This window comes from Niastella populi, assembly GCF_002078015.1.
Taxonomy (GTDB): domain Bacteria; phylum Bacteroidota; class Bacteroidia; order Chitinophagales; family Chitinophagaceae; genus Niastella; species Niastella populi.
This window is the reverse complement of record NZ_LWBP01000188.1, coordinates 288,358-403,700: the sequence shown is the minus strand read 5'-3', so window position 1 is coordinate 403,700 and position 115,343 is coordinate 288,358. Positions and strand designations below refer to the sequence as shown.

The window sequence follows — 115,343 nt, the reverse complement described above, 5'->3', positions numbered from 1 at the left end:
ACTTCGGTAACCCATGAGCTGGCCAAAAACAAGCTCCTTGAAGAAACGATATTTCCGCCCCAGGCCAATAACGCGCCCGATTCTTTTTGGGTTGAGAACCGGCATGAGGAGTTAAGCACTACCGAAAAGAAATTATACCAAACCATCGATACCCTGTTGAAACTGCCGGCATTTCAACGCGCGGTAAAAACCGTGAACTTCCTGGCCACCGGTTACCTCGATGTAGGTAATTTTGAAATAGGCCCCTGGTACAACTGGGTGTTCTCCAACGTACTTGAAGGATGGCGTTTCCGCTGGGACCTGGGTACCAATCGTTACTTCAGCAAAAAACTGCACTTACATGGTTATTTAGCCTACGGTACAAACGACCAAAAGTTCAAATACGAGGCCGACGCCATGTACCTGTTCAATAAAAATCCGCGCTCGTATATTTTCGCTAAATACTCGAAGGATATCGATTACGGTCAAAACTATCTCGACGAAGTAAGCCAGGATAATATCTTCGCCCTGGCGGTGCGAAAAAACGGCGTTCCCATCAAATTCCTGAAAACCGAATTGATGCAGCTGGACCTTTTCAAAGAATGGCATTCCGGTTTTTCAGTAATGCTGAGCGGTGTACGCAAGGTGTATAACCCGTTGCTGAACCTGCCCGAAAAAGAGATCTTCCTCGACGGCAATGGCGCCACAACGCCGTTGAATACTTTTGAGGGTTCTGTTCAATTACGTTTCGCTTACCTCGAGAAATTCATTGAAGGATCGTTCTTACGCTACAGCATGGGCAGCCCCTACCCCATTACAACCATTAAGTATACCCGCGGCATAAAGGGTGTATTCGACAGCCATTATGAATACAGTAAATTAACCGGCAGCATTTCCGACTACATGAAAATATCTCCTTACGGAACGGTGTATTACAATGTATTTGGTGGTAAAACATTCGGCACCCTGCCGTTCATGTTACTCGATGTAGCCCCCGGTAATGAAATTTATTACTATAACAAGTATGCCTATAGCTTAATGAACCGCTGGCAATACCTGCACGATAAATTCGCGGGCTTCAATTTTGAACATAATATCGGTTCGGGCATATTCCGTTTTACGCCGTTCACCCGCCGGTTGAAGTTCCGCCAGTTCTATACTGTAAAAGGATTGTGGGGCAGCTTAAGTGAAGAAAACAAGGCGTTGAACATGCCTGCCGGATCTACCTACATATTCGAATCGCTCGACGGCAAAACCTACCTCGAAGTAGGTACCGGAGTAGATAACATCTTTAAAGTTTTACGATTTGATTTTGTGTGGCGGGTATTACCGCAACCATTGCCCAAAGCTGCATCTCAACGCTGGGGGGTGTTTGGAAGCTTCAGGTTACAGTTCTAGTGGTGAATGGTCAATAAAGAATAACTTTCTTACATATTTGGCCTTCGTTATGCATTGCAGACGAAGGCCTTTTTATTCGCTTGAACAATAAGCCGTATAATCTGAATCAATCCGCCTGCGCCAAAACTACGGCGAATAAAAAAAACAGGTGCCAGAGAACTGGCTCCTGGTAAAGTGTAATTTGCGATACTTCACAAAGAAAAAGAACTAAGATAATCAGCCAAAGGCCGGTTGAAATTCAGGGGTGATTTCAATACCCGATCAATAACCGACTATCACTATTAAAACAACCGAAGCCTATAGTTGAACCAAACAGTTAGAAAAATTTATGGGGTAAGTTGATCACAGTCAAGGGTAAAGCAAATTTGCTTAACAGATCAGGGGTTTTACAATAAAAAAGGGGCGATTAGAAAATCGCCCCGCAGGTCATGCCCTCAAAGCTATTGCATAGACCTTGTTTAACTAGGCCAAAAATATTATAAGGATCTTTAAATAAATAATTTTTTAGACGACCAGCGCTATTTTAACAAATAAGTGATCTCAAATTCCTGTTTTTCAATATTTATTTTGTGTAAACAAGACACTTTAAGTTAGGGTTTTTACTTAACTCTATCGATTGCAGCCACCATCCTGTACTTTCCTGCCTCGTATTCCGGCGGTGGAACAATAAAAAAGGGCAGATATCTTTTTCAGACATCTGCCCCGGTATTTTCAGCTCAGCAGCTAATTACTTCTCAACCGTTACTGTAACCGATGCGGCCAGTTTACCGCCATATGAACGATGAATACCATCGGCATACTGCATAGAGATCTTATGTTCGCCCGGCGTTAGGTTCAGCTCGGCTTCTTTTTGTGCATTACCAAAGTGCAGGTGTGCGGAATCTTTAGGCACTACTTCGCCCATTGGAAAAGACTCACCCGCATCGATAAGGATATGATGGTGGCCGGAAGCCTGCCTGATAATACCTGCAGAATCCAGTGCAATGCCCGATACCCCCATTTGTACTTTAAAAGGAGATTTAATTTTCTGGCCGTTCTTCAGGTTTACAAAAAACACTTTAGCGCCTTCAGGAATAGCAGGAATTGGCGTTACAGCCGTAGCAGAATCAACCATATGGTGATGATCAGCGGCATTTGAATCTGCGGCAACCGTTGCTGTGGTATCGTTATTTGTTCCTTCACCAGCGGCGCTGTCGTTACATGCCATTAAGCCCAAAAACAAGAAAGGAATAAGATCAATTTTACGCATAGCCTATTTTTGATGTGATTAAATGAAAAATGAATCCGCGCAAATGTAAAGGTATATGCCCGATAATGGCTTAAATCGCCGGCTAATTAACAATCAGGAAGTTAGTGAGGCGGGTTACCGGTTACCAGATACCGGGTACCGGTTGCAGCGTGCCCGATCAATTACGGCAGTTATAAAATAAAAGGCCCGGAAACTGGTAACTGAAGATAGCACTTCACCATTCCCGATTCACGCCTGAACGCTATCCAGTACCTCAAGTATGATCCTTGCCGCTTTCTTTATCTCTTTTTCAGCAATGGTAAGCGGTGGAGCAATGCGTAAACATCCGGGAGCGAACAGGAACCAGTCGGTAAGCAACCCGCGCCGTAGGCAGCCATCTATTACCTGTTTATTGATCTCAAAATTTTCAAACTCAATGGCCATCAGCAATCCGTTGGCCCGAATGGCCTTTATCAGCGGATGTTGCAGTAGTTCTTTGAATAGCGCGGTTTTGCCCGGTACCTTGTCTACGATGCCTTCTTTCAGCAGCACCTTAAAGGCGGCCAGTCCGGCAGCACAACAAACCGGATGCCCCCCAAAAGTGGTAATATGTCCCAGCACCGGGTTTTCGGTAAGTACCTGCATTATTTTTTGATCGGCTGCAAAAGCGCCGAGGGGCATTCCGCCGCCAAGGGCCTTGCCCAGCAAAACAATATCGGGCACTATATTGAACTGTTCGAACCCCCATAACGTGCCGGTTCGGCCAAACCCGGTTTGTATTTCATCGAGTATGAGTAAGGTTCCTGTTTCGGTACATTTATCCCTAAGGGCTTTCATCCATTGGGCAGAAGGCGCCACCACACCCCGCTCCGCCTGTACGGTTTCGGCAAACACACAGGCCGTGTGGGCATCGATCTCCTGCAGCGATTCCATTGAATCGTATTCGAGGTGCAGCACATCGGGTAACAGGGGGCGAAAGGCATTGCGCCAATATTCGTCGCCCATAATGCTCAGCGCCCCCTGGGTAGAACCGTGATAACTCTTGTTGAAGGCAACGATGCGGGTACGGTTGGTGAACCGTTTTGCCAGCTTCATGGCCCCTTCGGTAGCTTCCGCCCCGGAATTGGTGAAATACACCGAGTTCAGGCTGCCGGGCAACTGGTCGGTAAGCCATTTGGCATATTGCACCTGGGGCGTTTCAACCATTTCGCCATACACCAGCAGGTGCATGTAGTCGTCTACCTGTTTTTTTACGGCTTTTACCACTTTCGGGTGGCAGTGGCCAACATTGCATACGCTGATGCCGGCAATCAGATCGAGGTATTTTTTACCGGCGGCATCGCGCAAAATGCTCCCCTTTGCTTTCACAATGTCAAGCGCCAACGGGGCCGGGGAGGTTTGGGCCACATGCCGCAGAAATAATTCGCGTTTATTCATATTCCCGGCAAAGATAACCGGTTGCGGGGTACGGGGGGCCAGTTACCGGTTACCAGGTGCCGGGTACCGGGGTTTACATTCAGCACTCGCTGCTGTTGGGTTACAGGTTACAGATTGCAGGAAACAGAAAACTGGCTGGCGGTAACTGAAACTTATTCAGGATATTTGCTGCAGGAACTACAAACCACAAACTACAAACCACAAACTATAAAACATAAACTCTACAGCCATGCCAGTGATCTTACACGTTGAAGGGGTTTACCCCAAGTTTGGAAGTAATTGCTTTATTGCCCCCAATGCTACCATCGTTGGCGATGTGGTTATGGGTGATGACTGCAGCATTTGGTTCAATGCCGTGGTGCGGGGCGACGTGAACAGCATACGCATGGGAAATAAAGTAAATATCCAGGACGGGGCGGTTATCCATTGTACTTATAAACGAACCCAAACCATTATCGGCAATAATGTGTCTGTAGGGCATAATGCCATTATACATGGCTGTAATATCTCCGACAACGTACTGGTAGGCATGGGCGCCATTATCATGGACCGTGCGCAGATCGGCAGCAACTCCATCATTGCTGCCGGGGCCGTGGTATTGGAAGAAACCATCGTACCCCCGGGTACCATTTTTGCAGGCGTACCGGCTAAAAGGGTGAAAGACATCGCAGTTGAGCAAATAAATGGCGAAATTGACCGGATAGCCAACAATTACATAAAATACGCCGATTGGTTTCGTGATCAGGTAACCGAATAATTGGTTCTCCCTATTGCAATTATGGTATAATATTTCTAGATTTAAGGGCGTTTTATCCTTTGAAACCAGGTATATGAAATCTATTAGAATTTTGTTGTTTTCCGTGGCTTTGGCTACTTATATTTTAGGTGGAAGTTCATGCCAGAGAAAGGGCTGTCCGAGTAATGGTAAAAATGTGGGCGCCGAGCGAATTTTGAGTGGTGAGAAAGTACCCAAGGCCAGGAAGTTCAGATCATAATACAACAAAAGCGAGCCCCTGCTATTCCGGTTGAACTTCGGTTCTACCGTATTTATAATACCCAAACCGTACTTTATGAGCCTTACGCTACGCACAGATTTCGGCTGTACCGAGGCGATCATTGACGACGACTGTGGGCTGAAACGCTTTTACGAAGTGGCCAACATTCTCCTTGACGATCTCAAGATCCGTTTTACAAACAAACAGGATGACTTCGACACGCTTACGTGGAACTTCACGTATAAAGGTCATTTGCTAACCCTGTATTACAACATTTACACAGGTATCTCAATTTATCCACTCAAGTTCAAGGAAGCTCCGCGCAAAGACAATGATGCGGTGATAGAAGTGGCAAAGTTTCTGGAAACCAAACTACTGGTGAACCAGAGCAGACGGTACCTGGTGTAATATCGAATATTGAACGCCGAAGGTTGAATTTCGAAGTGAAAAACGAGCCGCAGCGCTATTTCGACATTCTACCCGCCTTCGCTCAGCTTCTGACGGGCACGCGTTGAACATTCGATATTCAATATTCTTCTCCCTCCAATATCCTCTTCCCTTTAATTTCCAATATCCAATATTGAAGGTTCAATAACGAAGTAAAGCTATGGTGCATTTCTACTTCGACATTCAACATTGGAAATTCAATATTCATTATTTCAATAATTCCGTTCGTCTATTGACTCAAGTATATTGTAGTAGCTGACGTACCGGTCTTCATGTATTATCCCGTTGGCTACGGCTTCTTTTACAGCGCAGCCCGGTTCATTAATATGCAAACAGTTATTGAACTGGCACGCGGTAATAAGCCGGGCCATTTCAGGATAATAATGCGATAGCTCCTGCCGGGTGATATCAACCAGCCCGAATTCGCGCATGCCCGGGGTATCAATTACCCTCCCGCCTGTCGACAGGGGCAGATCGAACATTTCGGCAAACGTGGTCGTATGCAATCCCTTGCCGCTCCACCCGCTTACATCCTGTGTTTTCAACTGCAGCTCAGGAAAGATGGTATTGATAAAAGAAGATTTGCCAACACCCGAATGCCCGCTCAGCAGGGTAGTTTTTCCTTCCAGCGCGTCTTTTACTTCCTGTACGCCTTCATTGGTTTTTACCGACATCAATATGGTACGGTAACCAATAGCTGCATACATCTCCTTCAGTTCGGCATACTTCTCCTGCTCTTTATTCCTGTACAGATCGGCCTTGTTGAAAACAACGATAGCAGGCACATGATATGCCTCGCAGGTGACCAGGAACCTGTCGATAAAACCCTGTGAGGTTTTGGGCTCCCTGAGCGTTGCAAACAATAATGACTGATCGAGATTGGCGGCAACGATATGGTGGTGCTTTTTATGTGCCGGCGACTGCCGGTTTATATAATTGTGCCGGGGAAGAATTTCCGTTATCATGGCCGTATTGGCCGATTCGCTTTCCACTTCAATGATCACCTCATCGCCTACCGCAATAGGATTGGTTGAGGTGATGTCATCTATCTTAAAAACACCTTTGATACGGGCGCTCATGGCCCTGCCCGTTTCAGTTTTAATATTGTACCAACTGCCGGTTGACCGGTAAACTATTGCTTTCATTCGGGCATAAAAGTACGGTATCCTTTGATACCAAGTGTGCCACACCTTGAAGGTGTGGCACACCTACGTTACGGGAACTTCTTAAATAATGTATACCGCAAAAATATTTCAAGCAGTAAAAGCACGGCGGCGGCAAATGCAAAGGGGAAGAACCGTTCGGTATAGCGTTTCAGTGAAGTAACTTCAATGCGCGATTTTTCAAGTTTGTCGATCTCTGCATAAATGCGTTTCAGGCTTTCATTGTCCCTTGCCCTGAAATACAGCCCACCGGTTTCCGTAGCGATCATCCGCAGCAGTTTCTCATCGATATTCACTTTTTGCTGCCGGGTGGTGACACCTCCGCCGGCATCGGGAACAGGCACCGGCGCATACCCTTCTGAACCTACGCCAATGGTATACACCCGCACACCATATGCTTTGGCCAGTTCTTTACCCGCCAGCGGGTCGATGCGGCCGCCCTGGTCTTCCCCATCGGTAAGCAAAATAATGACCTTCGATTTTGTTTTTACGTTCTTCAACCGGTCAACACTAACCCCCAGCCCATCGCCGATGGCGGTGCCATCTTCGAGCAGGCCGCGTTGAATATTGTAGATCTGGGTTTTTAATACAGCTTTATCGGTGGTCAGCGGCACCAGGGTAAAACTTTCGCCGGAGAATATGACCACCCCTATTCTATCGGTGGGGCGCATATCCACAAAGCCGGCCGCCATTTGTTTGGAGGCTTCGAGGCGGTCGGGCAAAAAGTCCTGCGCCAGCATACTGCCGCTCACGTCCATGCAAAGGATGATATCGATACCGCGGCCGTTCTTCAATTCCTCATCGTTGCGCGTTTGCGGGCGGGCCATTGCCATTATGATACTGCTTACAGCCAGCAACCGCAGTACAAAAGGCGCATGCCTGAAAGTGCTTTTCCAGGAACTGCTTTTGCGGTAAACCATCAGGGACGATACCTTCACGGCGCCCTGCTGCCGGTCGTATTTGTTCAGGTACCAGTATAGCATTGCCGGTACAAAAACAAACAATCCGAATACTTCAGGATATGCAAATGTTATATGTTCAAACCAATTGTACAGCAAGGGTCAGGAAATATTATTTAGTGTTTTGATAGCCGATTGTATAACGGCGAAATTATTTTCGTTATCGGTTGCATCTGGCTGGTAGCGCGCAAACTTAACAAAATCGGCCACCTGCAAAGCACGCACCAGCTGGTTGAAACTTTCCCTATCCATGGGCACCTGCCGCAATTGCGTTATCAGCTCTTCATTTGTTTTTTCCAGCGTGGCAATTTTCAGTTTTTTGAACATGAACACCCGCAGAATATCGTTCAACCTGCTGTAATATGTTTTTACTTCTCCATTCTGCAGCCCCTGTTTTCGCAGATCTTCCAACGCCTGCAGTGCTTCCTCGTAAGGGCTCAGCTGGGGTTGAACCGGTTGCGGCGCCTGCACCGGTTGCTTTGGTTTCCGTAACAGGTAAACAATTACGCCTGCAGCCAGTAAGGTTACCACGCCCAGGATCCACGGAATCAAGGCCATCCAGGCCGGTTTGGGCACTTCTACAATTTCTTTTATATCGCGGTAATCTTTCGACATATCCAGTTGTGCATAGCTTACTTCAACCGGTATGGAATCGGTTGCATAGTCTTTACCATCTACCTGTATGGTCATTGGCGGAATGATGACCGTACCCGAATCGAAACTGGTTATGGTCAGCTCCTGGTGATATTGTTTGCCATCGATATTGTCTGCGGTATCGACTTTTCCTTTTTCTATGAATTCAAAACTGGGAATGCTATCGAGGTTGAACCAGGTAACCGACCGGCCCATGGGAATGCGCACTTCAAAGGTTAGCTTAATGGGTTCGCCAATAAGGATCTCATCGCGGTTGACCGATGCTTTGGCCAGCACCTGGCCCTGCATATAAACCGGACTGGCTATTAAACAACCAATAAGGATAATATAAAGAATAGGGTTTTTCATAATTACCGGTTACGCCCGACAAAGAACTTCTGCAGCACTTTCACATAATCTTCGCCGGTGCGTAAATGCAGGAGGTCGCAGCCTGCCCGCGTAAAAATATTTTTACAATAATTTGTATGATTAAAAAAAGCGGCTTCATGTTGTTGCCGTACGAGATAGTCGCTGGTATCGATCCAGTTGCGGGCGCCGGTTTCCGCATCTTCCACTTCCATCAGGCCGGCATCGGGTAACTGCATATCCATTCTATCGTACACCTTCATGCCCACCACATCATGTTTTTTGCCGGCCACCTTCAACCCGTCCTCAAAATCATTGTCAAGGAAATCGCTTAACAGGAACACAATACTGTTCTGCTTAACGGTATTGTTCAATCGTTGCAATGCGGTGCCGAGCCTCGTGCCTTTGTGTTTCGGTTCAGCGGTAAGCAGTTCGCGTACAATGTACAGTCCATGATCGCGCCCTTTTTTTGGGGGTATGAATTTTTCAATTACATCGCTGAAGAAAAGTACCCCCACTTTATCATTGTTGCTGATAGCCGAAAATGCCAGCACGGCCGCCACTTCGGTGATCAGGTCTTTTTTCCGGGCCTGCGTGGTGCCGAATAAGGAACTGGCGCTTACATCAACCATCAGCATTACCGACAACTCGCGTTCTTCTTCAAATACTTTACTGAACGGATGGTTAAAGCGGGCCGATACGTTCCAGTCGATAAACCTGATATCGTCGCCGGCCTGGTATTCGCGCACTTCCTTGAACAACATGCCCCGCCCTTTAAAAGCGCTGTGATATTCACCCGTAAACAAGTGGCGGGTGATCTTTTTGCTTTTGATCTCCAGTTCGCGAACTTTTTTTATTATTTCAGCCGTCGTCAGCATAGTCAATGGGCAATTGGCAACAGGCAATGGGCAATTTACTATTTGTCTATTGACCAATGCTTATTGCCTGTTGGTTTAAGGAACTTGAATGACTCTCAAAATATCGTCTATAATATTCTCCACATTCACGTTTTCCGCTTCTGCCTCGTAAGTTAAGCCAAGCCGGTGACGTAATACGTCTTTTGAGATGCTGCGTACGTCTTCAGGAATCACAAAACCGCGTTTGTTCAGGAAGGCATGCGCTTTGGCGGCCAGGGCCAGGTTAATGCTGGCGCGGGGCGAACCGCCATAGGCGATCAACGGTTTTAATTTTTCCAGTTTGTATTTATCGGGAAAGCGCGTAGCAAATACAATATCGAGGATATAATTCTCTACTTTTTCGTCCATATAGATCTGGCGGGCCAGATCCTTTGCCTGCGTTATTTCCTGCATCGACACTACCTGGCTCACTTCAGGCGATTTGGCGCCCTGCACATTCTGTCGAATGATGATCTGTTCTTCCTCCTTGGTTGGGTAATCAACGATCACCTTCATAATAAACCGGTCCTGCTGCGCTTCGGGTAACGGATAGGTTCCCTCCTGCTCCAGCGGGTTCTGGGTGGCCAGTACCAGGAAGGGTTCATCCAGCTTATGGGTGGTGTCGCCGATGGTTACCTGGCGTTCCTGCATGGCCTCCAGCAGGGCGCTTTGCACTTTTGCCGGGGCGCGGTTGATTTCATCGGCCAGTACGAAATTGGCGAAAATAGGCCCCTTGCGTACTATAAACTCATTCTTCTGCTGATGATAGATCATGGTACCGATTACGTCGGCCGGTAACAGGTCGGGCGTAAATTGAATACGGCTGAATTTGGCTTTAACGGCCTGGGCCAGCGATTTAATGGTGAGGGTTTTAGCCAAACCGGGTACCCCTTCCAGCAGCACGTGCCCATTGCTCAGCAGGCCTATCAAAAGCCTGTCTAACATATGGTGCTGACCAATAATAACCCTGGCTGTTTCGTCGCGAAGCCGGTCGATAAAAGCGCTCTGATACTGTATTTTTTCATTGAGCTGCCGAATATCATCTGCTGTTAATAGCATAAACGGGGTTTAGAATGAAGATTGATAATCAGTTATGAAAATACGTCAATACTTTGCAAAGTGCTTGCCAACTTGTATAAACAACACTAAAATCAATAAAATAAACATGTTTGGCAGCATACAATAATTTGGCAATTTAATAGTTATGCGAAAATTACCAACTGTTTAACCCCGAAGCAACGGAAAGGGAATAAAATTTGCCTACTGTACAGCAATACTTATTAACCCGGCCCCTGCACAGGGGCTTAAATTTAAAATTGTTACGATGAAAAATTATGTAATTGCATTGTTATCGGTTGGTGGTTTCATCATTTATGGCTGTGATAAGGACGATGATGACAAGGATCAAACAAAAGAAAGGGTTCAGTTCATTACCAGCTCCAGCTGGAAGTATGATACCATAGGCATTGACAATACAGGTGATGGTAAACCCGATGCGCCCATACCTTCCCAATTTGCACCTCAAAAGTGCGAAACGGATAATACCATTACATTCCAAAGCGACAGTACAGGCGTACTCAATGAGGGCGCTGTTAAATGTGATGCCGGCGATCCTCAAAACATACCATTTACGTGGTGGTTCAAAGAAAATGGTACGGTACTGTACACTCCCGATCAGATTTTCGGCAGCGGCATCAGCGGCGATTTCAAAGTTGGCGAAATTACCACCAGCAGACTGCGGGTAATTAAAGATGTTAGTTTCCCGCTTGTTGGCAATGTTACCCTGGTGCTCGACCTTAAACACTAATTGTAAATAAATATTAAAAGCCTCCGCGGTTTCTCGCAGAGGCTTTTTTATTTTACTAACGTTGTGCTTTACCTGAAACACCGGTTTTACAATTAACATTTTTATATGCCGCCCGTACTAAAAAGCAGGCATTTTTATTTATACTTTTCAGCCCGGTAAAAGATAACAATCGCATCTTAAAAATCTGCAGTACCTGTTATCGACAATTCAACCCTACAGAATACAAATCAACCAATATGTACAGACCATTTAAACACCCGTTTCTGCTGTTACTTTTAGTTTCCGCCTCCTTTACCGCCTGCGAAAAAGACAAAGACGACCCCGAAAAAGAAAAGAGCCGTACAGAACTTTTAACTGAAAAAGTGTGGGTATATGTTGATCAGGGCCGGGACGATAACGGCGATGGTGTGCTTTCAAAAGAAGAAAGCGATTTAGAAGAATGCCAACTCGACGATTCCTTCAAATATAACACCGACGGCACCCTCACAGACCGCGATAATACAAACAGATGCAGCCTGGTCGATCCTGAAACGGAAATCTTTCAATGGGCATTCCAGAATAATGAAACCGAAATTGTGACTAATGGCAGACTCATCAAAATTAAAACACTGAACGAAACTACATTGGAAGGTTCTTCCGAAAGGCTCGACGGTTCAAGCAACACGAAGATCATTGCTATTTTCAAACACCCATAAATAATAAGGTGGGTCACCCTTTACAGGATGGCCCACCTTATTATTTTTCAGAAAGCCGGTTACGACAAATACTTCCCCACTATGGGCACTCTGCGCCCTACCCCAAATGCTTTACAGCTAACGCGAATGATAGGGCAGAACTGGTTTCGCTTATATTCATTGCTGTTCACCAGTTTCAGCACCCGGCGCACCAACGCTTCATCGATACCCATCCCGATCAGTTCTTTGGGACCTTTTCTTTTTTCAATGTATTGATACAACACTTTATCGAGGATTGCGTAATCGGGTAAACTGTCGCTGTCTTTCTGATCGGGCCGCAGCTCGGCAGATGGCGGTTTGGTAATAATGTTCTCGGGTATTATTTCCCCATTGCGGTTAAGATAATCGGCCAGCGCATACACCTGCATTTTATATACATCACCCAATACGCTTAAGCCGCCGGCCATATCGCCATATAAAGTACCGTAGCCGGTACTTAACTCGCTTTTATTGGAAGTATTGAGCAAAATATAACCGAACTTATTTGAAATGGCCATCAACAGATTGCCGCGGGTGCGGCTTTGCAGATTCTCTTCGGCCAAACTGAACGGCAGGTCGCCGAAGATGGGTTGCAGCGTTTGCAGAAATGAATCATATACGTTCTTGATAGGAACAATATCATACGGATTGCCGAGATTCCTGCTCAACAGCTCTGCATCGGCAACCGAATGCCCCGTTGAAAAATGCGAAGGCATCAGGATAGCCCGTACGTTCTCCCGGCCCAATGCGCGGGTGGCCAATGCCTGGGTAACGGCGCTGTCAATTCCGCCCGAACTACCCAGTATGGCTTTGGTAAAGCCCATTTTCCTGAAGTAATCCCTGATGCCAAGGATCAGCGCTTCTTTTATTTGCCCGATGTTTTCATCTGATGTGAGGTATTCAATGATCTTATCGGGATCTTCCAACTTGCCTACCCGCATATCCTTATCGAATTCGGGAACGGCCTTCAACGGTTTGCGCTTTGCCTTTTGTACTTCAATTTCATCGAGGTTCACGATGGCAAAATCTTCTTCAAAGTATTTCATCTCCTTCACGATCTGTCCGTTGGCATCCATAACCAGGCTGCCGCCGTCAAATACGATCTCGGTTTGCGAGCCAATGGCATTGCAATAGAACATGGGCAACCCGTATTTCAGTACATTGGCCCGAACGATCTCTTCGCGGTCCTGGTCGTGATCATAATCGAACGGCGAGGCCGAGATATTTACCATAAGATCGGGCTGCTGGTTAATGAGCACATCCATGGGGCATTGCCGGTACAGTGGATTATCGCCGAGGTTCCAGATATCTTCACAAACCGTTAACGCTATTTTTTTTCCTTTAAATTCCAGCACATTCCATTCGAACCCGGGTTCAAAATAACGATACTCATCAAACACATCATAATTTGGTAACAGGGTTTTGTGCGCTACGCCCACCACTTTTTTATCGTATAACAGCCAGGCTGCATTAAACAGGTCTTTCCCTTCTTTCAATGGGTTTCTTTGCGGACTGCCGATAATTACGCCAATGGTATCGGCCTGTTCTTTTATGATGTCGATCGCTTTGTAGCATTCATTGATAAAATCGTCGAACTCGAGAAAGTCGCGGGGCGGGTAACCACATATGCTCAATTCGGAAAATATGACCAGGTCGGCCTTCCGGCTTTTTGCATACTGAATGGCCCCCATTATTTTGCGGGTATTATCTTCGAAATTCCCTATATGATAATTCTGTTGCGCAATGGCAATTTTCATTTTATTCTTTTGGGTTTAATAAAAAACGATGCCCGTTTTTTCCTGTAAAGGCAAATTTAAGCGAAAAAGGCTGAAGGCACGCTGAACGCTTAACGCTAAAGGCTTAACGCCACAACCCGTGTATGCAGCCCGCCGGGAATACTTACCTTCGCGAAAAAGCAGCATAAAGACGGAAAACATGATTGGCAAAATACGATGCCTGTAGCCATAACGTTTATACCCCTGGTTTTCACGTATAGCTGTATTCTGTATTTGCCTTCAGCTTTTGGCCTTTGGCTTTTGGCTGTATTTGTATTCACGTTTTGCATTCGGCGTTCCGCGTAAAGCGTTCGGCGTTCGGCGTCTTACAGTTCCTGCAATTCAACCTTATCTTCGCGGCAGAACGCCCTGAAGCGAAAGGCAGTGCACACTTAAATGGCGCGTTCCGCGTTAAGCATAAAGCGTTAAAATAAATTTTCTGTAATGAAACAAACAGGACTGGTATTATTGATCGTAGCCGCATTATTTTCCTGTAAAGACAAAAACGTTCCCGACGTGTCGGACATTAAGGTAGAGCTTACCGTAAAACGGTTCGAACAGGATTTTTTTGCCATAGATACCAATCGTGTAATGGCCGCCCTTAACCAACTTGGGCAAAAGTATCCACTTTTTCTTGGCGACTATTTGTTCAATATTCTCGAACTGCCCGGTATAAGCGATACCAGTACCCGCGTGCAGGCACTGATCAAAAAATTTATTGGCGACTACAAAACGGTTAAAGATTCTGCCGACCAGGTATTCCGCAATTTCAAGCCCATAGAAAAGGACGTTAAAAAAGGGCTGCAGTTCGTGAAATATTATTTCCCCGCCTATAAGCCGCCTGTGCAACTGATCACCTTTATCGGGCCTATGGAAGGGTTCAGCGATGTCATTACCCGCGATGCGCTGGCGGTGGGTCTTCAATTACACATGGGTGAACAATATTCTTTGTACAGCAGCAGTATGGGCCAATCGGTTTTTCCGGCTTACATTTCACGGCGCTTCACACCCGATTATATAGCGGTTAACTGCATGAAGAATATCATCAATGACATTGCACCTGAAAAAGGCGGCAGCCTTGCCCTGGTTGAACAAATGGTTGAAAAGGGAAAACGTTTATATGTGCTTGATAAAATTCTGCCCTACACCCACGATACATTGAAGACCGGTTATACGGGTGCGCAGTTGAAGGGATGTTATGAGAACGAGGGAATGATCTGGAATTTCTTTCTTGCCAATAACCTGTTGTACAGCCGCGAGGCGGTTCATATTAAAAGCTATCTTGAAGAAGCGCCCAACACACCCGAACTGGGCGATCGTTCTCCCGGCGCTATCGGCATTTTCACAGGCTGGCAGATAGTGAAGAAATATATGTCGAAAAACCCTGAGCTTTCCCTGAATGAGCTGTTGAATACTGATCCGAAAAAAATATTTGAGGAGAGTAAATATAGGCCAGGGTAATACCCGGGGGTTATTTCTTCCCCAGCTTCTTCCTCAACAACTCCCTCACATCCTGCAGGGCGGTTATTGATTCAAAGGCATCTTTCGGTACCAGGAAAAACGAGCGGGCGTCGAAGTACAGGTGAAAAAAATAAGGGCTTTCCAAAAAGTAACTGAACCGGTTCCAGGGCCAGCCTTTGGAGCCTTTGCCGGTCTCCAGTATAACATTCTCCTCATCAAGATGCATGATGAAATGGTCCTGGAAGGTGAGCGACCGGCGGTAAATGCTACCCGGCAAAATGCGCCAGATAACCAGCATCAGCAGGAACCACAAAAAAGAAAATATCAAAAAAGAAACAGGCTGAATTTTCTTCAGGGCAAATAATATGGCCGAAGTAATCGCAAATACATTGATCAGGATCAGTAGTATCTTGATTTCGGGACGCATTAAAAAGTGATACCGTAAAGCCTGGATCACCTGCTTTTTATCATAACCAAATTGTACTGTCATTCAGTTTTCCCCCATTAAGGGCGTAAAAGTAAGGATTCCAAGCTAAGCGGAAGTTAAAAAACAGGGTTCAAATTAATGAACCCTGTCCAGCAGTGCACATGAAACAATCCCGCTTTCGCGGGAGCAAAAATTGTACTTCGTGGCTATACTTGAGGTTTAGTAATTACAGTTATAAATATCTTAGTGCAGAGGGCAAATTTTCTTCTGCAAACCTACTTCGGAAAAAGGGGGATAGCAATACCACTTTGTGGTGCTATTGAAACGGGGGAACATCAATCAACCAGCTGATTACCATTCCGTTAACAACAAAAAAGCATCATTTCAACACCACCGCAGGCACCAGGGTGATCGGGTATTTTTTGCGGACGGTTAATGCAGCAGCATAAAAAACCTGCGCGGTTTACCCAAATTCCGGTGGGTTATCGCGCAGGTACTATTTTATAAATTAATAATCAGCGAAGCATTCTTCCACACCGGGCCTTTCCATTTGCCGCTTCGGTAGTTGTTATATACCGGTTGCAGGAGGAAGCCAGCATGGCGGTAGTGATCGTTAGTAATACAAAGGTTTTCATTTTCATTTGTGCAACGGGCTGGGTTTTATATAAAGCCTAAACGGAGGTTTCGGTGAGATCGATATTTGAAAACATATAAAGAAATGCTAAAGGAAGGCGCAAGGGTAAAGAATAAAAGCAGCAGCCAAAAGCAGAAACCCGTAAAAAATGGCCGTATTTAAAGGGGAGAAGGAAACAGCCATTTTATAATGAATTGATTTGCAAATCAAATACTAAACCAATACGCTTCTTTTTGTGAGAATGTAATTTAATTAGTCGTGTCTGTAATTCAATTATCACAGGCTTGTAATGGAATTGAACACTGCGGTAATTGAATTGAGCAGAACCGCAAAGATCTTTACTTATGCCGGGTTGCTATTGCGTTTCAACGCCCCAATGGCTTTCAAAAAAAAATCCGCCCATAAAAATGAGCGGATTGAAGTTTATGAAAAATAACCGTCCAAAATTAGCTTGTTATGCGCCGGGCAACAACGGTTTCGGTAACCTGGCTGTTGCTGGCCGCTCCCGGTTGTGTGACAGGGGGAGCAGGATATTGGAACGGGTACTTGCGTTCGGGAATCTCATTAACATTAACTACAGCCCATACTATTACCACAATTGAGACACTTATAGCAGGTTCCGCTACGGATGGTAATATGTCCGCAGGTATTGCAGGCCGGCGCATCGCTTTGCATGCTTTTCGCAGCCGCATTGATGGCGTCTATGCCCACTTCTGCTTTTTTAACAGTGGCTTTTACCGGTTTCAATGATTCCGTTTCGGGCGTTTTTGCCTGTTTACCGGGTACCACACGCACATCACTTAATGGTGGCGTTTTTTTTTCGTATTCCAGTGAAGTGGGAATTTCGTCCCATTCATCGGTGCCCGTATTCATTACTTCGGGCCTGTCGAGTACATGTACCAGGTCGGTTCTGCCCAGGTACTCATAGGCGAGGGCACGGAAGATAAAGTCAACGATAGATGTGGTGCTTTTGATGTTCGGGTGATCTACCATACCTGCGGGCTCAAAACGGGTAAACACGAACTTTTCTACATACTCTTCCAAGGGAACGCCGTACTGCAAGCCGATAGAAACAGCTATGGCAAAACAGTTGAGCATACTGCGCATGGTAGCGCCTTCTTTGGCCATATCGATGAAGATCTCTCCCACTGTTTGATCGCCGTACTCACCGGTGCGTAAAAACAATGCCTGTCCGTTTATTTTGGCTTTCTGCGTAAAGCCACGGCGTTTTGCCGGTAATGTTCTGCGTTCTACAATACGCGCCAGTTCCCGTTTCAATTTGGTATCGGGAGATGCCTGTACACGTTTTTGAACTTCTCCCAGCAATTCGGCAATGGTTAGCTTACCAAGGTCGATAATGTTCGACTCCTTTGGTTCAGCGGCAGGTGCGCTTTCGCTTGTCTCTTCTTCCGTTTTCTTCTTCTTATCGCTTTTATTGCTCAGGGGCTGGCTGAGTTTGCTGCCATCGCGGTATAAAGCGCAGGCTTTTAATCCAAGTTTCCAGCTCATCATGTAGGCATCGGCAATTTCTTCTACCGTTGCTTCATTGGGCAGGTTAATGGTCTTTGAAATAGCACCACTTAAGAAAGGTTGCGCGGCAGCCATCATGCGAATATGGCCATGGGCATGAATGTAACGTTCTCCCTTTTTACCGCATTTGTTGGCACAGTCAAAAACGGGCAGATGATCGGCCTTTAAGAACGGAGCGCCTTCGATGGTCATTGTACCGCAGATATAATCATTGGCGGCTTCTATCTGTTCCTCGGTAAAGCCCAATGCTTCGAGCAGGCTCCATTCAAAATTAAAATATTGCTCAGGTTTGAATCCCAGTCGCTGCAGGCACTCTTCCCCGAGCGTGTAAACATTGAATACGAATCCGATTTCAAAGGCGGAAGCTACAGCTGCATCTAACTTCTTAATTTCTTCGGCAATAAATCCTTTCTCGCTTAACGTTTGGTGATTGATGTGGGGAGCGCCTGCAAAAGTGCCGGCACCCACAGCGTATTTTACTATCGATTCTATTTCGCGGCTATTATAACCCAGGTTCTTCAATGCGGTGGGAACCGATTGATTAATGATCTTGAAGTATCCGCCGCCGCTGAGTTTTTTAAATTTAACCAGCGCAAAATCGGGTTCTACCCCGGTGGTATCGCAATCCATTACCAGGCCAATGGTGCCCGTAGGCGCTATCACTGTAACCTGGGCATTGCGGTAACCGTATTTTTCGCCCAACTGTACCGCTTCGTCCCACGCTTTGGTTGCGGCTTTCAGCAGGTAGTCGGGACAATATCTTGCTTTTATACCCTGTGGCTTAATGTGCAGTGTTTCATATTCATCTGCATCATAAGCCGCCAGGCGGTGATTACGCATTACGCGCAGCATGTCGTCCCTGTTCTCTTCGAACCGGGCAAAGGGCCCTAAGATAGAAGCCAGCTCGGCAGACGTTTTATACGCAATTCCGGTCATGATAGCGGTAATGGCGCCGGCTATACCGCGGGCCTCTTCGCTATCGTACGGAATGCCCATTACCATTAACATAGAACCGAGGTTGGCATAACCCAAACCCAGGGTGCGGTAATCGTAGCTCAGCTGCGCCACTTCTTTTGAAGGGAACTGCGCCATCAGCACAGACACTTCGAGCACCACTGTCCACAAACGGCATACATATTCAAAACCTTCTACATCGAATGCATTGGTAGCCTCGTTGTAAAAACGGCGCAGGTTGGCCGAAGCCAGGTTACAGGCCGTGTTATCGAGGAACATGTATTCACTGCATGGGTTGGAAGCATTGATGCGGCCTCCCTTCGGACTGGTATGCCATTCATTGATGGTAGTATCATACTGGGTGCCGGGATCGGCGCAACGCCAGGCGGCGTATGAGATCTGGTTCCAAACCTCACGGGCCGGAATACGTTTCATTACTTTACCATCGGTTCTTGCTTTCAGTTCCCAATCTTCATTTCTATCGAGCTTTTCAAAAAATTCATTGGGTATGCGGATGGAGTTGTTTGAGTTTTGTCCGCTCACCGTTTTATACGCCTCGCCTTCATAATCGCTGGGATAACCGGCTGCGATGAGGGCGCCTACTTTCTTTTCTTCTTCTACTTTCCAGTTGATGAAGTCCATGATCTCGGGGTGATCGAGATCGAGACAAACCATTTTGGCTGCCCGGCGGGTAGTGCCACCGCTTTTGATAGCCCCAGCTGCGCGGTCGCCGATCTTCAAAAAGCTCATTAAACCGCTGGAAGTTCCGCCGCCGCTTAATTTTTCGCCTTCGCCGCGGATGGTAGAGAAGTTGGTTCCAACGCCACTGCCGTATTTAAATATGCGGGCCTCACGCATCCACAGATCCATGATTCCGCCGTCGTTAACCAGATCATCTTCAACACTTAAGATAAAACAGGCGTGTGGTTGCGGACGCTCGTATGCAGAAGTTGATCTCTTTAACTGGCCGTCTTCGGCATCAACATAGTAGTGCCCCTGGGGTTTTCCCTTGATGCCATAGCTTTCAAACAAACCGGTATTGAACCATTGGGGACTATTGGGTGTACATGATTGATTAAGTATGCAATGCACCAGTTCTTCGTAGAAGATGACAGCATCTTTTTCGGAAGCGAAATACCCGTATTTCTCACCCCATACGCGCCAGCAATTGGCAAGGCGGTGGGCAACCTGTTTTACGGAAGTTTCACGGCCCAGCGAGCCATCGGCCTGGGGAACGCCTGCCTTGCGGAAATACTTTTGAGCAAGAATATCGGTAGCGATCTGGCTCCAGTGTTTGGGAACCTCTACGTTATTCATTTCAAATACAACTTCCCCACTGGGATTGCGGATGATCGACGTTCGGTAGTCGTAATCGAACTGGTCAAAAACAGAAACTCCTTCCTTGGTAAAGCGGCGATTGAACTGCAGGCCTTTCGATTGCTTTTTGCTGGGCATAAGTTGCTTTGTTTAGAATGATTAATAACAGTAGGGCTGGGATAACGAAAATATCCAGTTGAGGCCAAATTTCCGACCCGGAAATATGCACAGGTGTGGAAAAGCCATGTTAAAAATACTAAGATGCAAGCTGGGTGTGCTTTACTCGATTTTTGCACAGAATACGGTGCGTTGTTGATTACTTTTATTAGGTTATTTTCAAAAAAAATGCTATCTATTAGGGCCTGGAATTATTGTGCCGTGCTTTTATATTAAACAACTGAAAGTGAGGATGGTTGGGCGTGGCCGGTTACCAGTTACCGGGTGCCGGTTCCCGGTTTCCGGGGAAAACAAATACAGTTGCCGGGTGCCGGTTTCCGGGTAGTAGGGAAAACCAATACAGGTTTCAGGAAGTCAGGATCACCCGGCGGGCCTCGCTTTAGGTCTGGCTCTTGCCATTTGTTATTAACTTGCTTAATGATGCGCCGGAAACTGGTAGCTGGTACCCATTTGTATTCCCCCGGTATCTGGAACCCGGTAACTGTTCATTTTAAATGCCCTGCTAACAAATACTGAATAACCCAAAATATAATGCTTTGACACACAATTAATGGTAAAAGTTTCCCTCCCCTATCGCCCCTTTGGAAAACTTTTTGCATTTTTGTAGTCACCAATAGCCCAGCATGACGAATCGCATTTATCAATCCCTACTGCAACATAAGGAGAAAGGACAGAAGTCATTTGCAGTACTGATTGACCCAGATAAAGTAACGGTAGAAAAAATAGATGAACTGACAGCATTGGCCGCTGAAGCGCGGGTCGATTACCTGCTGGTGGGTGGCAGCCTGGTTGTCACAAACCGGCTCGATGAGGTTGTACAACAGATCAAAAAGAATTGCGACATCCCGGTGATCCTTTTCCCGGGCAGTCCCTCCCAGATAACTCCATATGCAGATGCGTTGCTGTACCTGTCCCTGATCTCAGGGCGCAATGCCGAATTACTGATCGGCCAGCATGTTATTTCTGCCCCATTCGTAAAACAAAGCCGGCTCGAGATCATCTCAACCGGTTACATGGTCATTGACGGCGGCGCTCCTACTACGGTTTCCTACATCAGCAATGCCGCACCTGTTCCGGCCGATAAAAATGAAATCGCCATGTGCACCGCCATGGCCGGTGAAATGCTGGGCATGAAGCTCATCTTTATGGATGCAGGCAGTGGCGCCAAACGCCCCATTACCGAAGCCATGATAGAGAAGGTAGCCCAGATCATAGAAGTGCCATTGGTTATAGGTGGCGGTATTACCGACCCCGAAAAAGCCTATCGGAACTGCAAAGCCGGCGCCGATGTGATCGTCATAGGCAATGCCATTGAAAAAGACGCTTCACTGATCAGGGAAATGAGTGCGGCCATTCATTCGGTTCCAACCAAGGTCGTTTAAGGGTATTTACATAGCGGTAACAAATAATTCACAGAAAATCTCCCTTTGTTGCCAAACCCTTTTTCCCTGCTTTATGTTAATTTACAGAACCACCCTAATGTGGTTTTGTGCGTATGATTCGATTGATCTTTCTGTTATTTATCGGCATTGGCAGTACGGGCTGTTTCACCCGTTTTGTAACGACCGATAAGGAATTGAAGAAATTCTATAAAAACAAGCCACAGCCTGCCTATTTCACCATAAAGAACGACTCAATTACATTGTTTTGCGCCACTTCGGGCGCCGATACACTTCCCCCTCTTTTACTTATTCACGGCGCACCGGGTGCCTGGTATGGCAACCGCACTTTACTCGATGACTCCGTTCTTCAACAACATTACCACATCATATCGGTTGACCGCCCCGGATATAACAAATCGCGTTTTAAGAACAAACGCAGTGCAGTGCCCTCCATTACCACCCAGGCCATAGCCATACATGAAGCACTACAGCTGAACCGTTCGTTCAAAACCGGCGTTGTGCTTGGCAGTTCGTATGGCGCAGCCATTGCAGCAAAAATATCGGTGCTGTACCCGGGTAATTTCCATCACCTTGTTATGCTGGCGCCGGCTATTGACCCGCAGAAAGAAAAGTTCTGGTGGTTCAACCCCTGGATCCACCGCGGGCCATTGCGCTGGATGTTACCACGCTTTGTCAATCATGCAACCGATGAAAAATATGCCCATGTTGCCGAACTGACTAACTTGTTGCCCGACTGGAGCCGGATCAATATGCCGGTTACCGTGGTTCAGGGCGATGCCGATAAGATCGTTGACCCGGCCAATCTCGATTTTGCACGGGAACAGCTACAGGGCAAACAGGCCGAGTTCATCCTGCTGCCAGGCGCCGGCCATCGTGTAAGATGGCAGCGGCCCGATGTAGTGAAAGCCATCCTGTTGAAGCAGGCAGCCTATGCGAACATTCATTAGCATTAACTGTTAGATAACCAAATAACAGCGATCAAGCCGCTGGATACCGGTGATTTGAAGAATTAGCTAAAATTTTACACTAAAAATCCCCACTATTGTAAAAAAGTGTTTTTCTTTGCGGTGTCAAATTCATTGATTTAAAAGCATACCACTTTAAAATGCAAAAAAATCTCACCATAATACTCGCTGATGTAGTTGCGCAAAGCGCGATTACTATAGTGCGTGGGGTTTTTCCTGTACGGCTCCGTACAGTTTTTTTCTTCCAACCTATCCCCGTAAGGGTGCGACGTTGATACTCACGTTACCATACAGCATGCCCTGTAGTGACCGGAAACTCATTTATTTCAACAAGCCAGTTTCCCGGGCACAATGTTTTAAGCCGTTGCATTTTTCACATTTAGCCTTGTTTCAAAAATGGAAACCCAACATCAATTTCAGGTTATTGTAGCTAACGAATCACATCTCAGCTTTGCCCAGATCATATGCGATGAAATGGCCGCCAGCGCCAAAGCCCGTGGAACCGGTATAGCCAAACGCTCGCCCGAATACATTCAACAGAAGATGCGTGAAGGGAAAGCGGTGATCGCCTTTAACCAGGATGGCGTATGGGCCGGCTTTTGTTATATCGAAACATGGAGCCATGGCGAATATGTGGCCAACTCGGGGCTGATCGTATCGCCCAGCTTCCGTAAGGGCGGACTGGCAAAAGCAATTAAGAAGAAGATCTTCGAATTGAGCCGTCTTACATTTCCCGATTCAAAAATATTCGGTCTTACTACCGGCCTCGCCGTTATGAAAATTAACAGCGACCTGGGGTATGAACCTGTTACCTATTCTGAGCTTACGCAGGATGAAGCATTCTGGGCCGGTTGTAAAAGCTGTGTGAACTATGACATTCTCATGAGCAAGGAACGGAAGAACTGTTTGTGCACCGCCATGCTGTATGATCCCAAGGATCACTATGAGCCTGAAGAGACCAAAGAGTTCTTCGAAGAAAAGAAGAGCGTGTTCGAGCGCATGTTACGCATAAAACAATGGAAATTGCTGAAGCCTTTCTTTAAAGATGAGAAAGACCCGCAGAGCGGACCTAAAGAAAAAGACGCTTCTGGCGGCGCCGGCAAGATCAAATCTTTATTTCACTACTTTTTTAATTTCTAAAAACAATTTCTGCGAAGATGGCAAAGAAAGTTGTTCTCGGTTTCAGCGGTGGATTAGACACTACGTTCTGCGTTAAATACCTGGGCGAAGACCAGGGTTACGAAGTGCATAGCATTATTGTAAATACCGGTGGCTTCAGTGATGAAGAATTGAAGAAAATTGAAGAGCACGCTTATAACCTGGGTGTAAAAACACACACCACGGTAAATGCCATAAAAGGATATTACGATCGCATTATAAAATACCTCATTTACGGAAACGTATTAAAGAACAACACCTACCCGTTAAGCGTTAGCGCCGAGCGGTTGAGCCAGGCCCTGCACATTGCAGAACATGCACAAAAACTCAAAGCCGATGCGGTTGCCCACGGCAGCACCGGCGCCGGTAACGACCAGGTTCGTTTCGATATGGTGTTCCATATCCTCATTCCCGGCGTTGAGATCATTACACCCATCCGCGATCTTAAACTGAGCCGCGAAGCAGAAATTGAATACCTGAAAGGCAAAGGCGTGAACATGAACTTCGCCAAAGCTGTTTACTCTATCAATAAAGGATTATGGGGAACCAGCGTTGGCGGTAAAGAAACATTGTCGTCAAAAGGAATGCTGCCCGAAGATGCATGGCCAACACAGGTTACAAAAACAGGCAGCGAAGAAGTGAAGCTGCATTTTGAAAAAGGCGAACTGAGATCCGTTAACGATAAATCATTTGCTCACCCCAGCGAAGCCATTCAATACCTGCAAACCATTGCCGGTGCGTATGGCGTAGGAAGGGATATCCACGTAGGCGATACCATCATCGGCATAAAAGGCCGCGTAGGTTTTGAAGCCGCGGCCCCCATGGTGATCCTGAAAGCTCACCATGCACTGGAAAAGCACGTGCTTACCAAATGGCAGCTTAACTGGAAAGACCAGCTGGCCCAGTTCTATGGCAACTGGCTGCACGAAGGACAGATCATGGACCCCGTGATGCGCGATATTGAAGCTTACCTCGAGAACAGCCAGCAACATGTAACCGGCGATGTATTCGTTCACCTGCAACCCTATCGCTTCCAGATCATAGGTATTGAATCATCCTACGATCTTATGAGCAGTAAATTTGGCAAGTACGGCGAAATGAATACCGGCTTTACCGGCGAGGACGTTCGTGGCTTCAGTAAAATATTTGGCAACCAGACTTCTATCTGGAATTCGGTGACAAAGGATAATGAGAAAGGGAAATGAATAATTAAAAAGTAAAAATGAGAAATTAAAAAGTAAACGCCCAATAGCCGTGTGTTCACCTTCTCATTTTTCGTTCTTCATTTTTCATTTTTAATTTCTATTAATTATGAGTCAGAAAATAAAAGCAGGCATAATAGGTGGCGCCGGTTATACCGGTGGTGAGTTGCTCAGGTTGCTGATCAATCATCCTCAGGTGGAGATCGCCTTTGTAAACAGTAAAAGCAATACCGGCAACCCTGTTTACCAGGTTCATGCCGATCTTATAGGCGAAACAGACCTTCAATTCAACGATGACCTCTCTCCCTTGCAGGATGGCAGCATCGATGTATTGTTCCTGTGCGTAGGCCATGGCGATGCCCGCAAATTCCTGACAGAATATACAGTAAACGATAAAATAAAGATCATCGATCTATCGCAGGACTTCCGGTTAAGCGCGAAGTCGTCAATCGGCAACCGGCAATTCGTATACGGATTACCCGAGCTGAATAAGGCTGCGATCAGAACCGCACAAAATATTGCCAACCCCGGCTGTTTTGCAACCGGTATACAGTTAGGCTTACTGCCACTGGCAAAAGCCGGTTTGCTGCAATCGGTATATACAACCGGTATCACCGGTTCAACCGGGGCCGGACAAGGATTATCAACCACCTCGCATTTTTCGTGGCGCGCCAATAACATTCAGGCCTACAAAACTTTAACGCACCAGCATTTAAAAGAGATCACGCAGTCGATACAGCAATTGCAGTCTTCGTTCTCGCCTGTTACTGCCGATGGATCATCGGAAGCGCTGAGCTTTATTCCCTGGCGAGGCGATTTTACCCGGGGCATCTTTATCAGCTCACTGATCGATTGCGACTGGAAGATGGAACAGCTCACGGAACTGTTCACAGAGTTTTACAAGGATGCGCCGTTTACGGTGCTGAGCAGAAGCGAGATCTTTTTAAAGCAGGTGGTGAATACCAATAAATGTATCATTCAACTGGAAAAAGTAGGCACGAAGGTGGTTGTGCACAGCGCCATCGATAACCTTACCAAAGGCGCCAGCGGCCAGGCAGTGCAGAATATGAATTTGATCTTTGGGTTAGATGAAAGCGCGGGGTTGAAGCTGAAGGCGAATTATTTCTAGGCGGAAGGCCGAAGGCTTAAAGCATAAGGCGAATACAGATACAATAGGGGGATTTCATAGTTAAAACGATGCAATGAGGTCTTTAAAAACCTATTGTATGAGAGATTATAGGAAGTATGAGGTTTGGAAAAATGCTCATGATATGGTCTTATTTGTATATAAACAAGTAATCCCTTCTTTTCCCTCAACAGAGCAATATGATTTGGCGCGCCAGATGAAAAGAGCAGCCTATTCTATCTCCTTCAATATTGTTGAAGGTTGTGGTCGAAATTCCGATAGTGACTTTGCTCATTTTTTAGATATGTCTTTGGGATCGACACACGAGCTGGAGTATTGTTTCTTATTGGGAAAAGACCTGGGATATATTAAAGAAGAAGAATTTAGGAAAATATATAGAAAGATTAACGAGATAAAGGCCAAACTAATAAATCTCATTAAATCTGTTCGCAGATCGTAATATTTATTTTGAACAAAAGCTGCCTGCCAAAAGCAATACCCCCTAAGATTTTGTATTGCCTTAAGCCTTCAGCCTTTAGCATTAAGCACTTAATTATGAAGCTTTTTGATGTATATCCAATCAACAACATCGCCATCGTAAAGGCCAAAGGCTCTAACGTATGGGATGACAAAGGAGAACAATACCTTGACCTGTATGGTGGTCATGCGGTAATTTCTATTGGCCATACCCATCCGCATTATGTTGAACGAATTACCAACCAGTTAAACAAAGTAGGCTTCTATTCCAATTCGGTAAAAATGCCGTTGCAGGAAGAATTGGCCGAAAAACTGGGAACAATCAGCGGCAAACCCGACTATCAGTTATTCCTGATCAGCTCGGGGGCCGAAGCAAACGAGAACGCATTAAAGCTGGCCTCTTTCTATAATGGCCGCAAAAAAATAATTGCATTTAAGAAATCTTTCCACGGACGTACCTCTCTGGCTGTTGCTGCCACCGACAACCCCTCTATTGTAGCGCCGGTGAACCAGACATCGAATGTAATTTTTCTTCCCTTCAATGACGTAGCTGCGCTTGAAGCCTGCTTCGCCGAACAGGGATCAGAAATTTCATCGGTGATCATCGAAGGCATACAGGGCGTGGGCGGCATCAATGTAGCCAGCGAGTTGTTTTTACAAACCATCAGGCGGTTGTGCGATGCGCATGGCGCCGTTTACATTGCCGACAGCGTACAATGCGGTTACGGCAGAAGCGGCAAATTCTTCTCGCATGACTTTGCCGGCGTGAACGCAGACATTTATACCATGGCAAAAGGTATGGGAAATGGTTTCCCTGTTGCCGGTATCATCATCGCACCTCACTTACAGCCGAAACATGGCATGCTGGGCACCACGTTCGGTGGCAATCACCTTGCCTGCGCTGCCGCACTGGCCGTACTGGAAGTGATAGAAAAAGAGAACCTGGTTCAGAACGCCGCTGAAGTTGGACAATACCTGATGGATGAACTTAAGAAGATCCCCCAACTGCAAAATGTTCGCGGCCGGGGTTTGATGATCGGTTTCGATGTGCCCGAACAATACAAAGACCTTCGCAAAAACCTGCTGTGGAAACACAGGATCTTTACCGGCGAAGCGAAACCGAATGTGATCAGGCTGCTGCCTTCACTGGCCCTGCGCAAAAAAGATGCAGACCAGTTACTGGAGGCCATTAAAGAAGAAGTTCAGGTTGGCGCCGAAGCGTAAAAACGCTGAACGCCGAATGTTGAACGCTAAAAGCTAAAGGCGCATTCCGAACCGGCCGGCCTGCCTTCTTCATTCGAACCGCGCGAAGGTGCAGAAGACTGAAGGCGCAAAACAGAACGTAAAAGACAAAACGGAACATATACGAGCATGCTGAATGCAGAAGGAAACTCCTGAAATTTTTGAGTTAGCCTTTAGCGTTAAGCATTAAGCATTTTTTCATCATTAAAATTCCTTCCCGCTAAGGCATGAAAAATTTTACAAGTGTGCACGATGTGCCGCAGATAGATGCACTGGTAAAAAAAGCGCTGGCATACAAAGCCGATCGTTTTAAAGATAAAACATTGGGAGCAGGCAAACGTATAGGTTTGTTATTTCTGAACCCCAGTATGCGAACCCGCCTTAGCACCCAGATCGCCGCACAAAACCTGGGCATGGAGCCTATCGTGTTCAACGTAGGACAGGAAGGTTGGGCGCTTGAATTTGAAGATGAGGCCATCATGAGCGGCAGCACCGTTGAGCACGTAAAAGACGCTGCGCCCATTATGGGTAACTATTTCGATATTCTGGCCATTCGTACGTTCCCTTCGTTAAAGAACCGCGAAGACGACTACAGCGAGCTTTATATAAAACAGTTCATTAAATACGCCGGCATTCCGGTGGTTAGTCTCGAAAGCGCTACCCTGCATCCATTGCAGAGCTTAACAGATATTATTACGATAACAGAGTGCCTTAATAATACCACTCCTCCCGGCCGGGGGGAGGCCGGCGGCAAGCGGCCGAAGATCGTGCTTACCTGGGCGCCGCACGTAAAGCCGTTGCCGCAATGTGTGGCCAATAGTTTTTCACAATGGGTGAACGCCTGGGGAAAAGCTGACTTTGTTATAACGCATCCCGAGGACTATGAACTGGATGAACAGTTCACCAAAGGCGCTACGATCACGCACAACCAGGATGAAGCATTGAAAGATGCCGATTTCGTATATGTAAAAAACTGGAGCACATTCAAAGATTACGGCAAGATCTATAACAACGATCCCGAGTGGATGCTTACCAATAAGAAGCTGGCCACCACCAACAATGCCAAAGTAATGCATTGTTTGCCCGTAAGGCGCAATGTAGAGCTGAGCGATGAAATACTCGACGGGCCCAACAGCATTGTAACACAGGAAGCATCGAACCGGGTATGGGCAGCACAGGCCGTTCTCAGCGAAATACTAGCATCTCAAAAATAAACCAGCAAACAGTGTCAGCATTATATGTTGTTAAGATAGGCGGTAACATAATCGATGATGAAAAAAAATTATCGTCGTTCCTGAAAGATTTTGCAGCGGTAAATGGCCATAAGATCCTTATCCATGGCGGTGGTAAACTGGCCACCAAACTGGCTGAGCAAATGAACATTCCGCAACAGATGATCGATGGCCGCCGTATCACCGATGCCGAAACGCTAAAGATAGTGACCATGGTGTATGCCGGTTATATCAATAAAAATATTGTGGCCCAGTTACAGGCTAATAACTGTAATGCCATCGGTTTAAGCGGGGCCGACGGGAATGTGATCCTGGCGCATAAAAGAAATCACCCTACTATCGATTATGGTTTTGCCGGCGATGTAGACGCAATCAATACCAGCCTGCTGAAAAGTATTATCGATCAGCAGATAAGTGTAGTAATGGCGCCCATTACCCACGACCAGAAAGGACAATTGCTGAACACCAATGCCGATACCATTGCACAGGAAGTGGCCAATGCATTGAGCACCCTGTACAATGTGCAACTGATCTATTCATTCGAGAAAAGCGGTGTACTGCTCGATGCAGATGACGACAGCACAGTAATTCCATCCATTAACCCTGCCTGTTACCAGCAATTAAAATCAGAACAAAAAATATTCGCCGGCATGATCCCTAAGCTGGATAATGCGTTTGCCGCATTGAACAGCGGTGTAAAGAAAGTGATCATAGGTAAAGCCGAACAGTTAAGCGATCTCATCACCGGTAAGGCCGGAACAAGCATTGTACATGAGTAATAATAACTTACATACACTTCAGCAAAGCGCTATCGAATTGCTGAAGCAATTGATCAGCACCCCTTCATTCAGTAAGGAAGAAGATAAAACGGCTGATATCCTGAAAGCCTTTCTCGAAAAGCATGGCGTGCCGGTAAAGACCGTTAAACATAACGTATACGCCCGCAATGCACATTTCGACGACAGCAAGCCTACCATTTTGCTGAACTCGCACCACGATACGGTAAAACCCAATAAGAACTATACACTCGATCCCTTTACACCCGTTGAAAAAGACGGGAAATTATTCGGTCTCGGCAGCAATGACGCCGGTGGGCCGCTGGTGGCACTGATAGCCACATTCCTGTATTTCAATCAGCAGCCCGGTTTGAAATACAATGTTGTGCTGGCCGCCTCTGCCGAAGAAGAGATCAGCGGTAAAGACGGTATCGAGCTGGTGCTCCCCCACCTTGGCAATATAGATTGCGCCATTGTAGGAGAGCCTACGCAAATGCAAATGGCCGTAGCCGAGCGCGGACTGATGGTGCTCGACTGCACTGCGCAGGGCAAAGCCGGCCATGCCGCCCGCAATGAGGGCGAGAACAGTATATACAAAGCATTGAAGGACATAGAATGGTTTCAGGGGTACCACTTCCCTAAGGTGAGCGACCTGCTGGGGCCGGTAAAGATGAGTGTGACCGTTATTGAAACCGATAACAAAGCCCACAACGTGGTGCCTGCACAATGTAAGTTTGTGGTTGACACCCGGGTGAACGAGTTGTATACCTTTGAAGACATTCTTGAAACCATTCATAAACATGTACAGTGTGAGGTAGTGCCCCGCAGTACGCGCTTGCGTTCTACTTCCATTGCGCTTGACCACCCGTTGGTTCAGTCGGGCGTAGCTTTAGGCAGAACCTACTACGGCTCGCCCACTACTTCTGACAAAGCCTTAATGCCCTTCCAGGCATTGAAAATGGGCCCCGGCGATTCAGCAAGAAGTCATACGGCAGATGAGTATATTTATGTGGAGGAAGTTGTTGAAGGAATTGAGTTGTATGTGCAGTTACTTGAAAAAATTGTGAAATAACCAGCAAATAATTCAACCATGAAATTGTGGAGTAAAGAAACCACCAATACATCCCAACTGGTAGAAACCTTCACTGTTGGCAGAGACAAAGAATTCGACATTCTGCTTGCCCAATACGATGTGCAGGGTTCTATGGCGCATGTTCGCATGCTGGCTGAAGTGGGTTTGATGTCGAAAGACGAAGCCGATACCGCCATAAAAGGACTGGAAGAAATTGCCGCCGACATAGCACATGGCCGCTTTACAATTGAAGAAGGCATTGAAGACGTTCACTCCCAGGTTGAATTTACACTTACCCGGCGCATAGGTGATGCCGGAAAAAAAATACATAGCGGCCGCAGCCGCAACGACCAGGTTGCAGTTGATATAAAACTGTATCTGCGCGCAGAAGTGCTGGCCGTAAGAGATGAAGTAAAGCAAACCTTCGATCTGCTGATAGCGCAAAGCGAAAAATTCAAAGACATCCTGTTACCAGGGTACACCCATCTGCAAATCGCCATGCCATCTTCCTTCGGTTTATGGCTGGGTGCTTATGCCGAAAGCCTGACCGACGATATGGAGCTGCTGGCAGCAGCCTATCATGTTGCCAATAAGAATCCGTTGGGAAGCGGTGCGGGGTATGGTTCTTCTTTCCCTCTGAACAGGAAACGCACTACCGAATTATTAGGTTTCAAAACATTGAACTGGAATTCTGTTTATGCGCAAATGAGCCGTGGTAAAACAGAAAAGGTGATCGGAACCGCCCTGGCCGGTATTGCCGGTTCCATCGGCCGACTGGCCATGGATGCCTGCCTGTACATAAACCAGAATTTCGGGTTTATTTCTTTCCCTGTCGAATTAACTACCGGCAGCAGCATTATGCCTCATAAAAAGAATCCCGATGTATTTGAGCTGATCCGCGCCAAATGCAACCGTATTCAAGCTGTTCCTAACGAACTGTCGCTGCTGCTGGCGAACCTGCCATCAGGTTATCACCGCGATCTGCAACTGACAAAAGAAATTTTATTCCCTGCTATTGAAGAGTTGAAGGCATGTTTGCAAATGACCCGGTTAATGTTGCAGCACCTGTCGGTTACCGGCAATATACTCGATGATGAAAAATACAAATACCTGTTCAGCGTAGAAGCCGTGAATGAACTGGTGAACAAAGGCATTCCCTTCCGCGAAGCGTATAAACAGGTAGGCAACCAGATTGAAAAAGGAGAATTCTCATTCGATTATAAAAAGCAGCTCAACCACGTTCATGAAGGAAGCATCGGCAATTTGTGCAATGCGGAGATCACGGGTGTAATGAACAGGGTGTTGGAGAAATTTAGCTAGTGTAGACGAATTGCCGGTTACCGGTTTCTGGTTACCGGGCAGAAAACACAAGCAACCTGATTATTGGCAGGAATACAGAAATTTAGGGCCTGGCCACCGGAAACCGGTACCTGGTAACAGGTCACCTTTTCAAGCTCTCACTTGTCACCCGCGTAGGAGTATCTTTCCCCGCCACAATGGTAGTTGAACTAATGGCAATGGCCCTTATAATGGCCGCCATATTGTTCATATCCAGCGTTTCAATTTCGTCTTCCTGCGTATGATAATACTTCTCACTATCCATTTTCGAAGTGGAAATGGTATGCGCCGGTACTCCCAGTCGCGCCAACGTGGCGTTATCGCTTCTGTAAAACAACTGCTGTGTAGGATATGGATCGGGGTAGAACCTGAATGCGGTATTCGCCAGGTTTTTCTCCAGGATCTTACCCATATCAGATTTCTCATATCCCGTTATAAATGCGGAATTGGTGCCCCATTTACTTTCAGTGCCTATCATTTCAATATTGAACATGGCCATTACCTGGTCGGGGTTGTACTGTTGCGAAAAATAAGTGGAACCAAAACCACCGCTTTCTTCTGCAGTGAAGGCAGCAAAGATGAGCGTACGTTCATTGTCTTTCTTTTTGGCGAAATAATTAGCCAGCATGATGACCGCTGTTATACCCGCTGCATCGTCATTGGCGCCATTGTAGATACTGTCACCGGCCGCATTCGCACGGCCAATACCCAAATGATCGTAATGCCCGCTGAAGATCACATATTCTTCCTTCTTTGATTTACCCGGTAAAACACCCACCACATTTTTCAGCGGCATGGCATTTACGGTTTGTTTTACCTGTATGGAATATTCTCCCGCTTCTTCATTGGCCATTACCAGCACAATATTTCCTTTAGGGGTAAACTGCGAACGGCCGCCTCTTTTCAGCCTTTCAAACATCGCCCGGTGAATGGTATCGACCATTAACAGGTGATCGCCGCCGGTGCGTTGTAAACGGCTAACGATACTGCCAAGCGTATCTTTGGCCTGAACCACTTTCATTGTGTAACCCGAACCCTGGTTGATAGAAAGCTCTTCTTTCGCTGTAATAGCCGCAATGTTCCGCTCTTCCAGCGGTTTGCCGTTCAATGTACCACCGGCCTGTACGGGGTTGATGCGCAGCATGGCGAACTCCTGCAGGTATGATTTTCCGGCTACGGGTTGTAAACCGGCCTTTTTGAATTCGTCGGCAATAAATGCAGCGGCCTTGTCAATACCGGGCGTATAGATCTTACGGCCGCCCATATCATCGGCGCTCAATATGCGCTCGATGCGTTCAACTTCCTTTGCATTAATGATCTTATCGATATGCTGGCAATAAGCGGTTTGCTTTGCCAGCAATAAAAGGATAAAGTAGCGATGCATATTTATTTTTCGAGATTTCATAACAAATACAGGCCTGCTAATATTTGCTGAGCGCCGAAGGCCTAAGGCTGAACGCTCACTCGCGATTGTTCTGCTTACCAAACCCATGGGGTTAGTATTTTTGCATGCTAAACCCTTGTGAACTTCAACTATAATTAGGGGGCCAGAAATTTCGGGTTCATGCTTTCAGCCTTCAGCATTTAGCATTCAGCATTTAGCATTTATAAGCTCATCATTTCCTTGAACTTCACCGTTTGGCGGCGGCTCACTTCTATCTTTTCCCCGCCTTTCAGTTCCAGCAACAGACCGCCATTGAAATATGGTTCAATTTTATCTATCAGCCGCAGGTTCACTATATGCTTCCGGTTGGCCCTGAAAAAAGTTTTCTCATCGAGCCTTTCCTCCAGGGCGTTCAATGATTTCAATATAAGCGGTTTATTGGGACCGAAGTAAACCTTGGCATAGTTGCCAACGCTTTCAAACAACCGGATATCGCTCAGCTTTACAAACCAGCAGCGCTCGCCGTCTTTAACAAACACCTGGTCGTTCTCGCTTAAAATACTGCGGTTAAAATTTACAGGCACCATGGGCCCCTGCTCCCGCTCTTCCTGCAAATGCAGCTTCTGAATAGCATCGGCAAGGCGTTTGGGCTCTACGGGCTTCAACAGGTAATCGAGCGCGTTCACCTCAAATGCTTTCAACGCATACTCATCATAAGCTGTTGTGAAAATAACGTGCGGCGCTTTGTCAAGCTCCGACAACATATCGAAACCGGTTTTACCCGGCATTTGTATATCCAGAAAAATGAGATCGGGGTTTATATTCTCAATTTTTTCAACACCTTCGCCGGCATTGCTGGCTTCGGCCACCACTTCAATTTCAGGAAAGTCCATAAGCAGTTTGCGCAGCTCACTTCTGGCCAGCCGTTCGTCGTCGATAATAATGGCTTTGATCATAACTGGTTTTATTTTATTTCAACAGGGATCAGTATGCGGGCTTCCACCAGATCAGATCCCACTTGCTTTATTTCAAAGTTAGCTTTTTCACCAAACAATAACTGTAACCGGTTTTTGGTGCTGAACAACCCAAAACCATCGCCATCCTGCACATGCCCGTTCAGGTAACCGGTATTCAACACCACCAGCTCGTGGAAATTCTCTTTAAAATCGGAGATCACTCTTACCAGTCCGCCCCCGATTTGTTTGCCTATACCGTGTTTAATGGCGTTCTCTACCAGTGTTTGCAGCATCATGGGCGGCACCGGTTGATCGAGCGTATCTTCATCTATCTGGTATTCTATTTTCAGCCGGTCTTCAAAGCGGATATATTCCAGCGCCAGGTAATCTTTCACAATGCCCAGTTCTTTCTCAAAAGGCACCGTTTCTACTTTTTCGGCCTGCATACTGCTGCGCAGAATATTGCTGAGCTCGGTAATGGCATTACGGGCGCGATTGGGATTTTCATCGATCAGGGCGCGGATACTGTTAAGCGCATTAAAAATGAAATGCGGGTTGATATGCGCTTTTATGGTTTTTAATTCTAGTTCTTTTACCAGCGATTCAAGCCTGATCTTATCCAACTGCGCCTGCCGGGTTTTTACGATATAGTGGTACGCGAAATAGATCAGGTTCCACACAATGATGATAAAAAAATACCCCAGCGAAATGCGGATCATTTTATTCACAAAGGTCAGCTGCCGCTGTTTCTCCGACTCAAACTCAAGCCATTCTTCCAGCTTAGCCGTGGTGGTACCATAAATCAATGTGAATATGATAGAGATCAGAATAATGTAGATCACCTGTTCATTTACCGGCTTATCAACCAGCTTGTACTTCTGGATAAAAGCACGCATTATGTGCGTGATGATAAACCCCAGCGAGGCTTCCGAAACCAGCATCTGATAAAAAGAAGGCTGTATGCGGGTACGCAGGGTAAGGTAAAAAAATATGAACAACACTATATAGGCGCTCCAGCCTATGATCTGGCATAGCCAGTAATATGAAATTCTCTTCTTCATCATGCTTGTTGGAACTATAACAAATCTAGGCAATTAGACCGCTCGGGGTCAGTATTTAGGATATGTGGCCGTATAAATAGGTTACCGGCACTACAAAGTAGTGAAATTGTCAGTAATTCCACCCCTTTTTGCCCATGCCGGAATATTCCCGGTCGCGGCACGTTTTTTTGTTCTGTTAAAATCCAGCCTTTGTTAGGGCTCATGATTTAAAGATGTATTTTTGTCGCTAAAATTTCAATTAAATGGAGATCACGCCCGGCCCATTGTTGACGACCATCAATTCCCCAGCAGATCTTAAGCATTTGAGCAGAGAGCAGTTACACCAGGTTTGTAACGAATTACGGCAATATATCATCGATGTGGTGAGTGTTCATGGAGGTCATTTTGCCGCCAGTTTGGGTGTGGTTGAGCTTACAGTAGCATTGCATTATATCTACAATACCCCATACGATCAACTGGTATGGGATGTAGGTCACCAGGCATACGGCCATAAGATCATCACCGGCCGCCGCGAGGAATTTCATACCAATCGTAAATATCACGGTCTCAGTGGTTTTCCCAAACGCAGCGAAAGCGAATACGATACTTTTGGCGTAGGCCACTCCTCCACCTCTATTTCCGCCGCCCTCGGCATGGCCATGGCTGCGAAATATAAGGGGGAGAACCGCAAATCCGTTGCGGTTATTGGCGATGGCTCTTTAACCGCCGGCCTGGCCTTCGAAGGCATGAACCATGCCGGCGTGGCCGATTCCGACGTGCTGATCATTCTCAACGATAACTGCATGAGCATCGACCCCAATGTGGGCGCGCTGAAAGAATATTTAACCGATATCACTACTTCTCATACCTATAACCGCCTGAAAGACGATATCTGGAAGGCGCTGGGCAAATTGCCTATCGGTAAGAACTTTACCCGCGAAATGGCGAGCAAGCTCGAGCATAGTATAAAAGGCTTCGTGAACAAAAGCAGTAACCTGTTTGAAGCTTTAAAGCTGCGCTACTTCGGTCCTATAGACGGGCATAACATTACCAAACTGGTTGATACGTTACAGGATCTCAAAAACATTCCCGGGCCCAAGTTATTGCATGTGATCACCACCAAAGGAAAGGGCTACGCCCTGGCTGAAAAAGAACAAACCCTGTGGCATGCGCCCGGACTGTTCGATAAGATCACCGGTGAAATTTATAAAAAGAAATTCGACACGCCGCAGCCGCCCAAATACCAGGATGTTTTCGGACATACCATCATTGAACTGGCAGAAAAGAACGATAAGATCTTTGGCGTAACACCCGCCATGCCTTCCGGTTCTTCGCTCAAATTCATGATGGATAAAATGCCCGACCGCGCATTCGACGTGGGCATTTGCGAACAACATGCCGTAACGCTTAGCGCCGGCATGGCCACACAGGGCATGCGGGTGTTCTGTAATATTTACTCGTCATTTATGCAACGCGCCTACGACCAGGTAGTGCATGATGTAGCCATTCAAAAGCTGCCGGTAGTATTGGTGCTCGACCGCGCCGGTCTGGTTGGCGAAGATGGCCCTACTCACCACGGAGCATACGACATCGCTTATATGCGTTGCATTCCGAATATGGTTATCAGCGCACCAATGAACGAAAGCGAACTGCGAAACCTCATGTACACCGCCCAGCTCGATAGTATGGACTGGCCATTTGTTATCCGCTATCCGCGTGGACAAGGCGTAATGCCCGAATGGAAAACTCCTTTTGAGGAAATTCCTGTCGGCAAAGGCAGAAAGATCAAAGACGGGCAGGATGTGGCCATTCTTACCATTGGCCATCCCGGCAATTTTGCCACTACCGCCATTCGGGAATTAAAGATGGACGGCCTGAACCCCGCGCATTACGATATGCGCTTTGTTAAACCGCTCGACGAAGCCTTACTGCACGAAGTATTCAGCAGGTACGACAAAGTTGTTACGGTTGAAGACGGTACAGTTACAGGTGGTTTTGGCAGCGCCATCCTTGAGTTTATGGCAGAACACAACTACAAAGCCGAAGTGAAAATACTGGGCATTCCCGACCGTATTGTTGAACACGGCACCCCCAAAGAACTGTACAATGAATGCCATTATGATGCGCAGGCCATTGCAGAAACCGTTCGCTCAATGATGAAAGGAAAGATTACGGTGACTCAGTTGTTAGGATAGAAATATCGAAAGTTATTCATATGAGACCCTGGCGATAGTCGGGGTCTTTTATTTTGTAACCGGTTACCAGTTGCCGGTTGCAAGACGCCGAAAAAAATCAAACTGTCCGAAATTAAAGCCCCGGAATCTGGTACCCGGTAACTGGTACCTAGTAACTAATCTTTAACACCGTTCCGCTCATTTTCAGTATGGATTTCCGTTATGTCAGCGTCTCTGTACGCACAACCCTTTCACCATGAAACGCATCATTCTCACTACCATTGGCCTGCTGTTTTTTATACTGCTGGCAGGCGCGGGCTGGTATTATTCAAAGATCAAACGCAAAACACATCATACAGTAACCGATGATTCGAATAAAAAACTATTGACCCGGTTGTCCCTTCATGCAAAGCCCTTACTCTCTTATGCAAAAAAACATGGGTATAATACCAAAACCTGTTTACTGGCAGATATGAGCATTGAATCGGGTAAGAACCGGCTCTTTGTTTACGATTTGCAAAAGGATGTTGTTCTCGATGCCGGACTGGCAGCGCATGGCCGTTGTAACCAGGAATGGTTGAAAGGCCGGAAGTACGGCAATACCATCGGTTGTGGCTGTACCTCTTTGGGAAAGTATAAGATCGGAAACCATTACCAGGGCAGGTTCGGGCTGGCGTATAAGTTACATGGGCTCGATTCAACCAACAGCAATGCCTTTAAGCGGTTTGTGGTTTTGCATTCGCATAGTTGTGTGCCCAAAGGAGAAGTTGATCCGTTACCCATTTGTCAAAGCGATGGCTGTCCTACCGTATCGGCTGCATTTCTGAAAAAGCTGGCCGCTATGATCGATAGTTCCTCAAAGCCCATGTTGCTGTTTACTTTTGATCAAAACTAATGAACCGCTGCACCTGAAAACAAAACTGCCTTTACCACGAGGCAAAGGCAGTTAAATATTATAGCGTTCATGTGAAACACTCACCAAAGCCTGCATTCATTATCACATTATCACATTATCGAATTATCACATTATAATACCGATTCCGGTTGTCTGTCAGGATCGTCATCAGGATTGATCGGCGGCTGATTGGGATCAATATCCTGCTCCCAGTTCTCGTTCCATTCAACCAGGAAGTTGTTGCGGCCTTCACCAACCATAATGGTCATGTACTTCATTTGAATAAGCTCCAGCACCGAAAGGAATAAAAAGATGGCGTGTATACGGTCTTTACAAATGTCGAATACTTTTTCAAACGCCATTACCTTTTCTTTTTTCACCGTTTCCAATGCATAATGGCGGCTTTCTTCCATGGTATAGTTGTATTTCACAACTGTATGCACGGGCTTCACATTCCGCTGGTCAACGCGTTTCATTACCTTCTCAAATGTTTTCATCAATTTGAAAAGCGTAATGGTTTGAATTTCAGTTCCCTCTCCACTTTCTTCACCAATGGCGGCAATTTCTTTGGCGAGGTTGCCACGGCGCACCATCAGCATGCGAATGGCTTCCATTTCAGCCATCCTGGCCGATGCTTCCTTAAAGCGTTTGTACTCAAGGATCTTGTCAACCAGTTCCTGGCGGGGATCTATTTCATTGCCCTGCGCATCCAGCTCTTTACGGGGAAGCAACATGCGGGCCTTAATACGCATAAGCGTTGATACGAACAAAATGAACTCGCTCGAAAGCTCTATGTTCAACTGCTCCTGGCCATGAATATAGTCAAGGAAATCCTTGATGATATTACTGATAGGAATATTATAAATATCCAGTTCATCCCGTTCAATGAAGAACAGTAACAGGTCGAACGGACCTTCAAACTGCGGTAACTTGATCTGATACGATGGTTGACTCACTTGTTGCTGATTTTTTTCCTGCCCTGCCGGCGAAATCCCTGCCGGCAGCGGGAGCCAACAAACCTACGCCAAAAAAACAATCGGAGGAAATCAGAAGCCAGCGTTCCCCGATTTTGTATATAAGTTGTGAAAAGGAAGTTTCTTTTCAGTTACCAGGTTCCCGGTTACCTGGTTCCGGGATTGGGCTTCGCTATTTTCGGGTTATTGAACTCATCGCCAGCCCTTAAAAATCAAATATTTAGAATTTCCGCTGATAGCCAATGCCAATAAACTGCCTTACCTGCAACCGGGCCGCATTTTTGTCTTTTCCAAAGGTCTTCACATCGTCGTCATAAACCATGTCAACGCCGACATTAAAGGAAAAACCTTTGTACACATTCATGGATAGCAGGTTGGTCATGAACAGGTCGATGTTTTCGGGATTGTGTTTGTAGTTGGAGAACAGATCGAGCTTGGCCTTGTAGGTTAAATTTTTTATGATCTCGCGGTTTACGGTGGCTGTTAAATAAGCACCGATCTCATTACGTGAGGTTTTGCCGGTATCTACGCCATAAGCGCCTTTAGCCGATAATTCATCATCACGTACAATTACCCAGCGCGTAGTGATGGGTGAAAGGAACAGCGAAAATGTTGTACTGGGTTTCCAGTCCATACCCGCCGCAACGATCACATAGGCCGGCGCCATAAATGTCGACTGTTTTATTTTGGTGGTATCATTAGGATAAGTATACCCGTCTGTGAATTGTGAGCGGAAGTTAAACAGCCCGGTCAGGAACATATGATCAAAGAGCTGGCAACCGTACTTTGACAATACATCTATGCGGTCGTTGGTTTTACGGGTGCCCAGTGAAGTGGAGTTAATATACCCGATTTCCAGGTCTATGTTATTGTCCCAGGAATGAATGCCTTTTTTATAAAATGCAAATGCGTTCAGCAACCCATTCGAATTAAAGGAGAACTGATCGCCGCCGGCCGCCCAGTTGGAGAGCGAGGTTTGCCCTACAGTGGCATTGAACATACCGCCTGTTTTCCAGGTTTTGACTGTAGTATCGCTTGCCTCCTTTTTGATCGCTTTTGCTAATTCGCCCCTTAGTTCCTGTACGGTTTTATCCTGCGCCAGGCAGGTAAACGTTATCATTAAAAAAGTTAGCGCCAGTGTAACTTTTAGCATACGGTATTAATATAGAATTAAAAAAAGGCATTTTGAATGTGATTCAAAATGCCTTGCAAATATAAAAACACGTGATCTATTTCCTATAGACTATTTCTTTAACGAATCGCGAATTTCCCGTAACAAAACGATTTCCTCGGGAGTAACCGGAGCTGCCGCCTCTTGTTTTTTCTTGAAGCGGTTAATACCTTTTACTATCAGGAACAGAATAAAGGCAATAAGCAAAAATTTAATAACAGCTGATAAGAACGATCCGATTTTTACCGTCCCCATTATTACCAACTTGTCTAAGTCCTGCAGGTTAGCCGCTTCCAAAGCCGGTTTCAATAATAGTGGCGTAATAACATCATCAACAAGTGAACTAACGATACTGCTGAAAGCCGCGCCTATGATAACACCCATTGCCAGGTCAACTACGTTTCCCTTGAGGGCAAACGTCCTGAATTCTTTCGTCATTCCCATAATAAATAGTTTTAGTTGTTAATGATATTTACTTCTAATATATCAATTTTTCGAATATCCGCTTTCGCTTTAATATACACAGGCCGTTCATTTCTTTATACCGGGGTACTGCATATTCAGTTTTTCAAGGGCTTTAAGCAGGGTATTCGCAATCACATATTCTTTATACCAGTTCTGATCGGCGGGAACAATTGTCCAGGGCACATCATTGCATTGTTCAAAACAATCTTCATAAACAGCCTGGTAATCATCCCATAGTTTGGCTTCTTCAAAATCCTTCTCATTGTATTTCCACTGTTTGGTGGGGTTATGAATGCGCTCCTGCAACCGTTGTTCCTGCTCTTCGGGCGATATATGAAGGTAGAATTTCAATATTACGGTGCTGTTATGTTCCTGCAGCAACTGTTCAAAATCATTGATGGCCCTGATGCGCTTTTTGGCTGTTTTATCATCTATCCATTTATGCACCCGGGTTACCAGAACATCTTCATAATGGCTACGGTTAAAAATTTGAATGATGCCTTTTGGGGGCGCCACCGCGTGTATACGCCATAAAAAATCGTGACTGAGCTCCAGTTCGGTTGGCACTTTGAACGATTGCACGCGAACGCCCTGCGGGTTCAGCGTTCCGAATACTTTTCTTATAAGGCCATCTTTACCACTGGCATCCATGCCCTGCAATATTACCAGCACTGAATGTTTCGATTCGGCAAACAACAGGTTCTGCAGCTCATTTAGTTTTTCGAGTATGCCTTCCGTTGTTGCCTTGGTTTGCTCTTTATCCCAGTCCTTTGGCGCCCTGGTACTGATATCCTTCAGTTTTATATTAGCCATTGAAATATGTTTGTTTCAAATTATTACATTTCAAATGGAATACCTGATTTTTGAACAAATATTTACATGTCGTACAGGGGGGCGTTCATCAACATAGTCGTTTTTATTGCGCTTTGTATCATTTGGGGCAGCTCATTTATTCTGATAAAAGAAGGCCTGGCACATTTAAGTGCATACCAGGTGGCCACCATCCGTATCTTAAGCGCCGGCCTTGTATTACTGCCTGTGGCTGTACACCAATGGAAAAATATTCCGCTCAATAAACTGGGATATGTTTTTCTTTCCGGGTTACTGGGCAGCTTCTTTCCCGCTTACCTGTTTTGCCTGGCAGAAATGAAGATCGACAGTTCTCTTGCAGGATTTCTCAATTCACTCACACCTGTGTTTACGATCTTCACCGGTTTGTTATTTTTCGGCCAGGTATTTCAGCTACATAAACTGGTTGGGGTTATGATCGCCATGGTCGGAATGCTGGTATTGTTATTCGCAAAAGGCAGTGTGAATTTGCAGTTCCTTTCCTATGCATCATTTGCGCTGGTGGCTACTGTTTTATATGGGCTGAACATTAACCTGGTTGGCCGGCATTTACAACAAACCTCTTCGCTGGCGGTGGTTGCGGTAAGTTTTGCCCTGCTGCTGGTGCCCTGCTTCATCATTCTTTGGGCAACGGGTTATTTTTCCCTGCCGCTCACTCAAAAAGAACTTCTTTGGTCGGGCGGCGCCTCGTCATTGCTGGGCATTATGGGAACTGCCGTAGCCACTATACTTTTTTATGTGCTGATAAAAAGGGCCGGCGGGTTATTTGCCTCCATGGTCACTTACGGCATTCCGTTTATTGCTTTATCGTGGGGATTGCTGGCAGGAGAAACGATCAATGGGTGGCAGGTAGCTGGTTTGATGATTATACTTACTGGCGTGTATATTACTACGAGAAAGAAGCAGAAGTAAGAGGTAATATTTGAGATTTAGAGATTTAGAGATTTAGCTGAAACCAGATAAATCCCAAAATCTCTAAATCTTACAATCAGAAATTTCTTAAACGGTCATGATCTCTTTTTCTTTCGCCGCCAGGTGTTTATCAACCAACGCAATAAAGCGGTCGGTTGTTTCCTGAATATTCTTTTCGGCGTCTTTACAAACATCTTCGCTCAACCCGTTCTTTTGCAGTTTCTTTACCTGCTCCATGGCATCGCGGCGGATGTTGCGGATAGCCACTTTTGAATGTTCGCCTTCACCCTGCGATCTTTTCACCAGTTCTCTACGCCTTTCTTCGGTCAAAGGCGGCATAAATAACCTGATCATGTTGCCGTCATTCTGCGGGTTGATGCCGATGTTGGCGGCAATGATGGCCCTTTCAATGGGCTGAAGCATATTTTTTTCCCAGGGCTGAATACTGAGGGTGCGCGCATCGGCTACCGAAATATTACCAACCTGGCTAATAGGTGTTGGCGTTCCGTAATAATCAACTACAATGCCGTCGACCAGGTTTGGATTGGCTTTACCGGCACGTACTTTCACTAATTCTGTTTCCAGGTGGTTAATGGCTTTTTCCATGCCCTCCTGGGCTAATTCCTTAATAATATTTAATTCATCTGACATAGGAAGAAATATTAAATGCCTGCAAACCTACTTAAATTTTTCTAAAGGGGTTGCGGGATGCATGCCGGAGGTTGGAAGGTTCATGATTGAAAAAGCCTCTTCCGGCAGTTTACGGCCAGCCTGTAAGCCTGAAACGTAGCCTGGCACGGACGCTAAAGATGTTGCAGGGTTCAGAACAGCAGGTATTCCCCGGTAACAGGTACCCGGGAACCGGCAACTAGTTTTTATGTTCCAAAATAGTATCGGTCGTGAGTGGAACGATCTTGGAAGTTTTCAACTCCCCTTCCGGAGCTTCCAGTGTTTTGGCAACAAACAGGCGTGCCCGCGGACGGGTATAATACAAGGCTGCGATACCCGAAAAGAAAACGGTTAAGATGGCCAGAATGATCCAGGTGCAACCCAGGTTACGGCCTGCATAGGCAGCCAGTATGAACAGTAAGTTTATCGATACCAGCAGCAGGGTTATATTCCGGTGCGAAAGGCCTCTGTCGAGCAACAGGTGATGAATGTGATTTCTGTCGGGACTAAAAGGCGAACGGCGGTGGAAGGTACGGATCGCAAACACGCGTAAGGTATCCATCAAAGGTATTACCAGAATGGCAACACTGATGGCCGGTGAAGCAATAACAGGAACAGCGATATCGGTTTGATTGGCCACATTGATGAATTTCACAACGAGTATAGCGTTCACCAATCCTATAAGTAACGACCCCGTATCGCCCATGAATATTTTTGCCGGTTGAAAGTTGAAGATCAAAAAAGCCATTAAGCTGCCCGCCAGGGAGAAGGCCAGTACAGAGTAAGCCAGCATGTTAACCTGTAAGAAATATAAACCAAACAAGGCTGAAGCCATCAAACCAAGTGTGCCCGCAAGGCCATCGATACCATCGATCAGGTTAAACGAGTTGATGATAACGATAACGGTAAGATAGGTCAATAACAGGCTGAACATTTCAGGCAACTCATGTATGCCCATAAAGCCATACATGCTTTTTATCTGAATGTTCCCTTTATATATTACCAGAAATGCCGCCAGTACCTGGCCAATGAATTTCTTTATGGGAGATATAACCAGAATGTCATCTTTCAACCCAAGGAAGAAGATAACAAAGGCTGCAGCAAAATAGAATTGAAAATCGGTAGCCGATTGATATGGGATGGCTATAAGACATGCCAGCATAAACCCCGCGAAGATCCCAAGTCCACCTAAGGACGGAATTGGGCTCTGATGCACTTTTCTCTCGTCAGGAATGTCAAACAATTTTTTCTGCTCTGCTACGGTAATAATTACCGGAATAGCTAAAAAGGTGATCGCAAATGAAATAGCTATAGAAAATAATACATCAAACATCAGCCTGATTTTGTAAGTCCTGGAATATGATACGTGCTACCAATCGGGCCGGTTGGGCTCATAAACACAAAGCAACGCAAATTACAGTACATTTTCGTAATTCCAACTATTAATAACACTTACTTTGGATACAGAATAATCCTTATACCAACGGGCTTTGATATAAAAATATTGGGAAAGTTTAATTTGATTTATTGATTCAAATCACATTTCCTGTAGTTTTGCAACCAAATTTTAATCTTGCTATGCCAGCATTAAAGGACATCGCTACTCAAATTCGCAGGGATATCGTTCGTATGGTTCATGGTTGTGCCAGTGGTCACCCCGGGGGTTCACTGGGTTGTACCGAGTATTTTACCGCATTATATTTTAAAGTAATGCAGCATAATCCTCAGTTTTCCATGGAAGCACGCAATGAGGATGTATTCATATTGTCAAATGGACACATATCACCGGTATTTTATTCAACATTGGCCCGCGCGGGTTATTTCGACGTAAAAGAACTATCTACTTTTCGTAAAATAGACTCCCGTTTACAAGGCCACCCTGCTACTCATGAGCACCTGCCTGGTATTCGTATTGCCAGCGGTTCACTCGGTCAGGGTATGAGTGTTGCCCTCGGCGTAGCCTTATCGAAAAAGCTGAATGGCGAGAAAAACGTAGTTTATTCTTTACATGGCGATGGCGAGCTCGATGAAGGTCAAAACTGGGAGGCTATTATGTTCGCTGCCCATAATAAAGTTGATAACCTTATATCAACTATTGACTGGAACGGCCAGCAGATCGATGGTCCTACAGATAAAGTACTGGCCCTGGGCGATCTGAATGCCAAATTCACCGCTTTTGGCTGGGATGTGATGGTTCTTGAAAAAGGTAACGATATCGACGCAGTAGTAGCAGGTCTTGAACAGGCTAAATCCCGTTTGGGCAAAGGCAAACCGGTGGCTATTTTGATGAAAACGGTAATGGGCGCCGGTGTTGACTTTATGGAAGGTCATCACGAATGGCATGGCATTGCGCCTAATGATGAGCAGCTGGCTAAAGCCCTGGCTCAGTTACCTGAAACTATAGGTGATTATTAATACAGTTCCTGTAAACATATTAAAAGGTCTGTTCCGGATGGGACAGACCTTTTGTTTATATAATAATGCAATAACTATAATTCAATGTCAGCTCCTCAACTCTATCGGCTGCATGGCCGCCTTGCGCGATGGGAACCAGGAAGCCAGAAAAGCTACCAACGATACCGTTAGTAAAACCAGTATAAAATCGGAAGCTACCAACTGCACAGGATAGTAATCTATAAGGAAAGTGCCGCCCTGAATGGCAATGATCTTATACTTAACCTGCGCCCAGCAAAATACAACGGCCAGCAATACCCCGGTAATACTGCCAATACCTGCCAGCAGCAGGCCTTCAGTTAAAAATATCTTTTGTATAAGGTTGTTATTGGCGCCCATTGATTTCAACACCTGTATATCCTTTTGCTTTTCCAGCACCAGCATGGTAAGGCTGCCGATCATTGTAAAGGCGGCAACAATAAGCATTAAGGTAAGTACACCATAAATAAACCATTTTTCCAGGTTCATTACACTGTACAAACTCTGGTTCTGCTCATATTTTGTTTCTACTTTATAAGAGGCGCCCAGTAATTGCTGAATTCCCCTTTTTACATCCTCCGCCTCATAACCGGTATGCATTGCGATCTCAATACCGCTGTATTCATCGGGCCCCAGCCCCATCATCAGTTTCATGAAACCGATATTGGTGATGGCGTATTTGTTATCGATATCCTGCTGAATTAAAAAAGTACCGGAGGTATTTATATTCGCTGCGGCAAAAGACTGCGAAGGATCTGTAAGGCTTATATTCATACCCCGCTTGAAAGAGTACACGGTAAGCGGGTACAGGTATTTATCGCTTTCTATACCCACGGCATTCTCGACTCCATTTCCCAACACCAGCGATGGCTCATCGGTACTGCCGGTTTGAAAATTACCGCGAATCAATTTTTGGGAAACACCGGCCACCGATTCATAGGATGTATCTACGCCTTTAAGCGTAACGATCACCTGTATGTCGCCGTTTATAAGCACCGTTTTTTCTTCCGCTACAAGGCTATAGGTATTAACGCCTTTAACGGCCGACAGTTTTTGCAACTGTTCAGGGGTAAGCATGATCGTCTTCCCCGATGCCGCTGATACTTTCAGATCGGGGTAGAACGAAGAGTACAACGACTTTACCAGCCCTTCAAAACCATTGAATACGCTCAACACGACGATAAACGCAAACGTGATACCCATAATAGCCACTATGCTCACCCATGCTATTACATTGATGGCATTGGTGCTTTTTTTGGCCTTAAAATATCGCCAGGCGAAAAGGAAGTTCAATAGAATTTGTTTGATTTATGGTATCAGGTTAATTCGTGCTATTTCCATCGCTTTCTTCACAAAACACATTTCAGCTTACAGTTTCAGGATGTTGATAGGCTGCCGGGAGCCTCGAATATGGCGCCCTGAACCTGCAACCCCCGCAAAGCGGGAACCTGTAACCGGCTATTTCTTATCCTTGTTCTCGTCATTGATCTTTTTGAACAACTCTTCCATTTTGAACACATGGTCGAGCGTATCATCGAGGAAGAACCTGAGTTCGGGCATGCGGCGTAATTGTTTGGCCACCTGGCTGGTAAGCTCCCGTTTTATTTCCCAGGCCCTTTCTTCTACTTTCTTCAGGGCCTCCTGTGCGTCCTTTACCTGAAAAAAGCTCAGGTATATACGCGCTTCCAGCAGGTCGGGAGTGATCTTTACCGACGAGATAGATACCATGCCGCCATCGATCATATTCAGCCCCAGCCGTTGAAAAATTAAATTTAATTCTTCATTCAATAAACTTCCCACCTGTTTTTGGCGTTTCCCTTCTTGCATTTCATTAACGGTTTAATAGCCGTAAAATTAGTTACTTTGCACCGTTTACTCATTATTTTAACTGATTCATGAAGCGATTTTCAAGGATTTTCTTTTACCTGAAGGACCAGAAGGGAAAGATCGTATTGTATGTAGTTTTCAACCTCTTATCAATAGTTTTCTCCCTGGTTTCACTGGGTATGCTGGCTCCCTTTTTAAAGCTGTTATTTTCCAACGATCCTCCCCTCACCCAAAAACCACCAGTTGTTTTTACTTCCGATGGCATAATGGAGCTGTTGAAATATGGGTTGTCGTACCTGAAAACAACCTACGGGCCTTCACAGGCCCTGATGGTCGTTTGTATTGCCATCATTACCTCTATATTATTTAAAAACCTCTTCTTATACCTGTCGTACCGCGTGTTGATACCCATGCGCAACCGGATTATGACCAACTTCCGGGAAGACCTTTACGATAAGATCCTGATACTGCCGGTAAGTTATTTCACCGACCAGCGCAAGGGCGATATGATGTCGCGTATGAGTAACGACATGAATGAGATCGAGTGGTGCGTAATCGGCACACTCGAAGGCCTTATCAAAGATCCGCTGAACATCCTCATCGTGCTGGCATTCCTGATATTTTTAAGTCCCATGTTATCGCTGGTAATGCTGGTATTGTTACCCTTAGCCGGTTTTATTTTGGGCAGGGTAGGCCGTACACTTAAAAGACAATCGGGCGAAGCGCAGGAACAACAGGGGTTGCTGTTAAGCATCCTTGATGAAACGCTGGGCGGTTTACGGGTAGTAAAAGCCTTTAATGCCGAAAAGCTGATGCGTAACCGCTTTTTTGGCACTAATAACCTGCTGAATAAACTGCGTATCCAAATGGCCTTCCGCCGCGACCTGGCCTCGCCCATGTCTGAGTTTCTGGGTGTTATGATCTTTAGCTGCATCCTTTGGATCGGAGGACAAATGGTATTTGACAACAAGCTGCTAAGCTCCGAAGCCTTTATTACTTATCTGGCAGTGTTCTACCAGATCATTCAGCCCTCCAAATCGCTTTCCCAGGCTTTTTATAACATGCGCCGCGGCGCCGCCGCCATCGAGCGTATCGAAAGCGTACTTACAGCCCCGCTGGCGGTAAAGGAAGCCGAAAATCCCCGTCACCTGCATTCTTTCGAAAAGGCCATCGAATTCAAAAATGTAACTTTTAAATACGACGACATAACCATTCTCGATAATATCAACCTTACAGTTGAAAAGGGTAAAACCGTTGCCCTGGTAGGTTCGTCCGGCGCCGGTAAAAGCACACTGGCCGACCTGGTACCCCGTTTTCATGATGCCACTACCGGCGAATTGCTGATCGATGGCGTTAATATCAAGGAGTATTCGCTGTTATCGTTACGCGATCAAATGGGTATCGTTACCCAGGAACCCATCCTGTTCAATGACAGCATTGCCTCCAACATCGCCCTCGGCAACCCCGTAGCCGATATTGATGAAATTGAGCAGGCAGCCCGAGTGGCCAACGCGCACGATTTCATCATGCAAAAAGAAGAGAACTATCAAACCAATATAGGCGACCGCGGCAGCAAGCTCAGCGGTGGCGAACGCCAACGGGTGACCATTGCCCGCGCCGTTCTCAAAAACCCGCCCATTCTTATTCTTGACGAGGCCACTTCTTCCCTCGATACCGAAAGCGAACGCCTGGTTCAGGATGCCATCAATAAAATGATGGCCAACCGTACCAGCATTGTTATCGCGCACCGCCTCAGCACCATTCGCCATGCCGATGAGATCATCGTTTTGCAGAAAGGCAGGATCGTTGAACGCGGCACCCACGATACGCTGATAGCCCATAACGGATTTTATAAGAAGCTGGTAGACATGCAGGAAGTGAAATAGTTACCGGATGCCGGTTTCCGGGCTCCCCTCATTCAGGGCGCCTGAAAAATAGTAAACAGCTCAACATTTCCAGGTTCTGCAACCGGAACCTGAGAACCGGGGACCGGGAACTGCCAACTATGAACTATGAACTGTGAACTGTGAACTATGAACTATGAACTGTGAACTATGAACTGTGAACTGTCTGCCTATCGTCAATTGATTGAACCATTCACCCCTGAAACCGCCATCAAATTATCTAATTGGCTAATTTTCTATCTAAAATAATAACATCACTACATGAAAATGGCTGCTGCAAAAGGAATGGTACTGCCATTCCTGCTTTTGATTGCTGTTGGTACCCACGCTCAAAAGCAAAACTTCACATTTGAACAAATATTCAGGAACAGCGAAACAAATGCCGTTCAACCGCTGCCTTCGATCAAGGGGTGGACAGACGATACCCATTATGTTCTTATCCGGAAAGAACCCAGCGGCAGGGTTGCCACATACCTGGTTGACGTTAAAACCGGTAAATCGGTTCCGCACCCCGATGGCGGATTAATGACGCCCCCCGAAGTGTCGATAGCCGGCAGCGTTAATACAACTTATTCGCCCGATCGCAAATGGGCAGCCTATACCAAAAAGGACAATAACCTGTATATCAGGAATATAGCCACGGGTAACGAAACCGCCCTTACTTCCGATGGTTCCGCTACCGTTTTAAACGGCTATGCTTCCTGGGTATATTATGAAGAGATCCTGGGGCGTGCCAGCAGGTACAAAGCTTTCTGGTGGAGCGATGACAGCAAACGCCTCTGTTTCATGCGTTTCGACGAATCGCAGGTGCCGGTATTCCCAATTTATGTTGCCGATGGCCAGCATGGCTATCTCGAAAACACCCGCTATCCCAAAGCCGGTGATAAGAACCCCGAAGTAAAGATCGGTATTGCAGCGGTTGATGGCGGAAACGTAGTGTGGGCCGATTTCAATGAAAAAGACGACCAGTATTTCGGCACTCCGGCCTGGTCGCCCGACGGTCAGTTATGGGTACAATGGATGAACCGTAAACAGAACAACCTGAAGGTTTATAGCATCGACCTCGCCAACGGCAGCAAAAAAGAAATGTATAATGAAAAACAGGACACCTGGATCGATCTCGATGATACGGAACGCATCACTTTCCTTTCATCAGGTAAGGGTTGTATTATAAAAAGCGACCGTGATGGCTGGGATAACCTGTATTACTACGATAACAATGGCCAGTTGAAGAACGCCATTACTACCGGCAATTTCTGGGGCACCGGCATTGCAAAGATCGACGAGAAGGCCGGGGTGGTATATTTCAGGGCGCGTAAAGAGAACTCAACCCGTTTCGACCTGTATAAAGCCAGCCTGAACGGAAAAGGGGTCACCCGCCTGAGCTTTGGCGATTTCAGTCATGATTTCTTTAGCGTATCGCCCAATGGCAACTATTTTATTACGATCTATAGCAACCTGAATACCCCGCCGGCAATGGCCGTGGTTGACGCCAAAGGAAAGATCGTACGGGAAGTGGCCAACATGAAGGGAAGCAGTTTCAGCGACTATAACTTACCAAAGACCGAAATTGTACGGGTGCCTTCTGCCGATGGAGTTTTCGAACTGCCTGTATCTATCACCTACCCCATCAACTTCGACCCCAATAAAAAATACCCGGTGCTCATAAGCATCTATGGCGGCCCCAATGCCGGCACTGTTTACGATCGCTGGAAACCAACCGTTTCCCCTGTTCAATGGTTTGCACAGGAAGGCATGATACAGGTGGCTTTCGATAACCGCAGCAGCGGGCATTTTGGCAAGAAGGGATTGAACTACATCTTCCGCCAGTTGGGTAAACACGAAATAGAGGATTATATGACCTGTGGCCGGTGGTTAAAGAAACAGCCCTGGGTAGATAGCAATAAACTGTGCATTACCGGTGGCAGTTTTGGTGGTTATATGACCTGTATGGCGCTTACCTATGGTGCCGATGTGTTCCCGTATGGCATTGCCAATTCATCGGTTACCGACTGGAAATTTTATGATACCCATTATACCGAACGGTTCATGAACACGCCGCAGGATAATCCTGATGGCTATAAGATCACATCGGTAATGACCTATGCCGAAAAATATAAGGGCCTGTTACGTATTGTACATGGCACATCTGACGACAATGTGCATATGCAGAACAGTCTTGTATTCATAGATAAACTGGAAGACCTGAAAAAGCATTTTGAGTTCATGGCCTACCCCGGCGAGCGGCACAGTATTATGGGCCTGAAGGGAGTGCACAACCGCTATGAGGCGTACAAATTCTATTACCAGTATTTGTTGGAAAAGCCGATGCCTGCTGTGTTCTGGGCGCCGGAGGCACAAAAAGGATTTTGAGATTGGGGATTTAGAGATTTTGAGATTTATCGGAAATGTAAAACCGGGGCAAATCTCAAAATCTCGAAATCGCAAATCAGCAATTATTTCCTACTTCAAACAAAAGCCCCCCGATTCTATCAGGGGGCTTAATTATTTCAATAAGTAACTTGTATAGAAACCCGGTTCCACTTCAAGCAGAATGATAACCAATCGATTATTTAAAGCAGGCGATGCTTATTTGTTCATCATTTGCTTGGCTTCGATGCTCAGGGTAGCATGCGGAACAGCCCGTAACCTGGCTTTATCGATAAGTTTACCGGTTACACGGCAAATGCCGTATGTTTTGTTTTCGATGCGCATCAGAGCTTTCTCGAGGTGATCAATGTAATTGATCTGACGGCTGGCCATTTGGGCCAACTGTTCCCTTTCCATACTCATGCTTCCATCTTCCATCGTCATGTAGCGATTTTCGTTCTCATCGCCACCCATTTCATCTTTACGGGTTATTAAACCCTGTAAGTAGGCCAATTCTTTTTTTGCCTGCTCTGCTTTTTTTAATATCAGCTCTTTGAACTCGCTAAGTTCGGCATCACTATATCTCATGGTTGGTCCTGTTTGAATATTTTCTGGTTGATCTAATACTGATTTTGTGAATTCCGGTTCGTACCTGCGCGACGTTTTAGTTTTTATCTCCGGTATCACCACTTTTACTGGTTTCGGCGGCTCCGGTTTTTTAGGTGGCGGCGGGGGTATAACCGGTTCGGGCTTTTTCACCTCTACCTTTACCTCCGGCTTTTCAACCTTTACAGGAGCCTCCACAGCTTTTTTAACTTCTTTAACGTCCTTTATTTCAACGGGTTTGGCAACTGGTTTTACGGCAGCGGCAGTTGCGGCAGGTTTTGCATGCGCTTTGGTAGCAACCTGGTGGTGAGCAACGGGCTGCGGTTTTGCCGGAGCCTTCTTTTCCACAGGTTTAACTGTCTTTTTTGCAGCAGGCTTAATTTCCTTTTTAGCAACTACTTTTTTAGCAGCAGGTTTGGCTGCCCCGCCTGCCGTTCGGGCTGGCTTTTTGGGGGCAATCGTTTTTTTTGCTGGCTTGGCCGCCTTTTTCTTGGTTGCCATACTTTTACGCTTTTTTTGTAACGAACACTTTTAATGGAATATCGTTCACTTCAATTTCGGTGCCATCTGGTAATTCAGGTACAAGTTCAATTTTATCTGCCAAAACTTCCGTACAAATATAATTATTAAATTGGGCGATCGATTGGTTCAATTCCTGGTGTTCGGTTACCTTAACCAGTATTCGATCAGTGAGTTCAAAACCACTGTCTTTGCGGATTTTCTGGATACGGTTAACCAGTTCGCGGGCATTTCCTTCGCTGACCAGTTCGGGGGTAACGGTTACATCCAAAGCCACGGTGAGAACATCTTTATTGGCCACCATCCACCCGGGGATATCTTCACTGGTGATCTCTACTTCATTAGTCTGTAATATTAAGGGTTCGTTCTCAATATTCAATGAAATACTACCATCTTTTTCCAATTTCGATATGTCTTCCTGGCTAAAAGCGGTTAATGCTGCTGCCACCGCTTTCATTTTGCCCCCCAATTTCTTTCCCAGCATCGTATAATTGGGTTTTATCTTCTTTTTGATAAAACCGGTATCCTCGGTCAGGTACTCGAACTCCTTTACGTTCACCTCGCTTTTTATCAGGTCTTCCACCAGTTCTATCTGGGTTTTCATGTGTTTATCTAACACAGGCACCAGTACTTTTTGCAATGGCTGGCGCACTTTTATGTTCACTTTCTTACGTAACGACAAAACGAGTGATGAGGCATCCTGCGCCAGGCGCATGCGCTCTTCCAGTTCAGTATCTACCACGGCGGCGTTACTAACGGGGTAATCGGCATGGTGTACCGATTCTACCTTATGCCTGCCGGTTACTGCGTTCAGGTTCCTGAACAGCGCATCGCTGAAGAACGGCGATATGGGCGCCATCAGTTTCAGTACGGTTTCGAGGCACTCGTACAGGGTTTGGTAAGCGCACACTTTATCATGTTCATACTCCCCTTTCCAGAACCGGCGGCGGCACAACCGCACATACCAGTTACTCAGGTGCTCATCCATAAACTCTTCAATGGCGCGACCGGCCTGGGTAGGCTCATAATCGTCCATATACTCTGAAACCTTTTTTATAAGGGTATTTAAAGAAGAAAGGATCCAGCGGTCGATCTCGGGCCGTTGTTCCAGCGGTATATACGCTTCTTTAAAGGAAAATCCATCAACATTTGCATACAGCGCAAAGAACTGATAGGTATTATATAAGGTGCCGAAGAACTTGCGTTGTACTTCCTTTATGCCTTCCAGGTCGAACTTCATGTTCTCCCAGGGCGAGGCATTTGTTATGAGGTACCAGCGGGTAGCATCAGCGCCATACTGCTCAATGGTTTTGAACGGGTCAACCACATTGCCAAGGCGCTTACTCATCTTGTTGCCGTTCTTATCAAGTACCAGTCCGTTCGATACGCAGGTCTTGTAGGCAACAGAATCAAATAACAGACCAGCTATGGCATGCAGGGTATAGAACCAGCCGCGGGTTTGATCTACGCCTTCGGCAATAAAATCAGCCGGGTAGGTTTTGTTGAATGGATGCTTGAAAGGAAACGCATCGCCGGCCTTTAACTTGTCGTGGTCGAGGCCCCATTGGGCATAGGGCATAGCGCCGCTATCGAACCAAACGTCTATCAGGTCGGGCACACGTTTCATGGGTTTGCCCGAAGCGCTTACCAGCACGATATCGTCGACATAAGGTTTATGCAGATCGAGGTCGCTCATGATCTTCGCATTGTTCGTACCCAGCGCCTTGTCGGCTTTCGCCGCCTCTTCTTTCAACTGCGGAACCGAACCAATGCATATTTCTTCAAGGCCATCTTCGGTTTTCCAGATGGGTAAGGCCGTGCCCCAGAAGCGGCTGCGGCTCAGGTTCCAGTCAACCATATTTTCGAGCCAGTTACCAAAGCGGCCTTCACCGGTCGATTTGGGCTTCCAGTTAATGGTTTTGTTAAGGGCAACCAGCCTGTCTTTCAGCGCGGTGGTTTTTATAAACCAGGCATCTAACGGGTAATATAATACGGGTTTATCGGTGCGCCAGCAGTGGGGATAATTATGCTCATATTTCTCTATCTTGAAGGCGCGGTTCTCTTTTTTCAGCTTTACGCAGATGTCTACGTTCACATCTACATACTCTTTTTCGTCTTTATAGTTCTTTACATACCGGTTGCTGAACTCGCCAACGCCTTCAACGAATTTGCCCTGGCGATCGACCAATACAAGCTTTTCCAGTTTTCCATATTTATTTACACCGCTGAAAAAGCCGATGTTGTATTTACTTCCTACCCTGAAGTCATCTGCACCAAAATCAGGGGCGGTATGTACTATACCGGTACCATCTTCGGTAGTTACGAAATCACCTAACAACAACCGGAACGGTTTTGCCGTAGGATTCAGTGCTGTTATCGACTGCATATTGTTAGCCTCGAAAGGCAGTAACTGCTCATATTGGCAACCTTCCAACTGCGCACCTTTAAACTCAGTAAGTATGCGCCAGGGAAGGGTTTTGTCACCTTCCTTGTACTCTTCAAACCCGGTATTTTCGTTTTCGGGTTTGAAATATTTCCCCAACAGGTCTTTGGCCAGAATTACGTTGATTGGTAAATGCGTATAGGGGTTGAACGTTTGTACCAGCACATACGTGATACGCTCCCCTACCGTTAAGCCAAGGTTCGAAGGTAAAGTCCAGGGTGTGGTGGTCCAGGCCAGGAAGAAGAGTTCTGAGTTCTTAGTTTTAAGTTCTAAGTTGGCTCGCGATTGCTCAGCCCCCTGAGCGTCTTCAACAGCTTTATACAGAAACTGCGCCTTCTCGTCCTTCACCGCTTTGAACATTACCACGGCGCTGGTATCCTTTACCATTTTATAGGTTCCGGGCTGGTTCAGTTCATGGGAGCTTAAACCGGTGCCGGCGGCGGGTGAATAAGGCTGAATGCTTACGCTTTCGTACAGCAGCCCTTTTTCGTACAGCTTGCTCAGCAGGTACCAGAGGGTTTCTATGTAATTGTTATCGAAGGTGATATAAGGATCGCTCAGGTTTACCCAATAGCCCATTTTCCTGGTGAGGTCGTCCCATTTGTCTTTGTACCGCATTACGGCCTCGCGGCATTTGCGGTTATATTCTTCAACAGAGATCTTTTTACCGATATCTTCTTTAGTGATACCCAGTTCTTTTTCAACGCCTAATTCGATGGGCAGTCCATGGGTATCCCAGCCGGCCTTACGGTTAACCTGGAAGCCGCGCATTGTTTTATAGCGGCAAACGAGGTCTTTCAGGGTGCGGCTGATAACGTGGTGAATGCCAGGCATTCCATTGGCGCTGGGCGGCCCCTCATAGAATACAAATGAAGGAGCATCGTTGCGAAGTGATACACTTTTTTCAAAAGCCTGATTTTCACTCCATTTAGCCAATATTTCCTGTTCTATAACAGGCAAATTCAATTTCTGAAACTCTCTGTAGTTTGCTGACATATATTTCCCTGTAAATCTGTTTAAACACTTTAATTTCAGCTGTTTACAAAATTGCCTGGAGAACAGGTAATTCCGCAGCCCGAAAAGTGTGCAAAGGTACTGAAAAGTTAGCGCATAGGTCGTTACAGAGCGTGGAGCTTTGGTTGTCAGGAGTCAGGGGCATACCCGGCGCAGAAACCGGCATGTAGTGTTTTTGCATCTTCTACGGAAATAGACGTTTCAACAAACCGCGAGGAATTATTTGGCTTCGTGTTCCTGCACCGGGGTAGCTGACTTATTTGTTTTGGTAAGGGTAGCACTCCATTTTAGGATCATATTTTTATTGAATACACCAAAGACTACATAAGTGAGAAACATGGCCATCCAGATAAAAAATAATTTTATACCTGAAACGCCTGAAAAGAACAGGATCATTTGGGTAACAAAACCTATTATCCAACATAATAGCAGGATGCTTGCAACCAAACCTATACCGTTGTCAATTTTAGCCGTTTTATTTAACTTTCTTAAAATTATAACCGGTACGAACAGGACTATTGAGCAAAAGAACATCCCAAATGCTGCCCAAAAAACTACATATACGGGCTGTCGCTCTATCGTTTCCAAAATGGAAATAAAATCAAAACTTAATTCCATCATATTTTTTCTCGTCTTCTGATATCTGTAAAAGTTGTTTTTCCTGGTAGCCCAATAATTTAGCCAGAATCAATGGAGGAAATTCCGCAATACCAATGTTATACATATTGATGCTTTCATTGTAAAACTCCCTTCGGTCTGCAATAGCATCTTCAATTCCCGAAACCCTTTGTTGCAGGAGCACGAAATTATTGTTGGCTTTTAGATCGGGATAATTTTCCGATACGGCAAAAATTGATTTTACCATTTTATCCATTTCATTGGATAATTTTAGCCTATCCTCATTTCTATGACTGTTTAAAAAGTCGGTTCTTAACCGGGTCAACGCTGCCAGTGTTGTTTCTTCATAATGCATACTTTCCTTTACCACCTTTATAAGGTTGGGTATTTCATCTGCCCGCTGTTTTAACAACACATCAATATTAAAAAAGGCCTTACTTACATTGTTTTTTAGCATTATAAGCTTATTATAAGCAGAAATAATTACGCTTAAAAGACCAATAACCAATAAACCGATAATGGTATAAGAGATAATTGCATTCATGTTTTTTTTCTTAATTTATAGAATCCCGTATTACAGATTGTCCTTCTAAGTGAGGCTGAAAATGCCCGTCTTCCACGTCTCCTTCGTTTTGAACATCCAATACCTCTTCAGTACTTTCATCACCAGTTACAGCATTCGAATTAAGTTCAAAATCTGGTGTTTCTATTATTAATTGACCGTCTTTTATATACATGGGAGTAACGAGAATAAGGGAAACCATTAATGCAAAAGCACAGGTGAATATCAGAAAAGAATTCAATAATGGCTTAAATGTATTGTAGTGTGTTATTTTATCTGAAGGTGCAATGGCAAAAACTTTTTTAATCTCTTCGTATTCAAAAACAGGTTCATTGTTTTCACCCAAGCCACAATTGCCTAAGAGCAGCATTTTATCGTTTTCCTTTATGAGAAACTGTGTATACCGCTTTCCACCGGAACTATACATTTCATCTTCGGCCACATATACAAATTCCATTTTATCTGGGTGTACCCTTATTTTACCGGTTTCATCCGAAATATAAAAAGGGTTACACATAGTTTCGTCTAAAATAGTAGTATAGCTTTTGTCACCATCCTTGTTTGTACTTATATCTTCTATGCGATATCTGTACCCAATGCATTGCTTATTATTTATGGGTGAAAGCATTGGTTCTATACATTCCAGAGAACCCTCAATTTCTGCCAACCCCATGGCAACAGACCGTATTTTTGAAGTAGGCAGGGTTCCCTGATACTTTAAAAATTTATTCCTGTTACCGGGCAGTATGGCAGAAAGTACAGGGACAATTATAAAAAGCAGCAACACGGAATAAAAACCTAAATAGTAAAAACTTACAAAAAACAGGGCAACGACTATAAACCCGCCAATATTTTTCCATAATGGTTTAGGGGCAATACGATATCGTCGCCTTAGTTGTTCGCGTTTCTTTTTTTCTTCTTTTGATTTGATAAAGCCGGCATATATCATACCTGTAATCCCCAAAACAAAAACCGAAATAAATAATAAAAAGAACACAGGAAATACCAACTGCCTGTTCAATATACCTGCCAGAAGTATCAGCAACGGGTCAACTACAAAAAACAACCAGCCTCTAAAATTCAATCGAAACAGGGCCGACAGGATTACCGTATGAAAAATGGCAATAAAACAACCTGCCAGCATCATAAAACCAATGCTTGCGTTAGAAACGTTATGCCGGGTAAAAAATGCTATGAACTCGTTCATCAATACTATTGTGGGCTAATGTACAAATGGGAAAAATATTAATTTGCAGTAATACAAATATGTTGGCGCTAAATATAAATTCGTGCAGGCATGCTATAGATTTGAAATGGCGGCCGCATAGATGGTTATGCGTTTTTGTATGGGATCTTTAAAATGACCGTATAATTTTCGTTGGTCTGCGCAATTTGAATGGCGCCTTTTTGGGAAGTTTCCTTAAACAATATATCCATTCTTTCCCTGGCAATACTTCCCGAAAGGGAGGTATGGCCAGCAGGCTTATTTTTGTTACCGGCCTTACCGTTATCGCGAATTATAACAGTGATCAGATCACTGTTAAGATCGATATTGATTTGAATTTCACCTTTTCCCTGTAAAGGAGAAACACCGTGAATTACTGCGTTTTCCACAAAGGGCTGAATAAGCATTGGTGGTATCATTATCCCTAAGGTATCTTCCGGCATGGAGATATTAAACTCAAAATTGTGGTTATTTCTCATTTGTTGAAGTACCAGATAATTTCTTATCGCCTCAATTTCATCTTCTAATGAAATCAAATCGTTCCTGCTCATCTCTAAGCTGCTTCTTAGTAATTTACTGAAAAGGCCGAGATACCTGATCGATTTTTCCTTTTCTTCAAACCGGATAAAACTTTGTAATGTAGATAAGGTATTAAAAATAAAATGGGGTTCCATTTGCGTTCTCAGTAATTTCTGCTGCAAAAGTATTTTTTCTTTTGCCGCCAACTTCTTTCTTTGTTTCTGGGCATATACATAAAAACCTATAAACCCCGTTACTATCAGAAGCAGCAAACCACTGATCACCAAAAACAACGTTCTTGTTTTCAATTTTTCATTCGTAGTTCTTACGGTTTTATTAAGCAGGTCTATCGACTTCTTTTTGGCATTTACATCGTAAAAAACAGCAATTTCCTCAATGGCCCTGGCACTATTGCTGGCATGCAGGGAGTCTTTTACTTCCAAACTTTCCAGGTGGAGCCTGCGGTACGCATCCAAATCCCTTTTTTGAAGATAATACCGGGCCCGGGCCATTCTATTATCGAATCTGGAATTATAATTCACCCTAAAATGTTCTTCTATATTCTGCGTAGCCTTTATATATTTTTCAGCGATTGAAAACTGCCGTTTTGCAGCATAAAGATTGATCAAACTGGTGTAAACTACATACAAATTAAGTTTATGAATGTCAAGATTGGTTTCTGCATACAGCCTTCTATCCAACTCCTCGCATTGTTTTATGTATATAATTGCGGAATCAAATTTTCTTTCATACACCAAAATGGTTGCCTTTTGTTCACAAAAGAACCGCTGCACATTATCGCCCCCCAGTATGGTATACATTTCACCAACGTTTTGGTTATATTTTTTCAGTGAATCTAACCGACCGGTGCGTTCGTAAATCCGAAACAGCTGCGTGTAGATCCTAAACAGATTATTATGGTAGAAATGCTCATCCAGTTTGCTTTTATTGACAATTGCGGTTTGTAGCGCCAAATAGTTTTGTGCAACTGATTTGTCTATTTGCGACGAGTTAAAATTTTCCTGTGCACAATTTACCAGGCAGATTATCCTGGCTTTGGGTGCAATTTCATTTGGATGGGCGGAGATCAGAGCTGCCGCCTTGTTATAGTAGTGGTTAGACTGGAATGTTTTGCCTTCTGTTAGATAAATATTGGCCAGGCCATTGTAAATAGAAACTTTGATATCAAAAAATTCATTTTCTTTTTCTATCAGGCTCAAAGCCGTTTCAATATGTGCTTTAGATTTCGCCAGGTCGGTTTTTGCATATTCTTTGGCCAGTTCATAATAAATATAGGCCTGAAGAACGTTGTGTTCATTGTAGGGAAAACGATTCAATGCATTGTTCCAGAAATCAATTTTTCTGTCAGAACCCTTATCCGGATTGCATTCTGCCTCCTGCTTCAATTTTTCAAGGAGTACTGCAGGTTGTATATTTTTCTTTCCCGCTTTCTTTTGGCAAGAAAGTAAGGCTGGCAGGAACAAAAGTAACAGGTATCTTTTCATTATAGACTTATAATTGCGATAGTAATCGAACAACAGCTTCTTTTCTTCTGGTAGAAACAGGAATTTCCATACCGCTGTTCAATACTATAAACCCCGATCTCAAATACCTGACGATTGACGATATGTTGACAATATAAGATTGATGACATTTTAGAAAATAATCGGCGGGCAACAATTCTTCATAAAATTTTAAAGGCTTGGAACTAATTATCCTGTTGCCGCCTTCTAAATAAAAATGTGTGTAGCTACCATCTCCTGATAAGTACAAAATATCTGTAATTTTAAAAAACTCCAGGCTTTCCAGGGTGGAGATACATATTCTGGAATTTTGTTGTTTACTGCTTTTCTGATTCTCATTTATAATTTCAAGCTGCCTGGAGGTAAAAGAAGAATTATCCCGGTTATAATTGTCCATAGCACTATATAACTCTTCTTCATCTATTGGCTTTAAGAGATAGTCTATGGCCCCGTGTTTTATGGCCTTGATAGCAAAATGGTTAAACGCGGTAATAAAGATCACAGAAAAAGAGGGGTCAGGTACCTGATTTAATATTTCAAAAGCGTTACCATCTGGTAATTGGATATCCATTAAAACCAGATCGGGTTTTAACTGAACAATCTTTTCCACAGCATCTGTAACGGTTGACGCACTACCCAAAAGGTTAAACTCCTGCCTTTTGCTTACAAGCCATTCAAGCTCCTTTCTAATGGTGGCTTCATCTTCAATAATGAGGATTCCGGGTAAACTCATTGTATCTTTTTAAGGCTACTAAAGCAGCTAAGATAACCTTTGTTTTTATCCTGTGCTATTGCGGGTTTGTAAAAGTAATTCCAGTTTACCTGTTAAGCTCTTTGCAATCTATGCCAACCTTCCCAAAGGTCACTGTTCCCCAATTTGAAGCTGATCGAACTTTTTCCTGCAAGCCGGGGGATTATGTTAACTGCATAATGGCACACCCACTGGCTATTACTAATAAACTTAAACCAACAAGCATAAAAAGAATATTTTCTTTGTTTCTCTTTCCCTTTATCCGGTTATAGAAATAGCTGAATACTACCCCTGCTGTATAAACCGTTAAGAAACCGATTATCCAGATCCAATACCAGATCAGGTTCCAACCCAAACCAATGCCTCCATCGTACAGAAACCAAAGCGTAATGCCAGTTACAGGCAACAGCAGGAAAGTCAATTTGCAGATAATGCCCGTGCTCATCATGATATTATTCGTTTTCCGGTTTACTCATATCGGAAGGGCCATCCTTATCTTCCTCTGATCTTTTACCAGATTGTTCGTTTTCAGCCCTTCTAATATCATAGAGTCCGTGCTCTTCTTTAACTAAATCTTCGTTGGTCGATTTCAAAAGAAATTCATCTCTGAAAACCGATAATTTTTCAAACTGAAAGTTTTTATAACTGTGGTATTTGCCATTGTACAATATTTTATCAGGAAACTCGAAAAGGTGTGCTTTATAGATATTTTCCTTCTGCAGATTGTCTATAATAAGCAAATCGATCCGGTAATACGTTTCCTTTAAACCATCTGCGGAACTATAACTGGTAGAAAAACGGACACCATAGGAGGTTTGCACTTCCAGCGTCCTATCTGCCAAAACCCACTCATAAGAGCAAATATTATATTCATGGCTAATAAAAAAGGCATGTTTAGGTTCCCCATATTTGCTCTTTATTGTTGTCAAAAAATCACGTTGCTCTTTTTCCGTCTTAACTTCTGCTTCGGCATAAAATGCAACCGGTTTTTTATTGGTGTCTGCCAGTGTAGAAAGGTGCGTAAAGTAAATGTTTTGAAATAAGGCAACACTGTCAAGGGTAGAACCTCTAAATACAAATCCGAACTCCTTTTCCGGTACTTGCAGTTTAAAAACATCAGTAATAATATTACTGATCCTATAACGCAGCATTTCATCCGTTAGTTTGCCATCCCTTACACTATCATGCCGGATCTCATCTATTAAAATATTTTCGGAATAAAGTTTGGGCAGGTTTTCCTGGAAATTAATTTTCTCCAGATCGAACCGGCTATTTTTCTCCAGAACCGAAGGCTGCTCTCTCCCGGGAGCCTGGCTGCATGATTGTAACATGAGAACAATAGTAATGCAATTAAAAAAATGGGTCATCAAACAAGAGTTAAGGTGTTATTTGTCAGAGGGTTTGAAAAAGTATTGCGTTCGGCCGCCTGCGCCGCCCATGAATAGAAGAAAGCTGCCCGATCTTTCCCATTTATTGTCTATAACCAACTCATTGTTGGTTGTTAAGCCGATCCTGGTCCTGCTCAAATCCACATTGCTGTACAAAAAAGGAATAACAGGTGGAATTTTAATGTTTTTATGTACCAATGAAATTTCAAGATACCCTTTGCGGGCGAGTTTAACCTGGAATGTGAGTGTTTTGGTAAGGGTGCTGTCTTTGTAAACAAGATCTAACAGGTGGTTGTTTTTAAACGTTAAGGTTACAATTTCAGTTTCACTTTTTAAAATCCCAAATAACGATAAAAGCGTAGTTCCCCCGCTCAGCCCTCCAATTGGCTTACCTGTTTTGAAAGACTGATTGTCGAAAGACCTGGAGAAGTCTTTGTCGATGGGTTTAAAATCTATCCGGTTTATCTTAAGCCCGGTACCGCAGGAAAATAAAAAACATATCGATGCTATTGAACTGGTTTTCCTGATCATGGGTAATTATTAATAACGGCTAAAAACACAATTGTTTGTTAACGCCCGAGCGCGTTATCTGGCTCCAACACTTCTGCCAACTCATATTTTGGACTTCTTTTAATTCATTTGAGAAAGGCCGTATGTGCATTTCCCATGATGGTAAAAACGCTATTGTGTGTAAGGATATTAGCCTTGTGATTGGGGTTTATTGATTTTTGCATACGCTTCCTGTTCTTTTAATTCTTTACAAGTATATAAAATAGAAAGAGAGCAGATCTGCCAAATAACAATGCGAATGAAAAGGGTTTAAATACGCTTACAATGATTTTATATTCGTAAAAAAGCCATCTCTCCTTAAACTCATCATAAAAAGAGCTGCCCGGTACAACCCTACCCGGGGAGTTTTTCAGCTGTTCAGCTGTACTACAATGCCGTATACTGCAGGTTCGTTTTTTTTACCCTAAAATCTATCAGCCCCCAAACTCCCAATTGCGGTTTACGATTTTACAGGCTGTTGAATATGAGCGGATTTTACAGTTTTCTACTTTTTTACGGCATTTTTTAATATAAAATTCTTAAGAAAAGAATCGTTTCTGCAGTTATAAGGAACATGTGGGTGTGGGTTGCAACTTATTGAGATAAAGCACAGCTTAATTGAAAACTTTTTAATGAATGGCCAATTTTCCTGTCGGGTTTATCCACATTTAAGGCGTTTGGCATAATTTATGGAACTAGTTTTGTGCTCTTTGCAATAACATAAATGCTGAAAAATTAGCCGGAATTTTAGGTGTGAACAAGTGATTTTTGGTACGATATTTTCTAAGTATTAGTCCCTGTCACAGTTCTTTACAGAGGCCCTGCCTCACCTGATTTCTCTTGAAAATTAGACTTGTATACCTCATTATATGAAAAACCTTTTCTACGGTTTAGGGTTTAGGGGTTAAAAAGGGGAGTAGTCCTGCTCCCCTTTCCTTTAAAATTCTAAAACTAAGGAAAGGTTTTTCTTTTTTACACCTTTTTGTAATCCGTTACCTTCCCGTTTTTAATCTCTGGTAATGCCTGTGGAAAACCATCCAGGCAACTGTGCACGCCTACGAACAACCCCGTTTTCGGGAAGCGAAAGACATTGGTGACCCTTTTTGTAAAAAACCTCCGCCACGGGAGGTTTTTTTATTGCCCATACTACCTCCCTTCCTTCAACTGATTAAAATCATACCGGCATATAAAGCAAGTCATTTACATCATATCACCGCTCCGGTAGTTTTGCGTCAATATCATTATTATGACTATCGACCCGGCTTTACTGCATAAATACAATGTGCCTGTACCCCGTTATACCAGCTACCCTACCGTTCCCTGCTGGAATGACCACATAGATACAACTGAATGGGCACGCATGTTTCAACACCAATTCACTGAGCAGAACCGGCGCAACGGCATTAGCCTTTACTTACATCTTCCCTTTTGCGAATCGCTGTGCACCTACTGCGGTTGTAATAAAAAAATAACTACCAACCATAGCGTTGAAGATGAATACCTGCAAGCCATTATCACCGAATGGTTGTTATACCATCAATTAATGAACGAAAAACCCGTCATCAGGGAAATGCATCTTGGCGGCGGCACCCCCACTTTCTTTTCGCCGCAAAATCTTGAGAAGCTCATCAACGCTATTACCAGTTATGCCATCATTCATCCCGATCATGAGTTCAGCATTGAAGGTCATCCCAACAATACCACCCAACAACATCTGGAAACCCTGTTCCGGCTTGGTTTCCGGCGCATTAGTTTTGGCGTACAGGACAATGACCCCGCCGTTCAGCGCATCATCAATCGTATTCAACCTTTTGAAAATGTACAGCGGGTTACACAACAGGCACGCGCCATTGGTTTTACCGCTGTCAATTTCGATCTCATCTATGGCTTACCGTTACAAACGGTGGCCTCCATTGAAAAAAGTATTTTACAAACGCTGCAACTGAAACCCGACCGGGTGGCATTTTATAGTTATGCGCATGTTCCCTGGACAAGCCGCGGCCAGCGCCTGTTTGATGAAAATGATTTGCCCGGTGCTGCATTGAAAATGGAACTTTATCAAACCGGGCGGCGGTTGTTTATCGATCATGGATATACCGATATTGGCATGGACCATTTCGCTTTACCGGGCGACGCATTACACACGGCCTGGCAACAGGGAACGCTGCACCGTAATTTTATGGGCTACACCACCCAACATAGCGGCCTGCTACTTGGCCTCGGCGTTTCGGCTATCAGCGATGCTGGCATAGCCTTTGCGCAGAACCATAAAACCTTACACGATTATTACAGATGCCTGACGGCTACTACTGCTGCCAACCCTGCAGAGAATGTTGACCATTCCTTTACAGAACGCGCGCATGTATCATCAGTAGAATCATTAACACTGCCGGTTGCGAAGGGATATTTTCTTTCAAAAGAAGACGAAGCGTTCCGCGCTTATATTATGGATGTGATCTGCCGGGGCGCGGCTACATTTCACGCTGAACATTTGCCTGTATTAAAACAATATACGTTTCCTCAACTGGCGTTGCTGGAGGCCGATGAGTTGATCACCTGGAATGAAACAGGATTACAGGTAATGGAAAGAGGCCGTCATTTTCTACGGAATATCTGCAAGGCGTTTGATCTGCATTTGTTGAGAAGGGAAGCAACCACGATAAATCCGTTGTTTAGTAAAGCAATTTAGTGTTGCACAAACGCTTTATTTGCTATCGGCCTCAGGTTGTGTTCTGCTTTTGCCTTTCGGCTTTAGGCTTTAGGCTTTCGCCTGTATTTGTATTCACTTGCAGCTTATGGCTTGCAGCTTGAAGCTGTATTTGTATTCGCTTACAGCTTATGGCTTGCAGTTTGAAGCTGTATTTGTATTCACTTACAGCTTGCAGCTTGCAGCTTGAAGCTGTATTTGTATTCACTTACAGCTTATGGCTTGCAGCTTGAAGCTATATTTGTATTCACTTGCAGCTTATGGCTTGCAGCTTGAAGCTGTATTTGTATTCGCTTTCAGCTTATGGCTTGCAGCTTGAAGCTGTATTTGTATTCACTTACAGCTTATGGCTTGCAGCTTGAAGCTGTATTTGTATTCGCTTTCAGCTGTATTCCCCTCACTTCTTCTCCCTGATGTTCTTATAGATCTTTATCGCACTCATCAGCACGACTACAAAACCAACCAAACCGGCCAGTCCCCATACCACACTCATATTTTGTTTTACCGCCGCCAGCATTACAATGGCTACCAAAAAGATAGTAGCAACTTCATTCCATATGCGTAATTTCTGAGAACTGTATTTGAATATTCCCTGCATGTGCTGTTTATAAATGACATGCAGGGAAAAATGATAGGCATATAAACCCAATACAAAAAACAGTTTGATGATCAGCCAGTCGGGCAGAACGTTTAATTTCCACCACAATAATGGACCAAATATCAATGTAATGATCGCCGATGGCCAGGTAATACCAAACCAAAGGCGTTTGATCATAATGGTGAATTGTTTGCGAAGGATCGATTTCTCCGGTTCATCCTTTTCGCCGGCTTCGGTATTGTATATAAACAAGCGCACGATATAAAACATACCGCTGAACCAGGTAACGATAAAAACAATGTGAAGCGCTTTTATGTAATTATACATTGTGTATGCTTTGGCCGCTGCAGTTCATGCGAAAGCGGGTCAATGGTGAATGCCGTCCTACCCGGTCATCCGGGCGGGGTCAATTTTATTATATCAAATTACCCATATTAAATATCCTTTACCCAACTGGCAATCGCCTTCACCCACATAGGATGTACATTCAGGCAGGGTATCATCGTGAACGATTCGCCACCGGCCTTCATAAACGATTCCTTACCCTGTTCGGCAATTTCTTCCAACGTTTCGAGGCAATCGCTTACAAAAGCCGGACAAGCCACCAATAACTTCTTCACACCTTCTTTCGGCAACTCTTCAAGGCGTTGTGCTGTATAGGGCTGCAGCCAGGGATCGCGGCCCAGCCTTGACTGAAAAGAAAAACTATACTTCTGTGTTGGTATCTGCAGCATTTCGGCCACTTTCTTCGTAGTTACCAGGCATTGATGCCGGTAGCAATATTTATGCGCTTCACTGCTTACTTCACAACAGTTATTCACCTTTAAACAGTGATTTCCCGTGATATCGCCTTTAAGAATATGCCGCTCAGGCACGCCATGATAACTGAAAAGGAAATGATCGTACGGTTGTTGCAGGTACGGCCGCATGCTATCGGCCAGGGCATCCAGGTACAACTGATTATCGTAATATGGAGGAACTATAGTGAGCTTGAATGTATACTTTCCCTTTACATGAGCGCTTTTGGCGTATTCGACGGCAGTTTCGTAACTGCTCATGGCATAATGCGGATACAGTGGCACCAGCACTACTTCTTCGAGATCGGGCACCTTTTCAAGCAGCTCATCATAGGCCGTCCACGGAGCCGGCGCACCGTAACGCATGGCCAGGGCTACCGGTTCGGTCACCTGTTTTTGCAACGCGACCTGCAATTGTTTGCTTAAAACCATCAGGGGCGAACCTTCTTTGGTCCAGATGGTAGAATAGGCATGCGCCGACTTGGGCGCTCTGAACGGAACAATAATGCCTTTCACCAGGAGAAGGCGGCCCAGGTAGGGAATATCTATCACCCGTTCATCCATCAAAAATTCGTTCAGGTAACGACGCACATCTTTAACGCGGGTTGAATCGGGCGAACCCAGGTTCATTAAAACTATACCTCTTTTTGTAGCCATAATTATTGAATGCAAAAGTAAGACTGTTAAACACTTAAAAATCAAAATTTACATTGGCCTAACGTAAGGACCGGCTGAACCGCGGGTATTCGCACACACTGCCTGGTCCGCAATGCACGGTGGCGTTATTTAGCCGGAAACCAATCCGCTGAATTGCCGCATTTCCACGGGGTCTGTAGGTTTGCCTGTATTATTCAGCCCAATCCACAGGGCAGGCCATCCACCGGCTGTACGACCGATACAAAATTTTCAGCCATAGCGGTTCTCCACTTCGTAAACCATAAAACAGCCACCTGCTGAGCAGTCTGTATGCGTGGAAATACCAGGGGCAAACGCCAGTTTTTCAACACCTTTCCCATGAACCTGATCAAATCTCAGTTGAAAATAAATTATATGCAAACTATAATACATATGTTTGAAACCTTTCATCCTAAGGTGTAATTAGGGTATTCCTAGGGTTATCTTAAGGTAAAAACCCCAGGAAAACCCTAAGATAACCCTAGGATGACCCCAGGATGACCCTAGGATCAGAGGTCCTAAAGACCACGGAAAGCCAGCAACAGAAGCTGATACAGGTCAGGACATAATTATTAAAAGAATGGTTATTATAGTATTTAACAGGCCTTGGTTCAGTAATGAAGTTGGCCAAAAAAACACTTTGACAATTCATGCCTGCCTCCGTTTAAAAATTTATATGCAGTAATATTTTTATTAAAAATTGAGTTAAAGGCCATCAAAATGAGAATAGGCCGGGAAACAAAAAAATTTCGCCGAACAGGTATAGTACCAAACGGAGGTTAGCCGGCTTATGAAAATTGGAAACGGGCATCCCTGAACAGGCCTGTACAAAAAAATTCTAACCCGGGCAGTCAAAACAGGCAGTAGTGCAGTGATATTGCGAATGGTTATGTACAAAAATTCAAACCCAGTGCCGTGTAAACCAAAGCAGCATGATATTACTGATCAGTAAGATGGGCGTGTTTTGTCCGGCTATCGAAACCTCTGTAAGCCGCGGGAGCCATTCAAGTGGCTGGTACCGCCGAAAAGCGGTATGGTTCTCACCAAACTCTCAACCGCCGGCCGATTGCAGGCAAATTCGCCCATTTCCCAAATACCGGCACACCTGAACTGCTTAAATAAAAATTACGCCCCCGGTTCCGCGCAAACCAACCGCCCGGTTGGAAATAAAGCAAGCCCCGCAGGATACTGGCGCCTCACGTTTCCAATTCACCCCGGTTCTGCCCAAAAAACAACCGCCCGGAGCAAGGTGCAGTCCATTCACGATTGCCGATTGCCGATTCACGCCTTTCCCCGCGCCCCGTCGCTTATAAAAAAGGTCATTTCAACGCTTTATCGGGCATACATGAAATTCCTCATATACCCATATGATGATAATCAGACAGTAAAATGACAGAGTAATGACAGACATCTTAGGACATTGACGAGTCCGAATGTATTTTTGCAGAGTCAATTTTCAGAATTCGATATTCATGCACGGAAACAGTACCAAGGATATTACAAAATTTTTCATAGCCGGGATCAATTACAAAAAGACCGATGCTGCGATACGAGGCCAATTTGCAGTAAGTAATGATCAATACGCTACCCTACTTACCCAAGCCCCCCAGTTTGGTTTGCATGAGTTATTTGTTTTAAGCACCTGCAACCGTACCGAAATTTACGGCTTTGCCGAAAGTGCCGATCAACTGATCAACCTCCTCTGCACCCAAACCGAAGGAACAAAAGAAACTTTCACCCAACTTGCATACGTTAAGAAAGGCATCGCCGCCATTGAACACCTGTTCTCCGTGGCCGCCGGTCTTGACTCTCAGATCTTAGGTGATTACGAAATAGTAGGACAAATAAAAACGGCTGTAAAATTCAGCAAAGAGCACGGTTTTACCGATTCCTTCATGGAGCGCCTCGTAAACTGCGTTCTGCAATCTTCCAAAGCAATTAAGAACCAAACCAGCCTCAGCGGCGGAACTGTTTCGGTTTCCTTTGCTGCGGTTCAGTATATCAGGGAAAAAGTTGCAGACGCTGCCAACAAAAAGATCCTGTTACTGGGAGTTGGAAAGATAGGCCGCAATACCTGCAAGAACCTGGTCGATTATCTCGATGCCGACCACATTACGCTCATTAACCGCACCCACGACAAAGCCGCTCAGCTGGCTGAAGAGCTCGACCTGCATCATGCCCCCCTTACCGAGCTGGCGCAAAAAATTGAGGAGTCTGAAATAATTCTGGTTGCTACCAATTCGGTAGAACCCACAATAAAAAGAACCCACCTCGAAGGCAAAGGCGAAAAGCTCATCATCGACCTGTCGGTTCCCTTCAACGTGGAAGAAAGCGCCCAGGAGCTGCCTAACGTGCACCTGGTGAACGTTGATGAACTGTCGAAATTAAAAGATGAAACCCTGCAAATGCGGGAAGCCGAAGTGCCTAAAGCCTGGACCATCATTCGCGAACATATCGACGAGTTCCTCGAGTGGTTCGAAATGCGCAAGCATGTTCCGGTGTTCAAAGCCGTAAAAATAAAACTGAAAGAGATCCAGACCTTTCCATCTTATATTCAACTTTCGCCCGAATTAGCTGCGTGCCAAACTATAAATGCCGACGAGAGAATACAACGGGTGATCAATGGCATGGCTTTCAAAATGCGCCAGCGCAACCAGCGCGGCTGCTATTACATTGAAGCCATCAATGAGTTCATTGCGCCCACGAATTAACGGGAAACGGCAGCCGGCAAACGGCAAACCTGGTATTCCAGGGAAGCCCGAACAATTGCCGGGCTCAAAACCTGGTAAGGCCTGCCGGCAATTTTCAGCAGGAAATAACCGATTTTCCTTTTCACGTTTCTCGTTTGCCGTTTCGCGATGTATTAGCTTTGCAAAAATTGAACAAGCGCTGATGAATAAAGTGATTCGAATAGGCACCAGGGAAAGCCAGCTCGCCGTATGGCAGGCCACCCAGGTAAAAAACCTGTTAACCCAACACGGGTTTGCCGCAGAACTGGTATACATAAAAAGTGAAGGTGATATTGACCTCAAAACACCTTTGTACGAAATGGGCGTACAGGGCATTTTTACCCGCAGCCTGGATGTTGCCCTGCTCAACGAACGCATCGACATTGCCGTTCACTCGATGAAAGATGTGCCCACTCAGTTACCCAAAGGAATTGTAACCGCTGCAGTATTAAAGAGAGCTTCCTATAAAGACCTGTTGGTATACAAGGGCGAACTGCCTGCAAATATTGGCGGGCCCGGAAACAGCGCGAGCCATTCACCACTCACCATTGACCATTCACCATTGACCATTGCCACCAGCAGTATTCGCCGCATAGCGCAATGGTTGAACCGCTATCCCAGCCATACCATCGAAAACCTGCGCGGTAATGTAAATACCCGCTTACAAAAACTGGCCGGCAGCCACTGGAACGGCGCTATTTTCGCAGCCGCCGGACTGGAACGTATTGGCCTGCGGCCGGAAAGATCAATAGAGCTCGACTGGATGCTGCCTGCACCTGCACAGGGCGCTATTGTCGTTGCCTGCCGCACCAACGATCCCTATTCCTTCGAAGCCTGCCAGCCATTCAACGATGCCCATACAGCATTGTGCACCGCCATAGAAAGAGATTTCCTGCGGGCATTGCTGGGCGGTTGTTCAACCCCCATCAGCGCACTGGCAACCATCGTTAACGATGAAGTACATTTTGAAGGAAATATTTTGTCGTTAGACGGGAAAGAAAAAGCCAGCATCGAAAAAACTATCGCCATCAACAATAGCAACGGCCTGGGTGTTATTTCCGCCAAAGAACTTTTACAAAATGGCGGACAGGCTATTGCCGATAAGATACAGCATGCCAAATAGGATTGCCATATTAAGCACGCGGCCCCTGGAAAAAGCTTTGCTTGAAGCTGCCAAGGCAAAAGATATCGGTATCGATATCGTATCATTTATCGATACCACTCCTATTCAAACATCGGGCATCAAAGAAGAGATAGGCAAAGCATTAAAGCAACCCGCTGCAGTTGTATTCACCAGCATGAATGCGGTGAATACCGTGGCGGCTTATATAAATGGCCTTACGCCAAACTGGAAGATCTTCTGCATAGGGCACACCACCCGTCAACTCGCGGCCAAATACTTTGGCGAGCAATCGATACATACCATCGGCAACAACGCTTCGGAGCTGGCCGATAAAATGATCAACGATAAAAGCTTAAAACAGGTCGTTTTTTTCTGTGGCGACCAGCGCCGTGAAGAGCTGCCCGGCAAACTGCGGCAGAACGGAATAACGGTGCAGGAAGTGATCGTTTATCATACCATCAGCACGCCCCATAAAATAGAAAAAGCGTATGATGGTATTTTATTTTACAGCCCCAGCGCCGTGCAAAGCTTCTTTTATGCGAATGCCGTACCGCCCGACACCGTGTTGTTTGCCATTGGGCAAACAACAGCCGACGCCATAAAATCTTTTTCGAGCAATACGATCATTGAATCTGACCGGCCAGGCAAGGATGAGCTGGTAAATAAAATGTTTCAATTTTTTAAAAAGTAGCGGCTTGCGTTTTCAAACAAGACCACTCACTACATATTATAACTATGCTGCAAAACGATCTTTTATTAAGAACACTGAAAGGAGAACAGGTAGAACGCCCCCCCGTATGGATGATGCGCCAGGCAGGCCGTTACTTACCCGAGTACATGGTCTTACGCGAGAAGTACGGTTTCTTTGAACGCTGTCAAACACCCGAACTGGCCTGCGAAATAACCATTCAACCCGTAGATATCGTTGGCGTTGACGCTGCCATCCTCTTCTCTGATATTCTGGTAGTGCCACAAGCCATGGGGCTCGAAGTACAACTGGTAGAAAGCAAGGGACCGTTGTTACCCGACCCCATCAAAAATATCAACGACCTCAACCGCGTGAGGGTAGCCGATGTAAATGAAACGCTGCACTACGTGTTTGACGCCATAAAGCTTATTAAAAAAGAACTGAACGGCCGTGTTCCCTTAATTGGTTTTGCCGGCGCCCCCTGGACGTTGTTGTGCTATATGGTACAGGGCAAAGGTTCAAAAACGTTCGACGAAGCCAAGATCTTCTGTTACACTCAACCCGAAACAGCCCACCGCCTGTTACAAATGATCACCGACACTACCATCGCATACCTGAAAGGCCAGGTAAAAGCGGGGGTAGATGTTGTACAGATCTTCGATAGCTGGGGCGGCCTGCTGAGCCCGGATGATTTCGAGAATTTCTCCTTACAATATATTCGACAAATAGTTGCCGCATTGAAAGATGAAGTAGCTACCATCATCTTCGCCAAAGGCGCCTGGCACTCATTACAACCAATGGCCGCTACCGGCGCTCATGGACTCGGTATCGACTGGTGTATTACACCGGCCATGGCGCGCCAGTTTGCCGGCCCTAACGTTACCCTGCAGGGGAATTTCGACCCGGCAAAATTGTTATCCCCCATTCCTCAAATTCAAAAAGAGGTGAAGAAAATGCTGAACGATTTTGGCGGTCAACGCCATATCGCCAACCTTGGCCATGGAATATTGCCTAACGTACCCGTTGACCATGCAAGAGCATTTGTAGATGCGGTTAAGGAATATGGAAAACAAAGCATCGGGGCGTAAGATAGGCCTGACGCATAACGCTTAATGCCTAACGCTTAACGCATAATGCTAATACAAATACAGCACTGTACCCGCGTTCAGCATTCAGCGATCAGCAATAGAACTAAGCTATATTTATTATAGATCATTTACGACGAATGAGCATTAAAGAAGATTGGGTTAATTATATACATGATCTGCAGGACCGTATTTGCGCGGCCCTGGAGCAGGAAGATGGAAAGGCAACTTTCAGGGAAGACCAATGGCAACGCCCCGAAGGCGGTGGCGGTAAAACCCGCGTGATTGCCAATGGAAATGTGTTTGAAAAAGGCGGCGTTAACACCTCGGTGGTCTTTGGCGAAGTAACCGACACCATGCGCAATGCATTAAAGATAAATGGCAAAAGCTGGTTCGCCTGCGGCCTGTCGCTGGTATTGCATCCCGTAAACCCGTTCGTGCCTACGGTGCATTGCAATTATCGCATGTTTGAAGTATACAATGAAGAAGGCTCCTCCGCCACGGGGGGAGGTTGGGAGGGGGCCGCTGCAGATCGCTGGTTCGGGGGCGGTACCGATCTCACGCCTTATTATTTGTTTGAAGAAGACGCCAGGCATTTTCACCAGACCTATAAAAATGCCTGTGACGCTTTTGACGCCGGCTTTTACCCCACCTTCAAAAAAGAGTGCGATAATTATTTCGTGAACTGGCATCGCAATAAAGAGCGCCGTGGTATTGGCGGCATCTTTTATGACCATCAGCGGCCAACCGCCGGTAAGGATGTTCAGTTCTGGTTAAATTTCGGCAAAACATGCGGCGATGCGTTTATCAATGCTTATTTGCCGATCGTTCAGAAAAGAAAACAAACACCTTATACCGAAGCGAACAAACACTGGCAGGAGATCCGCCGGGGCCGGTATGTAGAGTTCAACCTGGTACATGACCGCGGCACGCTGTTCGGACTAAAAACAAACGGCCGCACCGAAAGCATTTTAATGAGCCTGCCGCCCACCGTACGGTTTGAATATAATTATCAACCCCCGGCCGGAAGTGAAGAAGACAAATTGTGGCAGGCATGCCTGCATCCCGTTGAGTGGGTGTAGGATTTTTGATTTGGGATTTCTGATTTGGGGATTTGGGGATTTCGCGATTTTGAGATTTACAGATTTGTTCATTTAGATTGATTTATAAAAAGAACAAAACAATTTCATGTAGATGTAATTAAGTTGTGCGGTCGCTTTCCTAAAAATGCAGCTGGCTTTGAAACTGCCAAGCAATTGATAAGAGCAGCAGGGCCGGTTGGCGCCAACTACAGAGCATGTTGCCGTGCGAAATCAAATGCCGATTTTATATATAAGATAGAAGCTGTTTTAGAAGAAGCAGACGAAGCTCTGTATTGGCTGCTGCTATCTAAAGAAGCAGATTTAGTGCAAGGAGATGATCTGGAAAGCATTAATAAAAGAGGCCCATGAATTAGTAAGCATTTTTAATGCAAGCGATAAAACAGCTAAAAAGAATAGAGTTAATAACCATATTCCAAAGAAATAGCTGATTACTGGTTTTGAAATCTAAAAATCTCAAAATCAAGAAATCGAAAAATTAAATGTATGTACTTACAACGTAGAAACCGCATATTACGCCAGTCGCCGGCCATCAGAAGCATGGTGGCTGAAACCATATTGACACCGAATGATTTTATAGTGCCGCTGTTCATCAACGAAGGCGAGAACTATAAAGAAGAAATAGCATCCATGCCTGGTTATTTTCGCATGAGCCTCGATAATACCGTTAAAGAAGTGAAAGAATTGTGGAGCATGGGGCTTAAATGCGTGTTACTGTTCATCAAGTGTAAAGACGAACTGAAAGATAATAAGGGCACAGAAGCATTAAACCCCAAAGGCCTGATGCAGCGCAGCATCCGTGCCATTAAAGAGGCCTGTCCCGACATGCTGGTGATGACCGATGTAGCGCTTGACCCTTTTTCTACCTATGGCCATGATGGCATTGTGGAAGGATCGGAAATTGTAAACGATGCCACAGTGGAAGTGCTTGCGCAAATGAGCGTAAGCCATGCACAGGCGGGCGCCGATTTCGTTGCCCCCAGCGATATGATGGATGGCCGTATTGCCGCCATTCGGGAAGCACTGGAAGAAAACGGACTGCACAAGACCGGCATCATGAGCTACAGCGCAAAATATGCATCCTGCTTTTATGGTCCGTTCCGCGATGCACTTGACAGCGCACCAGGTTTTGGCGATAAGAAAACCTACCAGATGGATTACAGCAATCGCATTGAAGCGGTTAAAGAAACGTTGATGGATGTAGAAGAAGGCGCCGATATCGTAATGGTAAAACCCGCGCTGGCCTATCTCGACATCATCAGGGAAGTAAAGAACGCGGTATCGGTACCTGTTAGCGCCTATAATATCAGCGGCGAATATGCCATGATAAAAGCAGCCGCCAAAATGGGCTGGATAGATGAGAACAAAGCCATTCTTGAAACGCTTACTGCTATCAAAAGAGCCGGCGCTGATCTCATTGCGACATATTTTGCGAAGGACGCGGTGAAATTATTGTCGTGAATGGTCAATGGTGAATGGTCAATAAAAAACATTAATGGTAGGCTCAGATAAGTAGGCACTTGTTTAAACTTTAAAACCATTAACATGTTCCTGACTCTTAACCATCAAAAAATGGACCTCTATACCATTTCGAAATTCTTTGTTTTCGAATGTTATAAAATAACCAAATCATTTCCAATTGAAGAAAAGCTTGGAATGATTTCGCAAATTAGAAGAGCGGCGCTATCAGTACATCTGAATATTTCAGAAGGTGCTTCCAGAAAACCTGATCAGGAACGAAAAAGATATTACGAAATTGCCAGAGGATCTGTCATTGAAATCGATGCGGCTTTAGATTTAGCAAAAGAATTAGAATATTTAAATAACTTAGAATTAAATAAACTCGGTGATTCAATGGTCAGAAGCTTCAAAATTCTAACATCACTAATTGATAGAAAATAGCTTAACAATTGACCATTGACCATTCACCATTGACCTTTTTATGTTTGAAAAAAGCATCAACCTGTTCAGCCGGGCGCAACAAAGTATTCCCGGCGGCGTAAATTCTCCCGTTCGCGCATTTAAAAGCGTAGGCGGCACACCGGTATTTATGAAATCGGCCAAAGGCGCTTATATGTACGATGCCGATGGCAACCGTTTTATCGACTATATCAACTCCTGGGGCCCCATGATCCTGGGCCATGCTTATGAACCTGTGGTAAAGGCCATTCAGGATTACGCCCAATATTCAACATCATTCGGCGCGCCTACCGAACTGGAAATTGAAATGGCCGAGCTTATCATCAGCATGTCGCCAAACGTAGATCTCATTCGCATGGTAAGCAGCGGAACCGAAGCCTGTATGAGCGCCATCAGGCTGGCGCGTGGTTTTACCGGCCGCAACAAGATCATCAAATTCGAAGGCTGTTATCATGGTCATGCCGATTCCTTCCTGGTTAAAGCAGGCAGCGGTGTAGCCACTTTCAATATTCAAACGGTACCCGGCGTAACCGCTGGTGTTGCCAACGATACGCTTACCTGCGCTTATAATGACCTGGCCGCCGTTGAACAACTGGTAACGGGTCACAATGGCGAAATAGCTGCTATCATAATAGAACCGGTAGCAGGCAATATGGGTTGCATCATTCCGCAAGCCGGTTTCCTTGAAGGCCTGCGCGCTATTTGCGATAAACATGGCATTGTATTCATCATGGATGAAGTAATGACCGGGTTCCGGCTGGCGCCGGGCGGCGCACAAGAGCGCTTACAAATAAAAGCCGACCTGGTTACCTATGGTAAGGTGATCGGCGGCGGTATGCCGGTTGGCGCTTTTGGCGGCAAAAAAGAGATCATGCAACATATTTCGCCGCTGGGTAACGTATACCAGGCCGGAACCTTAAGTGGTAATCCGCTTGCAATGATTGCGGGTTATGTGATGCTGAAAACGCTGAAAGAAAATTCTTCTATCTATAAACAGCTTGACGAAGCAACCAGCTACCTGCGCAATGGGTTGAACGATGTGTTGAAAGCCAGTGGTACCCCATATGTGATCAACCAGCTGGGATCTATGATTAGCGTACACTTCAGTGAACACCCGGTTGTCAATTTCGCAACAGCGGCATCAGCAAACAATGAGCTTTTCAAAAAATACTTCCACGCCATGTTGAAACGCGGCGTGTATTTACCACCCTCTGCTTTCGAAACCTGGTTCCTTTGCAGTGCACTAACCCAAGAAGATCTGGATGCAACAATAAAGGCAACAAAAGAAAGCCTGCAGGAGATATTATAAAATAAACAATACTGTTTGTAAATGATATTGGCCAAATCATAAGCCCAATATACCGGCGTTCCGGTTTTACAACACAATACCCGATATTAGCCGTTGATGGAATAAAACTCCTGATACGGCTTTTTTCATTATTATACATGACAGAACGAGTACAAAAACCGAAAAACCGGAACTCTATATTGTAACCGAACCAACTACAATGCCCTCATTCAAACAACGACTTGCATCCATCGATGTATTCAGAGCACTTACCATGTTCCTGATGATCTTTGTTAACGATTTGTGGACCCTCACCAATGTTCCCCAATGGCTCGAACATACCCAGGCCACTGAAGATGGAATGGGTTTGTCAGATGTGGTCTTTCCTGCTTTCCTTTTTATCGTCGGGCTCTCCATCCCATTCGCCATTGGCAACCGCTGGTCGAAAGGCGCTTCGCAAAGCAATATACTGGGCCATATTCTGGTGCGCTCAGTGGCGCTGCTGGTAATGGGTTTCTTTCATGTAAACCTCGAAAGCTATAATAATGAAGCGGCCCTGCTACCAAAACCACTCTGGCAGATATTATTGACGGTCAGCTTTTTTCTCATATGGCTTGATTATGCGCCCACACTCTCAACACCCAAAAAGTATGCATTGCAGGGCGCCGGTATTTTGCTGCTCGTATCTCTTGCCATTGTATACAAAGGCGGCGAGAACGGAAATACAAGCTGGTTAAAACCGCACTGGTGGGGCATACTGGGGCTTATTGGCTGGGCATACCTGATATCATCGCTTATATTCCTGTTCTCAAAAGGAAAGCTACCCATATTGATAAGCGCACTCGTATTCTTTACACTATTCAACATAGCGGCAAAGGCAGGATGGCTGCATGTGCTCGACCCGGTAAGGCCCTATGTGTGGATCACCGGCGACGGTTCTTCACCTGCCCTTACCATAGCAGGCATCATTACCGCTGTATTGTATTCATCATGGGCAGAAAAAGGCAAATACAATGTATGCTTTACGATACTGTTGCTTTTTGGTGTGGTAATGCTGGCGGGCGGTTTTGCCATTCGGCCACTGGCAGGCATTTCAAAAATACGGGCTACGCCGTCGTGGGTAATGGTTTGTACGGGCATCAGCATACTTGTGTTTACCGCTTTAATATGGCTGGTTGACCGTAAACAAAAACAATCAGTATTCAATATTATCAAACCAGCCGGTACCAGCACGCTTACCGCGTATTTGCTTCCCTATATATATTATCCATTATATCTTCTGGCAGGTATTAGTTTGCCGGCGGCAATTGTAAGCGGAGCTGTGGGTCTCATCAAATCGTTATTATTTGCCTTGCTGATCATACTGCTTACGGGATTGTTCGAAAAATGGCGGATAAGATTGAAAATTTAACAAATAGCGAGAAATTGTGTAGATAGGATTTTGTCGTTAACAGATTGCAAAATGAAAGCACAAAGATACATATGAAGCAATTTATATGTATCTTTGTGCTTTCATAGGATAAGGTTTAATGGTTAATGGTATTTGATTAGTACAGCCCTTACTTCGGTAGGGGCTTTTTCTTTCTCCTGCCCCACCAGATCATAAAACCGGTAATTGGCAAACTGGCAGCAATAAGGGAAGCGAAAAAGGCCAGTATCTTTCCTGGCAATCCCAAAATGGCGCCGGTGTGTATATCGTAATTCATTCGTAACAGCTTATCGGCTCCTTTTGCATCTTTAAAGCGGCCGTAAATATGATCTACCGGCAATTCCTTCATCGTGTACTGATCAAAAAAGCGATAATCACTCTTCCAGTAGGTATCTGCATCAGTATTTATGGCAACCTCAAGCGATGATTTGGCCTCAGCCCCAAAATGCATTTCAATTGTTTCCGCATCCTTATGCTCCTGTTGCATCTGTTGCCATAACTTATCAACTGGGCCTGCGGTCGCAATCGTTATTTTTGTTGTATCTGATAGCGGCTCCACGTAGGTAAGCGATTTTTTTCCGCCGGCAGTTTTATAAATAGCATTTGCCAGCAACTGCCAGCCGAAGACCAGTCCGGTAATGGCCAAAATGATCGCAACCCAGGTCATATAAAACCCCAGCACATTGTGCAGATCGTAATTCTTCCGGCGCCAGGCGGCACTCCATTTAATAGAGAACCGTTGCTTTGCAGCCGCTTTGTTCCGTGGCCACCATAATATAAGACCGGAGATCATCATCACCACAAATATGATGGTTGAATAAATGGCAACCTGCTGGCCTACCGCTTCAGGCAACCAGAGGTAATAATGCCCCATCAGCACTATTCGAAAAAAATCGCGGTCCATATTCTTCACCTTCAATACTTCACCGCTATAGGGATTTATATATACCGTATAATAATACTGGGGCGTAAAACTGTAAAAGGTAGCTACCGCAGCCCGGTCTTTTAGTCCGTACTGAACGCTGTGCAGGTGTTTGCCCGGAAGTTGTTTCTCAGCGATCGCTTTCATTTGCGACGGCAGTAGGAACGGCGCTTGCTGCGGGGCCACCTTCCTGTAAGATGATTGTGTAAGCTCGCTGATCTCAGCCTGAAAAGCATACAAACAGCCGGTTACGGCGATAACAAAAACGATAATCCCTGAAGTAAAACCCAGCCACAAATGAACTTTTCCAATAATCTTTTTGATAGTCATACGGTTAAATTGCGCAAACCACGCCAGTTAAATTGCAAAAATGCCCTGGAAAGGCAAAAGATCGTTATACAATTGGAAAAATGGTTTACGCAATAAGAAAAAAAACCGCCAGCTAAATATTTTTAGTGCAGCCCTGAGATCAGGGCCGCACCTTTTTCCACATTACGGAAACAGGCGATTGCTATTGCAATCCTGTTACAAGTTCAGTCCATGCCGGTAACTCGGCCGTTCCCGGTTTTCTTTTACCAAAGAACTGCACCGCCATATTACCATTGGCATCAAATATTTCGAGCGAATGCACCAAACCGTCGGTTGTTGGCTTTTTAACCACCCAGGTACTGGCAATGTCATCCAGTTTCAGGTGCAGGTTAAATGCCGCATCCATAACATTGATCCATCCGGGTATTTCCACTATCTTTTTTACCGGGCCTGTATGTATCTGTATATTACCGTGGTTCGACACAAATACCATTATCTCCATTTCCCTTTCGGCTGCCAGCTGTAAAAGCGATTTTACCTGGTCGTTAGCTACCTGCCGGGCAAAATCACCGGCTATGCGCAGGGCATGCAGCCGTGATACATTGTGCTTTTTAAGCATAGGGAAGAAATCATGCGTATCCTTCAAAGCGCTCCAATCTTCCCGGAAAGTATTTACCTCAACCTGGTCGTCATTATAAACCGGCGCGGGATCTGCCGGGCGAATAGCAAGTGCCGGCAGTTGCAGGGTATCTTCAAACTCTCGCGCCAGCGTTTCAAATGCTTCATGGTTACTATTCTCCTGCAGAAATATCTTTACTACGGCTGTGCCCTGGTGATCGAACACCTGGATCGATTTCTTAAAAGCGGCCGCTTCATTTTCAAATACGGCAAAGCCAAAGGCCCAGCGTTCGAAGAACATCCGCATATCGATATCGTCACCTACTACAACTCCTACATGACGGCTGTTGATACCTACTTTCTCAAAAACGCCTTTGCGTTCATGCACACAACTTTCGTTGCGGGTAAGCGCCATTATATAACCAAGCTCAGGCATACGCTTCCAAAGCTCAGGGAATTTATTTTCGAGCCGTATCACACTGCTGCCTGTAAAAGCAGCTACTATTTCTGCTTCCGTTGTTCCCAACTGCCGCGCGGCATCCCTGATGCGCACCCGCGGGTTGTCGCGGTGAAACGTCAGCCATTTATCTTTTAACGAAAGGTTTGTCATTGTGCTCATTTTTGTTGTTTTTGTTAGAAGCCTTTAATACGGGCGTTCTCCTGTGAATGGCAGGCACCAGAACCGGAAATCGATAGTTTTCATTATGCCAGGTATCCACTTCCATTTCATACGCATCGGCAATACAATCTGGCTGCAATACCTCGTGCATGGCGCCCTGTTTTATCAAACACCCGTTCTTTAATAACAATATCTTATCGGCAAACTGTGCCGCCAGATTTAAATCATGCAATATTACTACCACGGTATACCCCTGTTGCGCAAGGTCACGCGCCTTGTGCAAACAAGCCTGCTGGTGCAGGCAGTCGAGACTGGCCGTTGGCTCATCGAGCAATAGCAGTTTACCGGTTACCTCAGCAGCATTTACTTCGCGCAGTTGCGCCAATACACGGGCCATTTGCACTCTTTGTTGCTCCCCGCCAGATAACGTTTGATACAAACGACCCGTGAACTGTGCTGCCTGCATTTCCTGCATGCATTGCTGAACTATGTCGTGGTCTGCCTGAGCCGGATGATTATTAAAATGCGGATACCGCCCCATCATTACGATCTCTTCACAGGAGAAAGGGAGGTTCAACATATACTGCTGCGACAAAACCGCCCGGCACCGTGCCAGTTGTGACGGGGTAAGGGCTTGAATATTTTTATCATTCAACAGCACACTGCCTGCGGTGGGCGGCTGTTCGCCAGACAGCATACGAAGTAATGTAGATTTACCCGCGCCGTTGGCTCCCAGCACAACCGTTACTTCGCCCGGCTGCATTACAAACGACAGGTTATGCAGAATGGGTTTTTTGCCTATTGAATACGATATGTTTTGTGCTGTAATGATCATGACATCAACCGTAACTGCTTTTTTTGTTTTACCAGCAGGAGCACAAAAACCGGTGTGCCAATCACTGCTGTTACTATTCCTATAGGTAATTCGGCCGGCGCAATGATGGTTCTGCTCACCACATCGGCTATGGTAAGTAAGGTGGCGCCCAGCAATGCACAACAGGGCAATAACTGCCGGTGATCGCTGCCAATGACACTGCGCAACATGTGCGGTACTATCAGGCCGACAAAACCAATAACACCTGCAATGGCAACAGAAGCGCCAACCAGTAAAGTGGAAAGGATCACGATCAGTGTTTTCAACCGCTTTACTTTTACGCCGAGGTAGGCCGCTTCCTGTTCGCCCAGCGCAAATACATTTAGTGATTTTGCCAGCCGGGGCAACAAGATGAGAGGCGTAAGAATGAATGGCAATAATGACAGTACGCTGCTCCAGGTAATACCGCCGAGGCTGCCCATGGTCCAGAAGGTGGCAGTGCGCAACTGCTCATCATTGGCTAAATAGGTAACCAGGTCGGTGAGCGCTTTGCACAGCGCATTTATAGCAAGGCCCGATAGCAGTAAGGTAGTCATCAGCGACTGCCCTCCTGTTCGCGATAGTCTGAATACCAGGAAAGAAGTAAGACAGGCGCCGGCAAACGTCATTACATTCAACAAATAATATCTGGGTATCAGCGATCCGTTGTTCATAAACGGCAGCGATGATAAGATCACGATCGTAAGCACTGCAAAGAAAGTAGCGCCGAATGAGATGCCGATCAGCGTGGGGTCGGCCATGGGGTTGCGGAACAACCCCTGTAAAGCGGCGCCGGAAACCGCAAGCCCTGCGCCTATAAGCACAGCGCCAATTACCCGCGGCAGCCTGATGTGTAAAAGCACATTGGCAAGCCCCTCATCGTACGCTACAGGTATACGTATATTGATCTGTTTTAACAAAATGGCGATCACCTGCTGCGGAGCAATATGCATGGCCCCGATGCCGGCTGCTATAACAGCAGTTGCTATCAATAGTATGATCAACCCTATGGTAATGCGGTTACGCTTCACGATCTACTGGTTTAATTTTTTATTGAGCTCATTCACCGCTTCTGGAAGCCGCAATCCGAACCCGCTCAGGAACTGCCCATCCATTGACACCACCTTTTTATTACGGCCGGCATTGGTTTGCGCCACACCCGGCACTTTCAATAAACCATCTGCGCCGCCGATGCTTTGCAGTCCGCTATCGAACAACAATATCACATCGGGATTGGCGGCCACAAGCGACTCAGCCGACAATTGTTTAAAGCCGGTAAATTCAGTAACGGCATTTTGCGCACCGGCCAGTTGTATCATTTTGTCAACCGGTGTACCGGTACCCGATACCATCATGGAACCGGTTCCGCGGGCATAAATGAACAATACTTTCTTCTTTACCGGTGTTACATGCAACGCCAGGTATTGTTTACTGAAAGCAGCTTCAACTTGTTTTGCTTTTTCGCCGGCACCGGTTGCATTGGCAACCTGTACCAGTAGTGAACGGGTGCCGGCAACACTGTACTCCTGTGGCAGCAGGTGTACCTTCACGTTGGCTGCCGACAACTGTTCAGCTACTTCGGGTTTGAGTTGGTCTTTCATGCCTAATACGAGGGTTGGGCGTAAAGCCAGAATACCTTCTGCGGAAATGGTTCTGTTATGTCCTACTTTGTTTTTCTGAAGCAGTGATGCCGGGTAGTTACTGGTTACATCTACCCCCACGATAGCATTCTCCAGCCCCAGGGCGCATAACATTTCACTTATTGCGCCATTGAGAGATACGATGCGTTGCCGGGAATATATATTGCCGGTTATAAACAACAATATCGATAAGAAAAAAAATTTCATACTCATAGTGTAGCAATGTGATAATTTGATAATGTAATAATTCGATAATTCGATAATTTGCTAGTAAAGCATATCAGCTATTTGTATTCTTGTATTCCATTATCACAACTTGTCCCGGCTTTAGTCGGGATTATCGAATTATCGAATTATCAAATTAGCTAATTGATTATTGAAGCTTCCTGCTTCCATCTGCCTGAATCATATACCTGATCGTATAATAGCCTCCCAACGGGCGTTTGGTGAGATCGGCAAAATCGGCGGTTGATGTATTCGGATTGCCTTTATAATAGCTAAGGATCTGAACCTTGGCATATTTACCATTGGCGGTTTTCACTACAATGGTTTTGCCGGCAATAGGGAGAATAGCATGTTGCGGACCACTAGCTGCAGCGCCGGTATATGTATACCAGCCATTGTTGGCTCCGGTTGGAATGGCAAATGCATCGCCATCGGTAGCATAACCGTCGGCCGGCGCTTCCAGCAGATCGTCAAAACCCTTCGATACCACCTGCGCAGCAGCAGTACCGGGACCGCTTTTGCCGCTATTAACTTTTATAGTGGTTGCTCTGAATGCGATATCCCATTTGGTGCTGTTTGAATCGGAAGCGGGTACGATAGCACCGGTGGTTAAATTAAAATACATTGAAAAACCGCCGTTATCAGCCGCATTGCCATTGATATCATTTACGGTTTTTGCTTCAAGGGGTGCAGGTGTTGAATCGTCGTCTTTTTTACAGGCGCCTGCTGTTATCAATAAAGATGCAGCGATCCAAATGCTTAACTTTCTCATAGTTGTTGTGTGTTTATAAATTGTTGTTCGTTGCTTGCTGATTTATATACCGGCGGTCGCTCTTTACAAACCGAAAAGCCGCGCCCACATACCACTGCCTTCCGGCCAACCCCGCGTCATAGGTGCTGGTTGCCCTGAACAGATTATTTACGCCGGCTTCAATCGTTATTTTTTTTATGAATTTTTGGGCAGAAAGATTCCAGACGGTGTACCCATCGGCATATTCCGCCGGGTCGTCGAGAATGGCATTGCTGTTCACATCGCCCCCAAACCCAAATTTTCCGCGATAGATGCCGCGCAGCGACACATTGAAATCGTAGCGGTTGTTATCATACAGGAGCTTGATATTTCCTGAATGCTTCGAGCGGTTGTACAGTCCGCCATAATTCCGGCGTTTTACTTTCTTATCTACATTGGTTGCCTGATCGCGATAGTACACGGTCCCCGCTTTTACATTATCCCAAACCGTTACATCCTTGGCATCGAGGTACTGATAAGCCGCTGACAGCTGTAATCCGAAAGGCAGCGAATAGCTGGCCTGAAATTCGAGCCCCTGTGTAAAAACCTTGTTGTAATTGAAATAACTGAATACATTCTGCCCGTTTGTTTTCAGCGCAATGGGTCTTGTGTCGATGAGATCATTGATATTATTGCGGAACAGGTTAAGCTGTGCATTGACGTTTTTGAACAGATCGTACCTCACGCTTACGTTAAACGCCACGGAACGTTCAGCTTTTATATTCTGAATGGCAGCTGGTTCAACGTATATACTGCTTAGCTGTCCTTCCTGTTGCAGGCGGGCAATACCGGCAGCCACTACGCTTGTGCCGAATACGCTGTAACCGGCCAGGGGGTTGGTAAAGTTCAACAGGAGCTGGCGGAAATCGGGCGCCTTATAACCGCCGCCTGCTGACGCCTGTACCGATACTTTGCTATTTATATTCCATCGCAACGCAAGCTTTGGACTAAACCTGTCGCTGTATTGGTTATGCCGGTCGTACCGGAAACCGGCAACCATATTGAACTGTTTCGAGGGCATCCACTGGTGCTGCCCGAAAATATACTGTTGGGAGAGTTTATTACCGTCATCGTACCGGGTAGCTTCAACCGTCTCTATTATATTACCTATCCCCAATGTGCCTGTATGCACCCCCGAAAAAGTATGATCGTACTGCACTTCAGACCGGTTGAACAACTGCCTGAAGAAACTTTCATCGTATAATTTATTCTCCGGCTGGTAATCGATGGTTGTTTTGGTACGATAGGCTGTAATATAATTACGTACCTGTAACCGGTATTGGTCACTGGGTTTGAAGGTAAGCACCGGTGAAATATTGATATCGGTATTGCGGCTGCGTTCTTTCAGCATATGCAATCCAGTAGTTTCCTGTACTCCCTGGTTGTTCTTTTGTTCTTCAATATAGAACCGCGTATTGAGCGTTAGTTCAACACTGCGGCTTAATTTAAAATGCAGTTTGGGGTTGAGCGTCAAAGCGGCATAAGCGGGTATTGCTTTTGAAATACTATCGGTTGTATAATAACCATCGGTTGAAAGCCGGTTGGCGAACAGGTACCAGCCCCAGTTGTTGTTTTGTTTGCCCGCTTCAGCGGTAAGATCAACGGTATTGTATCTGCGGGCCCGGGCGCGAACCTGCCCGGTCAATGCCGAAGGCATTTTTTTAGTGATAATATTAATAACGCCGCCCATGGCCTCACTGCCATACAGGGATGAAGATGGGCCTTTTACAATTTCAATACGTTGTATGTTGCCAACCGCCAGCCGGGTAAGATCGAGGGTTCCGGCGGTTCTGCCAATAACCGGTTCCCCATCAATAAGAATTAATATATAATCGGCGCTTAATCCCTGTAATTGTATACCGGTGCCATGATCGGTTATGATCTGCAGCCCCACCTGTTCCATCAACACCTCATTCAACCGCAATGCGCCAATGCGTTCGATCCTGTTCTGACCGATAACCGTAACCGGCACAGGAACATTGTTTACCGTGCGTGGGGTACGGGTGGCTGTTACCACCACTTCCTCCAGCGACTCCCGGGAAGCAGTATCCGGCGTCGTTAGTTGAGCCGTAGCTTTCAGGTAACAGCAAAACATTGCTGGTACAATATAATATAGCTGTTTCAGCATATTGTACTGATGAATAATGAGATTAATGAATACAGGAAAAGCCGGCGCGGGTCAGCCTGCCATAATGTGGAGTGATGCAAAACTATTGAACAGTCGCCAAGTGGTAGTTACAAAATAAGGAAATTGATTTACGCAATGCGGAAGAGTGAAGCCAATTAGCTAATGTGATAATTCGATAATTAAACGGAGGATCAGCTTAATTAATGTAATAACAGCTCACAAGGCTTCAGACCGGTTTGTTTTTTAAACGCGGTTGAGAAATGTGAAATGGAAGAATAGCCCAGCATCATGGATACTTCGGTTACGGTTAACCCTTTCTCATATAATAAATACCTGGCATGTTCCATGCGCTGGCTCTGGTAGAAGTCGAAGATGGTAGTACCGTACAGTTCCTTGAAGCCCTTTTTCAGATAGCATTCATTGATGGCTACCTTGCGGCTCAGTTCCTTGATGGTGATAGGCTCACCAATGTGTTGTAATAATATTTCGCGGGCCCTTACGATCTTTTCGCGATCGGCTTCGTTGGCCAGGAACTTGCACTGGAACGACTCGATCTCTTTATCATCGCCTAACATACATTCCAGGCTGTATAACAACAACATCTGGGTTTGGGCATTGATAAAGATATTTTCAAGGCTGTCTGTATAGGTATGTGTAAGTAATGCTTCCAGCACCTGGCGGGTACGGCCGCATAAAGGAAGGATCTTTGAAAACGATGAAGGGTGTACAAACTGCAGCACTTCGTCGGTAATGGTTTTCAGCTTGCCCGGTTTTACAAACTGCGACAGGTGCACAGCCGAGAACCGGAAACTCATTACATCTATGCTTTCAACTCTTTCTGCACAGGACTTTGAGGTAGTCAGTTTGCAATTGTCGCATTCGACATCCTTCTGGTTACAATACATATTACCCGAAATACAAAAACGCAGTTCCACATAATTCTCTTGCGGCGCCGCCTTTTTGTAATGATAAGCCAACACCCCGGTATCCTCAATGTTCCATTGCTGATGTTTCCGGTATCTTTTAATGGCATACTGAACCGAACCAGGCATTTGTTGCTCTTTTTCCTGCAACATCTGCAACTGATCGTGCATGATCGGTTGTTTGTAAGCCAGTGAAAGTATATCAGGCGGATTATACATATTAGTGCGCAAATTTACATTTACAACGTTAAATTTCCCAAAGCTTTATTGGCCCGGAGGTCATGAAACTGTCAGAATCGGTCAATGGTCAATGGTGAATGGTTAATAAAAAACAAACCACCAGCGACTGAAAACCAGTTGCTTATTCAGACAACAGACAAACCGGTAGCCAATAACATGGCTGACATTAAAATTGTTCGAATAACATTTAAAACTGTCAATGGTGAAACTGGTTAAAACTGCAGTTTGCAAAAAACTGTGAACCCGGCAACCGAAATATTGCGAGATACGACTTGACAACCGGTAATTTGCTCCTGTATTCCATTATCACATTAGCATATTATCACGTTATCATTTTAATCAAAGCTCTGGTTGCTTGAAGATGACATCTTCAGCAGTCGGTCAAATTGTTCGGGTGAAAGATCGTTGTAGAAGAAGTAAACGGGATCGAGGTGTCGGCCGTTCTTATGTACCTCGTAATGGCAGTGCGGGCCTGTTGATTTTCCGGTACTGCCTACCCAGCCGATGATCTCCCCGCGTTTGATACGTTCGCCGGGTTTTACTTTTATGCGGTACATGTGGCCATAGAGGGTTTCGTAACCATAACCATGGTTCACCACCACGTGGTTACCATAGCCATTGCCGAGGTTGCCGGCTGTTTTAACCGCGCCGTTGGCTGTGGCATAAATAGGCGTTCCCTGCGGAGCGGCAAAATCGAGGCCGCCGTGGAACTTCACCGTTTTATAAACCGGGTCGATGCGGTAACCGAAACCCGAAGCCACCCGTTTGAGGTCGCTGTTGCTAACCGGCTGAATGGCCGGCGTACAGGCAAGCAGTTGCTCCTTGTTCTTGATAAATCCGGTTATTTCAACATATGATTTTTCCTGGGCCACCATGCGGTTCTCCAGGTTGCGAAGAGAATGTACTATGCTGTTTTCCAGCTCATAATTGGTCATGCTGGCCACCATTTCCAATTCCTTTTGCTGGGCCAGGTCTTTCGCCCGCATACTGTCGGGAATGGGATTGGCCTCGAAAATGGTGCGGTAAATATCATTATCGCGCTCTTCGAGCTGGATCATGCGCTGCTGCATTTTGGCCACCTGCTCATCGAGCACCCAATAGCGCTCCTGCAGTTGCTCATTGTACTGCATCAATGCCTTCTCCTTTGTAGAGGGAAAATACCGGTAAGCGATGGAAACGATAATTATAGAGGTAACAATAGCGGCCGATATAAAGCCGAGCACCCGCAGCAGCTTTACGTGCAGAGGGGTCTCCAGTTTTTCATATCGGAGAGTATTGGTATTGTAGTAGTACTTGATTTTCTTCATGGATACAAGCCGATTACCAAGGTTGCTTTTCAGCAAAACAGACCGAATTAAGTTACCTTTGCAGCCGTTGCCTCAAACGGTAACATTTACAAATATAAAGGCTTAAGTGTCAATTTTATCAAAGATCGTTCCGTTTTATGATGACCAGCGCAGAAATACGACAGCATTTCATGGAATTTTTCCGAAGTAAAGGCCATGAAATCGTTCCATCGGCCCCCATTGTGGTTAAGAATGACCCTACTCTGTTATTCACCAATGCGGGCATGAACCAGTTCAAAGACTTCTTCCTCGGTAATAAAAAAGCCCCTTTTCCCCGGGTGGCCGACACCCAAAAATGCTTGCGGGTAAGCGGTAAACACAACGACCTCGAAGAAGTAGGCGTTGATACCTACCACCATACCATGTTTGAAATGCTGGGCAACTGGAGCTTTGGCGACTATTTTAAAAAGGAAGCCATTGCCTGGAGCTGGGAACTGCTTACAGTGGTATATAAAATACCTAAGGACAGGTTATATGTGACTTATTTTGAAGGAGATAAAGATGAAAACCTGGCTAAAGACGAAGAGGCTTATAATGAATGGGCCAAACTGGTAGCTCCTGACCGCATTCTGCCGGGAAATAAAAAAGACAACTTCTGGGAAATGGGCGATACCGGCCCATGTGGCCCATGCTCCGAGATCCACGTCGACTGCCGCTCTGATGAAGAGAGAAAAGAGGTTAGCGGCGCCCAGCTGGTAAATAATGACCATCCGCAGGTGATAGAGATCTGGAACAACGTATTCATGCAGTTCAATCGCATATGGAACAATGAAAAAGGCGGGTTGAAAGCTTTTACCGAATGGCAGGAACAGAATAAAGGTGAAGCGGCTCAAAAACTCCGTTCTAAAAAGATTACAGAACTTACCAAACTTGAACCCCTCCCCGCCAAACACGTTGATACGGGAATGGGCTTCGAGCGCCTGGTGCGCGTACTGCAGGGAAAACAATCTAACTACGATTCAGATGTTTTCACCGGCACCCTGGCCGCCATTGAAAAGATCACCAACAGAAAATACGATCCCAAAGCCACGCCTGCATCCATTGCCGAATGGCACCAGGCCGTAGCCTTCCGCGTGCTGGCCGATCATATTCGCGCCATCAGCTTTACCATTGCCGACGGACAATTGCCTTCCAATACCGGGGCCGGCTATGTGATCCGCCGCATTCTGCGCCGCGCGGTTCGTTATTATTATTCTTATCTCGATTATAAGCACCCCCTGCTGCATCAACTGGTACCCGTACTGGCCGAACAGTTCAAATCCGTTTTCCCCGAACTGCAACAGCAACAGGATTTTGTTGTGAAAGTGGTTAAGGAGGAAGAAGACGCCTTCCTGCGCACGCTGGAAAAAGGGTTGAAAAAGATCGATGAAATAGTTGCTTCCGCAAAGAACAAGACCATCAACGGTTCAGCCGCTTTCGAGCTGTACGACACCTACGGTTTCCCCATCGACCTGACCCGGTTAATAGCCAGGGAAAATAACCTCGAAGTTGATGAGAAAGGTTTTGAAGCCGAAATGCAACAGCAGAAAAACCGCAGCCGCGCCGCTACGGCCTTAAGTGCAGAAGACTGGATGGTACTGAGCGAAGATGGCAGCACCAGCTTTGTGGGGTACGATCATACCCGGTCTGAAGCAAAAGTGCTGAAATACCGCAAGGTGACCGCCAAAGGGAAAACCTCTTTCCAGCTGGTGCTTACCAAAACCCCGTTCTATGCCGAAAGCGGCGGGCAGGTTGGCGATACCGGCACCTTATTTTTTGAAGGCGAAGAAGTAGCAGTTGTTGACACTAAAAAAGAAAATGACCTCATCATTCATTTTGTTGAGAAACTTCCTATCAATATCACAGGTGTTGTAGACGCCCGTATCGATGCCGGCCGCCGGGCACGCACTGCGGTACACCACTCTGCCACCCACCTGCTGCATGCCGCCTTGCGTAAAGTGCTGGGCACCCATGTGGCGCAAAAAGGATCATTGGTGAACGATGAATACCTCCGGTTCGACTTCTCGCATTTCGCCAAAATGACGGCTGATGAAATAGCAAAAGTAGAGGCCATCGTAAACGAGAAGATCCGCGCCAACATACCGGTAGTAATTAAAGAAATGCCAAAGGAAGAAGCCCTGAAACTGGGCGCCATGGCGCTTTTTGGTGAAAAATATGGCGATGTGGTGCGTGTGGTGGTTATCGACCCCGCCTACTCGGTTGAATTGTGCGGTGGTACCCACGTGGGCGCTACCGGCGAACTGGGTATGTTCAAATTAAAACATGAATCGGCGGTAGCAGCCGGCGTTCGCCGTATTGAAGCTATATGCGGCATTGCAGCTGAACAATATATCAATGAGCAGTTAGCGCAGTTGCAACAGGTAAAAGAAGAGTTGAAAAACCCGGCCGATCTGTTAAAGGCGGTTCAAAACCTGGCTGCAGAGAACAGCGACGTAAAGAAAAAACTCGAGCACCTCGAGAACCGCATTCTTGTTGGCGTTCGTAATGAACTGCTGCATAAAGACGAGATCATCAACGGTGTAACCTTCGTGGGTGATATTGTAGAAGTGGGCAATGCCGACGCATTGAAGAAATTGTGTTTTGACCTGAAGCACCACCTGAATGATCACGTAGTTGTATTGTGCGCCAACATTGGCGGTAAACCATTTGTGGCTGTGGGGGTTGCCGATACCGTAGCTGCTGCCCGCCAGCTCGATGCAGGGAAGATCATTAAAGAACATATTGCCCCCCTTATAAAAGGTGGCGGGGGCGGACAAAAAACGCTGGCAACCGCCGGCGGACAGGACGCCGGCAAACTGCAACAAGTGATAGAGAAAGTGAAGAGCTTGTTGTAAATTAGGACATGCGAAACTGTTATACGCGCTTATGCCTGATCGCGCTCTTATCCTGGAAAATTTCAATATGTTCGGCCCAGTCAATAAATATTGATTCTCTTATAACGCCTTCGTCCCTGAAAGCATTGGTACAAACACTCGCTGCCGATAGCTTTCAGGGGCGCCTTACAGGCACCAAAATGGCCGCAGACGCAGCCACGCTAATTAGTGAAGCCTTTCAAAAAGCAGGCGCCATGCCTATAGCCGGGAACGACGGTTACCTGATGCCGTTTGATGTTCCGCTTTCAGCCCGGTTCAATTTTGCCCAACCATATAAAATGAAATCCTTTAATGTAGTGGCCGCACTGGCGGGTAAAAGAAAAGCCAAAGAACTGGTAATCTTCAGCGCTCATTATGATCATATTGGTACGCTGTCGCACACCCTGCAGCATAAGATGCCAGAGAATGGCAATCCCGAAGACGGCGATGACATTTACAACGGCGCCAATGACAATGCATCGGGCATCAGCGCCCTGATTCACCTCGCTCAATATTTTGCAAAACACCCGCAACGGGAACGTACCATTTTATTCATTGCTTTTTCAGGTGAGGAAGAAGGACTGCTGGGTTCAAGAATACTGGCCGAAGCCTTCAATCCGAAAGTAGTTACCGCCATGGTGAATATGGATATGATCGGGCGGCCCAGAAATGGTAAAAACAAGCATCCTTTTATTACCGGGTTCAACCAGTCGAACCTCGCTAAAATATTAAATAAGCAGTTGCACAACAGGGGCCCGCAGTACGGTAAAAAATATTTCGAGCCCGATCCCTTTCAAGAAGATAATCTTTACCGCCGATCAGATAATTTCCCTTTTGCCGTAAAAGGCATGGTGGCCCACACCATAATGACCAGCGCCCCCAACGATCAATATTACCACTCCCTCAACGACGAATGGGAACAACTCGATTATGATTACCTGGCTGAAGTGGTAAAGGCCATCGCCCTCGCAACTACCGGCCTGGCCAACGGTTCTGACAACCCAAAAAGTAACTGATCCGTCTATATGATAACGGGTTAACAGGTTTAACAAAACCGGCTTTGGCCCTCAGTACCGGATTGAATTTCAGGGATTAAAAAGCGACCCGACAGGCGCAGGCGCCATTAATTATTAAACACCATTTTTTCAATGCAGGCTATGGCAAACTTTCAACTAATCTTAACATTTCCGAAAATTTTCGTATGTCGTTTAATTCATTATATTTGATGTACGAAAGTTCACGTAGTCTAATTATTATTATTAAAAAACTTCAATAAAATGAAACGATTCCTGATCTCATGCACATCACTGGCAGCCCTTACCCTGCTACTGTGCCAACCCCTGGCAGCCCAGGATAACGACAAAGAAAAAAACAAGGACAAAAGCAAGGTCGATGAAAATGAACAGCTCATTATCAAAAGAAAAGGCGATAAAGACGCCAGGATCACCATTGAAATAAAGGGTGATGATGTTATGGTCAACGGCAAGCCGCTGGAAGAGTTCAACGATGAAAATGTTTCCATTCGTAAAGAGAAAAGCCAGGTATGGACTACGCCCCATTCACCTTTCCGCGGCCAGGGCGGCACATTGAGCTTTGGTGGCGACAACCGTCTTTTACTTCGGGAAGGCCCGGTTCTGGGTGTATATACCGAGAAGGATAAAGATGTAAAAGGCGCTATTATTCAAAAAGTTACTCCCGGCAGTGGTGCTGAAAAAGCCGGATTGAAAGAAAACGACGTGATCAAAAAAATTAACGACGAGGTGATCGATGACCCCAACGATCTTACCAAAGTAATACTTAAACATAAGCCGGAAGAAAAGATCAAAATAACTTACGAAAGAAGCGGTAAGGAAATGAAAACCGAAGCCACTCTCGGTAAAAGAAAAGGGTCTTTTAATGTAAGCCCGCACCAGTTTGAGATGCCCGATTTCAATTTCGACTGGAAGGATAACGATTTCGGTCCGCGTGTTTTCTCCTATGGCACTTCCAAACCCCGCCTTGGCATAAAAGCACAGGACACCGAAGATGGCAAAGGCGTGAAAGTATTAAGTGTTGACGATGAATCAGCTGCCGATAAAGCCGGCATCAAGGACGATGACATTATCACCGAATTTGATGGCAAAAAAGTGAATACCGCCGGGGAACTGGCCAATGCTGCAAGGGAAGCAAAGGATAAACAGGCTGTTAAAATAACCTTCAACCGCAATGGAAAATCACAAACTGTTGAAGTAAAAACGCCCAAAAAGCTAAAAACAGCCACACTGTAAACGGTTTTCAAACATCAGCCCTATAATTAGAGCCGTTCCGGTTATTCCGGAGCGGCTTTTTTATCAAAAATCCATTGCCGGAAATAAGGTATTTTTGCCTGATTTTTCATCATTAGGCAATCAGAATAATATGTCGACAAATTACGATGCATATGAAGTTGTTGTAGGCCTGGAAGTGCATGCCCAGTTACTAACGAACAGTAAGTTGTTTTGCGGCGACAGCGCGGCGTTTGGAGGCGATCCGAATACGCATATCAGTCCCATTACGCTGGCGCACCCCGGTACCTTACCCAAACTGAACAAAAAAGCCATTTCCTATGCAGTTAAAATAGGTTTGGCCTGTAACTGCGCTATCACCCGGCATAATTATTTTGCCCGTAAGAACTATTTCTATCCCGATCTTCCCAAAGGTTACCAGCTTTCACAGCATACCACCGCTGTTTGCCAGGGCGGTTATGTTACCATCCGCACGCAGGAAGGCACCCGTAATATTCAGTTGAACCGCATCCATATGGAAGAAGATGCCGGTAAAAGCCTGCACGACGTGGACGATAAAAACACCTGTGTTGATTATAACCGCGCCGGCGTACCATTGGTGGAAATAGTAACGGAACCCGATATTCACAGCGGAGATGAGGCATACGCTTATCTTACCGAATTGAGAAAGCTGTTGCGGTACCTCGAGATCTGCGATGGCAATATGGAGGAAGGCAGTATGCGTTGCGACGCCAATATTTCAGTACGCAAAAAAGGCGATACCAAACTGGGCACCAAGGTGGAAGTGAAGAACCTCAATTCCATCCGCAACGTAAAACGCGCCATAGAGTTTGAAGCAAAACGCCTGATAGACCTTATTGAGTCGGGAGAAAAAATAATTCAACAAACCCGAAGTTTCGACGCCGGCAATGGCACCACCTTTGCCCTTCGAACCAAAGAAGACGCCAACGATTACCGGTATTTTGCCGATCCCGATCTTACGCCGTTTGTGGTAACGGATGACCTGCTGCAGGAAGTACGCAGTTCAATTCCCGCTTTACCCGAAGAACGCGTAGCGCATTACACCCAGCAATTACAATTACCCGAATACGACGCCCGGGTTATCACCGATGAAAAAGAGCTGGCTGTTTACTTTGAACAGATAACCGCCCATTCGCCCAATTACAAAGCAGCCGCCAACTGGATGCTGGGCCCCATTAAATCGTGGCTCAATGAAACCGGTGAGCCAATTACCGCCTTACCCGTGCGGCCCGAGGCCATAGCATCGCTGATTGCCCTTATCGATAGCAACCAGGTGAACTTTTCGGTAGCTTCTACCAAAATATTTGCAGCCATGCTGAAAGAACCCGGCAAACAACCTTTACAAATTGCCTCAGCGCTGAACCTGATCCAGGATTCAGACGAAGGCAATGTAGCGGCCTGGATAGAGGAAGTGTTGAACAAAATGCCCGACAAAGTAGCGGAATATAAAAAGGGAAAGAAAGGACTGATCGGATTATTCGTAGGCGAAGTAAAAAAGGTATCGAAAGGTAAGGCCGATCCAAAACTTACCAACGATATCCTTTTAAAAAAACTGCAATAACAATTAACAAAAACCAGATAGATGAAACGTATTCAGAACCGGCTCCTGTTGTTATTAATGGTTACGGTTAGCGCCTGTTCCCAAAAAGAAAAAGGAACGCTGGAAGTAACCGGAAATATCGCCAACCTGGATAAGGTAGCCAGTGTGTATCCGCAAGCTGTTAAAAACGGAAATATAACCCTGCTGTTATATGAAGTGCCTTTTGGCGGCGACCTTCCTCCCGTGCAACTGGATTCAGTGACCGTTTCTGCCGATAAAAGAACGTATACCTTAAAAGGGCCGGCAAAGAATATAGGCATGTACAATATTGTGGTGCTCGACGGCCCTATGGTGCCCATTGTTAACGATGTACCCAGCATTACTGTTGATATTGACATGGCCAATGAAAGGTTTTACACAGTAGCAGGTTCGGTAGCCAGCCGTGAGCTGCAGGATTTTATTTTCACCTACGATGTTAAAAGCGCCAGCGCCGACCAAACCATGGGCCAGCTCGATAGCCTGAAACGTATTGGGGCAGCCGACAGTACCCTCCTCAATTTTACCAACCGCAAGAATGCCGCCATCAAAGAGCTGAATGAGTATATGAAAAGAATGATGGCCGATGCCAGCCAGCCGGTTGTAGCCGCTTTCGTTTTAGGCCGTTCCGCCAAAACATTACCGCAGCCCGAATTTGAAACAGCCCTGAATAACCTTACGCAAAAATATGTGGGCGATTCAAACCTGGCCGAAATGAAGAAACGATACAATGCCTACAAAGAACAGGTTGCCAAAATAAAAGAACAACAGGAACTCGAAAATGCCTGGACAGGCAAGAAAGCGCCGGATCTGGTTCTGCCCGATGTAAATGGCAAAAACGTTTCCATCGCTGCATTCAGAGGCAAATATGTGCTGGTTGATTTTTGGGCAAGCTGGTGTCAGCCCTGTCGCGTTGAGAATCCCAATGTAGTGGCAGCTTTTAACAAGTTCAAAAACAAAAACTTTACTATTTTAGGTGTGTCGCTCGATAAAAAGAAAGAACCCTGGTTACAGGCCATTAAGGAGGATCAGCTAAAATGGACACATGTCAGCGATCTGGCTTTCTGGGACAGTAAAGCGGTAAATGTTTTCGGTTTCACCGGTATCCCGTACAATGTTTTGATTGACCCCGATGGCAATGTAATTGGCGAAGGACTGCGTGGTGAAGAGCTGGATAAAAAACTGAGTGCAATTTTTCTGAAATAACTACATAGTGCTTTAAGTTGTAAAAAAGCGAAGGCCTCCCGGATAAAGGAGGCCTTTTCTATTAATTTAAGATCACAAACCATTTTATTCATAGCCCGGATTCTGCTGCAATACTTTTTTACTCTTATCTATTTCCAGCTGCGGAATGGGGAAGATATTCTTTTGAGCGCCGAATGGCTGTGTTGGCAATAAACTAACGCCATCGCCATCGAATTTATTGGTAACACTTGCCTTAACCCGCATCAGGTCCCAAAAGCGATGCCCTTCGAATGCCAGCTCAATGCGGCGTTCTCCCAGTACGGCTGCAATGAGCTCGTCTTTATTGGCAAAGCTGCCCGTGGTGTATGCAGGTTCACTTGCACGTGCCCGGTCGCGTACAATATTCAGTTTGGCAACAGCATCGGCATCGACGCCCGAAGCCGTACGTGCCTGCGCCTCGGCATAGTTAAGCAATACTTCAGCATACCTGATTATGGGCGCCCAATCGCCGCGGGTAGCCACCTCGGTATACTTAGTGGTAAAACTTAAGCTGCTAAGCGCACCTGTACCTGAAATGATCAAGGTCCTTCTTTTGTCGTCTGCGGCAAAATATTTATTGGTAGCAATGTTAAGGAAGGTGGGCGATATCATCAGATCGGCCTTGCCCGCCGGAGAGTAGTGTTGCGGCAGTGCATTATTGGTGTTGGGGTTATCATCGACATTGTTGGGAATTGACCATACAGTTTCATTCGTTTGGTAATTGCCTGCACCAAAAGCGCCATTAACTGCAGCATTCAAAGCAAAGGAACCATATGTGCCCTTGATCACATCGAGGGCGTATTTTCCGGCATTGGCATAATCACCTTTGTATAAATATACACGTGATAACAATGAAGAAGCTGCGGCTTTGGTGCCGCGGGTTTTGGTATGGTAAACATTGTCGGGGTAACCTGAATACGTCACCGGCAGATCGGCCAGCGCCACTGTAAGGTCACTGATGACAGATGTATAAATTTCACCTACGCTCGCCCTTGGCTTATTGGCGCCAGGATCGTTGAACGTAAAACTTTCGGTGATCAATGGAATGCCGGCATGTGAAGCATCGGCGGTAAAATTATAAGGCTGCGCAAAAAAGTTCACCAGGTAGAAATTAGCCACCGCCCTCACAAATTTGCATTCGGCGATCAAAGCGCTGGCTTTAGCCGGGGTAAGTTTGCTACTGTTGGCGGTAATACCGGCTATGGCCCTGTTGGCCTTCGCTATGGCATTGTAACCGGCCGTCCAAACGTTGGCGGCGATACCACTATTGGCTAATAAATTGTAACGGGGTAAATCGGTAAAAAAACCGTTACGGTCCAAAATATCCTCGGCCAGCAGATCGACATAGATAAGCGCGCGGCCCGATAAAAAACCTGCGTTCTGCAAACCATCATATGCGGCAATCGTAGCCGCTTCAATTTTTTCGGGAGTTGAAAATGCCAGGTCGCTCGATAAAAGATCTTTAGGCTCTATATCAAGCACCTTTTTATGACACGAGCTGCCTGCTATTGTCATGAGTAATAAACCGCACAATATATATCGCATAACTTTTTTCATTTTTGTTGTGAAAGCAATTCAACATACTTATAAACCAAGGTTAACGCCCATTGTATAGGTACGAGGCAAATAGGGTCGCATTTTATCGATGCCCAAACCAATATTCGTATTACCAACGCTGTTCGCTTCCGGATCTATTCCTGAGTAACCGGTAAATGTATACACGTTACCGGCCTGCACATAAAAACGGATCCTGCTCACTTTGAGCCTGCTGGTAATTGTTTTAGGCATGGTATAACCAACTTGCACATTACGAATGCGAACGAAATCACCTTTCTCAAGCCAACGGGTCGATGCCTGTGTGGCCCAGAAATTATCGCCCCAGAGCAAACGGGGTACATCGGTATTATCACCCGCTTTGGACCAGGCATCCAAAACGTCGTCCGATTTGTTCCTGACGTTGGAATAATTCATCAGGTACGATTTGGTTTGGTTATAAATATAAAACCCAAATGCATACTGCAGATCGATGCTGGCGTCGAAACTGAGGTAGTTGAAGGTTTGCATAAAGCCGCCATAAAATTTGGGATAGGGCGTTTTGCCTTTCAGTACAACGCGGTCGGTAGCGCCTATCGCAGTGGTAGCCGAACCGTCCTTTACCATCGTCCACACATTGGCATTTGATATTCTGTCGTACTGCTTTTGATTGCCGTTGATATCAATGTAAGTTGGCAACCCGTTGGCTGGGTTCACACCCGCCCAGCGCATAAGATAAAAAACGCCCAACGCTTCCCCGGGCCTGGCAATGGAGAAAGTAGCCGTTCCGTCGTTATTATCATACAGATCGTCGCCAAACAGGTTGGTGGAGATCACTTTTGTTTGGTTCCAGGCAAAATTGAAGCTAACATCCCACAAAAAATTCTTCCTGTGTACAACCGGCGTTCCAACCGTAAATTCAATACCGCGGCTTCGCAATACACCCACATTGTCTTTAATAGTATTGTTGGGGAAACCCAGCGTGGCCAATACAGGGTTATTCAGTATTAGATCTATCGTCTTACGGTTATAATACTCAAGCGTAAAGCTGGTATTCTTCCATAACACGGCATCTATTCCTATGTCAAATTGTTTATGCCGTTCCCAACGCAGGGCTGAGTTACCGGGATTACTTAAAGTAAGTATCGAAATATCGGCATAATTGCCGGCCTCAAAAGTGCTGATGGAGGGGAAATAGCCAATTTCTGAATTACCTGAAACGCCATAGCTGGCCCTCAGTTTCATGTCTTTTACATAAGCGAGGGGGCGCATAAAATCTTCTTCAGTTAACCGCCAGGCAACAGAGCCGGAGGGGAAATAACCCCAGCGTTTGTTTTCACCAAACCGGCTATCGCCATCGGCCCTGAAATTGAATGTAGCAAGGTATTTTTTTCTGAATGCATAATTGACAGAGCCGAAATATGAAGCAAGTCCGTCGTCAATACCGCCAATACCGTTTTGAGTTCCCACTTCAACATAATTGGCCTTGTCAATCAATAAGAAATCGGGGTCTTTGATCCCACTTCCATAGTTGTAAATATATGAACTGGTACGTCGGGTGTATTCTGAACCGGCCAATACATTCAGCTCATGGTTGGCTCCTATTTGGCGGAGGTAATTCAACGTATTGAACCAACTCCAGGTATTTGCTTCGGTATAAATCGTTTGCCGCAAGCCCGATCCCAATCCATCACCAATTTCTTTATTCCAGTAAGCATCCGTTATGGAGTTGGAATGATCTACGTTCACCTGGCTTTTGAATTTAAGCCCTTTTATCAGTTGTATTTCACCAAACGCACTACCAATAAAGCGATGGGCGTCGCGATCTTCATAGTTCCAGTGCGTAACAGCTTCAGGGTTGGGAATGCTGTAACTTAAAGTGGCGCTGTTACCACCTACACCCGGGTAATATTGCCCATCGGGCCCGTACACCGGAATATTAGGCATGGCCATCAACGGTCCATAAGGTATGGCTGCAAAAAAGTTACCCGTTCCCGATCCGAGGTTGTTTGTCTTCATGCGTGAATACTGTGTATTTACACCTACCTGTAACCAATCGGTGATCTTCGATGCCAGATTTAGCCGGGCCGATGCCCGTTGTTGTGCTGTAGCCTCGATATAACTTTGTACGTCGTTATAATTCAGTGAAGCGAAATAAGTGGCTTTCTGCGAACCGCCGCTTACCGCCAGGTTATGGTTCTGCACCAGTCCTTTGCGAAAAAGCTCTTCCTGCCAGTCGGTATTTACCGTATCTGCCTTGCCATCGCCATTTAAATCACCATAGTTTGCCGCAAGTGGCAAACTGGCATTGGTTCTTAATTTATTAACGGTCGCAATATAATCGGTAGCGTTCAATACTTTCATTTTACGGGTAGGCTCGTTAAAACCTACATAGCTATCATAATTGAGATTGCTCTGCCCGGCTTTTCCTTTTTTGGTAGTTATAAGAATCACTCCGGCCGAACCGCGAGAACCATAAATGGATGCGGCAGATGCATCTTTTAGGATCTCGATACTTTCAATATCGTTGGGATTTAATTCAGCCAGTGCGTTTGATGGATTGTAATTAGGTCCTATGTCGCCTTGCGTTAAAGGAACACCATCCATTACGATCAACGGATTGCTACCCGAAGAAACCGATGCGCCGCCTCTGATGCGAATGATCACATTATCGCCTATAAGGCCCGATGAAGTGTTTACCTGTACACCGGCGGCCTTACCTGTAAGCGCCTGATCGAAACTTAATACCGGTTTATTTGACACTGCGGAACCGCTCACTTTACTTACCGAACCAGTTAATGACCTTTTTGCAATGGTACTATAACCTACCACTACCACCTCTTCCATATTCGTATCGAGCGATTTCATGATAAGGCTGTAATCAGTGGCAACTCCTATCCTGATCTCTTCGGAGTGCATATTTACTGATGAAACAACCAGCGTTCTGGCATCAACAGGTACATTTAATGAATACCCGCCATCGGTATTGGTTACTGTACCTACCCTGGTACCTTTAACAAAAACAGAAGCATTGGGCACCGGGTTGCCATTGGAGTCGGTGATCTTCCCGGTAAGGGTTCTGGTTTGGGCAAGCACATCTCCTGAAAGAAGCAATAGGCTGCACCATAGGGACATTAGGAACTTTCTCATCGGAGTTAGTATTTACAGGTTATTAACAGTGTATAAAAAGCGTAATCAACAGATAACAAAGTAGAACATTTAAACCCTGAGCGTACTGCAACAGCAACTCATATAACCATTACATGATCTTTTCATGATTTCAGTCAAAGCATCTTGTCATGATTTTTTTAAGATAGCGGGTACGTTCTTTAGAAACGGTTTAAGGATGTAACAGGTATTGCAGTTGATCTTTGCTTTAAATTATTGATCAAAAGCAATGCGCATAAAGTACACATTTGTACATCCGGTCTGGTTAACGGTAGGGGGCACAAAGATAGGAGGTTGAGAAAGATATTAAATGCAGTTATTATAAAGTATACATTGTTCAGCGAACAAAAAACTTAAAGCAATAAAAAAGCCCCGACTTCGTCGGGGCTCTATGCGTAATGAATACAAGATATGATTATGCCAACACCAGTACGCGAACAGGCATCGATACCAGTTCAGTACCATCGTCGAGCTTTACCAGAAAGTAAAGCCTTAAAGCCAATTCGGTATTTGCCTTTGCTGCGGGATTAGACGCACTTACCGGAAATTTTGAAAAATATTCGGAAATGCTGGTATTATAAGTAAAACTGGTTCCATTAACCGGAATAGGCGTTGCCGAATAAAAACCTGTTGAGCCACCCGATTGGATCTTTGTATATGAGGTGCTGGCTGCTATTCTGGTTATTTCTGCTATTTTCCTGCCGCTGCCTTCAGGGATGGCCAACGTGATCGTGATCTTGTTGTCGCCACTCAATGAGGTGGTCACTGTAGGATCGGGGCGAAACTCCGTCGCATTGGTAATCATAACCGGTACCTCAGGGCGCAGATCCAAAGCCGGATCGATTTCGGATTTCTCGCAACTGCACATTACCAGGGCAGCAGCAACAACTGAAAGTATTTTATTAAATTTCATGTTATAATTATTTATTTATAGTACAACACTGTTGTTATTTGGCCCACCATACTTTTACATCTGTGCGGGTAATTGGGTTGGGAGTATTGGGGTTCCTTTGTAATTCACCACTTGGATAAGTTAACCGCGTAGGAACAACAGTAGGATTGTGCCCGGCTGCATTCAGCGGCAGCGTCAGTACCGGATAGCCGGTCCTGCGGTAGTCGTTAAACGCTTCAATACCATTACCTATCCATGAAATGTATTTTTGTGTAATGATCTGGTTAAGCATATTCTCCTGCGAACCTGTAAGCGTTACCACTGTAGGATTATCAGCGAAATAGGTATCTATCTCGGTAGTGGTCATGCCAACCTTTGTCATGTTGGCTTTTATACCCGCCTGATAATATGTATTTGCATCACCGGCCGTACCCAGCATGAGGGCACTTTCGGCCAGTATGAAATTCACCTGTGCAAAAGTGAGCATTCTAACAGGCGCTTCTCCACTGGAACCCGTAACGAACGTGTTGTATTTACTTCTGTTTGCAGCAGTAGGCGCTGACACGGTATTACCATTTTGATAGGCTACGAATGCGCCATTCACTTTGGTGAAATATTTAGCCAGGCGCACCGTATCGTTCAGGCTTCTTGAAAGGGCCAGCATGCGTGTGCTCAGCATCTGGTCGGTAGTACGGTTTACATTGTTGAAGCTGTACAATGGGTTCTGGTTACCAACGCTTCCGCCAAAAGGAACCTCAAAATCGAGGCTGTTGGAATTGATAAAGTTATTCGCGGTAATGACATCATCGATAATTGTTTTGGCCAAAGCCGGATTACGGTTACTGATCTGCAAAGCAAATTTCAATAACAACGTATTACCCATGCGTTTCCATTTGTCAACCTCGCCGCCATATACGATATCATCTTTACCCGGCTTTAAAACGTTGGGCGTTTTGTCGAGGTCTGCTATCCCTTCTCTTACCAGGTCGAACAGGCTTTGAATACCTTCGGCTGTGTTACCCAGGTAAATATCCTGTTGGCTTTCAAAACGGGGAGTCAGGAATTTCAAACCATAACCAGCCTGCGAATAAGGCACTTCGCCCCACAGGTCGGTTAACATAGATATGGCATAAGCCTTTTGCAGTTTGGCTATACCTTTATAGATGGAATTTTCCGCACCATGCTCATCGATGATCTTTACCAGGTTATTTATAACGCCGTTATACAGCTCCAGGTTCCACTGATTATCAAAATAACCTTCCAATTTATATTTGTCATAATCAGCAGCCTGGCTGGCAGTGCCGGCAATGTGCTGCATAATTAACGAAGTAGCCCGGTTGAGGTCATTGGCATTGGCGAATGCAATACCAACTGTTGTATTTGTAAGCAGTACGCCCGGTGTTACAGCAACCGGGTTATTGGGAGATTCGTTTACATCGAGGTATTTTTTACAGGATGAGAACGAAGCCAGTATCAATAAAAACAGAATTAGTTTTCTCATACGTGAAATTTTACAAGTTATAAGGATACTTTCAAACCAGCGCCAATTGTTCTTGCGTTAGGCACACTTTGTAAATCGAGCCCGCGAATATTGCCTGCTCCCTGGGTATTAACCTGTGGATCAAAGAACGCATTGGGTGCAATGAAGAATACGTTATTGGCAAATACGCTTATCCGTGCGCTGCTGATCTTCATTTTATCCATCAGGCTGCGGGGCAGATCGTATCCAATAGAGATATCACGCATTCTGAACGTGGTAGCATCATATACGTTGAACTCACTTTGCAAGCCACCCAATGCCTGCCAGTAGGTTTGCGCGGGGATTTGGATATTGTTTGGCAGGTATTTACCCGGATTGTTGGGATCGGCTATTACACCTGGTAAAATGTGCGGTTCGTCTCTCCCGTTAGCTGTTTCCTTCAAAGCGCCGCGCGATTTGTAAGCAGCTGCAGTAAAGGATAAAATTTGTCCGCCCTTAATAAAATCAAATGTAAAGGCAACACTGAAGTTTTTCACTTTAAGGTTGCTGGTAAAGCCCATCTGGTAATCAGGATTGGGATCGGCCAGGATCTGGTTGGCAACTGTAGACTGGAATGTACCGGTTGCCGGGTTGATGATGCGCTGTCCATCGTCGGTTTTTGTAATTAAGCCTCCAACGATAACTCCATATGGCGATCCTTCCTTAATAGTAGGAATAGAACCGGTAAATGCACTACCGGGTATGGGGAAACTGGTAATGTCGGGCGTAATAGAAACAACTTTGTTCCTGATCCTTGTATAGTTGGCCGAAACTTCCCAACGAAGGTCGCGGGTGTTTACCGGAACAATGGTAACAAGGGCCTCGATACCCTTATTGGTCATTTTACCTACGTTAGCGGTTACATTGCTGTAGCCGGTAGAAGGGGCCAGTCCCACGTTGATGATCTGGTTTTTACTTACCTGATCAAAAACTGCCACGTCAATGGTAATGAGGTTTTTAAACAGGGAAGCATTCAAACCAACCTCATAAGATGTGGTAAACTCAGGCTCCAGTGGTGTTTCGGGGGCCAAACGGGTACTGGCGCCAAAGCCGGCGACAGTAGTTGGCCCAAAAGCACCAGCGGGTGTATAGCTCAATGGAAAATTGAAATTAGCCACGTTGTTACCATAACTACTTTTTACATAAACGCTCTTAAGCAGGTAAGGGTCCGCATCGCGGCCTACCCGGGCCGCACTGGCGCGTATTTTACCATAACTAATAACATCTGACTGTATTTCAAATGCATCGGTAAATACAAAACCTGCAGCTACTGAAGGGTAGAAGTAAAGGTTCTTATCGGTTGGCAGCGTAGATGACTGATCGGCGCGGCCTGTTAATTCCAGGAACAAGTAGTTCTTATAATCGAACGATGCCTGTGCATAATAACCTACCAATCGTTGCAGGGTGCTGGTTTCCTGCGAGCCAGACGTTAAAGTAAGCGCGCCTGAGATATTATAAAAATTCGGAACGCTGAGGTTGTCGCCTTGTATTTGCACGCTCTGGAATCTCCGTTGGTTTATATTCTGACCTAATAAGCCGGTAAAATTTACATCCTTGAAGAGATCATTCTTTTTAGCGGTAATGATAAGGTCACCATTTACTTCACTACGATAAATAGGATTATCGAGCGTTTGACCAGCCGGTACCCTGCCCGATCCTACGGCGAATAACTGTTTGCGGCGATCAGTATAGGCGTCAACACCCAGCCGATAATTAATGTTTAACCAGGAGGTGATATCATACCCGACATTTGCAATACCTATTATACGATAGAGGCTGCTCTTCAATGGATTTTCGTAAGCACCGAAATAAGGGTTCTCGACGGAAGCGACTCCATAATTATTGCTGCCATCAGGATTTTTCCAGGTTTTGTCTCGCTTATAAGCCTGCAGGTCGATGCTCCGCGGCATGCCATGCACCACGCCCAGCGCACTTTGACCATTACCACCAAGGACACCGTCCTGTAGGGTATTCATAAATGTAACCGAGCCGCCCAGTTTAATTTTATCGCGCAATACGGTATTGGCGCCAAATTTTACAGAGGCTCTTTTTACGCTTGTGTTGGGTAAGATCCCTTTCTGGTACAGGTAACCGGCAGAAAAAGTATAATTCTGTTTGGCATCGCCACCGTTTATGGTGAAATTATTGTCGGAAATTATACCGGTCTCAAAGAAGTTTTTGATGTTATTGGGATACGGATTATACGCGATGGTTTGCCCGTCTTGTATAAGACCATTGGCAACGGTTGGGGTAGAACCGAATTTAGGTCCCCAGGAGTTAGTGGTAGTGTTTGAATAAACGCCGTTTGAACCTTGTCCGTATTCGTTCTGTACCTCAGGCAAACCGGTAGCTCTTTGAAAGCTTTCGTTCGATGAAACAATAATTTCAGCGCGGCCTTTTTGCCCACTTCCTTTTTTGGTTGTGATAATAATTGCGCCTGCAGCAGCCCGTGAACCGTACAGAACAGAGGCAGCGGGCCCCTTCAGGATATTGATAGATTCAATATTGTTCAAATCAATGTCCATAGCACGGTTTGGCGGCTGGTTATCGCCGAGCGTACCGAGTGGACCGCCATTGGTTCTATCTACCTCATTACTGATAGGCACACCGTCAATAACGAATAAAGGTTGATTACTTCCGGTAAAAGAAGATATACCACGAATATTGATATTTACAGACGACCCGGCGCCGCCACTGGCATTGGTAATGTTTACACCTGCCACTTTACCCTGTAAGGCACTTACCACGTTCACCTGTCCGCGATCAACGAACTGATCGGCTTTCAGGTTTTGGGTAGCATAACCCAGCGAACGCTTGTCACGGGTGATGCCTAATGAGGTTACCACCACTTCCTGTAAAGTATTCAACTGGTTTGATAATGTAACCATGATCGTGTTTCTGTCGCCGATCGTTATTTCCTGTTCGGCCATGCCTATTGCAGAAAACACCAGTATTTTGGAATTGGCTGGAATACTAAGAGAATAAGTACCATCCTCTTTCGAAGTAGTTCCCAATGATGTTCCCTTTACGGTAATTGATGCATTGGGAACGGGGTTGCCTTTGTCATCAATTAGCTTCCCGCTAATTGTTTTGGATTGTGCAAGCAATTGTCCATACAGGAACAGCATGCCGCATAATAGCATTAGAATTTTTCTCATCTGTTTGTTAATTTGGGTGTAACAACTAATACATAGGACTGCAGATTTAATGGCAACGGATTTGGCAGGAAAAAGGAATAAATGATAAAAAACAGGCTTACGTATATGAGCAAGTCCACCAAAACAGGTAGAATGCTGCATTAACCGGATTAAAACCCGGCGCTAAGCCGTACCATTGCGGCCTTTCCGAAACCTACGTGTTTAATATCAATCTTCTACTTCCTTTGATGAACAGGCTCACTCCATTTATCACCTTTAGTGACACCGAACTATTTTATTTTCGCGCGGTTGAAGTTGAATTAAAAGAAATGTGAGGAGTAAAACTACCGCCATTAATATATCCGGTAGTTATTCGGGGTTTGTATAGCCAAAGGAATTTTCTCATAAAATGTACTTTTATATTGGTAACAGTAATTTATAGGGTTGTGACTCGTCCTGATCTAAACAGGAACATAAAATAACAATAAGTGCTGCTTTTCTACCAGTCAAATAATCAATTTCTTATCTTGAATCAGCCATCCATGCACATATAGCACTAATTTATTATACCAATGCTTTATACCAATTTCTCTTAGTAACAAAGATGAAATATCATTAATACATACAGTGAAATGCTTTAATTCGGACGCGAATATATTAATAAACAAGAGATAGATTAAAAAGTAATATTAAGAGCCCGCTACCCTGTTCAGTTTCAGACTGGTATTGTTGTTCTTATAAAGCCTTCGTTTAATCATGGTTTACCCGAAAATGCGGACGCAAAAAACGGCAGGAAGTGAGTTGTTGAAGGAGCGTGGAACCTGTTAAGCCGCACATAAGATTGTAATGCAATTGCCTGTATGCCAGCCCAAAAAAGAAATTTCTTCGTGGTACATCAGTGTTATAGTTAGCATCAACATGGTTTCAAAATAAAAGGGGCTGTCCGGCAAAAGACAGCCCCAGGTTATCACTATCACGGACCCCGTTTTAGGTCCAGGTCATCAGCCTGAAATCAATTTATAGGTTTCACGACGGTTATACGGCCTGAATTAATCAACCCACAACTTGTTAAATGCTTTTTCATCGGAAGAGGCGGGCCAGATATATCCTTCCTCAGAAGGAGCCCTTGCTGTTGCTGCTCCCTTAGCCGGAATGGTTTGCAATAAACGCATAAGATCGTTATTCCGTAATCCTTCACCAAGAAATTCGATGCGGCGCTCAGTGAGTATGGTATTGATGAGGCTGGAAGCATCGGCAAAACTGCCTGGCGTAAACACCGTAGCGGCATCCGACCTGCCGTGTACTGCGTTTAACAGGGCTATCGCCTGCGCATCTACTGTATTGGTATTGCGTACCCTGGCTTCTGCCAGATTCAGTAATACTTCGGCCCAACGCATTACAATAACATAATCTGACGGTGTAGCGGTAGGAAATTTCTTTACATAGATCTTACCCAAATTTGCAGTTGCCTTCGATGTATCGATCAAACTTCTTCTGGTATCATTTGCAAGCCAGCCTGCATTTGCTACTATACCGGATGGATTCAGCGAATATATTGACCCTACTCCGTTTGCAGCCGCATAAAAATAACTGCGCAGGTCATTTTGCGTTCCCGGCGCATCGGCTGCATTACTGGTAAAGGGCATCGATAAAATGGATTCTGCAGTAAGATAAGGTGCTTTAAAAATCGAAGCATAATCCGTAACGAGCGTATTGGCCACACCGCCTTTGGCGGTAAAAGGACCAGTGGTGGGTACTATCTTATTCGCTTCTTCAATTACCTTATCATATTTGTGCATGCTCAGGTAAACTCTTGTCTTCAGGGAAATAGCGGTATTGCGGTGTGCACGTGTAACGTTCCCCATACTGGCAGCGGCGGGTGCATTCGACAGTGGCAGGTTGGCTTCGGCAAAGTCAAGATCAGACAGGATCTGCGTATATACCTCGGCCACAGAGCTTCTTGCCATATCTGAGAAACCGGGCCCCAGTATACCAGTTAACCTTAAAGGTACCCCTGCTTTGGAACCATTTTCATCAGCATACGGCCGGGCATAAAATTGCAATAAACTGTAATAAGCCATTGCCCTGAGAAGCCTTGCTTCACCTACGTAAGCATTTCCAATTGTATTCCCTATTACAGCAATTCCCTTGCTATTCATGCCATCGATAAACACGTTGCAAGCGTTTATTAACAGGTAGGCCTGCAACCACAAACCCTTAACCGATGTGGCGGTATTGGTGGGGTTTAAGAACCAAACGTCATAGTTGGTAACAAGGTTGGGGTCCTGCGCTATAAAATCCTCACCCCGAATATCGCCATACACGATATAACGGCCGCCGTAAAAAGCGCCACTTTTGAAAGTTGCATATAATGCCGGCATCTGGTTGGCAATTCGCGCAGCGGTAGAAAAAGCGCTGGCATCGGAAACCGAGTTTTGAGGAGCCGGATCAAGATATTCACGATGGCACGCAGACAAAGTCGCCAACATGCCTGCTAAACCAAATGCATATATGAATATAGGTTTCATTAATTTTTTTTTTAAAGTTGAATGAACAGATTAAAAACCAACATTTAAACCAACAGTTATGGTACGGCCATTCCCCAGGGTATTCCTGTCGACACCGAAGGAGGTGCCGGAATTACCGTTTGAAGACACTTCCGGATCGGGCCCGGGATATTTGGTAATAACAGCAAGGTTTTGACCGGCCACATAAAACCTGGCACGGCTAATTAAGACCTTGTCTAAAATACTCTTGGGCAGGTTATAACCGATCTGTACTGTTCTCAGCTTTACAAAATCGCCTTTGAATACGTTAATGTCTAAAGGCATTGCCGATCCGTTGGAAGAATTATCGCCGTATACCGGTTTGGCATATTTGGCATTATCGCCTGGTTTTTGCCAGGAATCGGTTAATACATCTTTGTCGTTATTCCAGAAACGCATATCGTGCAAACCTGCGTTTGTACCATAATATATATATGCACCTAACTGGTAAGTGAACAGGAAGTTCAGATCGAAATCTTTATAATTTACCGTGTTTGTCCAACCACCAACATATTTGGGGATCACATTTGCATACAATACGCCGTCGTCGGGCTGTGTGATCCTTCCATTGTTTTTCAGATAGGGCTTGTTATCGGTAGTCATGAACTGGGTTTGACCTGCAGGCGGTGAATTCTGGAAAAGAATTTGCTCGCCGGAAGCATTCACAAAGATCCTTCTTCCACTCGTTGGGTCAACCCCGGCAGTTGGTACTACCCACAAATAACCGGCGCTTTTTCCTACCACCGTTTTATTAACTGTTTCCAGGCCGCTGGTTGAGGTTACCACCTCCGTTAAACCATCGGCCAAAGCAGTTACCACATTTTTGTTGTAAGAAAAATTGAACGTTGTGTTCCAGTTAAAATCTTTCGTACTTATCACCTGGGCATCAGCCATAAACTCTATGCCCTGGTTATACATTTTACCAACGTTCATCAATACGCTGTTTCCGTTAGGCAAGCCCACTGAAGGTGACTGGGGAACTCTTAATAACAGGTTATCGATATTGTTCTTATAGTAAGTGATCTCACTTCTTACGCGATCATTGAACAGGCCAAATACAATACCTACATCTGTCTTTGTACTGGTTTCCCATTCTATTTTATTGTTACCTACCGTAGAAAAAAACAGGGTTGGGTTTCCACCGTACAAACCGGAAGAATAGGTTGAATACGTTTCAAAATCGCCTATACCTGAAATATTACCCACTTTACCGTAACTTCCGCGCAACCTGAAACTGCTGAATATATTGTCGATTCCCAGCGTATTCCAGAATGATTCCCTAGCAATTTCCCAACCGCCGGAAAATCCATAGAAGGTCCCTTTCTTAACGCCGAGGGCTGAATATTCATCCTGGCGCAGGTTGGCGCTGATAAAATACTTTTTGTTGAAGTTATAATTCAAACGGCCGAAACTCGAAAGCAGGTAATTCTCTGAGAGGATCATGCCTGAAGTATTGTTGGTAGTAAACCCTGCCTGAATAACGGTATAGGCCGAATCGGACAATGTTCTGCGATTGATACCAAACCCATCGTAGGTACGCCTTTGCTGTTCATTACCTACCAGCAGGCTAAAGTTATGTATATCGCCAAAAGAATAATCGAATTGTGCAGTGTTCGTCCACAGCCAGGTCTTATACTTTATGTAAGAACCGGTGGCGCCACCTCCCGGTCCACTACCACCCGATGTACCATCACCGTGATATGGGTTGAGGAAAATTTCATTATCCAGTAACAAATTATCGATCCCATATGTACTTCTTAGCGTGATCCAGCTAAGAGGTTTTACCTGTACATATACGTTCGACTGCAGGTGATTGGCTTCATTATTTGAACGATTCAGGTTCAACAACATGGTAATATTGTTAAACGTATACGGGTTGGCACCATTTACAAGGCTGCCCATACCGCCAATTGCAGTGGCAGATGCGATATTATATGTGCCATCATTATTATAAGGAGCGGTATTGGAGGGAAGCGCTACCGCCAGCCGTGCGGCACCAGCCGAATTGAATGCTTCACCTGGTAATGAGCCCGAAGTTCCGGCGATCCTGTTCTTTTCATTTGAATATGATATTTTACCGCCTACATTTAACCATTTGGTGACCCTGCTATCTACGTTGGTGAGGATATTACTGCGAATAAATTCATTTTTTTTAAGAATACCCTGTTGCGAAGTATAGCCTGCAGAAAAATAATAGGTGGTGCTTTCATTACCGCCAGATACATTTACATTATGGCTATGCGAAAAGCCCTGGCGATAAACTTCATCGTACCAATTAGTATTAATCGGGTTACCGTTGGCATCTTTTGGAATGATGAAACTTCCGGTAGTGGCGGCATTAACTGCTTTCAGGTTATCGAGCGCCATATTCTTAAAGTCAACATACTCCTGAGCATTTAAAACTTCAGGCAGTCTGTTGGCTTTTGAAAACCCTACCCATCCGTCGTAATTAACTTTTGCCCGGCCCGATTTTCCCTTTTTTGTGGTAATGAATACCACGCCGTTTGCTGCACGGCTACCATAAATAGCAGCCGCAGCTGCATCTTTTGCAATGTCGATGCTTTCGATATCGCCCGGGTTAATGCTAGCCAGCGGGTTGGCCGGTGCACTGGTTCCACCCTGATCGCCCGTATAGGTAGCAATACCATCAATTACGATCAACGGGTAAGAACTCAGCGAAATGGAATTGGTTCCCCTGATGCGAAAAACCGGCGGGTTATTTACCACGCCATTGGGTACGGTAATCTGAACCCCTGCAGCTTTTCCAGCCAGCGCCGATTCAAAACTTTGTACAGGCTTTTCTGCAATCTCGGTTCCCTTTACGGTGGAAAAGTTACCTGTAATTTCCTTTCGCTTTTGCGTACCATATCCAACTACCACAACTTCTGCGAGGTTCTTGTCGGTTGATTGCAGCTGAATATTGATAACAGCCTTGTTGCCAATACTCACTTCAGCATCAGCCATACCTACAGCAGTAAAAACGAGGATCTTTGAACCTTCAGGAACATTCATCGAGTAAGTTCCGTCGAATTTGGTTGATGTTCCGAATCCAGTTCCTTTGATAATCACAGAAGTGTTGGGGATCGGACTGCCGTCCGTAGAAGTGACTTTACCCGATATTGCACGGGTTTGTGCTTGCAATAGGCACGTGCTTGCGCCCACTGCAAGTAGCAGTAATAGCAATTTTCTCATGTGTGATTTTTTAGAAGTTAGTAACTCTCATCACTAATTTAACTAAAAACAACATGATAACTTTAATTTTAAAAAAAAGAAATCTATTTTTTTATCATAGTAAGCAATAGGGCTGGTAAAAATATCAGGTTGGTAAGGGTAGCCAGCACCAGCGTAAGCGATGTAAGCCATCCTATCGCCTGGGTACCACCGAAACCGCTGAAACAGAAGATCACAAAACCGGCAATGAGAACCAAAGATGTATAAATGATACTAATTCCTGTTTTGTGAATGGTATCGATTACCAGTTCATGTGAAGTTTTTTTACTATTCATAGCAAGTTCCTGTCTGTAATTTACGAGGAACCTGATAGTTATATCGATTGCAATACCTAGCGCCACAGAAAATACCAGTACTGTTGAAGGTTTTATGGCAACGCCGGTCCAGCCCATGACCCCTGCCGTTATAATTAAAGGAATGATATTCGGGATGAGCGAACATATTAAGATTTTAAACGACCTGAACAGGTACAGCATACAAAGCGCTATCAGCAAAAACGCCCACATAATACTTTCCTTCAACCCGTTTATTATAAATGAGCTGCCCTCGAGGAAGGTAACGCTGGTGCCGGTGAATGTTACATGGTATTTAGATGTATCGA

At 45.4% G+C, this 115,343-nt stretch carries 92 protein-coding genes (2 of these 92 only partly in view); 40 read left to right on the top strand and 52 right to left on the bottom strand.

The genetic code is table 11. The annotated features are described in order from the left end of the window. On the top strand, window positions 1-1,377 hold the 3' portion of the coding sequence (locus tag A4R26_RS18530; protein ID WP_107685858.1) for a DUF5686 family protein. The gene continues 1,131 nt to the left of window position 1, outside the view; 1,377 of the gene's 2,508 nt are visible here — the last part of the coding sequence; its start codon lies beyond the left edge, outside the window; its stop codon occupies window positions 1,375-1,377. Window positions 1,378-2,104: 727 nt separating this feature from the next. On the opposite strand, the gene A4R26_RS18525 is transcribed toward A4R26_RS18530, so the two are convergent. Both A4R26_RS18525 and A4R26_RS18520 read right to left on the bottom strand, forming a co-directional pair. Further along, window positions 2,105-2,626, bottom strand: coding sequence for a DUF4399 domain-containing protein (locus tag A4R26_RS18525; RefSeq protein ID WP_081166204.1), 522 nt, complete (start codon window positions 2,624-2,626; stop codon window positions 2,105-2,107). Window positions 2,627-2,854: 228 nt separating this feature from the next. Further along, window positions 2,855-4,042: an aspartate aminotransferase family protein gene (locus tag A4R26_RS18520; RefSeq protein ID WP_081166201.1), complete on the bottom strand. Its 1,188-nt coding sequence runs from the start codon at window positions 4,040-4,042 to the stop codon at window positions 2,855-2,857. Between the two features lie 229 nt (window positions 4,043-4,271). Here A4R26_RS18520 and A4R26_RS18515 point away from each other — a divergent pair, with 229 nt between their 5' ends. After that, window positions 4,272-4,799: a gamma carbonic anhydrase family protein gene (locus A4R26_RS18515; RefSeq protein ID WP_081166198.1), complete on the top strand. Its 528-nt coding sequence runs from the start codon at window positions 4,272-4,274 to the stop codon at window positions 4,797-4,799. Between the two features lie 313 nt (window positions 4,800-5,112). After that, a complete protein-coding gene (locus A4R26_RS18510) occupies window positions 5,113-5,445 on the top strand; it encodes a DUF3630 family protein (protein WP_081166195.1) in 333 nt (110 codons plus the stop codon). Window positions 5,446-5,696: 251 nt separating this feature from the next. Here A4R26_RS18510 and rsgA read toward each other — a convergent pair whose 3' ends face one another. From rsgA to A4R26_RS18485, 5 genes are all read right to left on the bottom strand, one after another. Next, window positions 5,697-6,629, bottom strand: coding sequence for a ribosome small subunit-dependent GTPase A (rsgA, locus tag A4R26_RS18505; protein ID WP_081166192.1), 933 nt, complete (start codon window positions 6,627-6,629; stop codon window positions 5,697-5,699). Between the two features lie 68 nt (window positions 6,630-6,697). Beyond that, window positions 6,698-7,705, bottom strand: a complete 1,008-nt coding sequence (locus A4R26_RS18500) for a vWA domain-containing protein (protein ID WP_081166189.1) — start codon at window positions 7,703-7,705, stop codon at window positions 6,698-6,700. 3 nt (window positions 7,706-7,708) lie between these two features. Then, window positions 7,709-8,608, bottom strand: coding sequence for a BatD family protein (locus tag A4R26_RS18495; RefSeq protein ID WP_081166186.1), 900 nt, complete (start codon window positions 8,606-8,608; stop codon window positions 7,709-7,711). A gap of 2 nt (window positions 8,609-8,610) precedes the next feature. Beyond that, window positions 8,611-9,483, bottom strand: a complete 873-nt coding sequence (locus A4R26_RS18490) for a DUF58 domain-containing protein (protein WP_107685857.1) — start codon at window positions 9,481-9,483, stop codon at window positions 8,611-8,613. A gap of 75 nt (window positions 9,484-9,558) precedes the next feature. After that, window positions 9,559-10,560: an AAA family ATPase gene (locus tag A4R26_RS18485; RefSeq protein WP_081166183.1), complete on the bottom strand. Its 1,002-nt coding sequence runs from the start codon at window positions 10,558-10,560 to the stop codon at window positions 9,559-9,561. A gap of 265 nt (window positions 10,561-10,825) precedes the next feature. On the opposite strand from A4R26_RS18485, the gene A4R26_RS18480 reads away from it, so the two are divergent. Together A4R26_RS18480 and A4R26_RS18475 are read left to right on the top strand one after the other, a co-directional pair. Beyond that, the gene (locus tag A4R26_RS18480) at window positions 10,826-11,308 is read left to right on the top strand and encodes a lipocalin family protein (protein WP_081166180.1); all 483 of its coding nucleotides are present in this window, start codon (window positions 10,826-10,828) and stop codon (window positions 11,306-11,308) included. A 236-nt stretch (window positions 11,309-11,544) separates the two neighbouring features. Then, the gene (locus A4R26_RS18475) at window positions 11,545-12,003 is read left to right on the top strand and encodes a hypothetical protein (protein ID WP_081166177.1); all 459 of its coding nucleotides are present in this window, start codon (window positions 11,545-11,547) and stop codon (window positions 12,001-12,003) included. A 59-nt stretch (window positions 12,004-12,062) separates the two neighbouring features. On the opposite strand, the gene A4R26_RS18470 is transcribed toward A4R26_RS18475, so the two are convergent. Next, window positions 12,063-13,778, bottom strand: a complete 1,716-nt coding sequence (locus A4R26_RS18470) for an NAD+ synthase (protein ID WP_081166174.1) — start codon at window positions 13,776-13,778, stop codon at window positions 12,063-12,065. Between the two features lie 462 nt (window positions 13,779-14,240). On the opposite strand from A4R26_RS18470, the gene gldB reads away from it, so the two are divergent. Further along, the gene (gldB, locus tag A4R26_RS18465) at window positions 14,241-15,257 is read left to right on the top strand and encodes a gliding motility lipoprotein GldB (protein ID WP_081166171.1); all 1,017 of its coding nucleotides are present in this window, start codon (window positions 14,241-14,243) and stop codon (window positions 15,255-15,257) included. A 10-nt stretch (window positions 15,258-15,267) separates the two neighbouring features. Here gldB and A4R26_RS18460 read toward each other — a convergent pair whose 3' ends face one another. The 3 genes from A4R26_RS18460 to A4R26_RS18455 form a co-directional block, all read right to left on the bottom strand. Further along, a complete protein-coding gene (locus A4R26_RS18460; RefSeq protein WP_081166168.1) occupies window positions 15,268-15,747 on the bottom strand; it encodes a YcxB family protein in 480 nt (159 codons plus the stop codon). Window positions 15,748-16,199: 452 nt separating this feature from the next. Next, window positions 16,200-16,325: a hypothetical protein gene (locus tag A4R26_RS35865; protein WP_278248432.1), complete on the bottom strand. Its 126-nt coding sequence runs from the start codon at window positions 16,323-16,325 to the stop codon at window positions 16,200-16,202. A 563-nt stretch (window positions 16,326-16,888) separates the two neighbouring features. Next, the gene (locus A4R26_RS18455; RefSeq protein ID WP_081166165.1) at window positions 16,889-20,257 is read right to left on the bottom strand and encodes a vitamin B12-dependent ribonucleotide reductase; all 3,369 of its coding nucleotides are present in this window, start codon (window positions 20,255-20,257) and stop codon (window positions 16,889-16,891) included. Window positions 20,258-20,919: 662 nt separating this feature from the next. Here A4R26_RS18455 and A4R26_RS18450 point away from each other — a divergent pair. From A4R26_RS18450 to argH, 11 genes are all read left to right on the top strand, one after another. Continuing rightward, window positions 20,920-21,678, top strand: a complete 759-nt coding sequence (locus tag A4R26_RS18450) for a phosphoglycerol geranylgeranyltransferase (protein WP_081166162.1) — start codon at window positions 20,920-20,922, stop codon at window positions 21,676-21,678. Between the two features lie 113 nt (window positions 21,679-21,791). After that, window positions 21,792-22,646, top strand: coding sequence for an alpha/beta fold hydrolase (locus A4R26_RS18445; RefSeq protein ID WP_081166159.1), 855 nt, complete (start codon window positions 21,792-21,794; stop codon window positions 22,644-22,646). Between the two features lie 414 nt (window positions 22,647-23,060). Then, entirely contained in the window at window positions 23,061-23,804 is a 744-nt protein-coding gene (locus tag A4R26_RS18440) for a GNAT family N-acetyltransferase (RefSeq protein WP_081166156.1), read from the top strand. 17 nt (window positions 23,805-23,821) lie between these two features. After that, window positions 23,822-25,027 carry an argininosuccinate synthase gene (locus A4R26_RS18435; RefSeq protein ID WP_081166153.1) on the top strand — a complete coding sequence of 402 codons (1,206 nt, stop codon included), beginning with the start codon at window positions 23,822-23,824 and terminating at the stop codon, window positions 25,025-25,027. Window positions 25,028-25,133: 106 nt separating this feature from the next. Next, window positions 25,134-26,153, top strand: coding sequence for an N-acetyl-gamma-glutamyl-phosphate reductase (gene argC / locus A4R26_RS18430; RefSeq protein ID WP_081166150.1), 1,020 nt, complete (start codon window positions 25,134-25,136; stop codon window positions 26,151-26,153). Window positions 26,154-26,250: 97 nt separating this feature from the next. Then, window positions 26,251-26,610, top strand: coding sequence for a four helix bundle protein (locus A4R26_RS18425; RefSeq protein WP_081166147.1), 360 nt, complete (start codon window positions 26,251-26,253; stop codon window positions 26,608-26,610). A gap of 95 nt (window positions 26,611-26,705) precedes the next feature. Next, a complete protein-coding gene (locus A4R26_RS18420; RefSeq protein ID WP_081166144.1) occupies window positions 26,706-27,851 on the top strand; it encodes an aspartate aminotransferase family protein in 1,146 nt (381 codons plus the stop codon). A gap of 245 nt (window positions 27,852-28,096) precedes the next feature. Beyond that, window positions 28,097-29,083, top strand: coding sequence for a Rossmann-fold NAD(P)-binding domain-containing protein (locus A4R26_RS18415; RefSeq protein WP_081166141.1), 987 nt, complete (start codon window positions 28,097-28,099; stop codon window positions 29,081-29,083). A gap of 11 nt (window positions 29,084-29,094) precedes the next feature. Next, window positions 29,095-29,880, top strand: coding sequence for an acetylglutamate kinase (gene argB / locus A4R26_RS18410; protein ID WP_081166138.1), 786 nt, complete (start codon window positions 29,095-29,097; stop codon window positions 29,878-29,880). Then, complete coding sequence (locus tag A4R26_RS18405; RefSeq protein ID WP_081166135.1) at window positions 29,873-30,949, top strand: M20 family metallo-hydrolase; 1,077 nt, start codon at window positions 29,873-29,875, stop codon at window positions 30,947-30,949. Before argB ends, A4R26_RS18405 begins: the two co-directional genes overlap by 8 nt. 18 nt (window positions 30,950-30,967) lie before the next feature. Continuing rightward, window positions 30,968-32,269 (top strand): argininosuccinate lyase, encoded by a 1,302-nt coding sequence (gene argH, locus A4R26_RS18400; protein ID WP_081166132.1) that lies wholly within the window; start codon window positions 30,968-30,970, stop codon window positions 32,267-32,269. A gap of 121 nt (window positions 32,270-32,390) precedes the next feature. Here the strand turns inward: argH and A4R26_RS18395 are convergent, their stop codons facing one another. The 3 genes from A4R26_RS18395 to A4R26_RS18385 form a co-directional block, all read right to left on the bottom strand. Beyond that, complete coding sequence (locus tag A4R26_RS18395; RefSeq protein ID WP_081166129.1) at window positions 32,391-33,671, bottom strand: M28 family peptidase; 1,281 nt, start codon at window positions 33,669-33,671, stop codon at window positions 32,391-32,393. A 221-nt stretch (window positions 33,672-33,892) separates the two neighbouring features. Further along, window positions 33,893-34,627, bottom strand: a complete 735-nt coding sequence (locus tag A4R26_RS18390; protein WP_207625781.1) for a LytR/AlgR family response regulator transcription factor — start codon at window positions 34,625-34,627, stop codon at window positions 33,893-33,895. An 8-nt stretch (window positions 34,628-34,635) separates the two neighbouring features. Next, window positions 34,636-35,691 (bottom strand): sensor histidine kinase, encoded by a 1,056-nt coding sequence (locus tag A4R26_RS18385; RefSeq protein WP_242674948.1) that lies wholly within the window; start codon window positions 35,689-35,691, stop codon window positions 34,636-34,638. Between the two features lie 239 nt (window positions 35,692-35,930). On the opposite strand from A4R26_RS18385, the gene dxs reads away from it, so the two are divergent. Together dxs and A4R26_RS18375 are read left to right on the top strand one after the other, a co-directional pair. After that, entirely contained in the window at window positions 35,931-37,862 is a 1,932-nt protein-coding gene (gene dxs / locus A4R26_RS18380; protein ID WP_081166126.1) for a 1-deoxy-D-xylulose-5-phosphate synthase, read from the top strand. A 235-nt stretch (window positions 37,863-38,097) separates the two neighbouring features. After that, window positions 38,098-38,736 carry a murein L,D-transpeptidase catalytic domain-containing protein gene (locus A4R26_RS18375; RefSeq protein WP_081166123.1) on the top strand — a complete coding sequence of 213 codons (639 nt, stop codon included), beginning with the start codon at window positions 38,098-38,100 and terminating at the stop codon, window positions 38,734-38,736. Between the two features lie 131 nt (window positions 38,737-38,867). Here A4R26_RS18375 and A4R26_RS18370 read toward each other — a convergent pair whose 3' ends face one another. From A4R26_RS18370 to A4R26_RS18355, 4 genes are all read right to left on the bottom strand, one after another. Beyond that, on the bottom strand, window positions 38,868-39,692 hold the full coding sequence (locus tag A4R26_RS18370; RefSeq protein WP_081166120.1) for a segregation and condensation protein A: 825 nt from the start codon (window positions 39,690-39,692) through the stop codon (window positions 38,868-38,870). 238 nt (window positions 39,693-39,930) lie between these two features. Continuing rightward, entirely contained in the window at window positions 39,931-40,863 is a 933-nt protein-coding gene (locus A4R26_RS18365; protein ID WP_081166117.1) for a DUF3078 domain-containing protein, read from the bottom strand. Between the two features lie 90 nt (window positions 40,864-40,953). Beyond that, complete coding sequence (gene mscL, locus A4R26_RS18360) at window positions 40,954-41,325, bottom strand: large conductance mechanosensitive channel protein MscL (RefSeq protein ID WP_081166114.1); 372 nt, start codon at window positions 41,323-41,325, stop codon at window positions 40,954-40,956. Window positions 41,326-41,412: 87 nt separating this feature from the next. Further along, entirely contained in the window at window positions 41,413-42,159 is a 747-nt protein-coding gene (locus A4R26_RS18355) for a PPK2 family polyphosphate kinase (protein WP_081166111.1), read from the bottom strand. Between the two features lie 66 nt (window positions 42,160-42,225). On the opposite strand from A4R26_RS18355, the gene A4R26_RS18350 reads away from it, so the two are divergent. After that, entirely contained in the window at window positions 42,226-43,107 is an 882-nt protein-coding gene (locus A4R26_RS18350) for a DMT family transporter (RefSeq protein ID WP_081166108.1), read from the top strand. An 87-nt stretch (window positions 43,108-43,194) separates the two neighbouring features. Here A4R26_RS18350 and frr read toward each other — a convergent pair whose 3' ends face one another. Together frr and A4R26_RS18340 are read right to left on the bottom strand one after the other, a co-directional pair. Continuing rightward, window positions 43,195-43,758 (bottom strand): ribosome recycling factor, encoded by a 564-nt coding sequence (frr, locus tag A4R26_RS18345; RefSeq protein ID WP_081166105.1) that lies wholly within the window; start codon window positions 43,756-43,758, stop codon window positions 43,195-43,197. A gap of 217 nt (window positions 43,759-43,975) precedes the next feature. Then, window positions 43,976-45,109 (bottom strand): MraY family glycosyltransferase, encoded by a 1,134-nt coding sequence (locus A4R26_RS18340; RefSeq protein WP_081166102.1) that lies wholly within the window; start codon window positions 45,107-45,109, stop codon window positions 43,976-43,978. Between the two features lie 245 nt (window positions 45,110-45,354). Between A4R26_RS18340 and A4R26_RS18335 the strand changes: the two genes are divergently transcribed. Then, window positions 45,355-46,191 (top strand): transketolase, encoded by an 837-nt coding sequence (locus tag A4R26_RS18335; RefSeq protein WP_081166099.1) that lies wholly within the window; start codon window positions 45,355-45,357, stop codon window positions 46,189-46,191. An 87-nt stretch (window positions 46,192-46,278) separates the two neighbouring features. Here A4R26_RS18335 and A4R26_RS18330 read toward each other — a convergent pair whose 3' ends face one another. Together A4R26_RS18330 and rbfA are read right to left on the bottom strand one after the other, a co-directional pair. Then, window positions 46,279-47,502, bottom strand: coding sequence for an FtsX-like permease family protein (locus A4R26_RS18330; protein WP_081166096.1), 1,224 nt, complete (start codon window positions 47,500-47,502; stop codon window positions 46,279-46,281). A 165-nt stretch (window positions 47,503-47,667) separates the two neighbouring features. After that, window positions 47,668-48,036 (bottom strand): 30S ribosome-binding factor RbfA, encoded by a 369-nt coding sequence (rbfA, locus tag A4R26_RS18325; RefSeq protein ID WP_081166093.1) that lies wholly within the window; start codon window positions 48,034-48,036, stop codon window positions 47,668-47,670. 68 nt (window positions 48,037-48,104) lie between these two features. On the opposite strand from rbfA, the gene A4R26_RS18320 reads away from it, so the two are divergent. Both A4R26_RS18320 and A4R26_RS18315 read left to right on the top strand, forming a co-directional pair. After that, the gene (locus A4R26_RS18320) at window positions 48,105-49,922 is read left to right on the top strand and encodes an ABC transporter ATP-binding protein (protein ID WP_081166090.1); all 1,818 of its coding nucleotides are present in this window, start codon (window positions 48,105-48,107) and stop codon (window positions 49,920-49,922) included. Window positions 49,923-50,201: 279 nt separating this feature from the next. Continuing rightward, the gene (locus A4R26_RS18315) at window positions 50,202-52,313 is read left to right on the top strand and encodes a S9 family peptidase (protein WP_081166087.1); all 2,112 of its coding nucleotides are present in this window, start codon (window positions 50,202-50,204) and stop codon (window positions 52,311-52,313) included. A 216-nt stretch (window positions 52,314-52,529) separates the two neighbouring features. On the opposite strand, the gene A4R26_RS34490 is transcribed toward A4R26_RS18315, so the two are convergent. The 10 genes from A4R26_RS34490 to A4R26_RS18265 form a co-directional block, all read right to left on the bottom strand. After that, window positions 52,530-53,417, bottom strand: a complete 888-nt coding sequence (locus tag A4R26_RS34490; RefSeq protein ID WP_107685855.1) for a TraR/DksA family transcriptional regulator — start codon at window positions 53,415-53,417, stop codon at window positions 52,530-52,532. A 4-nt stretch (window positions 53,418-53,421) separates the two neighbouring features. Then, entirely contained in the window at window positions 53,422-56,874 is a 3,453-nt protein-coding gene (ileS, locus tag A4R26_RS18305; protein WP_081166084.1) for an isoleucine--tRNA ligase, read from the bottom strand. Between the two features lie 237 nt (window positions 56,875-57,111). Continuing rightward, the gene (locus tag A4R26_RS18300) at window positions 57,112-57,513 is read right to left on the bottom strand and encodes a G protein-coupled receptor family protein (RefSeq protein ID WP_081166081.1); all 402 of its coding nucleotides are present in this window, start codon (window positions 57,511-57,513) and stop codon (window positions 57,112-57,114) included. Then, window positions 57,494-58,054, bottom strand: a complete 561-nt coding sequence (locus A4R26_RS18295; RefSeq protein ID WP_081166078.1) for a LemA family protein — start codon at window positions 58,052-58,054, stop codon at window positions 57,494-57,496. The genes A4R26_RS18300 and A4R26_RS18295 overlap by 20 nt, the downstream gene beginning before the upstream one ends. Before the next feature lie 10 nt (window positions 58,055-58,064). Next, window positions 58,065-59,279: a hypothetical protein gene (locus A4R26_RS18290; RefSeq protein ID WP_081166075.1), complete on the bottom strand. Its 1,215-nt coding sequence runs from the start codon at window positions 59,277-59,279 to the stop codon at window positions 58,065-58,067. Between the two features lie 125 nt (window positions 59,280-59,404). Then, window positions 59,405-61,321, bottom strand: coding sequence for a sensor histidine kinase (locus tag A4R26_RS18285; protein ID WP_081166072.1), 1,917 nt, complete (start codon window positions 61,319-61,321; stop codon window positions 59,405-59,407). A gap of 7 nt (window positions 61,322-61,328) precedes the next feature. Then, window positions 61,329-62,072 carry a LytR/AlgR family response regulator transcription factor gene (locus tag A4R26_RS18280; RefSeq protein ID WP_081166069.1) on the bottom strand — a complete coding sequence of 248 codons (744 nt, stop codon included), beginning with the start codon at window positions 62,070-62,072 and terminating at the stop codon, window positions 61,329-61,331. A 181-nt stretch (window positions 62,073-62,253) separates the two neighbouring features. Beyond that, on the bottom strand, window positions 62,254-62,538 hold the full coding sequence (locus A4R26_RS18275; protein WP_081166066.1) for a hypothetical protein: 285 nt from the start codon (window positions 62,536-62,538) through the stop codon (window positions 62,254-62,256). A 4-nt stretch (window positions 62,539-62,542) separates the two neighbouring features. After that, complete coding sequence (locus A4R26_RS18270) at window positions 62,543-63,460, bottom strand: hypothetical protein (RefSeq protein ID WP_165760326.1); 918 nt, start codon at window positions 63,458-63,460, stop codon at window positions 62,543-62,545. A 15-nt stretch (window positions 63,461-63,475) separates the two neighbouring features. Continuing rightward, a complete protein-coding gene (locus tag A4R26_RS18265; protein WP_081166060.1) occupies window positions 63,476-64,009 on the bottom strand; it encodes a hypothetical protein in 534 nt (177 codons plus the stop codon). A gap of 1,264 nt (window positions 64,010-65,273) precedes the next feature. Here A4R26_RS18265 and hemN point away from each other — a divergent pair. Then, window positions 65,274-66,716 (top strand): oxygen-independent coproporphyrinogen III oxidase, encoded by a 1,443-nt coding sequence (gene hemN, locus A4R26_RS18260; RefSeq protein WP_081166057.1) that lies wholly within the window; start codon window positions 65,274-65,276, stop codon window positions 66,714-66,716. A 415-nt stretch (window positions 66,717-67,131) separates the two neighbouring features. On the opposite strand, the gene A4R26_RS18250 is transcribed toward hemN, so the two are convergent. Next, entirely contained in the window at window positions 67,132-67,659 is a 528-nt protein-coding gene (locus A4R26_RS18250) for a CopD family protein (protein ID WP_081166050.1), read from the bottom strand. A 107-nt stretch (window positions 67,660-67,766) separates the two neighbouring features. Beyond that, entirely contained in the window at window positions 67,767-68,786 is a 1,020-nt protein-coding gene (gene hemH, locus A4R26_RS18245) for a ferrochelatase (RefSeq protein WP_081166047.1), read from the bottom strand. Window positions 68,787-69,736: 950 nt separating this feature from the next. On the opposite strand from hemH, the gene A4R26_RS35045 reads away from it, so the two are divergent. Then, window positions 69,737-69,913, top strand: a complete 177-nt coding sequence (locus tag A4R26_RS35045; RefSeq protein ID WP_165760325.1) for a hypothetical protein — start codon at window positions 69,737-69,739, stop codon at window positions 69,911-69,913. Between the two features lie 363 nt (window positions 69,914-70,276). Beyond that, a complete protein-coding gene (hemA, locus tag A4R26_RS18235) occupies window positions 70,277-71,515 on the top strand; it encodes a glutamyl-tRNA reductase (protein WP_081166041.1) in 1,239 nt (412 codons plus the stop codon). Here hemA and A4R26_RS35860 read toward each other — a convergent pair. After that, window positions 71,512-71,640 carry a hypothetical protein gene (locus A4R26_RS35860; protein ID WP_278248431.1) on the bottom strand — a complete coding sequence of 43 codons (129 nt, stop codon included), beginning with the start codon at window positions 71,638-71,640 and terminating at the stop codon, window positions 71,512-71,514. The genes hemA and A4R26_RS35860 overlap by 4 nt on opposite strands. 56 nt (window positions 71,641-71,696) lie before the next feature. Here A4R26_RS35860 and hemC point away from each other — a divergent pair, with 56 nt between their 5' ends. From hemC to A4R26_RS18190, 9 genes are all read left to right on the top strand, one after another. Next, entirely contained in the window at window positions 71,697-72,656 is a 960-nt protein-coding gene (gene hemC / locus A4R26_RS18230) for a hydroxymethylbilane synthase (RefSeq protein WP_081166038.1), read from the top strand. Beyond that, the gene (locus A4R26_RS18225; protein ID WP_165760324.1) at window positions 72,646-73,347 is read left to right on the top strand and encodes a uroporphyrinogen-III synthase; all 702 of its coding nucleotides are present in this window, start codon (window positions 72,646-72,648) and stop codon (window positions 73,345-73,347) included. The genes hemC and A4R26_RS18225 overlap by 11 nt, the downstream gene beginning before the upstream one ends. 44 nt (window positions 73,348-73,391) lie before the next feature. Further along, window positions 73,392-74,432: a uroporphyrinogen decarboxylase gene (gene hemE / locus A4R26_RS18220; protein ID WP_081166032.1), complete on the top strand. Its 1,041-nt coding sequence runs from the start codon at window positions 73,392-73,394 to the stop codon at window positions 74,430-74,432. 137 nt (window positions 74,433-74,569) lie between these two features. Continuing rightward, window positions 74,570-75,511, top strand: a complete 942-nt coding sequence (hemF, locus tag A4R26_RS18215) for an oxygen-dependent coproporphyrinogen oxidase (protein ID WP_081166029.1) — start codon at window positions 74,570-74,572, stop codon at window positions 75,509-75,511. Between the two features lie 123 nt (window positions 75,512-75,634). Continuing rightward, window positions 75,635-75,880, top strand: coding sequence for a four helix bundle protein (locus A4R26_RS18210; protein WP_242674947.1), 246 nt, complete (start codon window positions 75,635-75,637; stop codon window positions 75,878-75,880). 135 nt (window positions 75,881-76,015) lie between these two features. Continuing rightward, window positions 76,016-76,990 carry a porphobilinogen synthase gene (gene hemB, locus A4R26_RS18205; RefSeq protein ID WP_081166026.1) on the top strand — a complete coding sequence of 325 codons (975 nt, stop codon included), beginning with the start codon at window positions 76,016-76,018 and terminating at the stop codon, window positions 76,988-76,990. Between the two features lie 111 nt (window positions 76,991-77,101). Continuing rightward, on the top strand, window positions 77,102-77,431 hold the full coding sequence (locus A4R26_RS18200) for a four helix bundle protein (RefSeq protein WP_242674946.1): 330 nt from the start codon (window positions 77,102-77,104) through the stop codon (window positions 77,429-77,431). A 40-nt stretch (window positions 77,432-77,471) separates the two neighbouring features. Beyond that, the gene (gene hemL, locus A4R26_RS18195) at window positions 77,472-78,758 is read left to right on the top strand and encodes a glutamate-1-semialdehyde 2,1-aminomutase (RefSeq protein ID WP_081166020.1); all 1,287 of its coding nucleotides are present in this window, start codon (window positions 77,472-77,474) and stop codon (window positions 78,756-78,758) included. A 199-nt stretch (window positions 78,759-78,957) separates the two neighbouring features. Then, window positions 78,958-80,148, top strand: a complete 1,191-nt coding sequence (locus A4R26_RS18190) for a DUF5009 domain-containing protein (RefSeq protein ID WP_081166017.1) — start codon at window positions 78,958-78,960, stop codon at window positions 80,146-80,148. Between the two features lie 148 nt (window positions 80,149-80,296). Here A4R26_RS18190 and A4R26_RS18185 read toward each other — a convergent pair whose 3' ends face one another. The 9 genes from A4R26_RS18185 to A4R26_RS18145 form a co-directional block, all read right to left on the bottom strand. Then, on the bottom strand, window positions 80,297-81,418 hold the full coding sequence (locus tag A4R26_RS18185; protein WP_081166014.1) for a PepSY-associated TM helix domain-containing protein: 1,122 nt from the start codon (window positions 81,416-81,418) through the stop codon (window positions 80,297-80,299). Window positions 81,419-81,599: 181 nt separating this feature from the next. Continuing rightward, window positions 81,600-82,634 (bottom strand): hemin-degrading factor, encoded by a 1,035-nt coding sequence (locus A4R26_RS18180; protein ID WP_207625780.1) that lies wholly within the window; start codon window positions 82,632-82,634, stop codon window positions 81,600-81,602. Continuing rightward, complete coding sequence (locus tag A4R26_RS18175; RefSeq protein ID WP_081166008.1) at window positions 82,600-83,469, bottom strand: heme ABC transporter ATP-binding protein; 870 nt, start codon at window positions 83,467-83,469, stop codon at window positions 82,600-82,602. The genes A4R26_RS18180 and A4R26_RS18175 overlap by 35 nt, the downstream gene beginning before the upstream one ends. Beyond that, entirely contained in the window at window positions 83,466-84,518 is a 1,053-nt protein-coding gene (locus A4R26_RS18170; RefSeq protein ID WP_081166005.1) for a FecCD family ABC transporter permease, read from the bottom strand. The genes A4R26_RS18175 and A4R26_RS18170 overlap by 4 nt, the downstream gene beginning before the upstream one ends. Window positions 84,519-84,521: 3 nt before the next feature. Then, on the bottom strand, window positions 84,522-85,334 hold the full coding sequence (locus A4R26_RS18165; RefSeq protein WP_242674945.1) for a heme/hemin ABC transporter substrate-binding protein: 813 nt from the start codon (window positions 85,332-85,334) through the stop codon (window positions 84,522-84,524). 166 nt (window positions 85,335-85,500) lie between these two features. Beyond that, window positions 85,501-86,124, bottom strand: a complete 624-nt coding sequence (locus A4R26_RS18160) for an HmuY family protein (protein ID WP_081165999.1) — start codon at window positions 86,122-86,124, stop codon at window positions 85,501-85,503. A 13-nt stretch (window positions 86,125-86,137) separates the two neighbouring features. Then, a complete protein-coding gene (locus tag A4R26_RS18155; RefSeq protein WP_081165996.1) occupies window positions 86,138-88,270 on the bottom strand; it encodes a TonB-dependent receptor plug domain-containing protein in 2,133 nt (710 codons plus the stop codon). Between the two features lie 200 nt (window positions 88,271-88,470). Then, window positions 88,471-89,412 (bottom strand): helix-turn-helix domain-containing protein, encoded by a 942-nt coding sequence (locus tag A4R26_RS18150; protein WP_081165993.1) that lies wholly within the window; start codon window positions 89,410-89,412, stop codon window positions 88,471-88,473. Window positions 89,413-89,768: 356 nt separating this feature from the next. After that, the gene (locus A4R26_RS18145; RefSeq protein ID WP_242674944.1) at window positions 89,769-90,740 is read right to left on the bottom strand and encodes a M23 family metallopeptidase; all 972 of its coding nucleotides are present in this window, start codon (window positions 90,738-90,740) and stop codon (window positions 89,769-89,771) included. Between the two features lie 137 nt (window positions 90,741-90,877). Here A4R26_RS18145 and alaS point away from each other — a divergent pair, with 137 nt between their 5' ends. From alaS to A4R26_RS18120, 5 genes are all read left to right on the top strand, one after another. Next, a complete protein-coding gene (alaS, locus tag A4R26_RS18140; RefSeq protein ID WP_081165987.1) occupies window positions 90,878-93,613 on the top strand; it encodes an alanine--tRNA ligase in 2,736 nt (911 codons plus the stop codon). Window positions 93,614-93,621: 8 nt separating this feature from the next. Further along, window positions 93,622-94,647 carry a M28 family peptidase gene (locus A4R26_RS18135; RefSeq protein WP_081165984.1) on the top strand — a complete coding sequence of 342 codons (1,026 nt, stop codon included), beginning with the start codon at window positions 93,622-93,624 and terminating at the stop codon, window positions 94,645-94,647. 261 nt (window positions 94,648-94,908) lie between these two features. Then, window positions 94,909-95,898 carry a PDZ domain-containing protein gene (locus A4R26_RS18130; protein WP_081165981.1) on the top strand — a complete coding sequence of 330 codons (990 nt, stop codon included), beginning with the start codon at window positions 94,909-94,911 and terminating at the stop codon, window positions 95,896-95,898. Window positions 95,899-96,028: 130 nt separating this feature from the next. Further along, window positions 96,029-97,477, top strand: coding sequence for an Asp-tRNA(Asn)/Glu-tRNA(Gln) amidotransferase subunit GatB (gene gatB / locus A4R26_RS18125; protein WP_081166328.1), 1,449 nt, complete (start codon window positions 96,029-96,031; stop codon window positions 97,475-97,477). A 21-nt stretch (window positions 97,478-97,498) separates the two neighbouring features. After that, window positions 97,499-98,698 (top strand): TlpA family protein disulfide reductase, encoded by a 1,200-nt coding sequence (locus A4R26_RS18120; protein ID WP_242674942.1) that lies wholly within the window; start codon window positions 97,499-97,501, stop codon window positions 98,696-98,698. Window positions 98,699-98,782: 84 nt separating this feature from the next. Here the strand turns inward: A4R26_RS18120 and A4R26_RS18115 are convergent, their stop codons facing one another. The 8 genes from A4R26_RS18115 to A4R26_RS18080 all read right to left on the bottom strand — a co-directional run. Then, entirely contained in the window at window positions 98,783-100,261 is a 1,479-nt protein-coding gene (locus A4R26_RS18115; protein ID WP_165760323.1) for a RagB/SusD family nutrient uptake outer membrane protein, read from the bottom strand. A gap of 39 nt (window positions 100,262-100,300) precedes the next feature. Further along, window positions 100,301-103,399, bottom strand: coding sequence for a SusC/RagA family TonB-linked outer membrane protein (locus tag A4R26_RS18110; RefSeq protein WP_081165975.1), 3,099 nt, complete (start codon window positions 103,397-103,399; stop codon window positions 100,301-100,303). Window positions 103,400-103,832: 433 nt separating this feature from the next. Next, window positions 103,833-104,330 carry a hypothetical protein gene (locus A4R26_RS18105; RefSeq protein ID WP_081165972.1) on the bottom strand — a complete coding sequence of 166 codons (498 nt, stop codon included), beginning with the start codon at window positions 104,328-104,330 and terminating at the stop codon, window positions 103,833-103,835. Window positions 104,331-104,364: 34 nt separating this feature from the next. Next, complete coding sequence (locus A4R26_RS18100) at window positions 104,365-105,810, bottom strand: SusD/RagB family nutrient-binding outer membrane lipoprotein (RefSeq protein WP_081165969.1); 1,446 nt, start codon at window positions 105,808-105,810, stop codon at window positions 104,365-104,367. A 17-nt stretch (window positions 105,811-105,827) separates the two neighbouring features. Next, entirely contained in the window at window positions 105,828-108,986 is a 3,159-nt protein-coding gene (locus tag A4R26_RS18095) for a SusC/RagA family TonB-linked outer membrane protein (RefSeq protein ID WP_242674941.1), read from the bottom strand. A 1,028-nt stretch (window positions 108,987-110,014) separates the two neighbouring features. Then, on the bottom strand, window positions 110,015-111,493 hold the full coding sequence (locus A4R26_RS18090; RefSeq protein ID WP_081165963.1) for a RagB/SusD family nutrient uptake outer membrane protein: 1,479 nt from the start codon (window positions 111,491-111,493) through the stop codon (window positions 110,015-110,017). A 30-nt stretch (window positions 111,494-111,523) separates the two neighbouring features. After that, window positions 111,524-114,703, bottom strand: a complete 3,180-nt coding sequence (locus A4R26_RS18085; protein ID WP_081165960.1) for a SusC/RagA family TonB-linked outer membrane protein — start codon at window positions 114,701-114,703, stop codon at window positions 111,524-111,526. 83 nt (window positions 114,704-114,786) lie between these two features. Continuing rightward, window positions 114,787-115,343: the 3' portion of an efflux RND transporter permease subunit gene (locus A4R26_RS18080; RefSeq protein ID WP_081165957.1), read on the bottom strand. Its footprint extends 1,795 nt past the window's final position; 557 of the gene's 2,352 nt are visible here — the last part of the coding sequence; the start codon falls outside the window, past its right edge; it ends in the stop codon at window positions 114,787-114,789.

Bases quoted from the DNA above. Each gene is read 5' to 3' on its own strand.
- A4R26_RS18475 (WP_081166177.1), top strand. From the start codon at position 11,545: ATGTACAGACCATTTAAACACCCGTTTCTGCTGTTACTTTTAGTTTCC.
- A4R26_RS18225 (WP_165760324.1), top strand. From the start codon at position 72,646: ATGCCAAATAGGATTGCCATATTAAGCACGCGGCCCCTGGAAAAAGCT.
- A4R26_RS18455 (WP_081166165.1), bottom strand. From the start codon at position 20,257: ATGCCCAGCAAAAAGCAATCGAAAGGCCTGCAGTTCAATCGCCGCTTT.
- A4R26_RS18280 (WP_081166069.1), bottom strand. From the start codon at position 62,072: ATGAGTTTACCCGGAATCCTCATTATTGAAGATGAAGCCACCATTAGA.
- A4R26_RS18120 (WP_242674942.1), top strand. From the start codon at position 97,499: ATGAAACGTATTCAGAACCGGCTCCTGTTGTTATTAATGGTTACGGTT.
- argH (WP_081166132.1), top strand. From the start codon at position 30,968: ATGAAATTGTGGAGTAAAGAAACCACCAATACATCCCAACTGGTAGAA.
- rbfA (WP_081166093.1), bottom strand. From the start codon at position 48,036: ATGCAAGAAGGGAAACGCCAAAAACAGGTGGGAAGTTTATTGAATGAA.
- hemC (WP_081166038.1), top strand. From the start codon at position 71,697: ATGAATAAAGTGATTCGAATAGGCACCAGGGAAAGCCAGCTCGCCGTA.
- A4R26_RS18190 (WP_081166017.1), top strand. From the start codon at position 78,958: ATGCCCTCATTCAAACAACGACTTGCATCCATCGATGTATTCAGAGCA.
- A4R26_RS18490 (WP_107685857.1), bottom strand. From the start codon at position 9,483: ATGCTGACGACGGCTGAAATAATAAAAAAAGTTCGCGAACTGGAGATC.
- argC (WP_081166150.1), top strand. From the start codon at position 25,134: ATGAGTCAGAAAATAAAAGCAGGCATAATAGGTGGCGCCGGTTATACC.
- A4R26_RS18495 (WP_081166186.1), bottom strand. From the start codon at position 8,608: ATGAAAAACCCTATTCTTTATATTATCCTTATTGGTTGTTTAATAGCC.
- A4R26_RS18315 (WP_081166087.1), top strand. From the start codon at position 50,202: ATGAAAATGGCTGCTGCAAAAGGAATGGTACTGCCATTCCTGCTTTTG.
- hemN (WP_081166057.1), top strand. From the start codon at position 65,274: ATGACTATCGACCCGGCTTTACTGCATAAATACAATGTGCCTGTACCC.
- gldB (WP_081166171.1), top strand. From the start codon at position 14,241: ATGAAACAAACAGGACTGGTATTATTGATCGTAGCCGCATTATTTTCC.
- A4R26_RS18485 (WP_081166183.1), bottom strand. From the start codon at position 10,560: ATGCTATTAACAGCAGATGATATTCGGCAGCTCAATGAAAAAATACAG.
- A4R26_RS18425 (WP_081166147.1), top strand. From the start codon at position 26,251: ATGAGAGATTATAGGAAGTATGAGGTTTGGAAAAATGCTCATGATATG.
- A4R26_RS18435 (WP_081166153.1), top strand. From the start codon at position 23,822: ATGGCAAAGAAAGTTGTTCTCGGTTTCAGCGGTGGATTAGACACTACG.
- A4R26_RS18155 (WP_081165996.1), bottom strand. From the start codon at position 88,270: ATGCTGAAACAGCTATATTATATTGTACCAGCAATGTTTTGCTGTTAC.
- A4R26_RS18445 (WP_081166159.1), top strand. From the start codon at position 21,792: ATGATTCGATTGATCTTTCTGTTATTTATCGGCATTGGCAGTACGGGC.
- A4R26_RS18095 (WP_242674941.1), bottom strand. From the start codon at position 108,986: ATGAGAAAAATTCTAATGCTATTATGCGGCATGCTGTTCCTGTATGGA.
- hemA (WP_081166041.1), top strand. From the start codon at position 70,277: ATGCACGGAAACAGTACCAAGGATATTACAAAATTTTTCATAGCCGGG.
- A4R26_RS18355 (WP_081166111.1), bottom strand. From the start codon at position 42,159: ATGGCTAATATAAAACTGAAGGATATCAGTACCAGGGCGCCAAAGGAC.
- A4R26_RS18160 (WP_081165999.1), bottom strand. From the start codon at position 86,124: ATGAGAAAGTTAAGCATTTGGATCGCTGCATCTTTATTGATAACAGCA.
- A4R26_RS18275 (WP_081166066.1), bottom strand. From the start codon at position 62,538: ATGATGAGCACGGGCATTATCTGCAAATTGACTTTCCTGCTGTTGCCT.
- A4R26_RS18165 (WP_242674945.1), bottom strand. From the start codon at position 85,334: ATGAAATTTTTTTTCTTATCGATATTGTTGTTTATAACCGGCAATATA.
- hemL (WP_081166020.1), top strand. From the start codon at position 77,472: ATGTTTGAAAAAAGCATCAACCTGTTCAGCCGGGCGCAACAAAGTATT.
- A4R26_RS18110 (WP_081165975.1), bottom strand. From the start codon at position 103,399: ATGAGAAAGTTCCTAATGTCCCTATGGTGCAGCCTATTGCTTCTTTCA.
- A4R26_RS18480 (WP_081166180.1), top strand. From the start codon at position 10,826: ATGAAAAATTATGTAATTGCATTGTTATCGGTTGGTGGTTTCATCATT.
- A4R26_RS18440 (WP_081166156.1), top strand. From the start codon at position 23,061: ATGGAAACCCAACATCAATTTCAGGTTATTGTAGCTAACGAATCACAT.
- A4R26_RS18390 (WP_207625781.1), bottom strand. From the start codon at position 34,627: ATGATCAAAGCCATTATTATCGACGACGAACGGCTGGCCAGAAGTGAG.
- gatB (WP_081166328.1), top strand. From the start codon at position 96,029: ATGTCGACAAATTACGATGCATATGAAGTTGTTGTAGGCCTGGAAGTG.
- A4R26_RS18250 (WP_081166050.1), bottom strand. From the start codon at position 67,659: ATGTATAATTACATAAAAGCGCTTCACATTGTTTTTATCGTTACCTGG.
- A4R26_RS18395 (WP_081166129.1), bottom strand. From the start codon at position 33,671: ATGCATCGCTACTTTATCCTTTTATTGCTGGCAAAGCAAACCGCTTAT.
- A4R26_RS35045 (WP_165760325.1), top strand. From the start codon at position 69,737: ATGATATTACTGATCAGTAAGATGGGCGTGTTTTGTCCGGCTATCGAA.
- alaS (WP_081165987.1), top strand. From the start codon at position 90,878: ATGATGACCAGCGCAGAAATACGACAGCATTTCATGGAATTTTTCCGA.
- A4R26_RS18320 (WP_081166090.1), top strand. From the start codon at position 48,105: ATGAAGCGATTTTCAAGGATTTTCTTTTACCTGAAGGACCAGAAGGGA.
- hemE (WP_081166032.1), top strand. From the start codon at position 73,392: ATGCTGCAAAACGATCTTTTATTAAGAACACTGAAAGGAGAACAGGTA.
- A4R26_RS18350 (WP_081166108.1), top strand. From the start codon at position 42,226: ATGTCGTACAGGGGGGCGTTCATCAACATAGTCGTTTTTATTGCGCTT.
- ileS (WP_081166084.1), bottom strand. From the start codon at position 56,874: ATGTCAGCAAACTACAGAGAGTTTCAGAAATTGAATTTGCCTGTTATA.
- A4R26_RS18300 (WP_081166081.1), bottom strand. From the start codon at position 57,513: ATGATGGAATTAAGTTTTGATTTTATTTCCATTTTGGAAACGATAGAG.
- A4R26_RS18405 (WP_081166135.1), top strand. From the start codon at position 29,873: ATGAGTAATAATAACTTACATACACTTCAGCAAAGCGCTATCGAATTG.
- A4R26_RS18135 (WP_081165984.1), top strand. From the start codon at position 93,622: ATGCGAAACTGTTATACGCGCTTATGCCTGATCGCGCTCTTATCCTGG.
- A4R26_RS18295 (WP_081166078.1), bottom strand. From the start codon at position 58,054: ATGAATGCAATTATCTCTTATACCATTATCGGTTTATTGGTTATTGGT.
- A4R26_RS18340 (WP_081166102.1), bottom strand. From the start codon at position 45,109: ATGTTTGATGTATTATTTTCTATAGCTATTTCATTTGCGATCACCTTT.
- frr (WP_081166105.1), bottom strand. From the start codon at position 43,758: ATGTCAGATGAATTAAATATTATTAAGGAATTAGCCCAGGAGGGCATG.
- A4R26_RS18150 (WP_081165993.1), bottom strand. From the start codon at position 89,412: ATGTATAATCCGCCTGATATACTTTCACTGGCTTACAAACAACCGATC.
- A4R26_RS18130 (WP_081165981.1), top strand. From the start codon at position 94,909: ATGAAACGATTCCTGATCTCATGCACATCACTGGCAGCCCTTACCCTG.
- rsgA (WP_081166192.1), bottom strand. From the start codon at position 6,629: ATGAAAGCAATAGTTTACCGGTCAACCGGCAGTTGGTACAATATTAAA.
- A4R26_RS18420 (WP_081166144.1), top strand. From the start codon at position 26,706: ATGAAGCTTTTTGATGTATATCCAATCAACAACATCGCCATCGTAAAG.
- A4R26_RS18145 (WP_242674944.1), bottom strand. From the start codon at position 90,740: ATGAAGAAAATCAAGTACTACTACAATACCAATACTCTCCGATATGAA.
- A4R26_RS18175 (WP_081166008.1), bottom strand. From the start codon at position 83,469: ATGATCATTACAGCACAAAACATATCGTATTCAATAGGCAAAAAACCC.
- hemF (WP_081166029.1), top strand. From the start codon at position 74,570: ATGAGCATTAAAGAAGATTGGGTTAATTATATACATGATCTGCAGGAC.
- A4R26_RS18450 (WP_081166162.1), top strand. From the start codon at position 20,920: ATGACGAATCGCATTTATCAATCCCTACTGCAACATAAGGAGAAAGGA.
- A4R26_RS35865 (WP_278248432.1), bottom strand. From the start codon at position 16,325: ATGAAAATGAAAACCTTTGTATTACTAACGATCACTACCGCCATGCTG.
- A4R26_RS18365 (WP_081166117.1), bottom strand. From the start codon at position 40,863: ATGCTAAAAGTTACACTGGCGCTAACTTTTTTAATGATAACGTTTACC.
- A4R26_RS34490 (WP_107685855.1), bottom strand. From the start codon at position 53,417: ATGGCAACCAAGAAAAAGGCGGCCAAGCCAGCAAAAAAAACGATTGCC.
- A4R26_RS18290 (WP_081166075.1), bottom strand. From the start codon at position 59,279: ATGAACGAGTTCATAGCATTTTTTACCCGGCATAACGTTTCTAACGCA.
- A4R26_RS18525 (WP_081166204.1), bottom strand. From the start codon at position 2,626: ATGCGTAAAATTGATCTTATTCCTTTCTTGTTTTTGGGCTTAATGGCA.
- A4R26_RS18185 (WP_081166014.1), bottom strand. From the start codon at position 81,418: ATGACTATCAAAAAGATTATTGGAAAAGTTCATTTGTGGCTGGGTTTT.
- A4R26_RS18335 (WP_081166099.1), top strand. From the start codon at position 45,355: ATGCCAGCATTAAAGGACATCGCTACTCAAATTCGCAGGGATATCGTT.
- A4R26_RS18460 (WP_081166168.1), bottom strand. From the start codon at position 15,747: ATGACAGTACAATTTGGTTATGATAAAAAGCAGGTGATCCAGGCTTTA.
- A4R26_RS18090 (WP_081165963.1), bottom strand. From the start codon at position 111,493: ATGAAACCTATATTCATATATGCATTTGGTTTAGCAGGCATGTTGGCG.
- A4R26_RS18115 (WP_165760323.1), bottom strand. From the start codon at position 100,261: ATGCGATATATATTGTGCGGTTTATTACTCATGACAATAGCAGGCAGC.
- A4R26_RS18105 (WP_081165972.1), bottom strand. From the start codon at position 104,330: ATGAAATTTAATAAAATACTTTCAGTTGTTGCTGCTGCCCTGGTAATG.
- A4R26_RS18375 (WP_081166123.1), top strand. From the start codon at position 38,098: ATGAAACGCATCATTCTCACTACCATTGGCCTGCTGTTTTTTATACTG.
- A4R26_RS18265 (WP_081166060.1), bottom strand. From the start codon at position 64,009: ATGATCAGGAAAACCAGTTCAATAGCATCGATATGTTTTTTATTTTCC.
- A4R26_RS18385 (WP_242674948.1), bottom strand. From the start codon at position 35,691: ATGATGAAGAAGAGAATTTCATATTACTGGCTATGCCAGATCATAGGC.
- A4R26_RS18515 (WP_081166198.1), top strand. From the start codon at position 4,272: ATGCCAGTGATCTTACACGTTGAAGGGGTTTACCCCAAGTTTGGAAGT.
- hemH (WP_081166047.1), bottom strand. From the start codon at position 68,786: ATGGCTACAAAAAGAGGTATAGTTTTAATGAACCTGGGTTCGCCCGAT.
- A4R26_RS18520 (WP_081166201.1), bottom strand. From the start codon at position 4,042: ATGAATAAACGCGAATTATTTCTGCGGCATGTGGCCCAAACCTCCCCG.
- A4R26_RS18415 (WP_081166141.1), top strand. From the start codon at position 28,097: ATGAAAAATTTTACAAGTGTGCACGATGTGCCGCAGATAGATGCACTG.
- A4R26_RS18085 (WP_081165960.1), bottom strand. From the start codon at position 114,703: ATGAGAAAATTGCTATTACTGCTACTTGCAGTGGGCGCAAGCACGTGC.
- hemB (WP_081166026.1), top strand. From the start codon at position 76,016: ATGTACTTACAACGTAGAAACCGCATATTACGCCAGTCGCCGGCCATC.
- A4R26_RS18470 (WP_081166174.1), bottom strand. From the start codon at position 13,778: ATGAAAATTGCCATTGCGCAACAGAATTATCATATAGGGAATTTCGAA.
- dxs (WP_081166126.1), top strand. From the start codon at position 35,931: ATGGAGATCACGCCCGGCCCATTGTTGACGACCATCAATTCCCCAGCA.
- A4R26_RS18180 (WP_207625780.1), bottom strand. From the start codon at position 82,634: ATGAGCACAATGACAAACCTTTCGTTAAAAGATAAATGGCTGACGTTT.
- A4R26_RS18285 (WP_081166072.1), bottom strand. From the start codon at position 61,321: ATGAAAAGATACCTGTTACTTTTGTTCCTGCCAGCCTTACTTTCTTGC.
- A4R26_RS18100 (WP_081165969.1), bottom strand. From the start codon at position 105,810: ATGAGAAAACTAATTCTGTTTTTATTGATACTGGCTTCGTTCTCATCC.
- A4R26_RS18510 (WP_081166195.1), top strand. From the start codon at position 5,113: ATGAGCCTTACGCTACGCACAGATTTCGGCTGTACCGAGGCGATCATT.
- A4R26_RS18200 (WP_242674946.1), top strand. From the start codon at position 77,102: ATGGACCTCTATACCATTTCGAAATTCTTTGTTTTCGAATGTTATAAA.
- mscL (WP_081166114.1), bottom strand. From the start codon at position 41,325: ATGGGAATGACGAAAGAATTCAGGACGTTTGCCCTCAAGGGAAACGTA.